General features: G+C 62.9%; 102 protein-coding genes (2 of these 102 only partly in view). 68 read left to right on the forward strand and 34 right to left on the reverse strand.

Going from position 1 to position 115,343, the window contains the following annotated elements:
- A protein-coding gene (locus ACWIGM_RS09930) for a hypothetical protein (RefSeq protein ID WP_454025778.1) crosses the window boundary here: on the reverse strand, positions 1–109 show its beginning. It extends 113 nt beyond the left edge of the window; only the first 109 of its 222 coding nucleotides appear in the window; its start codon is at positions 107–109; its stop codon lies off the left edge, out of view.
- 236 nt (positions 110–345) lie between these two features.
- Here ACWIGM_RS09930 and ACWIGM_RS09935 point away from each other — a divergent pair, with 236 nt between their 5' ends.
- The 4 genes from ACWIGM_RS09935 (at position 346) to ACWIGM_RS09950 (ending at position 3,600) form a co-directional block, all read left to right on the forward strand.
- Positions 346–1,398: a YihY/virulence factor BrkB family protein gene (locus ACWIGM_RS09935; RefSeq protein WP_454025779.1), complete on the forward strand. Its 1,053-nt coding sequence runs from the start codon at positions 346–348 to the stop codon at positions 1,396–1,398.
- Positions 1,399–1,520: 122 nt separating this feature from the next.
- The gene (locus tag ACWIGM_RS09940; protein WP_454025780.1) at positions 1,521–2,006 is read left to right on the forward strand and encodes a hypothetical protein; all 486 of its coding nucleotides are present in this window, start codon (positions 1,521–1,523) and stop codon (positions 2,004–2,006) included.
- A gap of 187 nt (positions 2,007–2,193) precedes the next feature.
- Positions 2,194–2,508, forward strand: coding sequence for a DUF1236 domain-containing protein (locus ACWIGM_RS09945; protein ID WP_454025781.1), 315 nt, complete (start codon positions 2,194–2,196; stop codon positions 2,506–2,508).
- 840 nt (positions 2,509–3,348) lie between these two features.
- The gene (locus tag ACWIGM_RS09950) at positions 3,349–3,600 is read left to right on the forward strand and encodes a hypothetical protein (protein WP_454025782.1); all 252 of its coding nucleotides are present in this window, start codon (positions 3,349–3,351) and stop codon (positions 3,598–3,600) included.
- A gap of 778 nt (positions 3,601–4,378) precedes the next feature.
- Here ACWIGM_RS09950 and ACWIGM_RS09955 read toward each other — a convergent pair.
- From ACWIGM_RS09955 to ACWIGM_RS09965, 3 genes are all read right to left on the reverse strand, one after another.
- The gene (locus ACWIGM_RS09955) at positions 4,379–4,909 is read right to left on the reverse strand and encodes a hypothetical protein (RefSeq protein ID WP_454025783.1); all 531 of its coding nucleotides are present in this window, start codon (positions 4,907–4,909) and stop codon (positions 4,379–4,381) included.
- A gap of 35 nt (positions 4,910–4,944) precedes the next feature.
- Positions 4,945–5,244, reverse strand: a complete 300-nt coding sequence (locus tag ACWIGM_RS09960; RefSeq protein ID WP_454025784.1) for a PepSY domain-containing protein — start codon at positions 5,242–5,244, stop codon at positions 4,945–4,947.
- Between the two features lie 142 nt (positions 5,245–5,386).
- Positions 5,387–5,785, reverse strand: coding sequence for a hypothetical protein (locus tag ACWIGM_RS09965; RefSeq protein WP_454025785.1), 399 nt, complete (start codon positions 5,783–5,785; stop codon positions 5,387–5,389).
- Positions 5,786–6,119: 334 nt separating this feature from the next.
- Here ACWIGM_RS09965 and ACWIGM_RS09970 point away from each other — a divergent pair, with 334 nt between their 5' ends.
- Positions 6,120–6,368, forward strand: coding sequence for a hypothetical protein (locus tag ACWIGM_RS09970; protein WP_454025786.1), 249 nt, complete (start codon positions 6,120–6,122; stop codon positions 6,366–6,368).
- A gap of 217 nt (positions 6,369–6,585) precedes the next feature.
- On the opposite strand, the gene ACWIGM_RS09975 is transcribed toward ACWIGM_RS09970, so the two are convergent.
- The gene (locus ACWIGM_RS09975) at positions 6,586–6,858 is read right to left on the reverse strand and encodes a DUF982 domain-containing protein (protein ID WP_454025787.1); all 273 of its coding nucleotides are present in this window, start codon (positions 6,856–6,858) and stop codon (positions 6,586–6,588) included.
- Positions 6,859–7,048: 190 nt separating this feature from the next.
- Between ACWIGM_RS09975 and ACWIGM_RS09980 the strand changes: the two genes are divergently transcribed.
- Complete coding sequence (locus tag ACWIGM_RS09980; protein ID WP_454025788.1) at positions 7,049–7,258, forward strand: DinB/UmuC family translesion DNA polymerase; 210 nt, start codon at positions 7,049–7,051, stop codon at positions 7,256–7,258.
- 19 nt (positions 7,259–7,277) lie between these two features.
- Here ACWIGM_RS09980 and ACWIGM_RS09985 read toward each other — a convergent pair whose 3' ends face one another.
- From ACWIGM_RS09985 to ACWIGM_RS09995, 3 genes are all read right to left on the reverse strand, one after another.
- Positions 7,278–7,703: a Ros/MucR family transcriptional regulator gene (locus tag ACWIGM_RS09985; RefSeq protein WP_454025789.1), complete on the reverse strand. Its 426-nt coding sequence runs from the start codon at positions 7,701–7,703 to the stop codon at positions 7,278–7,280.
- Between the two features lie 754 nt (positions 7,704–8,457).
- Positions 8,458–9,519, reverse strand: a complete 1,062-nt coding sequence (locus ACWIGM_RS09990) for a nucleotidyl transferase AbiEii/AbiGii toxin family protein (protein WP_454025790.1) — start codon at positions 9,517–9,519, stop codon at positions 8,458–8,460.
- Positions 9,516–10,343, reverse strand: a complete 828-nt coding sequence (locus ACWIGM_RS09995) for a DUF6088 family protein (protein ID WP_454025791.1) — start codon at positions 10,341–10,343, stop codon at positions 9,516–9,518. The genes ACWIGM_RS09990 and ACWIGM_RS09995 overlap by 4 nt, the downstream gene beginning before the upstream one ends.
- Positions 10,344–10,416: 73 nt before the next feature.
- Here ACWIGM_RS09995 and ACWIGM_RS10000 point away from each other — a divergent pair, with 73 nt between their 5' ends.
- The 4 genes from ACWIGM_RS10000 to ACWIGM_RS10015 all read left to right on the forward strand — a co-directional run bounded on the left by ACWIGM_RS10000 (position 10,417) and on the right by ACWIGM_RS10015 (position 15,840).
- On the forward strand, positions 10,417–10,608 hold the full coding sequence (locus tag ACWIGM_RS10000; RefSeq protein WP_454025792.1) for a hypothetical protein: 192 nt from the start codon (positions 10,417–10,419) through the stop codon (positions 10,606–10,608).
- A gap of 481 nt (positions 10,609–11,089) precedes the next feature.
- Positions 11,090–13,162 carry a ParB/RepB/Spo0J family partition protein gene (locus ACWIGM_RS10005; protein WP_454025793.1) on the forward strand — a complete coding sequence of 691 codons (2,073 nt, stop codon included), beginning with the start codon at positions 11,090–11,092 and terminating at the stop codon, positions 13,160–13,162.
- Positions 13,163–13,955: 793 nt separating this feature from the next.
- Positions 13,956–14,270 (forward strand): DUF736 domain-containing protein, encoded by a 315-nt coding sequence (locus ACWIGM_RS10010; protein WP_454025794.1) that lies wholly within the window; start codon positions 13,956–13,958, stop codon positions 14,268–14,270.
- A 379-nt stretch (positions 14,271–14,649) separates the two neighbouring features.
- Positions 14,650–15,840 carry a DUF932 domain-containing protein gene (locus ACWIGM_RS10015; RefSeq protein ID WP_454025795.1) on the forward strand — a complete coding sequence of 397 codons (1,191 nt, stop codon included), beginning with the start codon at positions 14,650–14,652 and terminating at the stop codon, positions 15,838–15,840.
- Positions 15,841–16,076: 236 nt separating this feature from the next.
- Here the strand turns inward: ACWIGM_RS10015 and ACWIGM_RS10020 are convergent, their stop codons facing one another.
- On the reverse strand, positions 16,077–16,292 hold the full coding sequence (locus tag ACWIGM_RS10020) for a helix-turn-helix domain-containing protein (RefSeq protein WP_454025796.1): 216 nt from the start codon (positions 16,290–16,292) through the stop codon (positions 16,077–16,079).
- 159 nt (positions 16,293–16,451) lie between these two features.
- Here ACWIGM_RS10020 and ACWIGM_RS10025 point away from each other — a divergent pair, with 159 nt between their 5' ends.
- The 35 genes from ACWIGM_RS10025 (at position 16,452) to ACWIGM_RS10195 (ending at position 46,340) form a co-directional block, all read left to right on the forward strand.
- Positions 16,452–16,715, forward strand: coding sequence for a DNA -binding domain-containing protein (locus ACWIGM_RS10025; protein WP_454025797.1), 264 nt, complete (start codon positions 16,452–16,454; stop codon positions 16,713–16,715).
- Between the two features lie 107 nt (positions 16,716–16,822).
- Positions 16,823–17,233 (forward strand): transcriptional regulator domain-containing protein, encoded by a 411-nt coding sequence (locus ACWIGM_RS10030; protein WP_454025798.1) that lies wholly within the window; start codon positions 16,823–16,825, stop codon positions 17,231–17,233.
- Positions 17,130–17,579 (forward strand): DUF2285 domain-containing protein, encoded by a 450-nt coding sequence (locus ACWIGM_RS10035; RefSeq protein ID WP_454026966.1) that lies wholly within the window; start codon positions 17,130–17,132, stop codon positions 17,577–17,579. Before ACWIGM_RS10030 ends, ACWIGM_RS10035 begins: the two co-directional genes overlap by 104 nt.
- Positions 17,580–17,714: 135 nt before the next feature.
- On the forward strand, positions 17,715–17,996 hold the full coding sequence (locus ACWIGM_RS10040) for a helix-turn-helix transcriptional regulator (RefSeq protein ID WP_454025799.1): 282 nt from the start codon (positions 17,715–17,717) through the stop codon (positions 17,994–17,996).
- 20 nt (positions 17,997–18,016) lie between these two features.
- Complete coding sequence (locus tag ACWIGM_RS10045; RefSeq protein ID WP_454025800.1) at positions 18,017–19,177, forward strand: replication initiator protein A; 1,161 nt, start codon at positions 18,017–18,019, stop codon at positions 19,175–19,177.
- On the forward strand, positions 19,174–19,827 hold the full coding sequence (gene parA / locus ACWIGM_RS10050; RefSeq protein ID WP_454025801.1) for a ParA family partition ATPase: 654 nt from the start codon (positions 19,174–19,176) through the stop codon (positions 19,825–19,827). Before ACWIGM_RS10045 ends, parA begins: the two co-directional genes overlap by 4 nt.
- A complete protein-coding gene (locus ACWIGM_RS10055) occupies positions 19,824–20,078 on the forward strand; it encodes a hypothetical protein (RefSeq protein ID WP_454025802.1) in 255 nt (84 codons plus the stop codon). Before parA ends, ACWIGM_RS10055 begins: the two co-directional genes overlap by 4 nt.
- Complete coding sequence (locus ACWIGM_RS10060) at positions 20,075–20,581, forward strand: DUF2840 domain-containing protein (protein WP_454025803.1); 507 nt, start codon at positions 20,075–20,077, stop codon at positions 20,579–20,581. The genes ACWIGM_RS10055 and ACWIGM_RS10060 overlap by 4 nt, the downstream gene beginning before the upstream one ends.
- Positions 20,578–21,123: a S26 family signal peptidase gene (locus ACWIGM_RS10065; protein ID WP_454025804.1), complete on the forward strand. Its 546-nt coding sequence runs from the start codon at positions 20,578–20,580 to the stop codon at positions 21,121–21,123. The genes ACWIGM_RS10060 and ACWIGM_RS10065 overlap by 4 nt, the downstream gene beginning before the upstream one ends.
- Positions 21,124–21,176: 53 nt before the next feature.
- Positions 21,177–21,512: a DUF736 domain-containing protein gene (locus tag ACWIGM_RS10070; protein WP_454025805.1), complete on the forward strand. Its 336-nt coding sequence runs from the start codon at positions 21,177–21,179 to the stop codon at positions 21,510–21,512.
- Positions 21,513–21,517: 5 nt separating this feature from the next.
- On the forward strand, positions 21,518–22,447 hold the full coding sequence (locus ACWIGM_RS10075) for a lytic transglycosylase domain-containing protein (protein WP_454026967.1): 930 nt from the start codon (positions 21,518–21,520) through the stop codon (positions 22,445–22,447).
- A gap of 243 nt (positions 22,448–22,690) precedes the next feature.
- Positions 22,691–24,430 (forward strand): relaxase/mobilization nuclease domain-containing protein, encoded by a 1,740-nt coding sequence (locus ACWIGM_RS10080; protein WP_454025806.1) that lies wholly within the window; start codon positions 22,691–22,693, stop codon positions 24,428–24,430.
- A 21-nt stretch (positions 24,431–24,451) separates the two neighbouring features.
- Complete coding sequence (locus ACWIGM_RS10085; RefSeq protein ID WP_454025807.1) at positions 24,452–26,440, forward strand: conjugal transfer protein TraG; 1,989 nt, start codon at positions 24,452–24,454, stop codon at positions 26,438–26,440.
- Between the two features lie 5 nt (positions 26,441–26,445).
- Positions 26,446–26,889, forward strand: coding sequence for a CopG family transcriptional regulator (locus ACWIGM_RS10090; RefSeq protein ID WP_454025808.1), 444 nt, complete (start codon positions 26,446–26,448; stop codon positions 26,887–26,889).
- A 197-nt stretch (positions 26,890–27,086) separates the two neighbouring features.
- On the forward strand, positions 27,087–28,010 hold the full coding sequence (locus ACWIGM_RS10095) for a LysR substrate-binding domain-containing protein (protein WP_454025809.1): 924 nt from the start codon (positions 27,087–27,089) through the stop codon (positions 28,008–28,010).
- A gap of 226 nt (positions 28,011–28,236) precedes the next feature.
- Entirely contained in the window at positions 28,237–29,262 is a 1,026-nt protein-coding gene (locus ACWIGM_RS10100; RefSeq protein WP_454025810.1) for an ABC transporter substrate-binding protein, read from the forward strand.
- A 49-nt stretch (positions 29,263–29,311) separates the two neighbouring features.
- Positions 29,312–30,379, forward strand: coding sequence for an ABC transporter ATP-binding protein (locus ACWIGM_RS10105; RefSeq protein ID WP_454025811.1), 1,068 nt, complete (start codon positions 29,312–29,314; stop codon positions 30,377–30,379).
- A complete protein-coding gene (locus ACWIGM_RS10110) occupies positions 30,372–31,244 on the forward strand; it encodes an ABC transporter permease (RefSeq protein WP_454025812.1) in 873 nt (290 codons plus the stop codon). The genes ACWIGM_RS10105 and ACWIGM_RS10110 overlap by 8 nt, the downstream gene beginning before the upstream one ends.
- Before the next feature lie 11 nt (positions 31,245–31,255).
- Positions 31,256–32,050 (forward strand): ABC transporter permease, encoded by a 795-nt coding sequence (locus ACWIGM_RS10115; protein ID WP_454026968.1) that lies wholly within the window; start codon positions 31,256–31,258, stop codon positions 32,048–32,050.
- Positions 32,051–32,148: 98 nt separating this feature from the next.
- The gene (locus tag ACWIGM_RS10120) at positions 32,149–33,285 is read left to right on the forward strand and encodes an NAD(P)/FAD-dependent oxidoreductase (RefSeq protein ID WP_454025813.1); all 1,137 of its coding nucleotides are present in this window, start codon (positions 32,149–32,151) and stop codon (positions 33,283–33,285) included.
- On the forward strand, positions 33,275–33,607 hold the full coding sequence (locus ACWIGM_RS10125) for a (2Fe-2S)-binding protein (RefSeq protein WP_454025814.1): 333 nt from the start codon (positions 33,275–33,277) through the stop codon (positions 33,605–33,607). The genes ACWIGM_RS10120 and ACWIGM_RS10125 overlap by 11 nt, the downstream gene beginning before the upstream one ends.
- On the forward strand, positions 33,604–34,968 hold the full coding sequence (locus ACWIGM_RS10130) for an FAD-dependent oxidoreductase (protein WP_454025815.1): 1,365 nt from the start codon (positions 33,604–33,606) through the stop codon (positions 34,966–34,968). The genes ACWIGM_RS10125 and ACWIGM_RS10130 overlap by 4 nt, the downstream gene beginning before the upstream one ends.
- A 37-nt stretch (positions 34,969–35,005) precedes the next feature.
- Positions 35,006–35,365, forward strand: coding sequence for a RidA family protein (locus ACWIGM_RS10135; RefSeq protein ID WP_454025816.1), 360 nt, complete (start codon positions 35,006–35,008; stop codon positions 35,363–35,365).
- 30 nt (positions 35,366–35,395) lie between these two features.
- The gene (locus ACWIGM_RS10140) at positions 35,396–36,517 is read left to right on the forward strand and encodes a mandelate racemase/muconate lactonizing enzyme family protein (protein ID WP_454025817.1); all 1,122 of its coding nucleotides are present in this window, start codon (positions 35,396–35,398) and stop codon (positions 36,515–36,517) included.
- A 265-nt stretch (positions 36,518–36,782) separates the two neighbouring features.
- A complete protein-coding gene (gene trbB, locus ACWIGM_RS10145; RefSeq protein ID WP_454025818.1) occupies positions 36,783–37,763 on the forward strand; it encodes a P-type conjugative transfer ATPase TrbB in 981 nt (326 codons plus the stop codon).
- Positions 37,760–38,092: a TrbC/VirB2 family type IV secretion system protein gene (locus ACWIGM_RS10150; protein WP_213327246.1), complete on the forward strand. Its 333-nt coding sequence runs from the start codon at positions 37,760–37,762 to the stop codon at positions 38,090–38,092. Before trbB ends, ACWIGM_RS10150 begins: the two co-directional genes overlap by 4 nt.
- On the forward strand, positions 38,092–38,373 hold the full coding sequence (locus tag ACWIGM_RS10155) for a VirB3 family type IV secretion system protein (protein ID WP_454025819.1): 282 nt from the start codon (positions 38,092–38,094) through the stop codon (positions 38,371–38,373). The genes ACWIGM_RS10150 and ACWIGM_RS10155 overlap by 1 nt, the downstream gene beginning before the upstream one ends.
- A 10-nt stretch (positions 38,374–38,383) precedes the next feature.
- Positions 38,384–40,840, forward strand: coding sequence for a conjugal transfer protein TrbE (trbE, locus tag ACWIGM_RS10160; protein WP_454025820.1), 2,457 nt, complete (start codon positions 38,384–38,386; stop codon positions 40,838–40,840).
- Positions 40,837–41,598, forward strand: a complete 762-nt coding sequence (gene trbJ, locus ACWIGM_RS10165; RefSeq protein ID WP_454025821.1) for a P-type conjugative transfer protein TrbJ — start codon at positions 40,837–40,839, stop codon at positions 41,596–41,598. The genes trbE and trbJ overlap by 4 nt, the downstream gene beginning before the upstream one ends.
- A 9-nt stretch (positions 41,599–41,607) precedes the next feature.
- Entirely contained in the window at positions 41,608–41,895 is a 288-nt protein-coding gene (gene trbK-alt, locus ACWIGM_RS10170) for a putative entry exclusion protein TrbK-alt (protein ID WP_454025822.1), read from the forward strand.
- A 6-nt stretch (positions 41,896–41,901) separates the two neighbouring features.
- On the forward strand, positions 41,902–43,275 hold the full coding sequence (trbL, locus tag ACWIGM_RS10175) for a P-type conjugative transfer protein TrbL (RefSeq protein WP_454025823.1): 1,374 nt from the start codon (positions 41,902–41,904) through the stop codon (positions 43,273–43,275).
- Entirely contained in the window at positions 43,272–43,961 is a 690-nt protein-coding gene (gene trbF, locus ACWIGM_RS10180) for a conjugal transfer protein TrbF (protein ID WP_454025824.1), read from the forward strand. The genes trbL and trbF overlap by 4 nt, the downstream gene beginning before the upstream one ends.
- A complete protein-coding gene (gene trbG / locus ACWIGM_RS10185) occupies positions 43,958–44,962 on the forward strand; it encodes a P-type conjugative transfer protein TrbG (protein WP_454025825.1) in 1,005 nt (334 codons plus the stop codon). The genes trbF and trbG overlap by 4 nt, the downstream gene beginning before the upstream one ends.
- The gene (locus ACWIGM_RS10190; protein ID WP_454025826.1) at positions 44,959–46,116 is read left to right on the forward strand and encodes a TraB/TrbI/VirB10 family type IV secretion system protein; all 1,158 of its coding nucleotides are present in this window, start codon (positions 44,959–44,961) and stop codon (positions 46,114–46,116) included. Before trbG ends, ACWIGM_RS10190 begins: the two co-directional genes overlap by 4 nt.
- 2 nt (positions 46,117–46,118) lie before the next feature.
- Positions 46,119–46,340, forward strand: a complete 222-nt coding sequence (locus ACWIGM_RS10195; protein WP_454025827.1) for a DUF2274 domain-containing protein — start codon at positions 46,119–46,121, stop codon at positions 46,338–46,340.
- Here ACWIGM_RS10195 and ACWIGM_RS10200 read toward each other — a convergent pair.
- The 3 genes from ACWIGM_RS10200 to ACWIGM_RS10210 form a co-directional block, all read right to left on the reverse strand.
- Positions 46,337–47,257 (reverse strand): LysR family transcriptional regulator, encoded by a 921-nt coding sequence (locus ACWIGM_RS10200; RefSeq protein ID WP_454025828.1) that lies wholly within the window; start codon positions 47,255–47,257, stop codon positions 46,337–46,339. The two genes, ACWIGM_RS10195 and ACWIGM_RS10200, sit on opposite strands and share 4 nt — an antisense overlap.
- A gap of 288 nt (positions 47,258–47,545) precedes the next feature.
- Positions 47,546–48,568 (reverse strand): amino acid ABC transporter substrate-binding protein, encoded by a 1,023-nt coding sequence (locus ACWIGM_RS10205; protein ID WP_454025829.1) that lies wholly within the window; start codon positions 48,566–48,568, stop codon positions 47,546–47,548.
- A gap of 470 nt (positions 48,569–49,038) precedes the next feature.
- A complete protein-coding gene (locus tag ACWIGM_RS10210) occupies positions 49,039–50,187 on the reverse strand; it encodes an alpha-hydroxy acid oxidase (protein ID WP_454025830.1) in 1,149 nt (382 codons plus the stop codon).
- Between the two features lie 274 nt (positions 50,188–50,461).
- Between ACWIGM_RS10210 and ACWIGM_RS10215 the strand changes: the two genes are divergently transcribed.
- The 10 genes from ACWIGM_RS10215 to ACWIGM_RS10260 all read left to right on the forward strand — a co-directional run bounded on the left by ACWIGM_RS10215 (position 50,462) and on the right by ACWIGM_RS10260 (position 62,746).
- Positions 50,462–52,024, forward strand: coding sequence for an AMP-binding protein (locus ACWIGM_RS10215; RefSeq protein ID WP_454025831.1), 1,563 nt, complete (start codon positions 50,462–50,464; stop codon positions 52,022–52,024).
- Positions 52,017–52,814, forward strand: a complete 798-nt coding sequence (locus tag ACWIGM_RS10220; RefSeq protein ID WP_454025832.1) for an enoyl-CoA hydratase/isomerase family protein — start codon at positions 52,017–52,019, stop codon at positions 52,812–52,814. The genes ACWIGM_RS10215 and ACWIGM_RS10220 overlap by 8 nt, the downstream gene beginning before the upstream one ends.
- 49 nt (positions 52,815–52,863) lie before the next feature.
- Positions 52,864–54,531: an ABC transporter ATP-binding protein gene (locus tag ACWIGM_RS10225; protein ID WP_454025833.1), complete on the forward strand. Its 1,668-nt coding sequence runs from the start codon at positions 52,864–52,866 to the stop codon at positions 54,529–54,531.
- A gap of 48 nt (positions 54,532–54,579) precedes the next feature.
- Positions 54,580–56,217: a class I adenylate-forming enzyme family protein gene (locus ACWIGM_RS10230; RefSeq protein ID WP_454025834.1), complete on the forward strand. Its 1,638-nt coding sequence runs from the start codon at positions 54,580–54,582 to the stop codon at positions 56,215–56,217.
- A 1-nt stretch (position 56,218) separates the two neighbouring features.
- A complete protein-coding gene (locus tag ACWIGM_RS10235) occupies positions 56,219–57,373 on the forward strand; it encodes a thiolase family protein (RefSeq protein WP_454025835.1) in 1,155 nt (384 codons plus the stop codon).
- A 1-nt stretch (position 57,374) separates the two neighbouring features.
- Positions 57,375–57,788 (forward strand): Zn-ribbon domain-containing OB-fold protein, encoded by a 414-nt coding sequence (locus ACWIGM_RS10240; protein WP_454025836.1) that lies wholly within the window; start codon positions 57,375–57,377, stop codon positions 57,786–57,788.
- A 425-nt stretch (positions 57,789–58,213) separates the two neighbouring features.
- Positions 58,214–59,884, forward strand: a complete 1,671-nt coding sequence (locus tag ACWIGM_RS10245; protein WP_454025837.1) for a peptide ABC transporter substrate-binding protein — start codon at positions 58,214–58,216, stop codon at positions 59,882–59,884.
- Between the two features lies 1 nt (position 59,885).
- Positions 59,886–60,836, forward strand: coding sequence for an ABC transporter permease (locus tag ACWIGM_RS10250; protein ID WP_454025838.1), 951 nt, complete (start codon positions 59,886–59,888; stop codon positions 60,834–60,836).
- A 16-nt stretch (positions 60,837–60,852) separates the two neighbouring features.
- Positions 60,853–61,734 carry an ABC transporter permease gene (locus ACWIGM_RS10255; protein ID WP_454025839.1) on the forward strand — a complete coding sequence of 294 codons (882 nt, stop codon included), beginning with the start codon at positions 60,853–60,855 and terminating at the stop codon, positions 61,732–61,734.
- Positions 61,735–62,011: 277 nt separating this feature from the next.
- Positions 62,012–62,746, forward strand: coding sequence for an IclR family transcriptional regulator (locus ACWIGM_RS10260; RefSeq protein ID WP_454025840.1), 735 nt, complete (start codon positions 62,012–62,014; stop codon positions 62,744–62,746).
- A gap of 59 nt (positions 62,747–62,805) precedes the next feature.
- Here the strand turns inward: ACWIGM_RS10260 and ACWIGM_RS10265 are convergent, their stop codons facing one another.
- The 12 genes from ACWIGM_RS10265 to ACWIGM_RS10320 form a co-directional block, all read right to left on the reverse strand.
- Complete coding sequence (locus ACWIGM_RS10265; RefSeq protein ID WP_454025841.1) at positions 62,806–63,531, reverse strand: helix-turn-helix domain-containing protein; 726 nt, start codon at positions 63,529–63,531, stop codon at positions 62,806–62,808.
- Between the two features lie 547 nt (positions 63,532–64,078).
- Positions 64,079–65,047: an ornithine cyclodeaminase family protein gene (locus tag ACWIGM_RS10270; protein ID WP_454025842.1), complete on the reverse strand. Its 969-nt coding sequence runs from the start codon at positions 65,045–65,047 to the stop codon at positions 64,079–64,081.
- 67 nt (positions 65,048–65,114) lie between these two features.
- Positions 65,115–66,125 carry a Bug family tripartite tricarboxylate transporter substrate binding protein gene (locus ACWIGM_RS10275; protein WP_454025843.1) on the reverse strand — a complete coding sequence of 337 codons (1,011 nt, stop codon included), beginning with the start codon at positions 66,123–66,125 and terminating at the stop codon, positions 65,115–65,117.
- A gap of 41 nt (positions 66,126–66,166) precedes the next feature.
- A complete protein-coding gene (locus ACWIGM_RS10280; RefSeq protein ID WP_454025844.1) occupies positions 66,167–67,618 on the reverse strand; it encodes an FAD-binding oxidoreductase in 1,452 nt (483 codons plus the stop codon).
- A 14-nt stretch (positions 67,619–67,632) separates the two neighbouring features.
- Positions 67,633–68,532, reverse strand: a complete 900-nt coding sequence (gene dapA, locus ACWIGM_RS10285) for a 4-hydroxy-tetrahydrodipicolinate synthase (RefSeq protein WP_454025845.1) — start codon at positions 68,530–68,532, stop codon at positions 67,633–67,635.
- A gap of 438 nt (positions 68,533–68,970) precedes the next feature.
- Positions 68,971–69,372, reverse strand: a complete 402-nt coding sequence (locus ACWIGM_RS10290; RefSeq protein ID WP_454026969.1) for an RraA family protein — start codon at positions 69,370–69,372, stop codon at positions 68,971–68,973.
- Entirely contained in the window at positions 69,327–69,635 is a 309-nt protein-coding gene (locus tag ACWIGM_RS10295; RefSeq protein WP_454025846.1) for a hypothetical protein, read from the reverse strand. The genes ACWIGM_RS10290 and ACWIGM_RS10295 overlap by 46 nt, the downstream gene beginning before the upstream one ends.
- Positions 69,636–69,696: 61 nt before the next feature.
- The gene (gene proC, locus ACWIGM_RS10300) at positions 69,697–70,527 is read right to left on the reverse strand and encodes a pyrroline-5-carboxylate reductase (RefSeq protein WP_454025847.1); all 831 of its coding nucleotides are present in this window, start codon (positions 70,525–70,527) and stop codon (positions 69,697–69,699) included.
- Between the two features lie 74 nt (positions 70,528–70,601).
- The gene (putA, locus tag ACWIGM_RS10305) at positions 70,602–74,309 is read right to left on the reverse strand and encodes a trifunctional transcriptional regulator/proline dehydrogenase/L-glutamate gamma-semialdehyde dehydrogenase (RefSeq protein WP_454025848.1); all 3,708 of its coding nucleotides are present in this window, start codon (positions 74,307–74,309) and stop codon (positions 70,602–70,604) included.
- A 184-nt stretch (positions 74,310–74,493) separates the two neighbouring features.
- The gene (locus tag ACWIGM_RS10310) at positions 74,494–75,636 is read right to left on the reverse strand and encodes an alpha-hydroxy acid oxidase (RefSeq protein ID WP_454025849.1); all 1,143 of its coding nucleotides are present in this window, start codon (positions 75,634–75,636) and stop codon (positions 74,494–74,496) included.
- Positions 75,637–75,650: 14 nt separating this feature from the next.
- The gene (locus ACWIGM_RS10315) at positions 75,651–76,427 is read right to left on the reverse strand and encodes a class II aldolase/adducin family protein (protein ID WP_454025850.1); all 777 of its coding nucleotides are present in this window, start codon (positions 76,425–76,427) and stop codon (positions 75,651–75,653) included.
- A gap of 44 nt (positions 76,428–76,471) precedes the next feature.
- A complete protein-coding gene (locus ACWIGM_RS10320; protein WP_454025851.1) occupies positions 76,472–77,338 on the reverse strand; it encodes an aminotransferase class IV in 867 nt (288 codons plus the stop codon).
- Positions 77,339–77,648: 310 nt separating this feature from the next.
- On the opposite strand from ACWIGM_RS10320, the gene ACWIGM_RS10325 reads away from it, so the two are divergent.
- Positions 77,649–78,083, forward strand: a complete 435-nt coding sequence (locus ACWIGM_RS10325) for an MFS transporter (protein WP_454025852.1) — start codon at positions 77,649–77,651, stop codon at positions 78,081–78,083.
- On the opposite strand, the gene ACWIGM_RS10330 is transcribed toward ACWIGM_RS10325, so the two are convergent.
- The 9 genes from ACWIGM_RS10330 to ACWIGM_RS10370 all read right to left on the reverse strand — a co-directional run bounded on the left by ACWIGM_RS10330 (position 78,027) and on the right by ACWIGM_RS10370 (position 86,392).
- The gene (locus ACWIGM_RS10330; protein WP_454025853.1) at positions 78,027–78,440 is read right to left on the reverse strand and encodes a Zn-ribbon domain-containing OB-fold protein; all 414 of its coding nucleotides are present in this window, start codon (positions 78,438–78,440) and stop codon (positions 78,027–78,029) included. The two genes, ACWIGM_RS10325 and ACWIGM_RS10330, sit on opposite strands and share 57 nt — an antisense overlap.
- Complete coding sequence (locus ACWIGM_RS10335; protein WP_454025854.1) at positions 78,437–79,585, reverse strand: thiolase family protein; 1,149 nt, start codon at positions 79,583–79,585, stop codon at positions 78,437–78,439. The genes ACWIGM_RS10330 and ACWIGM_RS10335 overlap by 4 nt, the downstream gene beginning before the upstream one ends.
- 7 nt (positions 79,586–79,592) lie before the next feature.
- Entirely contained in the window at positions 79,593–80,786 is a 1,194-nt protein-coding gene (locus tag ACWIGM_RS10340; protein WP_454025855.1) for a CaiB/BaiF CoA transferase family protein, read from the reverse strand.
- 62 nt (positions 80,787–80,848) lie between these two features.
- Complete coding sequence (locus ACWIGM_RS10345) at positions 80,849–81,658, reverse strand: ABC transporter permease (RefSeq protein WP_454025856.1); 810 nt, start codon at positions 81,656–81,658, stop codon at positions 80,849–80,851.
- Positions 81,655–82,509, reverse strand: coding sequence for an ABC transporter permease (locus ACWIGM_RS10350; RefSeq protein ID WP_454025857.1), 855 nt, complete (start codon positions 82,507–82,509; stop codon positions 81,655–81,657). Before ACWIGM_RS10350 ends, ACWIGM_RS10345 begins: the two co-directional genes overlap by 4 nt.
- A gap of 40 nt (positions 82,510–82,549) precedes the next feature.
- Positions 82,550–83,614: an ABC transporter ATP-binding protein gene (locus tag ACWIGM_RS10355; RefSeq protein ID WP_454025858.1), complete on the reverse strand. Its 1,065-nt coding sequence runs from the start codon at positions 83,612–83,614 to the stop codon at positions 82,550–82,552.
- Positions 83,615–83,640: 26 nt separating this feature from the next.
- Positions 83,641–83,964, reverse strand: a complete 324-nt coding sequence (locus ACWIGM_RS10360) for a DUF4387 domain-containing protein (protein ID WP_454025859.1) — start codon at positions 83,962–83,964, stop codon at positions 83,641–83,643.
- A 1-nt stretch (position 83,965) separates the two neighbouring features.
- Positions 83,966–85,234, reverse strand: a complete 1,269-nt coding sequence (locus ACWIGM_RS10365) for an acyclic terpene utilization AtuA family protein (protein ID WP_454025860.1) — start codon at positions 85,232–85,234, stop codon at positions 83,966–83,968.
- 237 nt (positions 85,235–85,471) lie between these two features.
- Complete coding sequence (locus ACWIGM_RS10370) at positions 85,472–86,392, reverse strand: LysR substrate-binding domain-containing protein (RefSeq protein ID WP_454025861.1); 921 nt, start codon at positions 86,390–86,392, stop codon at positions 85,472–85,474.
- 105 nt (positions 86,393–86,497) lie between these two features.
- Between ACWIGM_RS10370 and ACWIGM_RS10375 the strand changes: the two genes are divergently transcribed.
- The 6 genes from ACWIGM_RS10375 (at position 86,498) to ACWIGM_RS10400 (ending at position 107,995) form a co-directional block, all read left to right on the forward strand.
- Positions 86,498–87,553 carry an ABC transporter substrate-binding protein gene (locus tag ACWIGM_RS10375; protein ID WP_454025862.1) on the forward strand — a complete coding sequence of 352 codons (1,056 nt, stop codon included), beginning with the start codon at positions 86,498–86,500 and terminating at the stop codon, positions 87,551–87,553.
- A 1,255-nt stretch (positions 87,554–88,808) separates the two neighbouring features.
- Entirely contained in the window at positions 88,809–98,126 is a 9,318-nt protein-coding gene (locus tag ACWIGM_RS10380) for a Tc toxin subunit A-related protein (RefSeq protein ID WP_454025863.1), read from the forward strand.
- Between the two features lie 127 nt (positions 98,127–98,253).
- Positions 98,254–99,855, forward strand: coding sequence for an Ig-like domain-containing domain (locus ACWIGM_RS10385; protein ID WP_454025864.1), 1,602 nt, complete (start codon positions 98,254–98,256; stop codon positions 99,853–99,855).
- Positions 99,856–99,922: 67 nt separating this feature from the next.
- Positions 99,923–100,492, forward strand: a complete 570-nt coding sequence (locus ACWIGM_RS10390; protein ID WP_454025865.1) for a hypothetical protein — start codon at positions 99,923–99,925, stop codon at positions 100,490–100,492.
- 82 nt (positions 100,493–100,574) lie between these two features.
- Positions 100,575–107,516 (forward strand): SpvB/TcaC N-terminal domain-containing protein, encoded by a 6,942-nt coding sequence (locus tag ACWIGM_RS10395; RefSeq protein WP_454025866.1) that lies wholly within the window; start codon positions 100,575–100,577, stop codon positions 107,514–107,516.
- 11 nt (positions 107,517–107,527) lie between these two features.
- Positions 107,528–107,995 carry a hypothetical protein gene (locus ACWIGM_RS10400; protein ID WP_454025867.1) on the forward strand — a complete coding sequence of 156 codons (468 nt, stop codon included), beginning with the start codon at positions 107,528–107,530 and terminating at the stop codon, positions 107,993–107,995.
- A gap of 415 nt (positions 107,996–108,410) precedes the next feature.
- Here the strand turns inward: ACWIGM_RS10400 and ACWIGM_RS10405 are convergent, their stop codons facing one another.
- Complete coding sequence (locus ACWIGM_RS10405) at positions 108,411–109,052, reverse strand: helix-turn-helix domain-containing protein (RefSeq protein WP_454025868.1); 642 nt, start codon at positions 109,050–109,052, stop codon at positions 108,411–108,413.
- A gap of 243 nt (positions 109,053–109,295) precedes the next feature.
- Here ACWIGM_RS10405 and dapA (ACWIGM_RS10410) point away from each other — a divergent pair, with 243 nt between their 5' ends.
- The 6 genes from dapA (ACWIGM_RS10410) to ACWIGM_RS10435 all read left to right on the forward strand — a co-directional run.
- Entirely contained in the window at positions 109,296–110,195 is a 900-nt protein-coding gene (gene dapA, locus ACWIGM_RS10410; RefSeq protein WP_454025869.1) for a 4-hydroxy-tetrahydrodipicolinate synthase, read from the forward strand.
- A 14-nt stretch (positions 110,196–110,209) separates the two neighbouring features.
- Positions 110,210–111,637 carry an FAD-binding oxidoreductase gene (locus ACWIGM_RS10415; protein ID WP_454025870.1) on the forward strand — a complete coding sequence of 476 codons (1,428 nt, stop codon included), beginning with the start codon at positions 110,210–110,212 and terminating at the stop codon, positions 111,635–111,637.
- Between the two features lie 121 nt (positions 111,638–111,758).
- Complete coding sequence (locus tag ACWIGM_RS10420) at positions 111,759–112,607, forward strand: transporter substrate-binding domain-containing protein (protein ID WP_454025871.1); 849 nt, start codon at positions 111,759–111,761, stop codon at positions 112,605–112,607.
- A 102-nt stretch (positions 112,608–112,709) separates the two neighbouring features.
- Positions 112,710–113,375, forward strand: a complete 666-nt coding sequence (locus ACWIGM_RS10425; RefSeq protein ID WP_454025872.1) for an amino acid ABC transporter permease — start codon at positions 112,710–112,712, stop codon at positions 113,373–113,375.
- Positions 113,376–113,379: 4 nt separating this feature from the next.
- Positions 113,380–114,147 carry an amino acid ABC transporter ATP-binding protein gene (locus ACWIGM_RS10430; RefSeq protein WP_454025873.1) on the forward strand — a complete coding sequence of 256 codons (768 nt, stop codon included), beginning with the start codon at positions 113,380–113,382 and terminating at the stop codon, positions 114,145–114,147.
- Between the two features lie 8 nt (positions 114,148–114,155).
- A protein-coding gene (locus ACWIGM_RS10435; RefSeq protein WP_454025874.1) for an NAD(P)/FAD-dependent oxidoreductase crosses the window boundary here: on the forward strand, positions 114,156–115,343 show its 5' portion. 90 nt of this gene lie beyond the right edge of the window; the window shows 1,188 of its 1,278 coding nt (coding positions 1–1,188); its start codon is at positions 114,156–114,158; the stop codon falls past the right edge of the window.

Here is a 115,343-nt window from a genome sequence, read left to right on the forward strand (position 1 = left end):
GCAGCGCCCGGATCGCGGCGCGCTCACTACCATGCTCGGCGATGATATCGTCGATCTCGCATTCCAGTTCCGTCATTGGCGACGTGTCCGGCGACGGCGCGGCTGACATCGGCTCGCTCTCCAAAATGAGAACGTAATGAGAACGATTGGTCTTCTAGGAGTCAAGCAGATCGGGCGTTGCATCAGCGCCAGGAATGCTCGCGAACCGGAACTTCGGCCCGCAGAACAGCGTTGACTGCAGAGAATTCGGGCTCGTCAACAGGGCAGTTTAAGGTCTTGAAACGTGCGCAGATAGCCAGGGAGCATGGCGGGAGCCGCTGGGCACTTCCTGCAAACATTCGAGCTATGGCGCGGGATCTCGGGTTTATCGGATTGGGCGCGTCACTGGCGCTCCTGTTCACGCCGCTCTCCCACGGCAAGCTCTCCAACCGCGACCAGAAGGCTCAAACAGCTCAACCCGCTGCATCGCGTAGTGGCAAGCAAGCGTCCTCTCCCGACGAAATTCCTCCCGCGGGATGGTACGAAATCGCGAAGCGAACGATTCACGAGGTCAGCCATGACCGCGTTCTGGCGGTCGCAGCCGGCGTCACCTTCTATGGGTTGCTCGCGCTGTTTCCAGCGCTCGCTGCATTCGTAAGCCTCTATGGACTGATTGCAGCGCCCGAAACGGTTGTCGATCATTTAGCGCTGCTCAGCGGCATTGTGCCCGCAGAAGCCTATGATCTCGTTCGCGAACAGGCACTCAAGCTGACTGGTGAAGCTGACCGCAAGCTCGGGTTCTCGCTGGTGATCAGCCTGCTTCTCTCGGTGTGGAGCGCGAATGCCGGCATGAAGGCAGTCTTCGACGCGCTGAACGTCGCCTATGGCGAGGACGAAAAACGCGGCTTCGTCACGCTCAATCTGGCTTCCCTGACGTTCACCGCAGGTGTTCTCCTGTTCGCGCTGGTCAGCGTAGTGGCAGTCGTCGCCGTGCCGGTGATTTTGGATCGGCTGTACCTCGGGGACCTCGCCGAACCACTGATCAGCATTGGCCGTTGGCCGGCTCTCTTGCTGATCCTGACAGTGGGATTGGCGGTTCTCTACCGCTTCGGGCCGAGCCGCGACCAACCGCAATGGCGATGGGTCAGCCCAGGCGCTCTCATGGCGGTCATCGTCTGGCTCGCAGCCTCGATAGGCTTCTCCTGGTACGTGGCCAACTTTGGAAACTACGACAAAACCTATGGCACCGTGGGTGCTGTCATCGGGCTCATGATGTGGATGTGGATATCGGCAACGATCATTCTCGTCGGCGCCGAGCTCAACGCGGAAGCAGAACGCCAGACCTATGAGGACACGACCCGCGGTCCGCCCGCTCCAATTGGAATGCGCGGTGCGGATGTCGCAGATCGGAAGGCGTGACGAGCCCGATAGAATTCAATCTTCCGCGGTTGGTGACCTCGTCCCGAGCTTCGCAGACAGGTCGTGCAGCCGAAATGTCCGCAACGAGTCGAAAACGGCCGCAATACGCATAAGATCCATTGATGCAGAGTTCGACACAGATTGACCGATACCCAGCGCCATGGCGAGTGGCGCTCGCCTTCGTCGTCGCTCCTCTCTTCGGCGCAGTGGTGCTTTCAATCTTGCAGCTCGGCTGGCCTAGCTCCCCATGGAAATTGATTGCGTCCATGTGGCTTCTCAGTCTCGGTGCGTTCCCAGCGGCGGCTTTGCTCGGCCTTCCCGCCTATTTTCTTCTCCGCAATTTGACGGAGCTGAGCCTGTTTAGTTGTGCAGTTGTCGGCGCATTCATCGCAGTCGCGCCTGGGTTCCTCCTGGCACTGCTTCCAATGTCTGAACACTTCCAATTCAGCGTCGGTGAGCGCGCAATTGTGGTTGATGGTCAGCCTACGGCGTGGGGGTGGGCGCTTTGGCGTGCCAATATGGCCAAGACGGCTGTCGCTGGCGCTGCGGGTGGCGTGCTATTTTGGGCCGTGGCGCGCTATCGCTTCACTGACTCGAAGTCCGCTTAAGGTCAGAAGCGTCGTCCCTCGGCGTCGCGTTTGTTCCAAGCTTCGTCGCGCGCAGCGGCGTACGTGAAACCGCAGAGCAGGTCTGATGCTCAGCCACACTTTTTAATTGGACAAAATTGGAACTGATTTTCCCACCTGACGTTTGTTCGCCAGTGCACCAACCACGCGCTCAACCAGGAGGATGATCATGAACCGCACACTTCTCGGCCTCGTCGCCGCGTCCGCTCTCGTCGCCAGCTCTGCCGCCTTCGCGCAGACCACCGTCACGATCGGCCAGCCCGAGCAGACCCGTATCAAGGAGTACGTGGTCAAGGAGAAGATGAGGCCGGTGACGCTCAAGGAGAAGGTCACCGTCGGCGCCACCCTTCCGAGTGATGTCGAGCTTCACACCGCACCCAATGATTGGGGCCCGAGCGTCACCAAATACAGCTACGTCTACACCGACAACCATGTCGTGCTGGTAGAGCCGTCGAGCCGGCGGGTCGTCCACATCATCCAGTGATGTTCTGCAGCTCCCTATTCGGGGGCGGTCCGAACCTCGCCAGCTCTCGCTGGCGGGGTTCGCTCAATTCCCGGAGTCGAACGATATGCGGACGTTTGCGACGATCGCCGCCCTCGCGACGGTGATGGGGGGCTACATCGCCGCCCTGCGGTGGGCGACACGTTCGTCCGCCTCGGTACGTGGCACGCGAATGGAGGCCCAAGGGCCTCCTGAATCGGACGAAGCTGGCTCGCTCCGGCGGGAGTAGATGGCGGCGAGTTGCGGCCGGAGTAGTTGGATGCCGGATGGCCATGGTCGGGAGCAACAGCGAGAAGAGCCGTCGGGCATCCTAGTCTGGGTAGGGGGAGTGCTGATTGCCATGATCCTAGCGTTGGAATGGCGCGCGTAAGATGTCAGCGCTGTTCATGTGCGCCGCGGTAATAATCGCGATACTCGGCGTTGTCGGCTGCGCAGGAAGAGGTGACGAATAATCGGGAGGCCATACAAATGTCTCTGCGCGCAAAATGCTTCGTCGACAGCTGGATCACCAAAAACGTCAGACGGGGAACGGGGGACGCTCATGCGTTAGCGGTTCGTCTTTTGCTTGAAGCGAACGCCCTGGGGATTCCGCCAAACGAAATCATAGCCGAGGGCTTCAACCCAAAAGCTGAGATCGAGTGGGTGCTACACGGATCTCACTTCCCTGCGAAGACAGGCCAAGCTCATTAGCCCCGCTAAGATGGCGATCCGCAAGCGGGTGCAAAAGATCGCGCCGAAAGGTGCAAAAGACGCGCCGGGCTAAACTCGGAACGCTGCGGCCGCCCGCCAGTTGAGCCTCCATCAGTCGCGTAGGAGGTTGCGATGCGTACCCAGCCGAAACACGCCAGGCTAAGCGAAAAGATCGTCAGTAGACCAGCTTACGACCCCGAAGTACTTTATCGGGAGCTATGCCAGGACGAAGACGGCAAGCGCTATACGGTTATCGTCTTCCGACCGTTCGCCGATTTGAACGTGACCCGATATGAGCTTGAAGACGGCACGCCGGTGCGCTTCATCGACGACTGTCTGTTCGAGATCGAACCGACGGGCATGCAGCTGACCCGGTGCCCATGATGCCAGCGCTCGTGATTTGGGGCCTCATTATTGGAGCGATCCTCGGCGTCATAGGCGTCGCCTCGTTTCGATAGGACCTGCCATGAAAAAGCACCATGCGGACGCTTCTTCCCATTCGTTGCTCCGCACGGGCCATACCGGGGAGCAGCTCGGCAGCCCGTTCCGCGGTAAGTGAAAGACCCCGCCAGCAATGCCGGCGGGGTCCTCTGGGCCTCCAGCCCTTTGCCCTACCGCTAGCGGCGGGCACTATCGTGAAATCCGAGGTCTAAACGTCAAATCCGTCGTGCGGTTCCGCCGTAAATCAGCGCGGTGAACTTTGGTATCGCTCGACAGTGCGTCGGGCCAAATCCTCTTCATCTTCCGCTACGGCCACCAAGCTCGAGACAATGTACGCAAGGCGCATTCGCTCCTGCTCTTCGAAGCCAACCGGCACCATTGGTCTAATTTCATCCCAGGCCACTTCCAGAGCAGTGGTGGCGCGGGCGATGTCCTCCGGGTCCAACGATCGAAATGGCATGTCCCTTCCCCATGCAACGCCATTGAACGGCGCAAATTTAGGAAGCCGCGGGCTGTGCGCAATAGGGCAATAAAATGCCCCGCCGGCAAATGCCGACGGGGCATGAATTCTGCCTCTCGCCCGCCCGTGCTGGAAGCAACTGGATAAGCGAGAGGCACGGCGCTGGGTTTGGGGGCGCCAGCCCGAAACTACCACGCAATTGTTAGAGAGAAAGCCCCGCCGATGCGAACCGGCGGGGCAAAAATAGCTCTGGAGCGTGGCTCAGATCAGCGGACGATAAGGTTCCCCCCGCTCATCGAAACGGGTCCAGCCTTCGTCGCGATACTCGGTCAGCCGCGTGTCCCGATCGATCGGCGTCGCACCATCCATGATTGCTTCGGCCGCTGGCGCCTGGTCTTCTGAAGCCTTGACCGACACGACCGTGCCGCCCCGCCGGACCGTCTCGGCATAGTAGTTGGCGCTCTCCTCGTCCTCGCCCGCGCCAGTGAAGGCGCCGATAAGCCCTCCAGTCACGCCACCCGCCGCGGCGCCCGCGGCGGTGGATGCTAGCCAGCCTGCCGCCACAACCGGACCAATGCCGGGGATCGCGAGCAACCCCAATCCGGCCAGGAGGCCCGCCGCGCCGCCAAGCGCGGCGCCGATGCCAGCGCCCTCGCCAGCATTGCTGTTGTCGGTGCTCTCATGCCGGCCGATCAGGCTGATGTTCGCCGCGGGAAAACCGGCAGATTGAAGGTCTTCGACGACTCGCCGCCCGGTATCGTAGTCGTCATAGGATCGAGTGACTGTACGCATGGGAATGTTCCTCCGCTGGATCGCAAAACTGAAAGTCAGTTTCGAGTGATGTTGCCGCGATAGTCGACCGAGACGGTCACTTGGGCGCCGGAGTGCGTCGCAGTCCCCTTCCAGACGCCATTGTCGTCTTTCTTGAGCTCGCCGACATTCGTGTAGCCGTTCGCTTCGAGGCGGCTTTTGGCCTGGCCTTCGGTAAAGCTATTGGCGCCCGGCAGCGGCGCATTTGCATCGGCCGGCGCGTTTGGTGCGGGCGTCGGAGACGTTGTCGAGGTCTGGGCAACTGCCGCGCCGGAAATCAGCGCGCAGAAGACCGACGCGAGAATCGCGTTTCGCATTGGAATCCCCTTTTTGTCAGCAGGTTATGCCAGTGCAAAGGAAACGGTCGTAAGGCAGAGTGGTTCCCACTGACTCAAGAGCGTTCGGTAGGAAGCTGCCGAGAAAAACCCGACCTGGACCCTGCGTGATTAAGCTTGGCGACTACTGCCAGCGCGTCGCATCGTCGTGCTTTTCATCCCAAACTTTGATATCAGCAATGAGCCGATGAAGCTCTTCTGCCTGCGGCGTGCCTTCGGCATAGTTGGCGAGTTCCGCCACGCGCTGGGTCGCTCGCTCATATTCTTCCAGCGATGTGATCGGATTGGTCATGCCCGTCGTCACTGGTGAATCCTGCTTCAGGCGGTAGGCATTGACGGCGTCGATCAAGCCGATCCGCTCCGCTTCCTCGTCAGACCCTTCAGGCGCCACGGCAAGTTCAGCGATGCGTGCTTCTGCAGCCAGAACATCATCAGCGTTCTGAATTGGCCGACCGCCAAAGCCAATATTGGGTTCATTCGATATAAATGCCTCGTATGGATTGCGTTGCCTCTCGCAACCCATTGGCCGAGCCAGTGTTCCCCTAGCTCTTCGCGTCGAGCTCGGAACCTTCGGGTGGTTTCGGCATTGAGCCGGAAAGCTCAATGACTCGCCAGCACGGAGGATGAGATGAGCAATAAGTCAGGTCATGACGATACCGTCGGCCAGCCACGCCGGGCTTCAGACAGTCGGCCTCGACCGGGTTCCGGAACGCCCACAGAAAAACCGGCGCCGGGGGCGCCGGCGAGCTCCGATCAACGGGCCGACCAAAAGCCATCGGCCTCACCAAGTCCGCTCGATCCGGGTCGGCCAATCAAAGGCGAATAAGAGGAGCCGGGACAGTTGCGTGGAGGTTGCGATGAGTACCCAGCCGAAAACATCAGACCTGATCGACGCAATGACGGTTGCCTTACCCTCTCGCCGGGAACTTTATCGCGAGCTCTGCCAGGACGACGAGGGCAACCGCTACACGGTCGTCGTCTATCGGCGGTTCGCCCACTTGAGCCTCACAGACTACGCCCTTGAAGACGGTACGCCGGTGCGTTTCATCGACGACTGCCTGTTCGAGATTGAGCCGACCGGCAAGCCGTTGACGCGGTGCCCATGATGCCGGCGCTCGTGATTTGGGGCCTTCTTATTGGAGCGATCCTTGGCGCCATCGGCGTCGCCTCGTTTCGATAGGACGCTGCCAGTCGCAAGACGCAACAATAACCCCGCCGGCGCTAACCAGACGGGGTTTGAATTTTGCCTCTCGCCGCCGTGAGCTTCGGGGGCGGTCATGGCAGCGAGAGGCGTGGCGCGAGGGACCAACCAGCGCCACGCGATCAACGCGTTTCGACGAGCGGTGTTCCGATGGTTGCCAAAATCAGACGATTGGCTGCCGCCGCCGCCTTCTCGAACGCGATCCGAGCCTCATTCGTCGTCTTCTTGCCGCCAATCACTTCGGCGCAAGTTCGGAATGCCTCTTCCCATTCCGCGCTGCGCTCAGGCCAATCCACCAACAGCTCGATAGCCTTCTCCGCTGATGTAACCGCACAGGAACTGCCGGCGCGATCGGTCTCGACATAGACGGCCGGGTTGAACCAGTGACGTCCCATGACACGTCCTCCGCTATGGCCTGGCGACTCAACGCCGATTGCCGATAGACGTTCCGGCTCAGGAGATTTGCCGTGACCTATCCGCCCGCCGACCCCGAAAGCCTACACCTGCCTCGCCGGCCACGAGCTCTCGACCTGGTCGGAAGAGTGGAAGCACGAGTGCGAGATCGCCTGTCTCGCCAGGCTGAAGGTGAAATACGCCGACTTCCAGGTCGTGACGCGGAGCCGAACCGTCTCGGAGCCCTTCGCTGGTCCAGAGGAGGTCGAAAGGTTCGCCGAAGCGCTTCTCAATCCGCTGTCCCCGGTTGCGAAGGGCATCCGATTGATCGGCGTGAACGTCTCGACGCTCAAGGAGGCAGCCGCGAGCCCGGTACCTGATCGGCAGCTCTCGCTGCTATAGCGAGACCGGCTTAGACGCCTCAGGCCGCCCTGCCGCGCGGCTTCCGCCGCTGCTGACCGAGGCCCATTTTCTTGGCTAGGCTGGAACGCGCTTCGGCATAGGCCGGCGCCACCATCGGATAGTCGGCCGGAAGCCCCCACCGTGCGCGGTATTCTTCAGGCGACATGTTGTAGGCGGTTCGCAGGTGCCGCTTCAGTGACTTGAACTTCTTGCCGTCCTCGAGACAGATAAGGTGCTCTGCCGTGATCGACTTCTTGATCGATACCGCGGGCGTCGGCTTTTCGTCGACTACCGGCGCGGCGGCCTCCGAGCCCAGCCCCGTGATCGCTGCGTGGGTCATCGCAATAAGGTTGGGCAGGTCAGCGGCAGGCACGCTGTTATTCAAGACGTAGGCCGAAACAATATCGGCAACTAGGCCGACCAGAGCGTTGTTGTTCTCTGCCATTGTGCTCTCCTGCAATGCTGGGGGAGCGCCCTCAGCAATTGGAACGAGCCGCCTACTATCTTCGACGAAGAAAAAATTGACTCGTTATTGTCGACGACAACATAGTCTCGACAACCCTCTCCTACCAGCCAGGTATCCACAGTTTCCAAATCAGCTCATGAGATCTCGCTGCTTCCATCTCGCGCATTTGCGCGCCCATCCGCGTGCTAATGGCTCCAATCATCGAGAAAGCACGTCCAAGCGGGCGCCCGAGATTTCTCAGATCTCTGCGGGCAAAGCCGAGAGTTGCGGTGATTTCATACCGCCTTCGCTGGGCAAGATGTGCGCAACTACGAGCGATGTGAGTGCACAATGCCTTCGCGCGGAACGCTGGTAGGCGTCCGCACCAAGGTTTCGGAACGCTTCCCTTTCGCACGGGTCGCGGTTGCGGTCGCATCTTCCGGGGTAGGTCCCGGGATGGATGCCCCCAGGACGAGTAAGAGCGAGGATCGGAGATCCATGACGCATAGAGTCTCGAGAGGGAGGCCTCCGGAGCCCGTCGTGGAGTTTGGTCTCATGACCATGCAGGTTCCCGACGCCCCCCGCCGCGTCGAAGACGGCGAGCAAGTACATCGTGCTGTACTTAATCCAATCCGTCCCAATTGTCGGTCAGCAGATCGGCGCGGTCGCGCGCGTCCGCCGCCGGACGAATCTCAGCATCAAGAACGCAAAAATACATCGGCCAACCGCCTGCGTGTCGCACATCCGGTTTCAATCATGCGGCTACGCCTTCGTTGAGCGTGCGCTCAAGTGTCGCGACACTCGCCATGACCTCGTCGAAAGGCGGCGGCTCGCCGAAGATCATCCCGGTCATGGCGCGATAGTCCGCACGCAGCTGGTCGATCATCGCGTCGTGCGGGGCGAGCGCGAAGCTGCCCGGCACGGCGCTGGCCAGATCGAAATCGGACCGGTCGAAGAACATGCGTGCATGGGCGACGCAATCCGCTCCGAGATCGGGATCCTGCAACGCGGCAGCACCGACTGCGGAGGGCACGAGCCGGTACAGATCGTAATAGTGCCTCGATACCCGCTGGCCTCCGCCTTTCAGTTCACCACGCCGGTCGAACCACCGGCGTAGCCCGTGCAGAATTACCACCTTGTCCCAGAAGGTGCGTTCGGGGTCGACCGTGCGGACGGCCGGCACGATCAGATCGAGCGCCGGCAAATCGTCGTCGACATAGGGTCTGATCGGGACGGTGCTATGGGGATCCAGCGCTGACTTCGCCCCAGACTCGATCTTGATCGCCGCGCGAACATAGTGCGAACGCGGCGTCGTCGCCGGATACCAGATCAACAACGTCTGGCCGTCCGGATCGCCCTCATCAGGTTCAACGCGTGCAACTTTGGCGTCGAGCCCCGCGGCAGAGAGGCGCTCCGCCAGGATCGCGGTGAGGATCTCTCGCATCGAACCATTGATGTAGGCCCGGCACGCGTCGCGGATGCCGTCGAGTCTCGCCCGTCGCCTTTTGCCGCTTAGTCCCTGCAGTTCGTCGATCGACGCCGCCGCACCGATATCGTCGCGGAAAACCGTGACGTCGATGTCTTCGGAGAAGCGGCTGATCAGCCCGAACCCTTTCGATAGCGATGTGCCGCCCTTGAAGAGCAGGCGTGGGCCGGTCTCTGGCAGCCCGTGAAAGAGCGCGTCGAGGGTCCAGCAAACCCAGAAGTCCTTCTCGACGTTTTGCGAGGTGGTGCCCAACCGCGCAGCCGTGGTCTCGAAGGCGCCGCGCATGGCGTCGGCACCGGCGGCGAGCACCGTGTCGTAGGCCGCGTTCATGCGCGCCAGCTTCGCTTCGTTCCCGAAGACCGGGACGTGGGCCGCGAGGGGGCGCCGCGCTTGGCGCCTGGCCGGGTGTCGTCGCCCTGCCCTCGCGCAACGCCTGGCGGCGTGCGGCGACGCGGGGTGCGCGACCGGACCTGGTCGGCGTCAGCGTCATCGATGGCAGGCGGCGCCGGTGTTCCATCCGCGATCAGGGGCTTGAGGAAAACCTGCATCCAGGTCGGAAGGGCTGCCAGGCCATCGGACAGATCGCCTTTGAGCGAGGGGCCCATGGCGGGATCGTCGAGCAGCTTGCGAAGGGCGCGGCGAACCCGGTCGGCCTCGCCGTCGCGTCCGAGCAGGTCGCGCAGCCAGTGCAGTGCCTGAACGACGCGCATGCCGGGACGGCCGGCCCAGTAGAGCTTGCTCGCAGCCGTTGGGCGGAAGGCGATAGTGGCGTTGCCGAGACTGAGCGAACGCCGGCGCGCGTCGGTGTGAACGACGATCTTCGCCGGGACCGCGTCGGTCAGCCCAAGGTCGTTCGCGGCCGTCATGCCATCGACCAGCATGCGCGCTTGGTCGCGGCGGCCGAGCGCGTCGATGACGGAACGGGGGTCCGGAGGGTTCGGCTTCTGCGTCAGCGGGTTGAGCCAAGGTTGATCATAAAGGCCGCGATCAATCCGGCGCAGCTGCTCCGCCGTGGTCAAACGCTGCAGCGTTTTGTCGACTGCGTCCCGCGAGCCGAGATCGACGAAGTCGCCCGGCGTCCAGACCTTGCGCAGCCCACCCGCCCGGATGCGATACAAGACGGTGTTCTTCAAATCAGAAGTCGAAGCACTCATGTCCGAAACTTGTAGCCTTTTTTCGGACAGCAGGCAAACGGGACCGTCCGAAGAATGTACACAGATTTCGGACATGGACGACAGGGACGGCCCGATCGAACGCTGGTGGGAGCTCAAGGAGCGCGCGGTGGTCCTTGCCGAATTGAAGGCTCTCGGCATCACGCTCATCACGACACCCAACTACAGCGTACTGACCAGAAGCGCGTCTTTCGCGCGTGCTCGAATGCTGTGCATCGGCCCAGGGCAAGGTTCTGAGTGTGCATAGCGTACGCGCCGCTACCCCTGTCTTCGACTTGATCGAAGAATGCTTGCCGCGCGGTCGAGGCGCCGTCGTCCTGCACCGGTTCACCGGCACCCCGGCCGAAGCGAGACGCGCCCCAACTCGCTTCCCCTCATCGCAACATGGCCTGTCAAGCTGACGCCGCTTGTCATGTGTTGATGATGCCGCCATTGCACTTCGCAAATTACACTGGATCGACCCGACAATGTCGCCTTCTCGCTAAGGGCTCCGCCCTCGCGCGGGCAAGGGTGAAGCGCCGGCAAGCCGGCGCCGTCCGGGGCGATCTCCCCGACCTTCCGCGCGGATACGTCTTTCAGCACTTCCGCAAAACCAGAAAACCCGCTTGTGCAGGCCGGGTGATCCCCCTCCGCCCCGGCCGCCCTTGCCCTTGCTACCCCGGTCTCGCCGACGGGCAGGGTTGCAGCGCAGCGCTGCGCTTCAACCCAAGCCCATGAGGAGCAAGATCATGACGACCGCTGCAATCGAAACCACCGCTACGCCCGCCGCCGCGAGCGGCACCGAGGTTTTCATCCCCCTCGACAAGCTCAAGAGGCATCCCAAGAACGCCCGGAAGACCCCGCACAGCAAGGCGTCTATCGAGGCGAAGGCGGCGAGCATCCACGCCAAGGGCATTCTGCAAAATCTTGTGGTGGAGCCCGAGCTTGACGCGGAAAGCCAGCCGACCGGCTTCTATCTCGTCAGCATCGGCGAAGGCCGCAGGCTCGCCCAGTTGCTGCGTGTGAAGCGCAAGCAGATCAAAAAGACCGAGCCGATCCGCTGCGTCATCGACACGCGGAACGACCCGGGCGAAATCAGCTTGGACGAAAACGTCACCCGCGAAGACCTTCACCCCGCCGATCAGTTCGAGCGCTTCCGCGAGCTTGCGGAAAATCGTGGATGGGGCGCGGAGGAAATCGCCGCCCGCTTCGGCGTGACGGCGCATGTCGTGCGGCAGCGAATGCGCCTTGGCACTGTCAGCCCCAAGCTGATGCAGGCCTATCGCGACGGCGGGCTGACCCTCGACCAGTTGATGGCCTTCGCCATCGTGGAGGATCACGCCCGGCAAGAGCAAGTCTACGAGAACCTCTCCTACAACGGTGATCCATCCAGCATCCGCCGCGACCTGACCCGGTCGCATGTCGCGGCATCGGATCGGCGCGCGATCTTCGTCGGCCCGGAAGCCTATACCGAGGCGGGCGGCATGATCCTGCGCGACCTGTTCACCGAAGATCGCGGCGGCTTTTATGAAACTGTCGCTTTGCTGGACCGGCTGGTGATCGAGAAGCTGGACGGGATCGCCGCCGAGGTTCAGGCGGAAGGCTGGAAATGGGCGAGCGCTCAGATCGACTATCCCCACTCCCACGGCCTTCGCCGGAATTATCCGCAGCCCGTGGAGCTTTCGGCGGAGGATCAGGCGGCGCGCGAAGCCGCGCAGGCGGAATATGATGCGCTGACCGCGCGGTACGACAGCGTAGACGAACTGCCCGATGACGCGGATGCGCGCTTCGGAGAGTTGGAAGCCGAGATCGAACGCATCGACGCCCTGCGTCACGCCTATCATCCCGACGACATCGCGCGCGGCGGCGTGTTTGTGATGCTGAACCATGACGGAACGGCGCGGATCGAACGCGGCTTCATCCGAGCCGAGGACGAGGTGCCGGAGCCGGAAGCGGAGACGGAGGCCAATGCAGACAGCGAAGGATTCAGGGTGACCGAGGATGGTGAGATCGTCGAAGACGGCGGCGCGGACCGGGTTCCGGCCGTGGAAACGGAGGAGGATGACGCCGATGACAGCAAGCCGCTGTCCGACCTTCTGATCCGCGACCTGACCGCTCACCGCACGCTTGGCCTTCGCCTCGCCCTTGGCGAGCAGCCCGACATGGCGCTGATCGCCGTCACCCATGCCTTGGCCGCGCAGACCTTCTATCGCGGTCTCGACGCGTCCTGCCTCGAAATCCGCCCGACGAGCGCCCAGCTTGCCGGCCATGCGGATGGCATCGAGGATACGTCGGCGGCCAAGGCGCTCGCGGATCGTCACGCCGGCTGGGCGACGGACATGCCGCGCGAGGTGGCAGACCTGTGGGGCTTCGTCGCCTCGCTCGACCATGCCAGCGTCATGGCGCTATTCGCCCATTGCGCCTCGCTGACCGTCAAAGCGGTGAAGCAGCCTTGGGAGAGAAAGCCCCGCGTGCTGGAGACAGCCGACAAGCTGGCGACGGCGGTTGTCCTCGACATGACGGCGCACTGGGCGCCAACGGTGCGGACCTATCTCGGTCGCATCACCAAGGCGCATATCCTCGCCGCCGTGCGCGAGGCTGTCAGCGATGAAGCCGCCGACCGGCTCTCGGGCATGAAGAAGCAGGCGATGGCGGAAGCCGCCGAGCAATTGCTCGCCGGAACCGACTGGCTTCCCGCCCTGATGCAGACGCCGGAACCCGCAGGGCTGGCAGCCGAGCTATCGGAGACGCGGGAGACCGTCGTGGCGCAGGATGCCCCGAAGGTGGACGGCGGCGACGGCTATTCCGTCGCCGCCGAGTGAGGATCGAGCCGGGGCTGCTGACGCGGCCCCGGCTTTCCCGTCTGTGACAGCGGAAAATTTTGGCCGCGCGCCTGATCGCGCGCGGCCGGACGCCCTCGACCATCCGACTGGAAAACAGGGGGCGGCCATCTCGCATGATTCCCCTTGGCCGCCGTGCTCGGGCGCGTTCGGCCTCAATGGGACAGTTCTGAATCATGGGGCCGGCATCGCCATCATCGGCCTCGACCTACCTGCCAGTGCAGAGCAGAGCATCGGAGGTGGGATCATCAGCACGATGGAGCGGGTCGCGCAGCACCGGGCGGGCGGTATCCTTCAGCATCTGTCGAGGCACCATGAAGACAGGGCCGTCAGAGACGTGCTCGCTTTTGCCTGTAGGACAGCAGTGGCCGTCACCACCCTGTGAGGGTCAGGGTCCTTGCCCTAGCCATTCGATTCAACTGCCGCGGGGTTTGGCGCAGAGGCCGACTGCCGCCATGGTCATGTTCCCGATCATTTCTCTGCAGGCCGCCCCCACGGCGTCCTCGAATGGATTGGGTCTGACCGAAGACCGGCTTCGCCTCGATCGTCTTCCCGCAACGTCCGTCGCCGACTTTTTTCCGCCGCCTGCGGCTTTGCATCGCGAGGCAAAAAAGCCGTCACCGGCCGTCTTCCACTGACGTTCCAGCCCTAAGCCCACCCCATCGCGCAAGCGCGACGGGGACCCCGAGCGGGTGCTGGGCCGATCGTCCCCGGTCGAACGACCACCATCGAGGTCGCGATGGGCGTGACCCGATCAGAAAAAAGGAACACGACCATGGCAACCATCGGCTCCTTCACCAAGACCGACAGCGGCTACACCGGCGCGGTCAAGACCCTGACCCTCAACGTCAAGACCGTGAAGTTCGTCCCCACCGAGGGCGACAGCGAGCGCGGCCCCGACTTCCGCATCTTCGCCGGCGCCACGGAGTTCGGGGCAGCCTGGAAGAAGATCGCCCGCGAAACGCAGCGCGAATACCTCTCCGTCAAGTTGGACGATCCCAGCTTCCCCGCCCCGATCTACGCCAGCCTGGTCGAGGCCGAGGATGGCGAAGGCCAGAACCTCATCTGGTCCCGCCGCAACGGTGACTGAGTTCGGACACCCAAAAAGCCCCGCTCAACCGAGCGGGGCTTCGTCATGCTCATGGCCGCCACCGCCTTTCAGGAGATACGGCGATCAGGATGGGCGGATGTCAGGTTCTGCGGCTTTGCCCATCCTGATCAGATCCTTTTGCCCGGCATCCTCTCCGCTCTTGCCGGGCAGGTTTGCTAGGGGCGCCGCCCCCGCGCGGGCAAGGGATCGCTGACGCTCGTCCGGGACGGTCTCCCCAGCCTTCCGCGGCTTCACCTTGTGCAGGCCGGGTGATCCCCCTCCATCCCGGCAGCCCTTGCCCTTGCTACCCCGGTCTCGCCGACGGGCAGGGTTGCAGCGCAGCGCTGCGCTTCAACCCAAGCCTATAGGAGAAAGACCCATGACCACCCTGCCCCTGAACCCGCAGCCTGCTTCCGCCGGCTTCCACGTGGACGTTTCGCGCGGCGAGCGGATCGGGCGCGTTTCGTCGGAATGGTTTTCCCGCCCCGATGACGAACGTTACCTATCCCTGACCGAGCTTCATGACGCCGTGCGCAGCCGCGCCGAGCGCGCCCATGCCCGCACCGTGGAAAGCCGCGCCTTGCGGGTTGAAGCGAGCCGAGGCGATGCGGAGCGCTTGTCGCTGATCATGCCGGGTCGCGACGAGCCGATGTCCCCGACACATTGGAGCTTCGGGCAATTGTGCAGCCTTGTCAGCGCGCCCGCATCCTATATGCGCCAGCTTCCCGCGCCGCTCGCCGGGATCAACCTGCAGCATGGCTTGCTGTCGCACCGGGCCGAATTGGTGAAGACGCTCGAGAGGGAGGACGGCCGCGTCGAGCTCAGTGCTGTGACCGGCCCGGACTATGGCCGCATCTGGGATCACGAGCTTGTCGCCGCCGTGATGAAGATCGCAGGCGACGGCGTCGGCGACACGCGGTGGAAGGTGCCGGGCGTGCTGGACTGGGCGACCATGATGCACAATCCGTTTGTGGATGTGACGAAGGAAACCACCACGCTCTACGCCAGCGACCGCGACGTGTTCCTGTTCCTGGTCGACGATACCCATCCCATCGAGGCGGGACGCCTGCCGAACGGCGAGCCCGACCTGTATTTCCGGGGCTTCTATGCGTGGAACTCCGAAGTCGGATCGAAAACGCTCGGCATCGCCTCCTTCTATCTTCGCGCTGTCTGCCAGAACCGCAATCTGTGGGGCGTGGAAGGCTTCGAGGAAATCAGTATCCGGCACAGCAAATTCGCCGCGCAGCGCTTCGCCCATGAGGCCGCGCCCGCGTTGACCAGATTCGCCAATTCCTCTCCTGCGCCCTTCGTCGCCGGCATCAAGGCGGCGCGGGAGAAGATCGTCGCCCGCACGCACGAGGATCGCGAGAGCTTCCTGCGCAAGCGCGGTTTCTCCAAACCGGAGACGACGAAGATCATCGAGACCGTGCTCAACGAGGAAGGCCGCAAGCCGGAAAGCATCTTTGATTTCGCGCAGGGTATCACGGCGCTGGCCCGCACCAAGACCAATCAGGACGCCCGGCTTGATCTCGAAGGCAAGGCCAAGAAGCTGATGGAGCGCGCTGCCTGAATTCTGCGGAGCCGTGCAGCCATAAATTCGGTTGCACGGCTTTCCAGCTTTGAAGGTCTTCGTGTCATGCAATTTTCCGCCGATCCGGTAAGCGGATCGGCGGGCGCGACCGTGCAGGATCACGGTCGCCGCTCGCCGTGCTGCGCCCGGCTCGCGAATGCAACGGGTATCAGGTTTCAGACTCCAACCACACATCCATACGCCTAGGGCCCAGCCCGAGTAAGGTAGGTTGCCGATTATTGGCGTGGACGTTCGATCAACGCAGCAGCCTCCACGCCGAGCGCTTCTGCAATCCGCCCGAGAATGGTGACACTCGCCGATTTGTTCGCCCGCTCAATCGCGCCGATATATCGCGCGCTAAGGCCAGCCCGATCAGCCAACTCTTCCTGCGTCATTTTCTTATCATGGCGCAAACGACGCAGATTGACCGCCATGACCTCCTTGAGGTCCATGCCGGCACGAGAACCCGCGTCAGAACGATCGTTCCAGGAACGATCGTTCCTATTCGGGCTGATGCGTGATATTCTATCGGAGTTTTACCAGCTCGGTACCAGTAGCCGTTCACACTTCGCCCGACGGCAGATATAGATTTTCCCGCTTGGGGATGAGGAATGAAAAAGCCAGGGTTACTGGATCAGCCGCCGGAGAGCGCGCAGCTCACTGACTATGACCGCGCGCACATGAAAGAATACATGCGCGTGCTTGACGCAGCGGCCGAGGGCGCCGATTGGCGCGAGGCCGTCAACGTCATTTTCGGGATCAGTCCGGATGCGGAGCCCGAACGAGCGCGACGTATCCACGACAGCCATCTCACCCGCGCACGCTGGATGACCGAGCATGGCTATCGCGAGCTCCTCCGCGGGAGCCGCCACTAGCGCGCGGCGATGCGCCGGCGGCATCGCCTGGCGCGTCCGTCTGATCTTCCCATAAAGTTGAATCTTCGCAACGTTGCCGCCCCCACGTTGCGGCAACGAGGAATACGATGAAGCCCGACACGTCGCGTTGGCGGTCCTCGGCGAGCTACGACTACCTGGATAAGCTCGACGCTCCCGATCTCGCCTGGGAATGGCTCAGGCGCAACACCAACTACCAGCAGGATTATGCACAGGCTGACCGTCCTTCCCTGAAACGCGAGCTGCGCCGGAAGTGGGGATTGCAGTTTTTTTGTCCCGCCGTCGCTGAATGCTCGAGAGAGTCCGGTGTTCTGGTCCCCCGAGGCCGACACCAGCACCGTGCTCCTCGCACCGATACCCATCGTTCTGCCGGCGGCCGACAATCTCTTTTCCCTGCTGGACATGCGGACCGCACGCGCGGACGACGACGGCATGCATGCCCTGTTCGCGGTGGACGACGCCACGGTTCGGCTTCTCCAACTCGCCGGAGCGCGGCCTGACCGTCCCCTTGCGGCACTTGTGCCACTCGACGGCAACGGCTTCGACAGGATGGCGGCCATCGATCGCCTTCTGCGCGCGCTGCTGGGCATGGCAGTCCCCCGCGACGGACGATTGACGTCGCAGCAAAAGCGCCGCCAGCGTCACATGCTCCAGGCGACCGATGGGCGCCTCAATGGCGCAACCTATCGCGAGATCGCCGGCGTCATTTTCGGCGTCGACCGCGTTGCCTCCGAACCCTGGAAAACCTCTGCGCTTCGCGACGCCACGACCGCCCTGGTCCGGTACGGACTCGCGATGATCGCGGGCGGCTATCGCACACTCCTGCGTCATCGCCGCCGAAGCTGACAGCGGCGCTGCATAGGGGTGAGAATTTAGCTCCCCCAAATTCCCCCTCCCTCCACGCGATTGATCTTCGCCACCGTGATCGCCGTCCGCCGCTGCTGACCAGCGGCCGCAACGGAACACCACGGAGGCCGATCCATGCGACCTGATCTAGCCCAACTCCCGCCGCGCTTCCTGCGCACCAAGGAAGCGGCCGAGTTCCTCAGCCTTTCGGCCCGCACCCTCGAGAAGCATCGCACCTACGGAACCGGGCCGGCCTATCGCAAGCTCGGCGGCCGCGTCGTCTACGCCATCGACGACCTCGATGCCTGGACGAAGCGAGGGGCGGTCACCTCGACCTCCGACCCGCGCGGCTCTGTCCTGCCCGCCAAGCGTCACGGCTCCGTGCCGAGCGCGCCCGCAAGTCAATCCCGCCGCTGACCGCCGCGGACCTCCTTTTCGTGTCGTCGCGAAATCGCCCGAGTTCGGAGCGCGGACAGCTCGACCTGTTCCATGCGCGCCCCGGCGATTTCGCGCCAAGAGATGCGCAGGACCTCATGGCCTATCCGTTCTTCTCCCTCGCCAAGACGCCGCGCATCGCGCCGATCGACTTTGCTGCCGGCAGCGTCTCCATCCGCGTCGAGGCCGTGCCCGATCACGGCATGGCGACCATCTGGGATGCCGACATCCTGATCTGGGCGGGAAGCCAGATCGTCGACGCCCGCGACGCAGGGCTTCGCACTTCTCGGCTGATGGCCGCCACCCCATACGAGATTCTGAAGTTCATCGGCCGCGGAACCTCGCTACGCGACTATCAGCGCCTCAAGGCGGCGCTGGATCGCCTCCAGTCCACCACCGTCAGCACGACCATCCGCCAGCCGGCGGAAGGACGGCGTCACCGCTTCTCCTGGATCAACGAGTGGAAGGAGCGCACCGACCGGCATGGCAAGGCTGCCGGCATCGAGCTGATGGTTCCGGACTGGTTCTACCAGGCCGTACTCGATGACGCGCTGGTTCTCACCATCGACCGCGCCTATTTCGACCTGACGGGCGGCCTCGAGCGCTGGCTCTACCGCATCGCGCGCAAGCATGGCGGTCACCAGCGCCAGGGCTGGCGCTTCGATTTCCACCATCTCCACCAGAAGTCAGGCAGCCTGTCGCCGTTCAAGCGCTTCGCCTTCGAGCTGCGCGACATCATCCGGCGCCAACCTTTGCCGGGCTACGAACTCTTCGTCGAGGTTGAGGTCGGCGGCCGCACGCTGCTTGCCTTCGAGCCGTCCCCTTCCGGTGGACAGGCTGTGGATTGTCTCGTGCCATCGGGAACCCCCGGTGACGTGCTATCCGGAACCGGCCCCTCGTGCCATCGGGAACCCAAACCAGGCCTAACACTCAAAGATCAAACAGGAATTCGCGCCCTTAACTTAGAGTCTAACAGAGAATCTAACTTTAAGAGGCGCGCGCGCGATGGAAATCCCATCGCGAACGGATGCCTGCACGCATCCGAGGCCTCTGCCGATTTCACGGTCTCCGAGACGTCTTTCCGTCAATCCGCTTCGGCGTCCAAGGATACGTCCCGCGGTCTCATGCCGCCCCGATCCCGCAAGTCGGGAGGCGCATCATGATCGTCGCCGTGCTCAACCAAAAGGGCGGCGTCGGCAAGACGACGCTGGCGCTGCATCTCGCCGGCGAATGGGCGCGACGCGGCACGCGTGTCACGCTGATCGACGCGGACCCGCAGGGCTCTGCCCTGGACTGGTCGCAGCAGCGCGGTCGCGAGGGCTTGCCACGCGCCTTCGGCGTCGTCGGCCTCGCTCGCGACACGCTCCATCGTGAGGCGCCCGAGCTGGCGCGGGACGTCGATCACGTCGTCATCGACGGGCCGCCGCGTGTTGCCGGCCTCATGCGCTCCGCGCTGCTTGCCGCCGACCTCGTGCTGATCCCGGTGCAGCCATCGCCGTTCGACGGCTGGGCCTCGGCTGAAATGCTGGCGCTTCTGAGCGAAGCGCGCATCTATCGGCCGCAGCTTTCCGCCCGCTTCGTCCTCAATCGCTGCGGTGCGCGCACGATCATCGCCCGCGAGACGGCCGAGACGTTGGCCGATCACGATCCGCCGCTACTCGCCACGACCATCGGCCAACGCGTCGTCTTTGCCGATGCGGCGCAGACCGGACGGCTCGCCTCCGAGATCGCCATCGACAGCCTCGCCGCGCGCGAGATCACGGCGCTCGCAGTGGAGATTGCACGGCACCACATGGGGAGGCTCGCGCCATGACGGAGCGTGCATCCAAGCGCGGCTTCGCCTCCCGCCCTGGCGATGCCGAGGGCTGGATCAGAGCGGCCGAGGCGCCATCGAACGGCAAGGCCGCCTCCAGCGCCTTCACCGCCCGCCTGACCATCGACATCACGCCGGAGCTGCGCGGACGCATCAAGGTCGTGGCCTTCCGGCGCGGCGTGACCGTCGCCGACATGCTGCGCGACCTGCTCACCCGCGAATTCGCGCCCACCGATGGAGATACGCCATGAGCGGCCATGCGGCGCGGCGCGCGCAGCCGGCCGGGCCGGCGCCTTTCACCACGCTCGTCGATCTGACCTGGCGACAGAGGAAGATCGAGCATTGGATCAGGTTCGGTCGCAAGAGCTATGAGCAAATCCTCGACCGCCATCGCAGCATCGTCGGCTTCGCGCCGAACAGCATCTTCGCCTTCGTCCGGTGGGCCGCCAACGAGTACGGCACGATCGTCTCGCGCATCGACATCGTGCGCGCGATCGGACGGGGCGAGCCGTTCCAGACGCTGCCCTTCGTGCGTCCCGGCGGCGAAATTCTTCTGAGGGCCGATAGCTGGCCGACCGTCGAACGTGTGCTTCAGCATATCGATGCGATCGAGGGGCACGGCATCGTTCCGGCCGATGTCGACCCGGCCCATTGGCGCCACGTCCATCATCGGCTGCGCGCCAGCGAGCCGCCTTCCGCCTACACGCCCTCGCGCCAGGAAGCATGGCTGAAGCGTCGAGGGATCGCGCCATGAAGCGCACTAGCCTCCTTTTCGCGACCGCGTTCGCAACGATAGGCGTGAGTGTTCCGGCGATCACGCCGATGCCGAACAAGCTGATCTGGAACGCCTCCGCCAGCGCACCGGTCGGATTCTACACCACCGAACCCACAGGCGCGCTCGAGTTGAACGAGCTCGTTGCCGTCATGCCACCGGCGCCGCTCGCCCAGTTCATGGTGGCACGCGGCTATGTCGGCGCCGGCATGCCGCTTCTGAAGCGCATCCTCGGGCTGCCGGGCCAGCGCGTCTGCCGCACCGGGCGGACCGTCACGGTCGATGGCGTGGAGATGGGCGAGGCGCTCGAACGCGACCGCATGGGCCGCGAACTGCTCGTCTGGCGCGGATGCCGCACCATCGCTCAGGGCGAGCTCTTCCTAATGAACCGCGGCGTCCGCGACAGCTTCGACGGGCGCTATTTCGGCCCGTTGCCAGCCGCGGCGGTGATCGGCCGGGCCCTACCGCTCCTCACCGACGAGGACGGTGACGGCCGCTTCGTCCGGCGCGCCCGAACCCGCTGACCACGCGCGGACGCGCTGATCCCATTCACGCACTGCCATCGAAGGAGGCCACCGTGGCCAATATCGGCGCATTCCAGAAGACCAAGACCGGCTACACCGGCCACATCCGCACGCTCGTCGTCGACGCTGAGGTCGTGCTCATCCCCGCGAAGAAATCCGACGCCGAGCATGCACCGGATTTTCGCATTCATCGCGGCGACGCCGACGGTCCCGAGCTTGGCGCGGCCTGGAAGGAGACCGGCGACAAGGCCGGCGAGTATCTGTCCTTGCAGCTCGATGATCCCACGCTCGCGCAGCCGATCCGCGCCATCCTCTTCCGCTCCGATGATGATGACAGCGCCTGGTCGCTGCACTGGAATCGCCCGAAGCCGCGCAATGCACGGGTCTGATGGCGATGCGATCCAGCGCCGTCCCCGCAGTCAAAACCCTCATCCCGCTGTTCGCGGAAAGACCGGCTCATCCCGCTGTCCCGCTCGACCGCAGGACGGCCGGCGCGCGCAGCGAAGGTCAAGGGCGGCGGTTCGCCGGCGCGTCGCGCGAACCCTTGACCGCAGCGAGCACGTTGGCAGGCTGGCGGTGCAGCGGAGACAGGGCGCTATTCCGTTCTGCCATTGCGGTAGCGATCTGCGCGCTGGGTCCGCTCTTCATCTGCGTCAGTTCGGGCATCGCAAACGCGCAATCGACTCCGATAGGTCGCGCGACTGCCGCCGATCCTCATGCGTCGCACATCATCGACGCGTCGCGGCGGTTCGGCATTCCGGAACGCTGGATTCGCGCCGTGATGCGCAAGGAAAGCGCGGGCGATGTGGGTGCAGTGTCATCGGCCGGCGCCATAGGACTGATGCAGGTCATGCCCGAGACCTGGGCGGAGCTTCGCCTCCGCCATGGTCTTGGCCGCAGCCCCTACGATCCGCATGACAACATCCTCGCAGGCACGGCGTATCTGCGCGAGATGTGGGACCGCTATGGCGACGCCGCCGCCATGCTCGCCGCCTACAATGCGGGGCCGGCGCGCTATGACGAACACCGCGCCAAGGGCCGTCCCTTGCCGGCCGAAACCCGCGCCTACATCGCGTTGCTGGCGCCCGTTCTGCGCGCCGAGCGTCCATCGAAGATCGCCTTCACCGTCACGCAGCCGCTCGATTGGCGCGACGCGGCGATCTTCATCATGCGCGATGACGGCATGTTCACCGCCAATCCCACGTCGCCCGATCGGCCGCCGACCAACGACCGCTCGTCCAAGTCAGCGACACCCGCGGCTCTGACGACGTCACAGCCCGCGGCACTGTTCATCACCCGCCGCGGCAGTGGAGCGGCGCCATGACCGGATCGGCAGTCCTTCGCGTTCCCTCCTGCGCTGGCGTGCCCTGGAGTGCGCCGGGGGTGGTGGCAGGCGACACGACCGGGGGATGGCGAGATAAAAAGGCGCAACGTGCGCTTCGGCCGGATGGTTGTTTTTGCTCAGCTTTCTGGGCCGCTCCGCACCGTGCCGCCATACGTCGCACCGTTCGCCAACAGCTCATCTTTTTGATTTCCAGGCGCATTTTGCACGTCGCGGGGTTGCGCCATGGCCGATGAGCGCGAATTCCGCATCCGTCCAGGCCGCATCCGCTCGACCCGTGCGCAGCAGGCGCGGCCCTTCATCGCGCAGGCCCTGGCAGCGGCGCAGAAGGCCGGTGGCCGCGTATCTCGCTCCGGCAAGATCACGCCGGGCAACCGCTCACGTTTCGGCCGCGGCCAGCGCGCCAGCATCCAGGCCAACCGGCTGTTGACCGGACGCTCGCGCATCGTCGTCATCAAGACCCGCGTGGTACGACACACCGCGCGCTCCACCCCGCTCAGCGCGCACCTCAACTATCTGCGCCGTGACGGCGTGACCCGCGATGGCGAAAAGGCCCGGATGTTCGGGCCAGGGTCCGACGACATGGACGTGCGCGCCTTCGCGGAGCGCTGCGAGGACGATCGCCATCATTTCCGGTTCATCGTCTCGCCCGGGGACGCGGTGGAGATGGCCGACCTCAAGGCTCACGCCCGCGAGCTGATGGCGCATATGGAGAAGGACCTCGTCACGAAGCTCGACTGGGTCGGGGTCGTTCACTGGAACACCGACAATCCGCACATCCACATCATCCTGCGCGGCCGCGCCGGCGACGGCCAGGACCTCGTCATCTCCCGCGACTACATTAAGGATGGCATGCGCGCTCGCGCGCAGGACCTCGTCACGCAGGAGCTCGGCCAACGGACCGATCTGGAGATCCATCGCAACCTGACCGCCCAAGTCGAGGCGGAGCGCTGGACCCAGCTCGATCGGCAGCTCATGCGCGATGGGCGCAAGACCGGCATCGTCGACCTGGCGCCCCGCGCCGATCAACCACCCGACGAATTCCACGCGCTGAAGGCCGGGCGGCTGCGCACGCTGGAAATCCTTGGCGTCGCAGGACAGGTCGGCCACTCGCAGTGGCACATCGCGGACAATGCGGAAGCGGTGCTGCGCGAGCTTGGCGCGCGCGGCGACATCATCAAGCGCATGCACCGCGCCCTGACCGAGCGCGGCATCGAGCGCGGCTCGGCCAATTATGTCCTCGCAGCCGAGAGCCTCGAGGTTCCCGTGATCGGCCGCCTCCTCGAGCGCGGACATGATGATGAGCTGAGGGGCACCGCCTATGCCGTGATCGACGGCGTTGACGGCCGGACCCATCATCTCAAGCTGCCGCATCTCGACGCCGCAGGCGACAGTCCGCCGGGCTCGATCGTCGAGCTCCGATCCTATGAGGACGCGCGCGGCGAGCGCCGCATCGCACTCGCGGTCCGCTCCGACCTCGACATCCAGGCACAGATCAATGCGACCGGAGCAACCTGGCTCGACCGGCAAGCGGTGGCGCGCGAGCCGATCGCTCTGTCGGAGGGCGGCTTCGGCGCCGACATGCGACAGGCGATGGAACAGCGCGCCGATCATCTCATCGCGGAAGGTCTCGCGGAGCGGCGGGGCCAGCGCGTCATCTTCGCGCGTCAGCTGCTCAACACCTTGCGCGACCGGGACGTCAGTGCGCTCGGCGAGAAGCTGGCAGGCGAGAGCAGCCTGCCGTTCAATCGCGCCGGCAGCGGGGAATACATCGCTGGCACCTATCGCCAGCGCTTCACGCTCGCCACCGGCCGCTTCGCCATGATCGACGACGGCCTCGGCTTCCAGCTCGTGCCCTGGTCGCCTTCTCTCGAAAAGCAGCTCGGCCGCCACGTCTCCGGTGTCGCTCGCGACGGCGGCGGCGTCGATTGGGATTTCGGCCGCAAGCGAGGGCTCGGCTTCTGACCCTTGAGAAAGGAATCTGCGATGTCCGCAACCAAGATCCTATGGGGACAGATCACTGTCGTTTTCCTGATCGTCCTCTCCACGACCTGGGGCGCCACCCAGTATGTCGCCTGGAGCCTCGGGTTTCAGGCGCAGCTCGGTCCGCCATGGTTCGAGCTCGCCGGCTGGCCCGTCTATTATCCGCCGGCGATCTTCTGGTGGTGGTACTTCTACGAGGCCTATGCGCCGGGCATCTTCGCTGAAGGCGGTTTGATCGCGGCATCCGGTGGCTTCATCGCGACCGCGGTCGCCATCGGCATGTCGGTCTGGCGCGCGCGCGAGGCAAAGCACGCCGCGACCTATGGCTCGGCGCGCTGGGCCGACAAGACCGAGATCAAGGCGGCCGGCCTGCTCGATCCCGATGGTGTGGTGCTCGGCCGCTTCGAGCGGGACTATCTTCGCCATAACGGGCCGGAGCATGTGCTGTGCTTCGCGCCAACCCGTTCGGGCAAGGGCGTCGGCCTCGTCATCCCTTCGCTCCTGACCTGGCCCGGCTCGGCCATCGTTCACGACATTAAGGGCGAGAATTGGCAACTCACCTCCGGCTTCCGCGCACAGCATGGTTGCGCGCTGCTGTTCGATCCGACCAATCCGAATTCGTCCGCCTACAACCCATTGCTCGAGGTCCGGCGCGGCGAGTGGGAGGTGCGTGACGTCCAGAACATCGCGGACATCCTGGTCGATCCGGAAGGCAGCCTCGACAAGCGCAACCATTGGGAAAAGACCAGCCACAGCCTTCTGGTCGGCGCCATCCTGCATGTTCTCTATGCGGAGACGAACAAGACGCTGGCAGGCGTCGCCAACTTTCTGTCCGATCCGAAGCGGCCGGTGGAATCCACCCTGCGCGCCATGATGAAGACCGCGCATCTCGGAGAGGCCGGGCCGCATCCCGTGGTCGCTTCGGCCGCGCGTGAGCTGCTCAACAAATCCGACAACGAGCGCTCCGGTGTGCTCTCCACCGCCATGTCGTTCCTCGGATTGTACCGTGATCCCGTCGTGGCCGAAGTGACGCGCCGTTGCGACTGGCGCATCGCAGACATCGTGGGCGGCGAACGGCCGGCGACGCTCTACCTCGTCGTGCCGCCCTCCGACATCAACCGGACGAAGCCCCTGATCCGGTTGTTGCTGAATCAGATCGGCCGACGCCTAACCGAGGATCTCCAGGCCAAGCAAGGCAGGCATCGCCTGTTGCTCATGCTCGATGAGTTTCCGGCGTTGGGGCGGCTCGACTTCTTCGAGAGCGCGCTCGCCTTCATGGCTGGCTACGGCTTGAAGTCGTTCCTGATCGCGCAGTCGCTGAACCAGATCGAGAAAGCCTACGGCCCGAACAACTCGATCCTCGACAACTGCCATGTCCGCGTCAGCTTCGCGACCAATGACGAGCGTACTGCGAAACGTGTCTCGGACGCGCTGGGCACCGCGACCGAGATGCGGGCAATGAAGAACTATGCCGGGCATCGCCTGTCGCCCTGGCTGGGCCACCTCATGGTCTCGCGTTCGGAAACTGCCCGCCAGTTGTTGACGCCCGGCGAAATCATGCAGCTTCCGCCGGGCGACGAGATCGTCATGATCGCCGGCATCGCGCCGATCCGAGCGAAGAAGGCGCGCTACTACGACGATGCCCGTTTCAGGGAACGCATCCTGCCGCCGCCGGAATTGCAGCGCCGCGCCGAGGTCCCTGCCGACGAGTGGAGCAAGTTGCCGATTCCGGTCCAGCCTGTGGCCGCTACGGCTTCGGACGCGCAGCAGCAGGACGATGAAGACCCGACCGAATCCGAACGCCGGCTGCAGCCCGAGCTCAATCGCGTGAAGCCGGTCGAGAAGAAGGAGCCGATCGAGAACGAATTCGAGATCGATCCGAGCGACGATGGTGACGATGACGCCGCCGTGCGCAATCGTCGGCTGGCCCGCCTCATGCAAGGCGTCGCGCGACAGGTATCGCTCGATCCCAACGACGGCATGGAGCTGTGAGCGCCGTGGCCGCCAAAGGCAAGAAGACCAAGATCTCGGTCTATGTCGATCCGGATGTCATGACGATGCTCGCCGATTATGCCGCACGACGGAGTCAGTCGCAGTCGATGATCGCCGAAGCCGCCATCGCGTCCTTCCTGTCTCCGGATGCCGCCGAGCGGCGCGAAGCCGCGATCGGCAAACGTCTCGACCAACTCGATCGGCGCATGATGCGGTTGGAGCGCGACATGGGCATCGCAGTCGAGACGCTGGCCGTATTCGTCCGATTCTGGGTGACCACGACGCCGGCCTTGCCGGAACCCGCCGCGCAGGCGGCGCGCGCCAAGGCAAATGAGCGCTATGAAGCCTTCATCACTGCCCTCGGCCGCAGGCTCGCCAAGGGGCCGAAGCTGCGCCAGGAGATTCCCGAGGACGCGCACCCGTTAAACGACGATCGCATGCAGTCCTAGTTAAGTCGGAGGTTACGCCGGAATCTGACGCAGATCGGCCGCGAGCGGTTATCCTGCCGGTTGAGTCTAACGTCATCGCAACGTTGCGCTCGATGCAGGGAGGCGTCACGGTACAATACGCGATGCCAGCAGCTGCATTGCCAGGCGACGAGCATGCATGAAGGTTCTTTGTAGTGCTTTAAAGAGGGCGCGAAGGAGTGCGATTTTCTCACGTCGAAGCCTTTCGCGCGGTTATGATAACCGGCTCCACCACAGCGGCGGCTCGGATCCTTCATACGTCGCAGCCAAATGTCAGCCGCTCCATCGGGCAACTGGAAAAGGAAACGGGGCTTCAGTTGTTCGAGCGGATGCCGGGAAAAGTGGTGCCCACCACAGACGGCTTGTCGTTTTTCAATGAGGTCCAACGCAGCTTCCACGGTATTCGGCGATTGGAGGAGGCGGCAAACCGCATTCGCCGGTTCAGCGGGGGCCTTCTCCGGATCGGATCGATTCAGACTTTGGCATACGGCCTGATCCCGCGCTCGATTAAACGCTTTGCGTCGATCTATCCGGAAACCGGCATTTCGATCCATGCGGGACATTCGGCGGCAGTGTCGCAGTGGGTGGATGAAATGTCCTGCGATGTCGGAATCGTATCGCACCTGTACGAGAATTACGGATTCTCCAGCGAGGAGCTCTACAGCATCGACGGGGTGTGCCTGATGCCGGCGGAGCATCGCCTGGCTGGCAAAGCGGCGGTGCGCCCGGCTGATCTCGCTGATGAGCCCTACATTTCCTTCGCACAGAACGACCACGGCCGCTCGGAAGTCGACAAGGTGTTCTCGAAGGCCGGCATCGAGCGGCGCATTACCCTGGAAACGCCGTTCAGCACCATCACCTGCTCGCTGGTGGCACAAGGGCTCGGCGTGGCGATCGTCAACCCGCTCGCGGCACAGGACTACCGGCATTTGGGCGTCGTCATGCGGCCCTTCCGCCCCTCGATCAAGCACAAGGCCCGGCTGATCTACCCGAAGGGGCGCCCGGAAAACCGTTTGGTCGCCAGCTTCGTCGAGGTCCTCAAGGCCGTGACGATGGAGGAAACGGCGGCCCTCTCGGCTGTGCGGGAGCGCAGCGACAAATAGCGGAAACCTCGCCGAGTTGGGCGTCGATGTGCGGCTTGGATCTCGGCTCGGAAACCCTCCAATGGCCTCAGGCGAAGCGCTGCGGGCCTATATCCTCACTGCATAGACCCTTGGCTTATTTCTATTTGCTCTCATGGCAGGCGGTTCATAGCCTGCGTACTCATGAGATCGTGACGGGAGGAGAACGCGGCGCGACTCAGGTCAGATAAAAATATTCGGAGGGGTCATGAATCATTTTCGTAGTTTCTTGCTGGCGGGAGCCGTAGCTTTTGCTTGTCCTGCATCGGCTCAGCAAACCATGTACGTCGCCGGACCAGGCGGCAGCACGCAAAAGCTTTTTCAAACTCAGATCATTCCCGAGTTCGAAGCCAAGCATAAGGTCAAGATTACTTACGTTCCCGGGATTTCGAGCGAGATCGTTGCGAAGCTGCAGGCTCAAGCCGGCAAGCAGGAGATCAACGTCGCTATCGTCGATGATGGCCCGCTCTATCAGGCGATCCAATTCGGCTATTGCGACAAGCTGAGCGACGCCCCGATCTACAAGGACATCTACCCCTTCGCCCAATTCGGCGGAAACGGCATCGGCATCGGATTGGTGGCGACCGGGATCGCCTACAACGCCGCCAACTACAAGAAGAAGGGTTGGCCGGCGCCGACCTCCTGGAAGGATCTGACCGACAGGAAGCTGGAAGGGCGCGCAACGGCGTCCTCGCTGTCCGGCACCTACGGGGTGCATACGCTCGTGATGTTCGCCCGCATCAACGGCGGCGACGAGAGCAACATCGAGCCCGGCTTCGATTCCATCCGCAAATCGCTGACGCCAAATATCCTGAGCTGGTCTTCCTCGCCCGCGAAGCTCGCGGAGATGTTCCAGAACAACGATGTCGACGTCGCCGTGTGGGGCAGCAGCCGCGCGGTCGCTCTCAAGAACACCGGCTTTCCGATGGAGTTCGTGTATCCGAAGGAGGGAACGCCCGCGCTCGTGCTCGGCGCTTGCCCGGTGGTCCAGAACAATCTCCCCGAAGCGTCGCAGGCCTTCCTGCAACATCTCGTCACGCCCGAAATCCAGGCGAAGCTGGCCACGGAAGGCTTCGGTCCCACCAATCGCCAGACCAGGCTGGATGCCAAGCTGGCCGAACAGGTCCCCTATGGCGACGAGCGCGTCGGCCGGATGATCTCGGTTCAATGGAGCGAGATCAACAAGAAGCGCGCCGAATGGACCAATCGCTGGAACCGCACGATCGAGAGATAGGGCGCAAGCGCCCATTCTCCGCAGCCGTCGAAGCGAAAGCCCCATAGAAATGAGCAGCGTGTCCCTGCGTGCCTTGTCGAAGAGTTATGGCCCGGTCCATGCCGTTCGCGGCGTGGAGCTGGATGTGAAAGAAGGCGAATTCCTCTCGCTGCTCGGCCCCTCGGGCTGCGGCAAGACCACGACGCTTCAGATGGTGGCGGGCTTCGTGCCGCCGACGACGGGGAGCGTCGTGGTCGATGGCCAGGATCTGACCAGCATCGCGCCGGAAAAGCGCGATATGGGCGTCGTCTTCCAGAGCTACGCGCTGTTTCCGCATATGAACGTGGCGCAGAATATCGGCTTCGGCCTCGAAATGCGCCGTGTCGAGCGCGATGAGCTGAAACGGCGGGTCGAAGAGGCCTTGGCGATGGTTCGCCTGGCCGGTCTCGAGGGACGTTATCCTAGCGAGCTTTCCGGCGGCCAGCGCCAGCGCGTCGCCATCGCCCGCGCTTTGGCCATTCGTCCGCGGGTTCTCTTGCTGGACGAGCCGATGTCCAATCTCGACGCCAAGCTTCGCGGCGAAATGCATGTCGAGCTCCGGTCCCTGCAGCGCCGGCTCGGCATCACCGCGATCCTCGTCACCCACGATCAGGTCGAGGCCATGACGATGAGCGACCGGATCGCGGTGATGACGAATGGCGGGATCGCGCAACTCGGCACACCCCAGGAGGTCTATGACAGGCCGACATCGGAATTCGCCTCGAAATTCCTGGGGCATACGAACGTCCTGAGCGGGCGGATCGAAAGCCGGATAGCCGACGAAGCCACCGTCAGGGTCGGCCCGATCTCGTTCCGGGCGAAGGTCGCGAAGGATCAGGTCGCCCCGGACGTCGCGGTGTTCGTTCGTCCGGAGCGCCTCCGCCTCGGCCCTCCGGATCAGGCCACCATAGGGGGGCGCGTCAGTACCCGCCTGTTTCTCGGCGGGTCGTGGATCTACGAGGTCGAGACCGAACTCGGGATGCTTCGTATCACCCAGCAGAATGCAGGGCCGTCGCAGCCCGCAGAGGGCGAGACGGTCGGAGTGAGCTGGAACGCCGACGACCTACGCGTCATCGCGACGGAACGCTCCCATGGCTAGCTCTTCCGCCCGTACCCACCGCACCACGCCTTGGCTGCTCTCGCTTCCGGCGCTCGCGCTCTTTGTCGCCTTGCTGGCCGTTCCGCTCGTCCTGACGGCGATCCTGTCGTTCAACGCCTTCGACGGAATGCGTGGCATCCAGCCGACCTACGGATGGGGCAACTATCTCGAAATCCTGTTCGACGGCTATTACCGGGAGATCTTCCTCCGGACCGGCGGGATGGCCCTCGCCGTCACGGTGATTTGCATCATCCTGGGCGTGCCCGAGACCCTGATCCTCGCCAAGATGAAGCCGGTCTGGCGCGGCACCTTCTTCGTCGTCATTCTCGGGCCGCTGCTGATCTCCGTCGTCGTGCGCACGCTAGGCTGGTCGGTGCTGCTCGGCAGTCAGGGCGTGGTGAACACGGTGCTTCGCTCGCTCGGGCTGGTGGACGAACCGATCCGGCTGCTGTTCTCGATGGCGGGCGTCATCATCGTCCTGACGCATGTCTTCCTGCCCTTCATGATCATCGCCGTGTGGAGCGCCATGCAGCGCCTCGACGGACAGATCGAGCACGCGGCCCGCTCGCTCGGCGCAGGACCCTTCACCACCTTCCGCCGCATCATACTGCCGCAGCTGATGCCCGGCATCCTGTCGGGAGCCATCATCGTCTTCGCCCTGGCGGCATCGGCCTATGCCACGCCGGCGATCATCGGTGGGCGCAGGGTCAAGGTCGTCGCAACCACGCTCTACGACGAGTTCTTCAACTCGTTGAACTGGCCGCTCGGAGCCGCGATCGCAGTGCTCCTGCTGTTCGCCAACGTCCTGATCATCGTCGGATGCAATCGCCTCGTCGAGCGGCGCTTCAAGCAGGTGTTCGCATGAGCGGCCGGGACATTGCGAAGAACGGGCCATTGGCGCTGATCTTCCACACATTCATCACAGTGTTCATCTTGGCGCCGCTGGTCGTGGTGATGCTGGTCTCGCTCTCCGACAAGGAATACCTGTCGATGCCCTTCGACGGCGCTTCCCTGCGCTGGTACCGCGAAATCCTGGCGGCGCCCGAGCTCATCAGCGCATTCTGGTTGTCGATCTGGCTGGGATTGGCTTCGGCCACGCTTGCTACCGTTGTGGCAGTTCCCGCGGCGCTGGCCATTGCCCGTCATCGATTTTTCGGACGCGACGGATTGATGGCCTTCCTGATGTCGCCGCTGATGATCCCCCACGTCGTGCTCGGCGTCGCCTTCCTGCGCTTTTTCTCGATCATGGAATGGACGGGCTCTTTCGTGGCGCTCGTGGTCGTCCATGCGATCACCGTCGTGCCGTATTCGCTGCGGCTGACGCTCGCCGCCGTGGTCGGGCTCGAACGTGACGCAGAGACGGCCGCGCGGTCGCTTGGAGCGTCGCGAGCGGTCGCCTTCCGCCGCATTCTCCTGCCGCTCATCCTGCCGGGGGTGGCGGCGGGGTGGGTGCTCGCCTTCATCCAGAGCTTCGACGAGGTCACGATGACGATCTTCGTCGCGACCCCCGGAACGACGACGCTGCCGGTCGCACTCTACAATCGCATATCCCAGCTCACCGATCCGGTGACGACGTCAGTCTCCACCATCCTGATCCTGGGAACGATGGCCTTCATGTTCATTCTCGACCGGATGGTCGGGCTGGACAGGGTTCTCATCGGAAAGAAATAGCCGAAACGACCGCCCCGATCGGCCGCCCTCCGCGGGGCCGACAGGACAGTTGCGCCCGAAAACCGAGACGAAGGCCGGCTTGGACCGGAGTTGCGGACATGAGCAACCAGACGATGACGGTGGTAGGGGGCGGCCTTGTCGGCACCGCCATTGCCTACGGAGCGCTGCGGGCGGGAATGCGCGTGCGCGTTCTCGACCAGGGGGACATCGCGTTTCGCGCCTCGCGCGGCAATTTCGGCCTGGTCTGGGTTTCGAGCAAGGGGGGCAAGATGCCCCGCTATGCGAGCTGGAGCCGCGACGCGTTGAAGCTTTGGCCGACCTTGCAGAAGGAACTGATCGATCTGACCGATGTCGATGCCGGCCTCGAACAACCGGGCGGGTTCTGGCTGGGCTTCAACGATGACGACGTCAGGGCGCGCGCCGATCTTCTGGAGCGGATCGATCGCGAGGTCGGCGGCATCCCCTTCAAGATGATGGGCCCCTCGGAGCTCCGGCAGTATCTCCCCGGGATTGGGCCGGCAGTGGTGGGCGGAAGCTTCTGCCCGCTCGACGGCCACGCGAATCCGCTGATGCTGCTGCGCGGTCTGCACGCCGCGCTTCGTCACCGCGGGGCCGAGGTGATCACCGGCATCGACGTCGCCGAGGTCAGGCACGATCCCGACCACGGCGCCTTCGAGGTGGTCTCGAAGGACGGCCAGAGCTGGAAAAGCGACCGAATCGTGCTGGCGGCAGGCCTCGGTAACGCCGGATTGGCCGCGCAGGTCGGCCTGCACGCCCCCATCGCATCCACCCGCGGCCAGGTCCTCATCACCGAGCGGCTGAAGCCGTTTCTCGATTATCCCACGAACAAGTGCCGGCAGACGAGGGAGGGCAGCGTCCAGATCGGTTCGACGTCCGAGGATGTCGGCCTCGACGACGGCACGACGACCGACAAGATCGAGGTGCTGGCGCGCCGCGCGGTCGAAACCTTCCCGACTCTGGCGCGCGCGCGCCTCGTCCGGGCGTGGGGCGCCCTGCGACCGCTGACCCCGGACGGTTACCCGATCTACCAGGAATCCGCGACCTGCCCCGGAGCCTTCCTCGCCACCAGCCATAGCGGCGTCACCCTCGCGGCCGCCCATTGCTACGTGGTCGGCCCCTGGATGGCCGGTCTCTCGCAGGCGCCGGCCGGGTTCGAGGTGTTCTCCGGCGATCGATTCCTCGCCCCCGATGCGAGCTTCTCCCATGACCATTGAGCCGCTCTTCACCGTCCCGGACGCTTCGGCGAACGCCTCAGTCACCATCCTATTCGAGGGCACGCCGTTGCGGGTTCCGGCTGGCATCACAGTCGCCGCAGCCCTGCTCGTTGGTGGCGTCAGGGAGTTCCGGTCGAGCGTCGTCGGCGGTGTTCCGCGCGCGCCCTACTGCATGATGGGCGTCTGCTTCGAATGCCTCGTGGAGATAGATGGGGTGCCGGCGCGCCAAAGCTGCCTGATCCCCGTCCGCGAAGGGATGGTAGTCACGCGCCAGCTCGGTGCAGCCCATCTCGATGACTTCAGTTTGGGAGAAGAGCCATGAGCGCCGCGGCGGATCTCGTCGTCGTCGGCTGCGGGCCGGCGGGCATGGCTGCGGCCTGCGAGGCACGCGCTCAGGGTCTCTCCGTGACCGTTCTCGATGAGCAGCCTGCGCTCGGTGGCCAGATCTATCGCAACATCGAAGCCGCGCCTCCCGATCGCATCGCTGTTCTTGGCAAGGATTACCAAGCCGGGCTCGGCCTCGCGACCGAGTTCCGGGACAGCGGCGCCGGGCATCTTTGCGGCGCCATGGTCTGGAACGTCGCCCAGAACGGCGCCGTGGATTACGTCATGGACGGGCGATCGCGGCAGATCGTCGGCAAGGCCGTGCTTCTGGCGAGCGGCGCCATGGAACGGCCCTTCCCGATCAAGGGGTGGACGCTTCCCGGCGTGCTGGGGGCAGGTGCGGCGCAGATCCTGTTGAAAGGCTCCGGCGCCCTGCCCCGCAGGCCGGTCGTGCTGGCCGGCTGCGGGCCGCTGCTCTACCTCCTGGCCTGGCAATATCTCTGCGCTGGCGTGACGATCGCGGCCATCGTCGATACGACGGAGCCGTCAGGGTATCTGGGCGCCATCCGGCACGGCGTCGGCGCCCTGCGCGGCTGGCGCGATCTCGCCAAGGGCCTGAGCTTGATCGGGACGCTGCGCAGGCACGGCGTCAAATTCTATTCGGGTGCGAGCGATCTCGCGATCCAGGGCGAGCGGCAGGCCGAGAGCCTCGGCTTTCTCCATCGCGGCCGGCGGATGACGATAGCCGCGTCACTCATCCTGCTGCATCAGGGCGTCGTTCCCAACACGCAGCTATCGTGGTCGACGGGCGCGGCTCATCATTGGGACGATGCACAGCTATGCTGGCTGCCCGAGACAGACCGCTGGGGACGGCTGGGCGATACGCCGATCTACGTCGCCGGCGACAGCCGTGCCATCGTCGGTGCCCAGGCATCCGCGACCCAGGGAAGGCTGGCGGCGCTCGCCGTCGCGGAACGCACCGGTCGCGAGGTCGATGCGGGCCGGCGGGGGGCGCTGCTCGGCCTGTTCAAAGAACAAAGCCGTATCCGGCGCTTCCTGAACAGGCTCTACCGACCGAGCGACGGGAACCGCATCCCGCGCGATCCCGAGGTGATCGTCTGTCGCTGCGAAGAGGTCACCGCGGGGCAGATCCGCGGTTATGTCGAGCTCGGCTGCCGCGGCCCCAACCAGACCAAGGCGTTCGGCCGCTGCGGGATGGGCCCCTGCCAGGGACGGCTGTGCGGCCTGACGGTCACGGAGATCATCGCCGAGGCGCGCGGCGCCGCGCCCGAGGACGTCGGCTATTACCGGATCAGAGCGCCGGTCAAGCCGGTGATGCTGGGCGATTTCGTCCCCTGACCCCTTCGACACTTCGATCCATCAAAAGGAGAAAGCCATGAACGACATCGTCCGCATCGAAACCGACCCGCGCCGCAGCCGCGTCGTCGTCTACAACGGCGTCGTCTATGTCGGTGGCATGACCGCCGACGACCGCAGCCAGGACATCAAGGGGCAGACCAGGCAGACGCTCGAGAAGATAGAGCAGTTTCTCGCCAGGGCAGGAACCGACAAGAGCCGCGTGCTGACCGCGCAAATCTGGATAAAGGACCTAGCCCGCGATTTCGAGGCAATGAACGAGATCTGGAATGCCTGGACCGCGCCGAACGCAGCGCCGACGCGTGCAACGGCTCAGTGCGAGATGGGCGCGCCGGACGTCCTCGTCGAGATCATCGTGACAGCCGCGGCCGGCCGATAATCTCGCGCAACCGGCGCGGGGAGACGTGTCATGAAAATCGCCGAATTGCGAACCTATGTGCTCGCGGATGCCAACAAGCATTATCTCTACGCGGCCATCCAGACCGATGCGGGATTCGTCGGCTTCGGCGAAGCGACGCTGGACCATCGCTGGCCGTCGGTTGCCTCGGGCATCGAGGAAGGATTTCGTGCCATCGCGGGGCAGGACCCGACCGCGGTCGCGAAGCACTGGGCGCGGCTCAAGGACAAGGTCTACTGGAGCGAGGGCGCCAGCAGCATGGCTGCTCTCGCCGCAATCGATCAGGCGCTGTGGGATATCACCGGCAAGGCCTATGGCCTGCCGGTACATAAGCTCCTGGGCGGTGCCGTGCGGGATCGCGTCGGCGTCTATCTCAATCAGTGGTGGGCCGGATACCGGTCGACCGAAGAGCTGATCCGGAAGGCACTGGACGCGGTCGCGCGCGGCGCGACCGCCCTGAAATGGTATCCGTTCGGAACCTCCGATCAATTCCAGTACCGCATTCGACAGCACGACGTGCCGAGAGCGGTGGCGGAGGTGCAGGCGGTTCGCGAAGCCGTGGGTCCGTCGATCGGGCTGATGGTGGATCTCTGGCGCCGGCTCGACTGGGCCTCGGCCGCGCAGTTCTGCACCGCCGTGGCCGATTGCAACCTCGTCTTCGTCGAGGAGCCGACCGAGTTCCAAAGTGCGGACGCGCTGGCGAGGCTGTCGGCCGCTACGCGGACCCGCATCGCCTTTGGAGAAAGGCTGCATTCCCGTCGGCAATTCGCGGAGATCATTGATCGGCAAGCGGTCGGGCTCGTGCAACCCTCGATCATTCGTGTCGGCGGGCTGACCGAAGCCGTAAAAATTGGCAACGCGGCCGAGACCTACAGCATCGGCGTCGCACCACATAATCCGCATGGCCCGGTTGCGATCGCAGCCTCCGTGACGTTGGCCTCACTGCTGGCGAACTTCGTGATCCTCGAATCCTATGAGAACGACAATCCGGCTTCACGAACGCGGATCGTCCGGCAGGGACCTATGATTGAAGGAGACAGCTATCGCGTCTCGGAAGCACCCGGACTCGGCGTCGAAATTGATGAGATGGTGCTGGCAGAATTGGCGAGCTCAACGAGAGTGGCTCGCGCCTGAATGCGAACGAAAGAAAATTGCTCTTAGATCCTTGTCGCTGGCGTCCAATTTGAGGCGAGCTAACTACTTCACCATCTGGTGCAGCTACGAAGTGTGACTGCTCCGGACAGTTACCAGTCTAGGTGACTTCTCCCGCCGATCTCCTGTATTTGCACGCCACGCTGCTACGACGACCGAAACTTGTTGAACGCGCCTGATCTGAGGCTCTTTTAGTCACCCCACTCGGGGAACGACTTGTTGAGACCCCGTCACGAACGGGGCCGGAATGTCGTCCACTCACCACAGACAGGAAGCGAGTCAGCGCGGCGCGCGCATGCTGCGTACGGCGCTCGGCGTTGCTATTGCCCGGCTGCTGGAAGAGCCCGCCGTTGTCGAAGTGATGTTGAACCCCGACGGCCGCATCTGGGTGGACCGGCTGTCCGAGGGCTTGGCCGATACCGGCGAAACGATGTCAGCCGCCGATGGTGAGCGGATCGTGCGGCTGGTCGCCCATCATGTCGGCGCTGAGGTCCACGCGCGCCGACCGCGCGTTTCGGCGGAATTGCCCGAAACCGGCGAGCGCTTCGAGGGCCTGTTGCCGCCCGTGGTCGCGGCGCCGGCCTTCGCCATCCGCAAACCGGCCGTCGCCATATTCACGCTCGACAACTATGTCGCTGCCGGCATCATGACCGGCGATCAGGCCGTGGCGTTGCGCGCCGCAGTCACGTCCCGCGCGAACATTCTCGTCGCCGGCGGCACCTCCACCGGCAAGACCACGCTGACGAATGCGCTCCTGGCCGAAGTCGCGAAAGGGGCTGATCGCGTCGTCATCATCGAGGACACGCGCGAGCTGCAATGCGCTGCTCCGAACCTCGTCGCGATGCGCACAAAGGATGGCGTCGCCACGCTTTCCGACCTGGTCCGTTCCTCGCTGCGCCTGCGGCCCGACCGCATCCCCATCGGCGAGGTTCGCGGCAGCGAAGCGCTCGACCTCTTGAAGGCATGGGGCACCGGCCATCCCGGCGGCATCGGCACCATTCACGCCGGCAGCGCGATCGGCGCGCTGCGCCGTCTCGAGCAGCTCATTCAGGAAGCGGTCGTCACCGTCCCGCGCACGCTGATCGCGGAGACCATCGATCTCGTCGCCGTGCTGTCCGGCCGCGGATCACAGCGCCGGCTTACCGAGCTCGCACGCGTCGAGGGGCTCGGCCCAGACGGCGACTACCGCATCACCCCAGCCATTCCGAACGCAGGAGACTCCCCATGATCCGCATACTTTCGCGCGGCTACCGCGCCACCGCGACTGCCGCAACCACCCTCGCGATCAGCATCATGCTAGCGCCGGCGGCTCACGCCTCCGGCTCGTCCATGCCGTGGGAACAGCCGCTGGAAAAAATCCTCCAGTCGATCGAGGGGCCTGTCTCCAAGATCATCGCCGTCATCATCATCATCGTCACCGGGCTCACGCTGGCGTTCGGTGATACCTCCGGTGGCTTCCGCCGCCTGATCCAGATCGTCTTTGGCCTGTCGATCGCCTTCGCGGCGTCGAGCTTCTTCCTGTCGTTCTTCTCGTTCGGCGGCGGAGCGCTCATCTGATGGCGACCGCTTTCGAACAGCTTGACGCCGTGCCGGGCTTCACGGTGCCGGTGCATCGCGCGCTGACCGAACACATTCTGCTCGGCGGCGCTCCGCGCGCCATCGCCATCATGAACAGCACGATCGCCGGCGCGGTCGGCCTCGGCCTGCGGCTGTGGCTCCTCGGACTCGCCATCTGGGCGATCGGCCATTTCGCGGCGGTGTGGGCGGCACGGCGCGATCCGTTGTTCGTCGAGGTCGGGCGCCGGCACCTGCGCATCCCCGGTCATCTGGCGGTGTGAGGGCGCGACCATGATGAACCTCGCCGAATACCGCCGCACCGCGTCGCGCCTCGCCGACTATCTGCCCTGGGCAGCTCTCGTCGGCGAAGGCGTCGTCCTCAACAAGGACGGCAGCTTCCAGCGCAGCGCGCGTTTTCGCGGTCCCGATCTTGATTCCGCTGTTGCGGCCGAGCTCGTCGCGGTCGCGGGCCGCATCAACAATGCCTTCCGCCGTCTCGGCTCCGGCTGGGCGATCTTCGTCGAGGCGCAGCGGCACGCGGCCTCGACCTATCCCGACAGCACGTTCCCCGATCCGGCGTCCGCGATGGTCGATGCCGAGCGCAAGGCCGACTTCGAGGAAGCCGGCGCGCATTATGAATCGAGTTATTTCCTCACCTTCCTTTATTTGCCGCCGGCCGAGGAAGCCGCGCGCACCGAAGCCTGGCTCTATGAGGGCCGCGAGCGGTCGGGCGTCGATCCCCATGAGATCCTGCGCGCCTTCACCGATCGGACCGATCGCGTTCTCGCGCTGCTCGATGGCTTCATGCCGGAATGCGCCTGGCTCGATGACGCCGAGACGCTGACCTACCTGCATTCGACGGTTTCAACGAAACGTCATCGCGTCCGCGTTCCCGAGGCGCCGATCTATCTGGACGCGCTGCTCGCCGACCAGCCGCTGACGGGCGGACTCGAGCCGCGCCTTGGCGAGCAGCACCTTCGCATTCTCACCATCGTCGGTTTCCCGACCGCGACGACGCCTGGCCTGCTCGACGATCTCAATCGGCTCGCGTTCTCGTATCGCTGGTCGACGCGCGCGATCCTGTTGGACAAGACGGACGCCACTCGCCTGCTGACGAAGATCAGACGGCAGTGGTTCGCCAAGCGCAAGTCGATCGCGGCGATCCTCAAGGAGGTGATGACCAACGAGCAATCCGTGCTCATTGATACGGACGCGGCGAACAAGGCCGCCGACGCCGACATGGCCTTGCAGGAGCTCGGCGCGGATGTCGCCGGCATGGCCTATGTCTCCGCGACCATCACCGTGTGGGACGCCGATCCGCGTCTCGCCGATGAGAAGCTGCGGCTGGTCGAGAAGGTCATCCAGGGCCGCGACTTCACCGCCATGGTCGAGACGGTCAACGCCGTGGACGCCTGGCTCGGCTCGTTGCCCGGCCATGCCTACGCCAATATCCGCCAGCCACCGATCTCGACGCTCAATCTCGCCCACATGATCCCCCTGAGTGCCGTGTGGGCGGGGCCGGAACGGGACGAGCACTTCCAAGCACCCCCGCTGCTCTACGGCAGAACGGAAGGCTCGACCCCGTTCCGGTTCTCCCTGCATGTCGGCGATGTCGGCCACACGCTCGTCGCCGGCCCGACCGGCGCGGGCAAGAGTGTGCTGCTCGCACTCATGGCCTTGCAGTTCCGGCGCTATAGCCAAGCCCAGGTCTTAGCCTTCGACTTCGGTGGCTCGATCCGTGCCGCCGCGCTCGCCATGCAAGGCGATTGGCACGACCTCGGCGGCAGCCTGACCGAAGGCTCCGAGTCTTCCGTCTCGCTCCAGCCGCTCGCGCGCATCCATAACACCTATGAGCGTGCCTGGGCGGCCGACTGGATCGTTGCGATCCTCCTGCGTGAGGGCGTGCCTGTCACCCCTGAGGCCAAGGAGCACATCTGGACGGCATTGACCTCGCTGGCCTCCGCGCCTGTCGAGGAACGCACGATCACCGGCTTCAGCGTGCTGCTCCAGTCGAACGACCTCAAGCAAGCCTTGCGGCCGTTCTGCGTCGGCGGTCCCTATGGCCGCCTGCTCGATGCCGAGAGCGAGCATCTCGGTTCGGCCGACGTGCAGGCCTTCGAGATCGAAGGTCTCGTGGGCACTGGCGCTGCACCCGCAGTGCTCGCCTATCTCTTCCACCGCATCGGGGACCGGCTCGACGGCCGACCGACACTGCTCATCATCGACGAGGGCTGGCTCGCGCTGGACGACGAGGGTTTCGCCGGCCAGCTTCGTGAATGGCTGAAGACCCTGCGCAAGAAGAACGCGTCCGTCATCTTCGCCACGCAATCGCTGAGCGACATAGACAATTCGGCGATCGCGCAGGCCATCATCGAGAGCTGCCCGACGCGACTGCTTCTGCCGAACGAGCGCGCGATCGAGCCGCAGATCACCGCGATCTACAGGCGGTTCGGTCTCAATGACCGGCAGATCGACATCCTCGCGCGGGCAACGCCGAAGCGAGATTACTACTGCCAGAGCCGCCGGGGTAACCGGCTGTTCGAGCTCGGCCTGTCCGAAGTCGGCCTGGCGCTCTGCGCGGCATCCGCAAAATCCGACCAGACGCTGATCGCACAGATCGTCACCGAGCACGGCCGCGATGGCTTCCTCGCCGCCTGGTTCAGGGCGCGCGACGTGAGCTGGGCGGTCGACCTTCTCCCTAACGTCCCGACGCTCATCACCCCGACCGAAAAGGAGGTCCTGCCATGACCAGACATCTATTCAGCTCGCGCGCCGTTCTGTTGGCCGCAACGATCTTTGCAACGCCGCTCGCGATCACGCCGATCGTCGTCACGCCGGCGCACGCTCTCATCGTGTTCGATCCGTTGAACTATGCGCAGAACGTGCTCACCGCCGCGCATGCCCTGCAGCAGATTACCAACCAGATCACCAGTCTGCAGAACCAGGCGCAGATGCTGATCAATCAGGCGCGCAATCTCGCGAACCTGCCGTTCTCGGCGCTCCAGCAGATTCAGCAATCGGTTCAGCGGACCCAGGAGCTTCTGCAGCAGGCGCAGAACATCGCCTTCGACGTCCAAAAGATCGACCAGATGTTTCAGCAAAAGTACGGCGGCGTCTCGTTGTCGGCGACGGCTCAGCAACTGGTGTCTGATGCCCGCTCACGCTGGCAGAACACGCTCAGTGGTTTGCAGGATGCGATGCGCGTGCAGGCTGGCGTCGTCGGCAACATCGACACCAACCGCACGCAGATGTCGACGCTGGTCGATCAGAGCCAGTCGGCGACGGGTGCGTTGCAGGCGACACAGGCGAGCAACCAGTTGCTCGCGCTCCAGTCGCAGCAGCTCTCCGACCTGGTTGCGCTGATCTCGGCAAATGGCCGTGCCGGCGCCCTCACCGAGGCCGAGCGCACGGCTGCGGCCGCGCAGGGACGCGAGCAGCGCCGTCGCTTTCTCACGCCCGGCAGTGGCTACCAGCCCGGCAACGCCCAGATGTTCAACGGGAACTGACGCACGGCCATGGACGGCAAGCTGCTGGCACGGCTGGGCGCTGTGGTGTTCGTCACTGTCGCCATCACGGCGACGGTGATCGAGCTGACCCGCAAGGGTGAGCCGTCGCAGCCGTCATCGCCGGTTCGCCCAGTCGAGCCTGGCGCCGATCCTCTGCGCGAGGGTCAGCGCCGCTGCCAGCAGCTCGGCCAGAAGGCGGCCGAGGATGCCGAATGCCTGCGCGTCTGGGCGCAAACCCGCGATCGCTTTCTCGGCCGCACCCCCGCGCTCGCACCGGCTCGATCCACGGACGGATAGTGAATCATGGGCGGCAGCGGCGTCATCGATAATTTCCTCGGGGTCTTCACCCGCTACATCGATTCCGGCTTCGGCCTGCTCGGTGGCGAGGTTGGCTTCATCGCCTCCACATTGATCGTCATCGACGTGACGCTGGCCGCGCTGTTCTGGAGCTGGGGCGCCGACGAGGACATCTTCGCGCGGCTGGTGAAGAAGACGCTGTTCGTCGGCGTCTTCGCCTACCTCATCTCCAACTGGAACAATCTCGCAAAAATCGTCTTCGACAGCTTCGCCGGGCTCGGCCTGAAGGCGAGCGGCACGGGCTTCTCCGTGCAGGATCTGATGCGCCCCGGAAAGGTGGCGCAGACCGGCCTCGACGCGGCGCGGCCGCTGCTCGAATCCATCTCCGACCTGATGGGTTGGATCGCCTTCTTCGAGAACTTCATCCAGATCGCCTGCCTGCTCTTTGCCTGGGCGCTCGTCATTCTCGCGTTCTTCATTCTCAGCATCCAGCTCTTCGTCACGCTGATCGAATTCAAGCTGACGACGCTGGCGGGCTTCGTCCTGATCCCCTTCGGCCTGTTCGGCAAGACCGCCTTCATGGCCGAGCGCGTGCTTGGCAACGTCATCTCCAGCGGGATCAAGGTGCTGGTGCTGGCTGTTGTTATCGGCATCGGCTCAACACTGTTCAGTCAGTTCACCTCCGGCTTCCGCGGGCAGACGCCGAGCATCGACGACGCCATGGCCGTGGTGCTCGCAGCCCTGTCGCTGCTCGGTCTCGGCATCTTCGGTCCTGGCATTGCGTCCGGTCTCGTCTCAGGCGGTCCCCAACTCGGCGCGGGCGCTGCCGCCGGCACAGGCCTGGCTGTTGGAGGTGCGGCCCTTGCCGCCGGCGGCGGCGCTGTGGTGGCCGCCAGAGGAGGAGCTGCGGCTTTATCCGGTGGCGCCGCTGCTGTCAGGGGCGGCGCTGCGACCGCGGGCGCGGTTTCCGGCACCTACCAGCTTGGCGCGACGGATAAGACCGGGACGTCCGCCAGTGCAAGAGGACTCGGCGGCGTCGCGAGCGCTGCAGGCAACACGGCGATCTCACCGCTTCGCCGCGCTGCCAGCCGGGCGACCGACAGCATCAAGGGTAGCTTCACTGAGGGGCGCAGAAGCGCGGTTGCCGCTACCGGCGGCTCGTTCTCGAGCGATGCCGCCGCACCTCCCAGCGCCGTGAACGATCCTGCGCCGGGCTCTTCCTCGGCCACGTCTCCGGATGGGCCACCTGCCTGGGCGCAGCGCATGAAGCGCGGCGGGCACATGGGCCATGGCGCGAGCGCGGCCGCACACGCAGTTCGCTCCGGCGATAGCCACGGCTCCGGCGCCTCCGTCAATCTCTCCGAAAGTGACCGCTCATGAACCTCTTCAAGCGACCCGCCGCGCATTACGGCAAGACCCCTCAACCCGAAACGCCATACCAGAAGGCTGCACAGGTCTGGGACGAGCGCATCGGTTCCGCCCGCGTTCAGGCGAAGAACTGGCGATACATGGCCTTCGGATCGCTGATCCTATCGGCCGGCTTCGCGGCAGCCCTCGTCTGGCAATCCGTGCAGGGAACCGTCGTGCCCTGGATCGTTCAGGTGGACAAGCTCGGTCAGGCGCAGGCGATCACGCCGGCGACGGCCGACTATAAGCCAACCGATCCACAAGTGGCGTGGCATCTGGCCCGCTTCATCGAGCAGGTGCGCGCGATCCCCGCCGATCCCGTGATCGTGCGGCAGAACTGGCTACGCGCTTACGACTGGAGCACGGATCGTGGCGCGGTGACGCTCAACGACTACGCCCGGGGCAGCGATCCCTTCGCCAAGGTCGGCAAGCAGCAGGTCTCCGTCGAGGTGTCCTCGGTTATCCGTGCGTCGGCAGATTCCTTTCGCGTCGCCTGGACCGAGCGCCACTACGAGAACGGCCAACTCTCCACCACTGAACGCTGGACCGCGATCCTGACCATCGTCATCCAGCCGCCGCGCGACGCCGACAGGCTCAAGGCCAATCCACTCGGCCTCTACGTTAATGCGATCTCCTGGTCGCGGGAGATGAGCCAATGAGCCGGCCGCCGGTCCGCAAAGGCGGAAAGCCTCGTTGCCGCATCACCGTCATTCCGGCTTTCCGTAAATCCGCTATTCCGGTTGCGCTGATTTCCGGGATTGCGCTCGCTGGCTGCGCCACACCGCAGAAGCCGCCGGAGATTAGCTACGATCGCAACGTGCCGCCACTTCCGGGCGTGCCGGCATCGGTCACCGACAATCGACTGAAGCCGCTGCACATCCCTCCAGCCTGGACACCGGCGAAGGGCGGCGCGGCAGCCGGCACGCCGGTCGACCGCGTCGAGAGCGCGAACGCGGCCGCCCGCGTCCAGCCGCGCCGCGAGGGCTACTACAATGCGATCCAGATCTACCCCTGGTCCGAAGGCGCGCTCTATCAGGTCTATGCCGCGCCCGGGCAGATTACCGACATTGCGCTCGAGGCGGGCGAGAGCCTGACTGGAACGGGGCCAATCGCCGCCGGCGACACCGCCCGCTGGATCATCGGCGACACTGAATCCGGTTCTGGCGCCACCCGGCGCGTGCATGTCCTGGTGAAGCCTTCACGGCCGGACATCACCACCAACGTCGTCATCACGACCGACCGCCGAACGTACATGCTCGAGCTCCGCTCCGGTCAGAAACCCTACATGCCATCGGTAGCCTGGTCCTATCCGCGATCGGCGGTCGAACAGGGCCAGAGCATTCCTGCCACTCCCGTCATCCCGGCGTTCGCCGCGCGCAACTACCGCTACGGCTTCGCCGGCGACAATCCGCCCTGGAAGCCGGTCTCCGTCTATGACGACGGCAGGCGCGTTTATGTCGAGTTTCCGCGCGGCATCGTGCAGGGCGAGTTGCCGCCGATATTCGTGATCGGCCCGGAGGGCGAAGCCCAAATCGCCAATACCCGCATCTATCGCAACATCCTGATCGTCGACCGCCTCTTCGGCGCGGCTGAGCTGCGCCTTGGCAGCGGCAAGCAGCAGACCGTCAGGATCGTTCGCACCGATGGGAGACCGTCATGAGCGAAAACAACGAAACGAGCGCGACCGCTCCTATGCGGTTACGTGCGGAGCCGCCACGCGTCACCCGCCTATCGCGAAAAGTGCTCGCGGGCCTCAGCGTGGTCGCCGGTCTCGGTATCGGCGGCGCGCTGATCTACGCCCTGCAGACGCGTACCTCCGGCGATGACGGCAAGGAGCTCTACTCCACTACTAACCGGCAGCCTGCCGACGGTCTCGCCGCATTGCCGCGCGACTACACAGGCCCGGTTCTCGGCCCGCCCCTGCCCGGCGATCTCGGCCGGCCGATCCTCGACGCTCAGAACAAGGGGCAGCCGGTGGTGCCACCATCGATCGCGGCGCCGACGGTCGACGAGGCCGAGCAGCGGCGCCGTGCCGAGGAAGAGGCCGCACGAACAAGCAAGGTGTTCTTCCAGGCGGCTCCGCGTGCGTCGACGGCGGCTGCGACACCGGGAGGAGCAAATCTGCCGAACCTCGCCGGTCTCGATCTGACGGGACAGCCCGGCCAGCCCAGCGCGCAGGACAAGCAGCTCGGCTTCCTTAATGCCGCCATCGACCGCCGCACCACGTCGTCGGATCGCGTCATGGCGCCGGCCTCGCCTTATGTGCTGCAAGCGGGGGCTGTGATTTCGGCGGCGCTGATCACCGGCATCCGGTCCGATCTCCCCGGCCAGATCACGGCACAGGTGACGGAGAACATCTACGATAGCCCGACAGGCCGTAGTCTGCTCGTGCCGCAGGGCACACGGGTCATCGGCCAATACGACAACAACGTTCAGTTCGGGCAGCGCCGCGTGTTGCTAGTCTGGAACCGCCTGATCCTGCCGAATGGTCGGTCCATCGTGCTGGAGCGCCAGCCGGGCGCCGACACTCAAGGGTATGCCGGTCTGGAGGATGGCGTCGACTACCACTGGTGGGATTTGGCCAAGGCCGCGGGCCTGTCGACGCTGCTCGCAATCGGCACGGAACTCGCCATCAGCGATGAGGACCGTCTCGTCCGCGCTATCCGTGACGGCGCGCAGAACACCATCAACGACGCAGGCCAGCAGATCGTCCGTCGCCAATTGCAGGTCGCGCCGACGCTGACCATCCGCCCGGGCTTCCCGGTCAGGATCATCGTCACCAGGGATCTGGTCTTCGAGCCGTACAAGGGTTAAGCATGGCGAAGCTCAAACTCGGCGCGCTCGTCGACGACAAGCAGGTGGTGGTGGAGCTGCCTGCCGCTGTCCACCGCGATCTCGCCGCCTTTGCCGAAGTGCTCGCTCGCGAAACCGGCCAGCCGATCAGCGATCCGGTGAAATTGATCGTTCCGATGCGACAACGGTTCATCGCGACGGACCGGGCATTTGCGCGCGCCCGCAAGGTGAGCGGGAAAGGCTAGGGTCGCTGCAGCGGGGTTGCATCGGCTGGTCCAGCTGCCGCCCGCGCAATATCGAGCAATGCCTTTAGCGCCGGATTGGGGTTCGACTCCATCCATACCGCATGCAGGGACAGCACGTTCCTGCCGGCAAGAGGAATTACGACGACGCCATCGGTGGCGGCCCGTGGTAGCGTGCCGATCACAATCGTGACCCCGAATCCAAGCGCCACCATATTGATGAGGTTGCACTGGCCGACGCGGTGGAGTTGCACACGCGGCTCGAACCCCGGCTTCGCCATTCGCTTTGTGAGGTGCTGCTGGAGATCCGGTCCCACCCCGCTTGTCGTGAGGATGAACCGTTCGTTAAGGATATCTTCGAAGCTCACTTTGTGGGCTCCGGCGAGCGCGTGCGACTTCGGAAGCACCGCCATCATGCGCTCATCATGCAGATGCAATGATTGCACCGCCCCGTGTCCATGAAAAAACTGTCCGACGAAGGCGACATCGACCGAACGCTGCTGCGTCAGAGCCGCGCTCGCGCCCGAGGTACTTTCGACGAGCTCGACCGACACGCCGCCATGGCTCTCGCGAAAGCGCTCGAACACGTCGCCTAACAGCGAGAACGGTACGCTGACGCTCACCTTCAGCTCGCCGTGCTCGCCACGCTGCAAAGCTTCGGCGCGCTCGAGCGCGCGCGTGAGATGATCGAAACCCAGCGCGGCCTCTTCCAAAAACCGATCGCCCGCCGGTGTAGGACGTATCCCCGCGTGATCCCGTTCGAAGAGTTCAACCCGAACGTGACGTTCTAGACTTCGGACACCGCGGCTCACGGTTGATTGTTGAACATTCAAAATCGCGGCCGCCTTCCGAAAACTTCCATGTTGCGCCGACACTAAGGCGTAGCGGAACAGTCGGAAATCGAGTGGAAGCTCAGGCACATTCTACCCCTCTGCAGGTTGGTTATCCTCCGTTACGTGGACCACGCACCCGGTTTGCCGGGCCCTCGGCCAGCGAGAACTTTTTCCTGCGCGCCAGCTAACATTAAAGTAGCTCGATCGGCCGTTTTCGTCGGCCATCGAGTAGGCCGGGAACCTGAAGCGGCCGATGCAATCGCCAAGGGCGAAAATCTCCTCGTCCGCGAGGGCTGGCGCCTGCGCTCGGGCTGAAGGCGGGCGGCGCTTCGGCCGTCCGCACCACGCTGCTGTCACGCGGCTCACACTGAGACCTCACCGAATTGGGGGCGCGTATTGCAATCCGCCTTTACTCCAGAGTGCGTTCTGGCCGCGCGCGATCTTCAGCGGTGAACCCGAGCCGACATTCCGCTCGAAAATTTCGCCGTAGTTCCCGACATGTTTCACTATGCGATAGGCCCAATCATTTGTGAGGCCCATCGGCTCTCCAAATTTGCCTTCAGTGCCGACGAAGCGCTTGACCTCGGGTCTCTCAGACCTCCGTGTGTCTTCGACGTTCGCCTGAGTAATGCCGAGTTCTTCCGCATTGATCATGGCGTTCAGCGTCCAGCGGACAATGTCCTCCCAGTTGTCGTCGCCGTGGCGCACCACGGGCCCCAGCGGCTCTTTCGAGATGATTTCAGGCAGCACGACGTTATCGGTCGGAGCCGAAAGCTTAAGGCGATAGGCATAAAGCGTCGACGAATCATTGCTGTAGACGTCGCACCGCCCCGAATCGTAAGCATTGAGCGTCTCGTCGGCCGAACTGAATGCGACGACCTCGTACTTCATCTTATGGCTGCGGAAGAAGTCTGCAACGTTGAGCTCAGTTGTCGTACCTTGCGAGACACATACCGAAGCTCCGTCGAGTTTCAGAGCGGAGTCGATCCCGAGCTTCTTTCGAACCATGAAACCCTGACCGTCATAAAAATTGACGCCTGCGAAGTTCAGACCGAGCGCGGTGTCTCGCGACAAGGTCCAGGTCGTAATTTGCGCGAGCACATCGATCTCGCCCGATTGCAGCGCGGTGAAACGGTCCTTTGGAGACAGCGGAACGAACTTCACCTTCATAGGATCATTGAAGATCGCCGCCGCGACGGCGCGGCAGAAATCAACGTCGAAACCCTTCCAATTGCCCTGCGCGTCAGGCAGCGCGAATCCCGGCGTCCCCTGCCCCGTGCCGCAGATCAGGGCGCCGCGTTCCTTCACCTTGGCGAGCGTGCTGGTCTGCGCAAAAGCGGGCGAGGCCAAAATGGCAAAAATGGCCATGAGACCGGTTGTCAGGATGCTGGCTTTCATGTCGTCCCCCTGTTCTTGGCGTTTCCACCAGCATTCTATATGGCACGAAAATTTACTTGCAATGCCAAATATCATAATTGGCTCTTAGTGACTTTATAAAGCTATATCGTATTTTACTGCGATACTTGAGTTGGCAAAAAAAGGGGTTGCGCAGCGATAGGAGCGCGTTCATCGGTCGCTCGGATAGGCCCCAGACGCGGATTGGATCGAAATGGATCGTCCGCGAATGGAATCGCACGGCAAGCCACCCGGCCATCGCTGCGGCACGGCAGCAGCTTAACCAACTGAATGCTGTTGGCTGCAGTGCTCGAGACGACAGCGTATCCGCTTAGCTTCGCTCTGCCGAGCTCAGCCGCGCGCCTGCTCCTCGAATGAAACAACACCTTTAGGACTCAACGCCATCAGGAGCGCTGCCGCTGGCGCAGAGCCGTACGATACTTTCGCAGCGCGCAAAGCGTCGCAAGGATTGGTCATTCCACGATCAAATCTCTACCAATAGATTCAAATCTATATTGTCCCGAAAATGCTAGGCAGTGATCGACTTCTTGACGCAGGATCGCGATTACGTCAGTTGCCCCCTGCTCTCCAGCCGCGGCTGCACCGTAAAGCGTCGCGCGACCCAGAAGAACGGCCTGTGCGCCCGCTGCTTTATACTTGACGATATCGCTGCCTCTGCGGATCCCGCTATCAGCCAGAACGGTCATACGACTTCCTACAGCGTCCGCGATCCCGGGCAAAACCTTCATCGTCACCGGTGCCGAGTCTGAATTGCGCCCACCGTGACAAGAAACGACCACCCCGTCAGCACCGAGCGATAGCGCCTTTTCGGCGTCGGGTTTGGCGAGGATGCCCTTAATCACTAGATTTCCGTCCCAGATCCGTCGGATCTCGACGACATCATCCCAAGTTAGTCGCCGCGCGAGCTTGACGTTGTTCCAGATGCTGGCACGCGTGATCTTCGTGCGATACTCCGGCGGATAATGAGCGTAGGTGGGCACGCCGGTCGTCAGGATGTAGCGCAGGAGCACGCTGGCGAGCCATCGCGGATGCGCGAGTACGTCCAACCCTCCGGGGATCGTGGGCACAATAGGGATGCCAAAGCCGTTGCGAGTATTCCACTCCTTCTTTGGGGAGCGCGCGGTGTCCGCCGTAAGCAGCAGAGTCTTGATGCCCAGCGCCTTGGCGCGCCTCACCAAATTTTTTGTGAGGTCGCGATCCTCAAACACATACAGTTGGAACCAAAGGTTGGCGCCGGCTGCTCGGTCGGCGATCTCTTCCATCGACGTCATCGACTGCGTCGCCACGCAAAACGGTATTCCGGCAGTCCTCGCGGCACGCGCAACTTGAACCTCGCCGTCGTGCCACACTAGGCCGGCAACAGCTGTTGGCGAGATCACCATGGGGGCCGGTAGCCTCTCACCGAACAGCGTTACCGACGTATCGGGGGCTGAGACGTCATTCAGAACATGTTGGTTGAGTTTGACGCGATTCAGCGAGTCACGAACCTCCCGCAGAAGGATCTCGTCTTCTGTGCCACGGTCGATGTACTCAAACATGCCACGCGGCAGGCGTCGCTGCGCTAGAGCTCGATAATCGTAGATGTTGAGCGGCTTCCTCATGGCCCATCCGATCTCCGCATAAACTTCTCCCCGCCGAATGTGACTTTGAAGGAACCTTGTTCACTGCCGACCGCATGCGAGGTCGACCGCCTGGCAAATCCAACAGCCTAACTTTCGCGCCGGGGCCAGCCGGCCGCCGAACCAAAACGCGACCCATCAGCCGCCCCGAAATGAGATGTTGCAACTCTGAAAGTCAACCGGTATATTTCTAAGCGCACTTTGATATTTCTATACAATATCTCACAGTACAATGGGGATGGATCCGAGCACCGAAATGGGCGAGCTTTTTCGACACTTCACTCGGCGCGGCGCCCAAGACCGGCTCGACGTCGTTGCGCTCCTGCTAGCTGGATTGAACGGCGACAAAACGCGAATTCCGTTGGTTTTTGACGGCCAAAACGTTGCGCTCGACAAATTGGCCGGGCTTATTCAACGGGCTCAAAGACAGCTGCACCGCCAGGGGCTCCGCCCTGGCCAACGTGTCGCGGTGATGCTGGGCAACTCGCTAGAGCATGTCGCGCTGATCTACGCTTTGATCCTGTCAGGTCTCGTCTGGGTACCCATCAATGTGAGATTGCGCGCGGGAGGGCTAGAGCATGTCCTCGGGCACTCGAAGCCCCAACTGCTGATCTTCGATCAAGAGTTCGAGCCGGTTATCGACCAGTTACATCGCGAGACCAGCATCTCACTGGACGCTCTGCTCCAGCCGATAGATCAAAGCGCCGAAGCCTTGTGGGCTGCGAAACCGGCGCCCGAAGACCCGGTTTGCATCATCTACACCTCGGGAACCACAGGCGCCGCGAAGGGCGTCACCTTTACTCATCGTATGCTGAGGATCGCAAGCGAAGCGGCGCTCATTGTGGCGGACCTCCAAAAGGGCGACCGCGCCTTTCTATGGGAGCCGCTGTGCCATATCGGAGGCGCGCAGATGCTGATGGCGCCCTTCCTCGTGGACATTCAGCTTCACGTTGTCCCGCGCTTCTCTGCCAGCATGTTCTGGCAGCAGTGGACTTCGGCTGGCGCCACTCATCTTCACTATCTGGGCGGTGTGCTCGATGTGCTGATGCAACGAAAAGACCCGCCGGGGCTGCCTATCCCAGCTATTCTGACGGCTTGGGGAGCAGGGATTTCGGCGCGGGCCTGGGTTGGCATCGAGGAGCGCTTCGGTTGCCGCCTGCGCGAGTGTTACGGCATGACCGAGTGTTCGAGCTTTGCGACGCTCAACACAAGCGGCACGCCCGGCTCGATTGGCAGGCCCTTGCCCTGGATCCAGCTTGAGCTGCGGGATGAGCTTGGACGGCCCGTCGCTACCGGGGAGATTGGCGAGATTGTACTGTCGAGTGATCTCGAAGGGGCATTTTTCCCCGGATACCTCGACAACACTGACGCCACACAGCAGACTCTGCGGGACGGCAAGCTGTATACTGGAGATCTGGCCCGGCAGCTCGGCAGCGGCGAGTTTGTGTTTGTTGGGCGACGCACCGACAGCATGCGTGTGCGTGGCGAGAACGTTTCCGCCTGGGAAGTCGAGAGGGTTTTCCTCGAGCATCCGTCGATCGAGGCCGTCGCAGCCATCGGCATCGCAAGCGAAGTGGGCGAGCAGGACATCCTTTTCTACGTCCAGCCCAAAGCGAATAGGTCCGTTGATTGGGCAGAGTTGATCGCTTGGGCTCAACCGCGCCTCGCGAGCTTCCAGTTACCTCGCTACTTCAAGATTATCGATCGGTTCGATCTGACACCCAGCGAACGCATCCGGAAGCATCTGCTGCCTCGAACGATCGACGGCGCTTGGGACCGAGCTCATGTTTCCGCAAAAAAAGAGGTGATCAATGGCTGAGCACACTGGCTTTATTGTCGTCGAGAGGCAAGCGAGCGTCGGGATCGTTCGCCTCGACCGTCCGCAGAAGCTCAATGCTTGGACGGTCGCCATGCGCCGCGAGATCATGGCGGCAATGAACGGGTTTGAGAGCGACGGTTCCTGCAGGGCCATCGTTCTCACCGGAACTGGCGATCGCGCATTTTGCGCTGGCCAGGACCTCGGTGAAGCGCACGGATTCGATGTCGACGAGGCGGAGAGCTGGATTCGCGGATGGGGTGATTTCTACTCGGTGCTGCGCGGCCTATCGAAGCCGCTTGTCGTAGCCTTGAACGGTGTAGCTGCCGGTTCGGCGTTCCAGGCCGCACTGTTGGGGGATGTACGCGTCGGCCATGCTGGTGTGCGCATGGGGCAACCAGAGATCAATTCTGGCATCGCAAGCATTACGGGTCCTTGGATCATGAACCTGATGCTCGGGATGTCCCGCACGATCGAGTTGACATTGAGCGGACGGCTTATGGATGCGGAAGAATGCGCCCGCATTGGATTGATCCATCACATTGTCGATCAGTCTGAGGTTCTTCAACAGTCCATCCGCATCGCTGAGGCGCTGGGCGACAAGCCGCCGATCGCCATGCGTATCGACAAACTGCGCTTCCGCGAGATGACGGAGGCGTCGTTCAGGGATGCGATCGAAGCGGCCATTCGTCATCACCGAACGTCGTATGAAAGCGGCGAGCCGGCCCGGATGATGGAAGAATTCTACAAGGCCCGCGGCAGCGAAATCTCGGCGCACAACGCGCGGGCTTGAGCTTGCAGATCGACGTTGCCCTGTCGCAAAAGTTCAGGAGCTCAGATTTATGCCATCCTTCGATCACACGACCGGGTCGCGACAGGAATCCTCGACCCTGCTTGATGACAAGCCCGTGCTCGAGATTTCGGGCTTGAGGATCGATCTGCCCCCCGGCGCCGATCGCCGGCACGCTGTGAACGACCTTACCCTCCAAATCCGCTCCGGCGAGACGGCCTGCATCGTCGGGGAGTCGGGCTCGGGCAAGTCGCTCGCTTCACTGGCTACGATGCGGCTCCTGCCCAAGGGCGTTACCGTCGGTGGTGGGACCATTCACCTCAACGGGACGGATATCCTTGGGCTTTCCGAGGCGAAAATGCGCTCGGTCCGCGGTCGCGACATCGCGATGATTTTCCAGGAGCCTCTGACGGCGCTGAATCCGGTGATGCGCATCGGGGATCAGATCAGGGAGGTCCTCGAAGTCCACGGCGAGGGAACGCGTGAGCAACGCGATACGAAGACGCTGGCGCTCATCACAGAAGTCGGACTGCCCGATCCGGCCCGCATCATTAACGCCTACCCTCACGAGCTGTCTGGCGGTCAGCGCCAACGCGTCATGATCGCGATGGCGCTCGTGCTCGAGCCCAAGCTGCTCATCGCCGATGAGCCGACAACCGCGTTGGACGTCACGACACAAGCACAGATCCTCAAGCTAATCGACGAGTTGCGCCGCAAGCGGAACATGGCGGTTATGTTCATTACCCACGATTTCGGCGTCGTGCGTGAGATCGCCGACCGCGTCATCGTGATGCGATACGGCGAGCGCGTCGAAGAGGGGCCAGCATCCACCGTCCTCGATCACCCGAAGCATGACTACACGAAGCAGCTTCTGGCGGCCGTGCCGACGATGAACCCACCTGACGCTCGAGAAATCGGAAGCGCCGACGCACTTGTCGTGAAGGGGTTGACGAAAACCTATGCTATCCCCGGCTTCTTTTCCGCTAGACGCACAGTGCAGGCAGTCAGCAATGTCAGCTTCACGCTGAAAAGGGGAGAAACGCTCGGTCTGGTCGGCGAGTCGGGTTCGGGAAAATCGACCGTCGGACGTTGTATCATTCGCCTCGTAGAGCCGAACAGCGGGACGGTAACGGTCGGTGACCTCCGCTTCGACGATCTGCCACTAAAAAGGCTTCGTCCCGAACGCCGGCGCATTCAGATGATCTTTCAGGATCCTTTCGGTTCGCTGGATCCCCGGCGCACCGTCGCCGCGGCCATCGGCGAAGGGATGATCGCTAATGGCAGCACCGCTAGCGCCGCGCGCGAGAAGGCCGTCGAGCTGATGCAGCTTGTCGGCCTGCCCGCAGGTTCAGTCGATCGGTATCCGCACGAGTTTTCCGGCGGCCAGAGGCAACGCGTTGGAATCGCGCGCGCTCTGGCCCTCGACCCCGAAGTCCTCATCGCAGACGAGGCCGTCTCGGCGCTAGATGTTTCGATTCAGCACCAAGTTCTGGAGTTGCTCAAGAAGGTTCAGCGCCAGATGGGTCTGGCGATCCTGTTCGTGACGCACGACCTGCGCGTAGCAACCCAGATGTGCGACAGGATTGCGGTCATGAAGAAGGGCAATCTCGTCGAGTTGAAGACCACGAGAGAGCTGCTGGCCAATCCCGAGCACGACTACACGCGCAATCTCCTGGCGGCGATCCCCGGCCATGGAAGGGTGGAAGCCCTGGCGGTGTGACGTCGGTCGGGCGCATTGGCCAAGGCCTGACATGTCTGCAAACTGGAGATGGACATAGTGGAGAACGGTATACGGCCTGCTGCTTGGTCGGCGGCTGAACAGGAGCCTCTTCCAGCGACGATCCAGCAATTGCTGGATGACACGGCGGCGCGCTTTCCAAGCCGGCCGCTCTGGCGGTCGATGGAGGGGGAGAATGAGCTCTTGAGCTACGAAGAGATTCGGCGCTCATCCATCCGATGCGCCAATGCTTTTCGCAGCCTGGGTGTTCGCAAAGGCACGCATGTCGCGCTGATGCTGCCGAATGTTCCAGCTTTTCTTGTGTCCTGGATCGCATTGTGCCGGCTGGGTGCGGTGGGTGTTCTGGTCAATACAGCGAGCACCGACACCGAATTGGAACGCATTGTCCTCGAGACGGACGTCGCGTTTCTCGTCATCGATCGTGCATTTCTCGACAGGTTTACGAACCTGTCGCCGGGCGTCGCCTTTGACGACCGGCATGTCATTGTTCACGGCGCCGGCCCCTGGCAAGCCCCCTCGCCAGAGGCGCATGATTGGGCAGCCCTGGTTGAAGCGGCCGCTATCGGGGAGAGCGATCATCCTGTCGTCGGTCTCGACGATATAGCAGGGATCCTATTCACATCCGGATCGAGCGGCGTGCCCAAAGGCTGCATGCTGTCCCATCGCTACTGGCTCACTATCGGAAAGGCCAGGTCAGTACTGGGCCCCTCGCCTGCCAGTGTAATGGTTGACACCCCAATGTTTTACATGGGCTGTCTCTGGAAGATCCTGATGGCCGTTTACTGTGGTGCAACAATCAACGTCGCGCCGAGACTGAGCCTCAGCCGTCTCATCGATCGCATCGTCGAAAACGATATCGAATTCTGTACGCTTACCGCGCCGGCGGCCACGCTGCCACCCGATCCGCGCCTGAAAGCATCTTCGCTCAAATGGCTGACGACGTACGGCCTTGCCAAGGAGCTTCACGCTGGAATGGAGGAGCGTTTTGGCGTCCCCGTGCGCGAGATCTACGGCATGACCGAGGTCGGCTCGGTGCTATCCATGCCGGTCGAGGACACGACCATGGTCGGATCCGGTTCATGTGGCCTTCCGGCGGCCTTCCGCACTTGCAAGCTCATGATGGACGGCCACGAGGTCGAGGGCGACGGTCCTGGCGAGCTATGGGTGGCCGGCCAGGGCTTGTTCAGCGGCTACTACAAGAAAGATGACGCCACCAAGGCAGCGTTCGAAGGAAACTGGTTCAAGACGGGAGATCTCTTTCGGCGCGATTCCAATGGCTACTACTTCATGCTGGGCCGAATAAAGGATGTCATTCGCCGCAGCAGCGAGAACATCTCGGCAGCCGAAGTCGAGATGGTCGTCATGGCGATCGAAGGCGTTCTGGACGCGGCCGCCGTCCCTGTCCCCGATGCGTTTCGGGGGGAAGAGGTCAAGATTGTGGTGACGAGGGCCCCGACGCCCGCAGGCGAAACGCTCACCGCGACGAAGATCGTCGCCGCCTGCAAGGAAGTCCTGTCTGCATACAAGGTGCCGCGATTTGTCCAGTTTCTGGATCAAATGCCCAAAACGGCGTCCGCCAAAATCGACAAGGTCAAGCTGAAGGCCGAGGCGTCGATAATGACGTCCAGCATTTTCGACGCGACGCAAAACAGCCGAGAGGGTCAATAAGGTGAAATCACACAGCGTCGGGATCGTGGGCTATGGAAGTTCCGCCTACCACAAGGATGCACAGCAACCCACTTTCGCCTATCTCGCGGATGCAGCTGCCGCCTGTATCGCCAATGCAGGAATTCCCAAATCCGACATCGACGGACTGACATTGAGTTCGTTCATGGCCCCGCCAGACAACGCGGTCACTTTGGCCGAGTATCTCGGGTTGGAGCTCAATTGGGCTCAGGTGTTCACTGCGGGTGGAGCTGGGCCCATCGCCACGATCCTTGATGCCGTGCGAGCGGTCGAGGCGGGCGTGGCGAACTGCGTGCTCTGTCTGGGGGGCGACTCCCGCACGATGGACGAATTTCGGAAATCGATCTCAAATTTCACGACCGCGATAGCGAATTATGCCACTCCGCTCAACTTCGGTGGCATGAATGGCTTCTTCTCGATGATCCAGCGTCGCCACATGCATGAATATGGCACGAAGCGCGAGCAGTTGGGTCGTATCGCCGTTGATCAGCGTTATAATGCGCTGAGGAATCCGCAGGCGATCTTTAAAACGCCACTCACGCTGGATGATTACCTCAACGCCCGGCTGATCGCCGACCCTTTCCGCCTGTATGACTGTCCGATGCCGGCTTCAGGCGCCGACGCGATCCTGGTGGCGCCACTTGACCGCGCCAAGCCTGGCAAAGGAGTGCGCATTCTATCTGGATTTCAACGCCATAACCACCTACGCGGCGAAGTCTCGCCGCTGCGTTTCGGCTGGGAGAGATTTCGCGAAGATCTCTTTGCAGAGGCTGCTGTCGAACACGGCGATTTGGACTTCGTCCAAGTCTATGACGACTACCCGATCATGTGCTCAATCCAACTTGAGGATCTCGGGTTCTGCGCCAAGGGTGACGCAGGTCCATTCCTCGATAGACATCGCATGACATTCGATGGCGACTTCCCGCTGAACACCGGTGGCGGCCAATTGTCCTGTGCGGCGACGGCGGGCGGCGGCGGTCTGATCGGGACAGTAGAAGCGGTCTGCCAGCTTCGTGGCGAGGCAGGTGAGAGGCAGGTCCAAAGCGCGACCCTCGGGCTCGTCAGCGGATTTGGAATGGTGTCCTACGGGCATGGCCTTTCAACTAGTGCGATGATTCTTGAAAACGTGAGGAACTGAGATGGAATTTCCCCAGCCCACGGAAGACGCCGTCAATACATCGATGCTGAAAGCGTGGCGCGCCCATGGTCAATTGCTTCTGCAGCATTGCCAAGGCTGCGGGCACGTCTTCTTCTATCCACGAAATCGCTGCCCGGAGTGCTGGTCCGCAGAACTGGAAAATAAGCCGTCTTGCGGCAGGGGCGAGATTCATACCTTCTCTATCGTGCATCGTGGCGTCGATGCGGCGTTTCGGGCGCAGGGCACGGCTGTCGCCATGGCTGTCGTCAAGACTGAGGAGGGGCCGCAAGTGATTACTCGTATCGTGGCTGACGATCTTTCTGGCGTCGCTATTGGTCAAACCGTCACGTTATACGCAGGCAACGACCGTGGCGGATATCCCCTACCCGTTTATTCTTTGAATATTGGCACGTAAGGCCTTCAACCTCTGAGCTTGTCCCAAGGCCGCGACGGGTCATTCAAACAAGGGAGGCGGCCTTCCTCAGCGTCGAGGCACGGTCGCCCCTTGTCGCGCACCCGGCAACTCTGGAGAGGTTGACAAAATATAAAAGCCCATTACAATGCATGATATCGCATTACAATATAAAATATCAAAAAGGGGAATAACAGGGAAGTTGCGCTCGAGCCCGAATGCGACGGGTCGGCGCCAGCGATCGACCTTCATGGCTGTCGGGATAGCTCATATGATCAGAGCGGCATTCGACAAGTCAGGAATTTCCACGCGTGACCAAGACGCTCGTGCCTGCGGGGCGATAGAACCCGACAGCGCGAGCCTTGGCTTGGCACGCTGAGAGGATCGGAAGTCCGTCCTTTCAAGCAACCGTTTTCGGAGGAATTGGCATGTCGAGTGGCTCGTCTAACCACAATGGTTCTCGCGGATCTCAATTCGGACTTACCCGCCGGTCAGTCATCGCAATTCCACCTGCCCTCATGCTGAGCCGGGCAGCCGGCGCCCAGGAGAAGTCACGCCCCAAGGGACAGAAGGGCCAAATCATCATCGGCTTCACGCAGGAACCGACGGTGTTCAACCCGTTGATGGCGCGTATCGAAGTCGATCAAGGGATTCAGTTCGCCCTCTTTAACCCCCTGTGGCGCGCGGAACCGGACGGAACGTTCGTTCCCGAGCTCGCCGCGGAAGTGCCGAGCCTCGAGAACGGCGGCATCTCCGCCGATGGTTTGACCTGGACGGTCAAGCTGAAGAAAGACGTGAAATGGCATGACGGCAAGGAATTTACCGCCGAAGACGTGAAACACACCTTGGAGTTGCTCAATAACCCTGCGTTTAAGGCCTATACCCGTCAAGGCCATGCGCTGGTGCGAGACATCACCGTAAAAAATTCGCATGAGCTGATTTGGACGATGACGAGGGCATATGCGCCCTATCTCACCCTGTTGACTTGGACTTTTATAATCCCGAAGCATGCCTTCGCCAACGTTACCGATCCGAATACCGCACCGTTCAATTCTGCTCCGATCGGGACGGGGCCGTTCAAATGGGGCAAGCGCGTCGCTGGCGAAAGCGTCACGCTGGTCGCGAATACCGAGTATTTCGGCGACGGCCCTTATGTCGAGCGCGTACTCTATAATTATATTCCCGATCAAAACGTCTCATACACCCAATTCAAAACCGGCCAAATCGACTATCATGGCTACTACGGCATCGCTTCCCAGTATTATAAGGAAGCCAAATCGCTTCCCGATCGGAAGGTGTACGTCACGAGCTCAAATCAGGTCGAAGGCTTCATCTTCAATTTTGGAAAGCCTCTCTTCCAAGATAAAGCTGTGCGTCAAGCGATGTATCTCGGCTTGAACAAGAAGGCGATAATCGATCTGGTCTATTACGGCCTGCCTACAGGTGCGGAATCCTACCTGTTCCAGACGTCCTGGGCCTATAACTCAAATCTTCCCAAGCACGTCTTCGACATCGCCGCCGGAAACAAGCTTCTGGACGAGTCCGGCTGGACGAAAGGCTCCGATGGGGTGAGGGCAAAGGCGGGCGTTCGGCTTGAATTCACTGTGGCGACCGTTTCTGGCAATCCGCAGCGAGAGCAAATCCTTCAGCTTGCACAGCAAGACTGGAAGAAACTCGGCATTATCGCTCAAATTAAGACCATGCCCGCCGCAGTCGTGTTTGGGGAATACTACACGCAATCTCAGTTCGATTGCATGCTTGGCGCGAGCACGTACGGGACAGGTGCCGACCCAGATCCTACCTCGCGCTTCAGCTCTACCGCGATACCTGTTCAGGGCGGCTCGGGAACAAACTTCTACCAGTACAAGAACCCCGAAGTCGACAAGCTCCTTCAGATCGGCCAGACCTCGTTCAAGCAGTCAGACCGCAAGGCTGCCTATGAGCGCATCCAAGCCATCATCCGCGATGACCTTGTCATCCTCCCCATTTGCCAACCTGCGCCTGTGGAGGGGACCAAGGCAAAACTAGCCGGTTTCCGTGCGAACGCGAATGTTTCCGCGAATTGCTGGAATATCGGTAGCTGGTACTGGGAATCCTGACATGGGCCGCTACCTTTCCCAACGTCTCGCGACCGCCATCTTACTGCTGCTCGGCGTCTCGGCCCTGGGGTTCCTCATCCTGCGTCTTGCTCCGGGAGGGCCGCTTTCCCTCCTGGTCGCGACGGGCGATCTGTCCCACGACGATATCGAGAGATTGACGCGGCAGATGGGGTTGGACGCTCCATTGCCCCTTCAGTATCTTCGTTGGCTAGGCGATATGCTGACAGGCGACTGGGGGCGGTCATATCGCGATCAACTACCCGTTCTTCAAATCATCGCGTCGCGCCTCGGCGCCACCTTGCTTCTCATGCTGACGTCTACCGCGATCGCCGTGATTGTCGGTGGGTGGGTTGGCGTCATCAGCGGCGTCAAACGCGGAAGTCGCTTTGACAATGCAGCATCGACGATATTTGTCGCGCTCATTTCCATCCCGACCTTTTGGCTGGGTCTGGTCGCCATCTATATTTTTTCGGTGACGCTTGGATGGCTCCCTGCTGGCAACCGCCAGACGCCCGGCGACGGGTCGCTCACCGACGTCCTGAAGCATCTGATCCTTCCAGCAAGTGTACTGGCTATGGTCCATGTCGCGGTCTGGAGCCGCTACATGCGAGCCTCCGTTATCGACGCAATCTCGCAGGACTATATTCGCACGGCGAGGTCAAAGGGGGTCTCCGAGGCCAGGGTTCTTTGGAAGCATGTGCTTCCGAACTCCCTTCTGCCCATGATCTCGATCGCCGGCATGCATTTGCCAGCGCAACTTGGCGGAGCGCTCGTCACAGAAACGGTCTTTACATGGCCGGGAATGGGCAGGCTCTTCATGGATTCACTGAACTACCGTGACTACCCGGTGGTTCTGGGGGTACTGATGCTTACAGCGATCTTGACGTTGCTGGGCAGCCTTCTCGCCGACATTTGCTACGCGATTGCCGATCCTCGCATACGGCCCAACTAATCTCGGGTGAAATGTCATGGAAGATATTGCTGCATCAATGCCGCCAATTGGCGGACCTGCTTCCAGTAAAAACGCAGTTAGAAAGAAAAACTCGCGCGCATTCTATGCTGCTGTGTTCATCCTTTTAATGATCGCGGCATGCGCCTGCATCCCATTCGCATTGCCCTGGAGCGACACCGAGACAGACATTCTCAACAGATTGCAGAGCCCAGGCTTAAGTGCGCATCTGGCGGGCACGGACGAACTGGGGCGTGATCTGCTGGCAAGGCTTCTTGTCGCGGGCCGCATTTCGCTATCAGTGGGCGTCGCAGCAATGGCCATGAGTATGGTCATCGGCGTGGTTCTCGGGCTGGTCGCGGGCTTTTACGCCGGGCCTGTGGGAAACACGATTATGCGCCTCGTCGACGTTGCTTTGTGCTTCCCCAGCGTTTTCCTCATGTTGACGCTCTCAGCCCTGCTATCACCCAACGTGGTGACCCTCATCGTTCTCATCGCCTGCACGTCGTGGATGGAAATTGCGCGCATCGTGCAGGCCCAGGTCGCCTCGTTGAGGAGCCGGGAGTTCGTGCTCGCCGCAGAGTCCGTGGGGTGTCGGGACGGGCACATTATCTTCAAAGTGCTGCTGCCGAACACCATTCCTACCATTTTGGTGGCTGCCACGCTCAACGTCGCCCATGCCATTCTGGCAGAAAGCTATGTCAGTTTTCTCGGATACGGCGTCCAGCCCCCAACTCCAAGCTGGGGCAATATGCTCAATCATGCGCAAGGCTATCTGGGTACTGCGCCATGGATGGCCTTGCTGCCGGGGACACTCATCACCCTGACGGTGCTGAGCTTCCATTTCTTGGGTGAGGGAATCCTGGACCTTTTCGATGTGAGATCCCGCGGGCGAGAGTAAAGAGCCGGGAGCCAGACCCAACGTTCGTGCGCCACGCAGCAACCCGCTGTGTGGCGTTGCCGATAAGCCCGGAACGGTGCTAAAGCTGAAAATCAAGGCAAGATACGGTAGCCAACATGTATTGTCTCCCGTTTCTCACCTGCATTGGAGACCAAGTGAGATTGAAGTAACACATTCAGAATAAAATCTCTGAGGCGCGCTGATAGGAATTCGGACTTTGATACAAAAGAAACAAAACCCAAAGAGTGCTGAAGCGAGTCTCGCAAGCCCTCTCACGGTGAATTCAGTTCAGAAAGCTTTTCGCGTTCTAACGGCCTTCAGCCGTAACGAGCCAAAACTGACGCTTAAGCAGATTTCCGAAAAACTTGAGGTCGATAAAAGTACCGCGCAGCGCTTCACCCACACTTTGGTTGCAATGGGCTACCTCAAGAAGGATCCCGTCACCAAAACGCTTGAGGTGACTGTCAGAATGCTCGACCTGGCGCATATCTATCTGTCGAGCAATCCGCTCGTGGCGGCAGCCATGCCTTATCTCATTCACCTCAAGGAACAGACAGGCGAGACCATCAACCTGACTGTGCTCGATGGGCCTGATGTAGTTTTCGTGTCCCGTATCGTCGGAAGCCATCTGCTGTCGACAGGCGTGATCATTGGCACTCGCCTGCCGGCCTACGCAGCCGCAACGGGATTGGCAATGATGTCAGTTCTGGACGAGGAGGAAGTGCGTCGGTTGCTGGGCATGAGCGATCTCAAGCCGATCGCACCGCAGACGGTATACGATCCGGAAAAAATCCTGCAGCGCGTCAGGAACGCTCGATCGCAAGGCTATGTCCTCAGCGTCGGAGATTACTTCGAAAGCGACATCTCGATCGGCGCCCCGATAGTGTCGAGGGCTGGAAAAGTCATTGGTGGAATTTCACTGTCGGTCTCGTCTGATCGCTTCACTGTCAGGGAAGCAGATGAAAAATTCGCAAAACTTGTTATTTCCGCCGCAAAATCCGTCGATTTGTAGATAAGCTCCATAACCAGCCTTAGGCGAACCGCCGCAGGCGCGCGCCGCAGTCAAAATCATTATAGGTCGACCAGCACCCACAAAACGATTGCGTTTGTCGGGCCTCTTGAGGTCCAGGTGTGTTCTGTAGTGGCATCGTAATAAACCGAGTCGCCCTTGATCAGCTCGAGGGGCTCATAGAGCTGGCTGTGCACGACGAGCGTGCCTTCCAGCACCGTCACGAAGATCTCCGCCTCCGATTTCGCCCAGGTCGCGTACTCGTCCGGTGAGCGTGCCGTTACCGTCGTCAGAATCGGGGTCGCGCGCTTGTTCTTGAGATCGGCGCAGAGCAGGACGTTGTTGCAGGTTCCGGTGGAATGTTTGCTGCCGCTGCCGGCCCGGTTGATGCAGCGGCGCCCGGCGAAGCTTGCCGGATTGACCTCATCCTCGGCCGAGAGGAGAGTCACCAGCTCGACCTCCAGCCCGTGCGCGATGCGCTGGATCGTCGAGATTGTCGGTGACAGCTCGTTGCGCTCGATCTTTGAGAGGGCCGAGGCCGACACGCCGGTCATGGCGCTGACGCTCTGGAGCGTAAGGCGGCGGCTCTTGCGCAGCTTGAGCAGGCGCGCGCCGATATCGACCCCGCGAGCATCTTCGCCATTGCGCGAGGCCTCCGGCGCCTCAGGCGTATCGCCTCGCTCCGCCAACGAGATTTCCGGCATGCTCTTCTCTCTACTCGAGGGCTCGGGCTTGTCCCTTGCCTGTTCATAGTCACGCTTTTTCTCCAATCGAATCGTGCCCTTCATGATACCCTGGCGCGACCTTGCAAGGCTCGCCGCCACGCCCGATCCCGGTGTCGAGCTCGGCGCCGGCCTGATGCCGTGGGACGGCCAGATGAAGCGTCACTTCAACGCCGCAGGGACCGCCGCTTACCGAACAGAGCTAACTCGGCGATACCACGGCCGCCACCGGTGCCGGGCCCAGATTCTGCTGAGCTATTCCCACTAGATGTATCTTGAGCAGGCGGACCGCTTCGATCTGGCCTGGGTCGGCCGCTGGATGGACAATCGCCCGTAGATGCCTAATCGCCGGCCCTGCATCGGCCCGGCCTCAGCATCGAGCGCCATCCTGTATGCTCAAAGCCAGCGGGAGCCTGCCGTCGACCAACTTAAATTGAGCGTCCGAGCTGGGAATTCAGACACTCTGTGCGAGCGGAAACAGACGTTTAGTCGCACTTCGAGATTTGTGTCTCGTCGCGTTCCCCAAAAGCACACGTTCAGAAATCCTAGGAAAGCAGAAGCAGGAGATCGCAGCCTGGAGATGTGGCGAACGTCTATTGCAGGTACCAGTTGCTTATCGTGGAAGAGCGGTGCCGGCACCTGCCTCCATGGCCCGCCTGTGGACCAAGTGCGCGAGGGCTAAATCGGCCAGTGCGAACCCCTTAAATGCAAAGAGGGACCTGGATTCACCCGCAAGCCGATAGCCGGAACTGATGAGGCCTGCCAAATCATGGTCGAACCGAACAGTTTTAACATAATCACCATTGACGTCATACGGTGCTTTTGATTGTTCAAGGCTATCAGTGGCAAGCACATCAAAAGCCGGTAAGTCATCGGGGAACCAGCTTCTGCCCAAATCGACCGCCGAAACGAAGGCATTGGCTTTCAAAATTCGCGCATTCAAGAACGGCTTGAGGCCAGGAGCCCCTGGTACCATCGAAATAACGATGTCGCTTTGAGTGAGAAGATCGCCGTGGTCTTCAACAACCTGGGCTTCCAGCCCATGCGATCGCGCCGCTTGGGCAAGTTGCTCGGCTGATGAGCCGCTGCGGCTGAAGGCCAGAATTTTCTTCAAACCCGGATAGAGATCGAGAAATGCGGAGAGGTGGGCATATGCCTGCAACCCGCACCCGACAAAGCCCATAACGACCGGGTGCTCCGGTGCCATCAGCGAGGCTGCCGCCGCCGACAAGGCGGCTGTACGCACCAATGTAATCTCATCGCCATCTAAAACAGCAACCGGGACCCCCGTGGCGTAATCGTTGAGGACGATTAACCCGTTGATACCAGGCACCCGGCTATTAGGAGGAGTAGGCGCCATCGCGACCCACTTCATCGATGCGATCGAGTCGGCCTCTGAAGCGGCTGCCATCGACTGGAAGCCGTGCCCCGGGCCAATCATCAGGGAGCTTTTGGGGAGACTACGATTCAGCCCCCCGGCATGATCGCGAAAGGCTCGAAGGATTGCTTCGCGAGCTTCGCGGGGCGATATGCCGAGCGATTTCACGTCCGCCCGCGACAGATAGAGCATAGTGTCAAACATGGCGATTTCTCATTTGATTAGCCGACGCGCTCCAATGCGCGATGCTCGCGTGCCCATTCGGTCTCGTTCACTCTTGTTGAATCCCGACCGACTTCACAATTTCGCGGTATTTCTCGGTCTCCCGACCGATGAAATGAGAGAACTCGGTAGGCGACATAGTGCGAGGCGTCGCGCCCATAGCCGCTAGCCGCTGGGATACTCTGCTGTCCGAGAGGATGGTGTTGATATCACAGTTCAGTCGGTCAATGACCTCAATCGGGGTTCGAGCAGGCGCCGCGATGCCCCACCAAGCTGACACATCGTAGTCCGCAAATGTCTCATTCGCCGCCGGCACGTTAGGCAGCAATTTGCTGCGGCTCTTACCCGTTATGGCCAAAGCTTTGACCGCGCCTGACTCGACTTGAGGAATCGCGGTCATGATCGCGTCGATGTAGAGATCGACTTGACCACCGATGAGATCAGTCATCGCCGGCGCGCCACCACGATACATGACGTTGGCGATCTTGATATTGGCTGCGATCTTGAAAAGTTCCCCCGCCAGGTGCGGCAGCGTTCCAGTTCCGGGAAGCGCGAGATTGAGGCTGCCGGGCTTGTCTTTCGCTAATTGCGCGAGCTCGTGCAGAGTACTAGCCCCAAGAGCCTTGCGGGCGAGTATCACTTGCGGCGCGTCGACGAGATACGCAACCGGCTTAAAATCCTTGAAATGGTCGAAACTCAAATTCTTGTAAAAGGACGGGCTGATCGCGTGCGTGCTGATCGTGGCGAGCAATATCGTATGACCGCTTGGCTCAGCTCTTGCCACCGAAGCGGCACCGATATTCCCACCTGCCCCTGCCTTGTTCTCGACGACGACTGCCTGTTTAAGGCGCTGCGCCAACTCTTCTGCGACGAGCCTGCCTATGAGATCCGTCTGTGCGCCTGCGGGAAACGGTACGACGAGAGTGAGAGGACGTTGTGGAAAAGCCGGCGCCAACAAACTGCAATCAGATTGTTGAGCCACAGCATGTGAAGAGCAAGCGACGTATATGAACGCGGCGCCGAGTAGCGCAGGAGATCTTTTGCTGACACTCTTGCCCATTTGCCTGCCTTGAGACACGGATTATGCGGATCGCAGAAGTTCTAAAGGGAACGGTCAATCGGCGAGAAGCGATGATCGATAGCTAGCAGGACACCCGGATTCATCAGATTCTGCGGATCGAACAGCGCCTTGACCTTGCACATCAGCTCGTAGCGTAGCGGATCGGCCAGACGTTCTAGCTCCTCAGTCAGCTTGCGGCCGACGCCGTGCTCGGCGCTGAAGGTCCCGCCGAAGCGGGCAGCGACATCATGGATCGCCTGTTCGACCTCGAGGGCAAACCCATCCTGGTCAATAACTGAAGCCCAGAAATCTCTCTGGAACATGAGAATGTAGTGAACATTCCCGTCGCCGAGATGACAAATTACCTGAGTCACCGCTTGCGGATACCGCTGTACTGCCACGAGGTCGGCCGCAGCGATGAAGGCGGGAACGGCTGAGCATGGGACGGCTACATCATGAACTATGCCAATCCCCTCGCTCTTATTGGCCTCCGACACGGAATGACGCGCATGCCAAAAGTCAGTGGCCTGTTGCATAGAGGTCGCGACGGCCGCATCAAGAGCCTCCCCGTTCTCCAGCGCAGCGCCAACGACCTCTTCGAGGATGGCGGGGAGCGCTGTGGTCGCATCCTCGCTGCCGAGCTCTATCAGGACCGACCAGGCGGGAATTTCCGGGAACGGAAAGCGCACCCGTTCGGCATGCCGGCGCACCAGCTCGAATTGCGAGGCTGAGACCAGCTCGAAGGCTTGGATGTATGAGCCTCCCCGATCCTGCAATGCTGCCAACAGGGCAACCGCTGCAGCGGGATCGGCGACGCTGACCCAGGCATGGGCCGTATTAGGCGTCTGCGGGTGCAGCTTCAGCGCTGCGCCGGTGATGATGCCGATGGTCCCTTCGGCACCGATGAAGAGATGGCGCAGCATGTAGCCGGTATTATCCTTGCGCAGCCCGGCAAGATCAGCGAGCACCCGCCCGTCGGGTAGCACCACTTCGAGCCCAGCGACGAGGTCGCGCATCGGGCCATAGCGGACTACGCCGGTGCCGCCGGCATTGGTCGAGATCAGCCCGCCGATCTGGGCGCTGCCCTCGCTGCCGAGATGCAGCGGAAACTGCCGTCCGGCTTCAATCGCGGCATTGTGGAGATCGCCGAGCACGACGCCGGCGTCGACGGTCGCGACGCCCGCCGCGCGGTCGATGGCGCGGATGCGGTTCATGCGGCGCAGGGACATGACGATGCCTGGCTTGTGCTGGCGATCGCTTTCCGGCACGGCGCCGAAGCACAGTCCGGTATTGCCGCCGACAGGAAAGACCGGCTGGCCTTCGGCGGCGCAGAGCGCGACGACCGCGGAAGCCTCCCGCGTCGAGGCCGGCTGGACCACAGCCAGTGCAGATCCTCGCCTGCGCTGGCGCCAATCGACCAGATATGGCTCCATCTCAGCCAGATCGGTGATCAGCCCTTTCTCGCCGACGATGCTGCGAAGCGTCTCGATCACGGCCTGCTCTCCGCTCAGGCGAGACTGATGGCTTTCGCCTGCTCGGCGGCACTCTTGAGCTTCGACAAGGTCTCGCCGGTCGGTCGCTCAAGGGGGGAGCGAACTCCACCGACGGGCATGCCAGCGAGCGCCATATATTCCTTCAGCGGTCCAGGGTTGGTCTCGAGATAGATCGAGTCGACGACGGGATCGATCTTGTCCTGCAGCTTCAGCGCTTCCTTGAGATTACCGCTGCGGGCCAATTCCAGGATCTCAATCCAGATCTTCGGATAAATCGTCGCGGAGGCGAGCACGCCACCGCGGGCGCCCAATGCCATGTGAGTTGCGAACAATGGCTCCTCGCCCGACAAGACCGAGATCTTATCTCCGGCAAGTTTGAGCGTTCGGATGAAGTCCGGCATGTCGTAGGATGAATATTTCATCCCGATGATCGACCCGTCTTCGGCCATCGCCTGGACCGCATCGGCAAACGCTGCGACGTTCGTACGCCGCGGGATCTGATAAAGAATGACCGGCAAATCCAGCGCATCTCGGTACTGCTTAAAGTAGGCACGCATCCCGCCTTGCGTTCCGGGCGCATAATAGGGAGTGACCGTCATGACGGCCGCTGCTCCAGCCTTTGCGAAATCTTTGCCGGTCTCCAGCGCATCGTGGAATCCCGTTGACAGGACACCGGGTATCACCGGCTTCCCATCCGCAGCGTCGACGCAGGCCCGGACGATGTCCGAACGTTCTTGCCGTGAAAGCGCGGGATATTCCCCGGTACCACCAATAGGGACGATTCCAGCTGCCCCAGCTTCGACCTGGTGCCGGACAAGAGCCACCAAGTTCTCAAAATCGATCGCGTTTTGGGCATCGAGCGGCGTCACGATAGCCGTGAATAAGCCAATCACCTGATCGTGCGTTATCGTCATCGGAGCGATCCCCAATCTGAGGCAAGGAAGAATTGTATCGTAATACAATACTAGTAATTGTAATATCTAACTCGAGATTGTCAATCAAATTTGCGGTGCGGGAGCCGTTTGCGGCTTCGATGTCCCTAGTCGTTCGTCATTGGGAGCTAGAGCTGTGAGGCATGCGACCCGCGCGAACCACGCTGCAGCCTCTGACTGGCCACCGCTTTTGAATCAATGCATCCAAGACGAGTGGCAGCGGTCGAATAGCACGATACGTGATTAGGAAAGCACCGGACGCCAAACAAGATTTTCACTTCTACGACACGCCGCGACCAGCTTCGCCAATCGCATGAACCAGATCACCAGCGGCGTGTTTCAAAGGATCGTTTCAATCGTAACCGAGCCAAAATCAATACTGGCTGGCCCCCCGCTCGAATCACTCCGGTCGCGCTGAAACTAAGGATGCAACGTTCGTCTGACCGACCATCGCGCCCTGGATTTATGCAATTCGATGAGAGGGAGGCGCCTCTCAATGTCTGTTCCAAGCTTTTGGTCCAGCTCGAAGATTTCTTCTGCCTCATGCATGATGTCGAAAAGGCGGGGCGCTGGCAGACAGACAACTCCATCCTCATCACCCACGACAATGTCGCAATTGGCTACAGGAACGCCGCCGCACTCGATGTCACACCCGACATCGAGCATAATCATTTCTGAGGCGTAGCTGGTTACAGCCACACCCCGAGCAAAAATCGGATAGGTGCGCCGGCCCAGGGCGGAGATGTCCCGCACACAACCATCCGCGACGATTCCTTTTAAGCCCGAAAGCTCGGCGAAGCGACTAATGTTTGCGCCGCAAATCCTAGTTCAGCATTGACTTGCGCGACTAGTGCAGCGCCTTTCGGAGCATCAGCTATGACGTCATAGAAGTTGAGGCCGTTCTTCTTTACGTTCCCAGGGCGGCCAAACTTGATTGTATGGGCTATCGCAACGAGGACTTGGCCATTTATCATTGGCTTGACCGATTGCATGCCGGTCTCAATTTTCAAACGCCTCGCCGCATCATACAATATCGATATGCCGAAAGCTCTCAGCTTAGCCTCTTCAAATTCTTTCAAGGGCATCGGAGAAAGCTCGGGTTAAAATTTTCTAAATCGGTACGATTGTGATAGGCTAAACGCAAACTCATCTTTCAATCGCCAATTCTCCAGCGCGGCGTTTGGCAGCGAATACGGCTTTTCTCATCAGAGGCATCAGACCTTGATCGTCTGACATCAAAATACTGAGCGCCGCAGCCGTGGTACCTCCAGGAGACGTCACGTTTTGACGCAAAACGTCGGATGACACAGCCGATTGAAAGAGAAGCTCCCCTGCCCCTTCGATTGTCGCTCTCGCCAACCGCTCCGCCACATCCGATGGCAGGCCTGCTTCTCGGGCCGCGGCGGCCAGACATTCCACCATGTAGAAGACGTACGCCGGTCCAGAGCCGGAGACCGCGGTGGCGGCATCAATTAGTTCTTCGCTATCGAGCCACTCAACCTTTCCAATCCCAGACAACAGGGCATCCGCTACTGTCCGTTGCGATCCGGTGACCGCAAGACCCGCCACAGCGGCGGTCACGCCCCGCTGAACCGAGGCCGGCAAATTTGGCATCGCTCTGACAATTGCCTGATTGGCAGGAAATATCCGAGACACGTCGTCGATCGTCTTTCCAGCAAGAACTGAAATAACCAGTGTGCTGGGCCGGGTGATGACGCGAACGGTCGAGGCCACCGCTTCGAGGGTTTGAGGCTTCGTGGCAAGCACCACCACCTCGGCGTCGGGGGCTGTCGACGTCGACGGGTTGAGCCCTAGGCCAATATGGCTGGCAAATCCGACCATTTCGTCGTCAGCGTGAGGATCGACAATTGTGATGCTAGTTGGGTTCAACCCGACTCGGAGCCAGCCTCGGAGCATAGCCCCGCCCATTTTGCCCGCGCCGACCAAAACCAGGGACTTCGGCAGCCTATCGATCATATGAGCTTCTCAACTTCTCTGGTGACCAATACTCTAGGCAGCCTGAATTTCGGCTCGCGCGACGGCTCGGAGGATCAGCCGATCGTCATCAGGCTGGCATTGCCGCCGGCAGCCGTGGTGTTGATCGAGGTTGAGACCTCCTCCAGCAGCCAGTTCAGGCAATAGGCGTCGGGATCGCGCTTCAGCTCCTCCGTGCTCGCTGCCTGGACAAGCACGAGCGGGCCGAACAGTCCTGCGATGCGGCGGTTCACCTCTCCGATCCGCTGGGTATCGCCCTCGACCAGCGCACCCGAGAACGGGCCGTCCGCCTCCCAGTCCGAGGTCCCGCTCACGCGCGCTTCGACCGCAGCTGGAAGGCCCGACAGCGCCCCCTTCAGCCCCGACGCTGCATCGATGACGAGCTGGTTGCCGGTCGCCAGCGCCGCCGCGACCTGCTGGTAGAGGCCGGCTTCCGTCTGCGGCACGAGCAGGATGCGGCCACGCGGATGCAACGCATAGAGATTGCGCTCGCCGACCGGGCCGGCCAGCTCGACATGCAGGCCGAGCGCCGAATGGCCGCCGATCTCGCGGGCGGCATCGGCTTCCGCCTTCAATCCCTTGCCCGAGAGCCAGGCGGCATATTCGAGTACAGCCGGATCGGTATGGACCGAGCTGTGCTGCGGCGGGATCGGCGCCTTGCGCACGAGCCGGCCGATATAGAGCGGCCCACCCGCCTTCGGCCCCGTGCCCGACAACCCGCGCCCGCCGAAGGGCTGCACGCCGACCACCGCGCCGATGATGTTGCGGTTCACGTAGAGATTGCCCGCCTTGATGCGGCTGGTGACATGGGCGATCGTCTCGTCGAGCCGGGTGTGCAGGCCGAAGGTCAGGCCATAGCCGGAGCCGTTGACCTCGTCGATCAGCTTGTCGAGATCGTCGCGCTGATAGCGGATGACGTGGAGCACGGGGCCGAAGACCTCGCGCTTCAGATCGGTCAGGGTCTTGAGTTCGACGATGGTCGGCGGCACGAAGGTGCCCTTCGCGGCAGCGTCCGGCAGCGGGAGCTGCTCGACCTTGCGGCCGAGGCCGCGCATGCGCGCGACATGCTCGTCGATCTCGGCTTTAGCGCCCTCGCTGATCACCGGGCCGATATCGACGCTGAGCTTGTCGGTGCGGCCGATCGTGAGTTCCTTCAGCGCACCCTGCAGCATGTGCAACGTGCGGTCGGCGATATCCTGCTGCAGGCAGAGAACGCGCAGCGCCGAACAGCGCTGGCCGGCGCTGTCGAAGGCCGAGGCGATGACGTCGGCAACGACCTGCTCGGCCAGCGCCGAGGAATCGACGATCATGCCGTTCTGGCCGCCGGTCTCGGCGATCAGGGGGATTGGCTTGCCCTCGGTCGAGAGACGCTCGGCCAACTGCGCCTGGATGCCGCGCGCGACCTCGGTCGAGCCGGTGAACATCACGCCGGCCGTCTCGGCCGCGCCGACCAGCGCCGCGCCGAGGCGTCCGCTGCCGGGCGTGAACTGCAAGGCGCCGCGGGGCACGCCGGCCTCGTGCAGGATCTTGACGCTCTCATGCGCGATGATCGGCGTGACGCCGGCGGGCTTGGCCATCACCGCATTGCCGGCGACGAGCGCCGCAGCGACCTGCCCGGTGAAGATCGCCAGCGGGAAATTCCACGGGCTGATGCAGACGATCGGCCCGAGCGGTGCATGTGCCGGCCCGAGCGTCTTGCGCGCCTGATCGGCATAGTAGCGCAGGAAGTCGATGGCCTCGCGCACTTCGCTGATCGCATTGGCTGCGGACTTGCCGGCCTCGCGCATGGCGATGCCCATCAGCGTCTCGATACGCGCCTGCATGATGTCGGCGGCGCGATCGAGGCAGGCGGCGCGCTCGGCCGGCGTCACGGCGGCCCAGGCCTTGCCGCCCTCGGCGGCGAGGCGGGCGATCTTGGCGGCGTCCTCGACGGCAAGCTCGGTGACCTGCCCGACGACATCGGAATGATCCGCCGGGTTCAGGATCGGCCGCGTCGTGCCCGAGATGGAGCTGTCCGCCAGCAGCGGCACGGCATGCCAGCCCTTCCCAACCGTCGCCGCGAGATTGCCCGCGAGCTCAGCCAAAGCCACCTCGTTCGAGAGGTCGATACCCCCAGAATTGGCGCGGTCGGCACCGTAGAGGTCGGCCGGCAGCGCGATCTGATCGTGCAGCATGCCGATCACCGGCATCGCCTCGACGACATCGACGGGGTCGGCGACGAGCGAGTCGATCGTGACCTTCGGGTCCGAGATGCGGTTGACGAAGGAGGAGTTCGCGCCGTTTTCGAGCAGGCGGCGCACGAGATAGGCGAGCAGCGTCTCATGCGTGCCGACCGGCGCATAGATGCGGCAGGGCCGGTCGAGATTGTCCTGGCCGACGACCTCGTCATAGAGCGGCTCGCCCATGCCGTGCAGGCATTGGAACTCGTACTTCCCGACCACGAAGTCGTTGCCGGCGAGATGATAGATCGTCGCCAGCGTCTGGGCGTTATGCGTGGCGAATTGCGGGAAGATCGCGTCGGGCGCAGCCAGCAATTTGCGGGCGCAGGCGACATAGGCGACGTCGGTATGGACCTTGCGGGTATAGACCGGGAAATCGGCGAGCCCATCGACCTGCGCGCGCTTGATCTCGGCATCCCAATAGGCGCCCTTGACCAGCCGCACCATCATGCGCCGGCCGGAGCGGCGGGCAAGATCGATGATCCAGTCGAGCACGAAGGGGCAGCGCTTGCCATAGGCCTGCACCACGAAGCCGAGTCCGTTCCAGCCCTTCAAGCCATTGTCGAAGCTCAGCGCCTCCAGCAGGTCGAGCGACAGCTCCAGCCGGTCCGCCTCCTCGGCATCGATATTGAGGCCGATATCGTAGGATTTGGCGATCAGGGCGAGCTCGCGCACCAGTGGCAGCAGCTCCGACATCACCCGGCCAGCCTGCGCGCGGCTGTAGCGCGGATGCAGCGCCGAGAGCTTGATCGAGATACCCGGGCCTTCATAGACGCCGCGTCCGTTCGCGGCCCGGCCGATGGCGTGGATCGCGTTCTCGTAATCGCGATAGTAGCGCGCGGCATCGGCGGCGGTGGTCGCGGCCTCGCCGAGCATGTCGTAGGAATAGCGGAAGCCGCGGGCCTCCAGCGGGCGGGCGCGCTTCAGCGCTTCGTCGATCGTCTCGCCGGTGACGAACTGCTCGCCCATCATCCGCATGGCCATGTCGACGCCACGGCGGATCACCGGCTCGCCGGCGCGGGCGATGAGGCGGGTCAGAGCCGCGGCGAGGCTGCGGTCATTGACGGTCGAGGTCAGCTTGCCGGTGACGACGAGGCCCCAGGTCGCGGCATTGACGAAGAGCGACTTGCCGCCGCCGACATGGGACTTCCAGTCGCCGTCCGCGATCTTGTCGCGGATCAGCGCGTCACGCGTCGCCGTGTCAGGGATACGCAGCAGCGCCTCGGCAAGGCACATCAGCGCCACGCCCTCCTGGCTGGAGAGCGAATATTCCTGAACCAGCCCCTCGACGCCGGTGCCCTTGTGCTTGGCCCGCAGCGCCTCGATCAGCTTGCGCCCCGTGCGGGCGATCTCCTGCTTGCTCGCCGGCGGCAGCTTCGCGGCTGACAGCAGAGGCGGCAGGCATTCGGTCTCGGGCCGGCGATAGGCGGCGGTGATCGCCTGGCGCAGCGCCGACTGCTCGCGGATCGGAGGGGCAAAGCCTGCGAAGGGCTGAGTTGAACCGTTTTCAGATCGCTCGATCCGAAGAGTGTTCTCAACAGGCATACAACCTCTCCGCGATCAATCGCTGCTTATCGCCGTGATGCTAGATGACCCAGCATTCGGGCAAGATGGCTACATACTCAGATTAATACTATAAATTCCACGTACAATTATAATACACGCCGCAATATTGGCGTCAAAAATATAACCCGTATTACATAATATCGAATAGAGATGACTTTATATACTAAAAGCGCCAATCGCCTCGATGTAGACATTCGCGCGAGAGCTGACTGATGCTATCGTATCCTAACATCGCCAGACTTGAGGACATTTCCTTGCGGAAGAACTCGATGCTGGTCTCGACGCCGCGCTGGCCATCCGCGGCCAGGCCGTAGGCATAACCACGACCAATGAAGCAAGCCTTCGCACCCATCGCCAGAGCTTTGATGATATCGTGCCCACGCCGGATGCCACCGTCCATCATAACGACGGCTTTGTCGTTGACGGCATCGACCACAGGCCCCAACGCCTTGATTGTCGATATCGCTCCATCAACTTGGCGACCGCCATGGTTCGACACGACAATGCCGTCGACTCCGTGCTCCACCGCCTTGACCGCGTCGTGTGGGGACAAGATTCCCTTGATCACAAGTGGACCGTCCCACATCCCTCTGATCGTCTTCAAATGCTCCCAAGTCAGGGTTCGATCGATCAGCCCACCGCCGGCTTTGGACATAATACGCTTGAAGTTGCCTTTTCCGCCCGGCATGCTGCCGAAACTCAATTTGGGGCCCATCGGCACGTCGATCATCCAACGAATTCGTGTCAACATATCAAGCACGTTCGAAGGCTTTACCTTGGCAGTATATGCGTAGCCGTGCCGGACATCACGCTCGCGCTGTGCGGGAACGTTCGAATCGACCGTCAGTACAAGAGCTTTACATCTCGCAGCCTTCGCACGTCGAATTAGTTCCTGGAAATGTCCTGGCTCTTGCATAACGTAGAGTTGGAACCAGATTGGCTCCTTCCTCGCCGCGGCAACCTCCTCGACGGAGGAAATCGCGGCGGTCGACAAACATGACGTGATTCCGCAGGCTTCAGCTGCTTTTGCGGCAGCAATGTCCCCGCGACGCGCTAGAACCCCCAGCGACCCTACTGGGCCGAGGATCAGTGGCATCGACAGTCGTTCGCCGAAAACCGTCGTGCTCAAATCGACCTTGCTCACGTCGGTTAAGACCCTCCAGACCAACCGAAGCTCTGCCAAGTCTGAGATGTTCGCTCTGAGCGTCACCTCATCGTATGATCCCCCGTCGAGATAATCGTAAAGCAGGCGCGGCAGACGCTTTTTCGCGAGCGCCTGCATGTCCTGAATGTTGATCGGTGCCACTGTCCAATCCCGTTCTATTCGCGGAAGCTGGGGTCGATCCGATCAAGCATTCTCAACAGCGCAGGCCAGTCTTTGGTTGTGCCGCTACGATTAGGCTTGTCGAAGTGAGAGGCGGTTTTTTCGGCGGTGGCGTCATCACATTCAACGGCATCACCGCCAGCAAGCGCAGCAACCTGAATTTGGCACGCAAACTCAAGGAAATACATAAGCTCGAAGGCCTCGCGGACCTCCTTGCCTCCGGTCAGGAGGCCGTGGTTTCTGAGGATGAGCACGTTGTAATCAGCAAGGTCGTTGCCGAGACGCTGTTGAACATCATGGTTCGTCGCCGTGCCGCCGTAGTCGTGATAGCCGACGCGGTTGTGAAAACGCATCGCATGTTGGGATAAGTTCAGCAGCCCGCGTCGGTGAGCCGACACCGCAGCGCCTGCCTTCGTATGAGTGTGCATCACCGACTTCATGTCGGGGCGAACCTTATGAATCGCTCCATGCACGACGAAACCGGACGAGTTGACGCCCATGCCAGTCGGGTCATCCAAGATATTGTCACTGGTATCGGCGGTCACGAGATTGGAGGCCGTGACCTCCTCAAAGAGAAGTCCGTAGGCATTAATCAGATATTTATCCGTCGAGCCGGGGACTTTAGCAGAGAGATGAGCGTAAATCTGATCGGTCATCCCAAAGTAGGCACACAGCCGAAATGCCGCGGCCAGGTTGACACGCTGTTGCCACTCCTCCGACGAGACGCGGCTTTTTACTTCAGGAAACCTAAGGATGTTGTTGGTATCGATCATGTTGCTTCCCTTCATGCTGCTCGTTGCGCTCAATTCGGCGCAAGTCATGCAATAACGTCGATACCTCTGGCGAGGCGATCTTCGAGATAGAGACCACGGAGTCGGCGGGTGACAGGGCCCGGCATCCCAGCCCCAATTTTATGGCCGTCGATCGACACGACCGGCATCACCAGGTTGACGGAGTCGGTGATAAACGCCTCCGCGGCCTCCGCTGTCTCGATAAGATCAAATGCGCGTTCCTCCACGCGGATCTGAGCTGCGCGCGCTAGCTCAACGATCGAGCTGCGCGTGATGCCTGGCAACAAAGCCCTCGACAGCTCGCGGGTGACGAGACTTCCGCCATCCGTCACGATATGGAAATTTGCCGAAGAAGTTTCGGTGATTAAGCCGTCTTCGACGAAGACAACATCATCGAATCCGTCGCGATTTGCTTGAACTTTGGCGATGGAAGAAAAAAGAAGCTGAACTGACTTTATGTCGCGCTTGTTCCACCGCCCTTCAACGGCACTGCGAACGGCAATTCCGCAATCCCACCTCGGATTATTGAGTACGGATTTCGACTGCGTGAATATCACAATAGTCGGATCTAGTGTCGTATCAAATATAAAACTACGATCTTGAACTCCACGGGAGATCTGTAGATAGACTAGACCCTCGGTCAGTCCGTTCCGTTTGACGATCTCTCTGTGGAGCGCCAGCAACCCATTTCTGTCAACGGTAGACGGAATCTCCAATTTAGCCAAAGAATTTTGCAAGCGGGCAAAATGCCCATCAAAGTCCAGCAATTTGCCAGCCGCAACGGCTGTCACCTCATAGACTGCGTCTCCAAACAGAAAACCGCGATCGAAAATGGAAACGCTGGCCGATGCTTCGGGAAGCCACTTGCCATTTGTGTAAACTGTTCTGAACATTGGAAAATCCGAAGGCGCCCTCGAAAAGTGGTCGATCACGACTGAATGCTTCTGCGGTCTCGCTGGGCTCGCTCCAGCGCGACCGTTGAGCGCGCACTGCCCGCCATTTGCAGCGCATAGTCCACAGCCCGGAACGAGCTTGATTGTATTTCATTACAATACCTTGTTTCTAAATACACTATATCGTTTGTAATTGCCTTGCACAAGAGGCATTTCTCCCCATGAGACACGAGACATCCAAGGGGCTTGGGTACTTGCGGGTGAGGCGTCGCGCCGGCATTGAAGATGGCCCGCTGCGCTCCGGCCATCCTTGCGCAAATCCGGCGTCCCGCTCTGGTCCGCCATTGTGATCGGTTGCCTGTTCTCCACCATGGTGGTGATGGACGGGGCGATCGTGAACGTGGCACTGCCGGCGATGGCGGCCGATCTCGGGCTTTCCGTGATCGGCCAGCAATTGGCGGGCGGCGCATATCTGATCGCACTCAGCGGCTTCACGCTGCACGCCGCCCGGCTCGGCGCTCTCTGTGGGCGCCGGCAGGTGCTTCAGCGCGGTCTGATCCTGTTCACTGTGGCGAGCGTCATTGGCGGCCTTGCGGGGGACGGCGCCTCGCTACATGCCGCGCGGGCTGTGCAGGGCCTGGGAGCCTCGGTGTTGGCTACATTAACGCTGGTCGTGATCGACTCGGCCTCACTTAGCGGGTCGAAAAGCTGGCAGCGGGTAGCGCCGCGCCTCGTCGGGAGATAGCAATTCCAGCTTAGCATCACTCGCGATCGAGGCCGCATCGACCTCCACGACCCGACCGAGCAGGCTGGCGCCCTCATCCAGCGCGATCTCGGCGAGAACGATCGGCACTTCCGCGTTGAACGAGGGGTGGTTCGGCCGGGTGATCAGCGAGAAGGATACGATCCTGCCGCGCCCGGACACCTCGCGCCAGATCAGGTCGGCCGAACCGGTATAGGGACAGATCGGCCGGGGGTAGAAGAACAGGGGGCCGCCATCGCGGCTCTGCTGGAGCATTAGCCTGCCTTCACGCCAGCCGGCCAGGAAGGGGGCGTTGTCCTCGTCTTCGTACGGTTGGGGATAGGCGATCTCGGCAGTCATTGCACGACCTCCAGGATGATGCTGCTGGCGGAAAGACCATGGCCATAACCGACCATGCCGTAGCCTGCGACGAGACCGCGCCTGGCATTGGCGACCTGCCTGTCGCCGGCCTCGCCGCGCAATTGGCAGACCGCTTCGGTGACGCTGAGCAAGCCGCCGGCGATGCCCGCCTGCCCACAGGAGAGCTGGCCGCCGCCGGTATTGAGCGGCAGGCTGCCGTCCCAGGAGAAGCTGTTGGCCGCCAGAAAGGCGCTGACCTCGCCCTTGCGGCAGAAGCCGAGATCCTCGAGCTGGATCGCGACCATGATCGGGTAGTCGTCATAGAGCTGGACGAAATCCATGTCCTGCGGGCCGAAGCCGGCCTTGTCGTAGAGCTTGCCCGCGAAGATCTCCCAGCCGCCGCAGAGCGGAGCAATCTCCATCGGCGGATGATTGTGGCGCTCGAAGCCCGAGAGGATGCGGACGGCCTTTCCGGCCGGGGCGCGGTCGAGCGTGGTGACGACCACGGCCTCAGCGCCGGCGCAGGGCAGCACGCAATCGTAGAGACAAATCGGGTCGGCGATGACGCGGGCGTTCATGTAGTCGTCGATCGACAGCGGGCCGCGCAGCAGTGCATGCTCGTTGCGCTGCGCGCTGCGGCGCTGGTCGACGGAGATGCGGCCGAGATCCTCGCGCCGCGTGCCATAGGTCTCCGAGTGCTTGCGCTGGATGATGCCGAACAGGCCGTTCGCGCCGCCGAAGCCGAGCGGGGTGCCGTAATTGCGCAGGCCGCGGCTGAAATTGTCCATCAACTTGAAATGACCACCGACATCGTAGTTGTCGCCGGCGATGCAGAGCACGGTCGTGGCCTGGCCACTCTCGATGGCGTGCTTGGCATTGATGATGCTGGCCACCGGGCCGGCGCTGCCGGCGGTGCCAAGATAGGCCCAGGAGACGGAGATACCGAACTGCTCCGCTGCAGTGACGGTATTGTCCGGCGGCAGCTCGAAGGACGAGATGGCCAGCCCGTCGACATCCTTGAAGGTCAGGCCGGCCGAAGCCAGCGCGTTCCGGCCCGCTTCGGCCAGAAAGGAGAAGAGCGTGCGCGTGGTGCGCTTCTCATAGGGGGTGCGGCCGTAGCCGGCGATGCCGATATTGCTTGTCATGACCGCCTCAGATGATGTGGTTGCGCCTGAGATCTTCGATCTCGACCGCGGAAAGCCCGAGCCACCCGCCGAAGACCTCGTCGTTGGACGCGCCGGGATCGCGGCCCGACCAGCGGATGTCACCCGGGGTTTCGCTGAGCTTCGGGACGGGCGCCGGCATGCGCATCGATCCGAGCGTTTCATCGACGAGCGTATGGATCGCCTCGCGGGCGGCGACATGGGCGTCGCTCAGCACGTCCGCGATGTCGTGGATCTTGCCGGCGACGACCTTGTTGGCGACGAGCTTCTCGAGCGCCACCGCCGTCGGTTGCGCCTTCAGCCAGGCCGCCACTTCCGCGTCGATGGCATCGCGATGGATCACGCGGTCGGCCATGGTGGCAAAACGCGGATCGCTCTTGAGATCGGGCCTCTGCATGGCGTCGATGAGCCCGTTATAGATGCTCTGCGAGCCGCAACTGATCGCGATCGCGCCGCCATCGGCCGTCGCATAGACGTTGCGCGGGACGTCCTCCTCCATCTGGTTGCCGAGCAGCGGCTTCTTCTGCCCGGTCTGGTCGTAGCGGACGATCACAGATTCAATGATGCGCAACAGCGGTTCGTAGAGAGCCACATCGACGACCTGGCCGCGGCCGCTGCGCTCGCGCCGGTGGATGGCGGCGAGGGCTCCGAAGGCGCCGAAGACGCCGGCGAGATAGTCGCCCATCGGGAAGGCCGAAACGGTCGGCCCCTTGTCGGGGTGGCCGGTGAAGGAGGCCAGGCCGGAGAAGGCTTCGGCGATCGTGGCATATCCGCCCTGCTCGCGATTGGGGCCCGTCTGCCCCCAGCCGCTGACGCGCACCCAGACGATGCGCGGAAATCGCTGCGAGAGTTCGGCCGGGTCGAGTCCCCAGCGCTCAAGCGTGCCCGGGCGGAAATTCTCGATGACGATGTCGCTTTCACCGATTAGGCGCAGTGCGATCTCCCGCGCCTCCGGCCGCGAGATGTCGAGGGAAATGACGTGCTTGTTGCGCGCCATGGTCTTCCACCAAAGCGCGGCCCCATCCTTGTGCGGTGGCCATTCGCGCAGGGCGTCGGGCTTTCCGGGCTTCTCGACCTTGACCACCCTCGCGCCGAAATCGGCAAGCATCGAGCCGACGAAAGGCCCCGCCAACATCGAGCCGAGTTCGAGCACCTTGAGGTCCGACAGGGCGGCTTCAGGCATAGTTCGGGCGTGCGCTTCCATGATGGCTCGCTTTCTGGAGGGATTTTGCGCGGCTCTCGCCGCTATTTTGGTGGAGCCGCCACCCGGTCGATGCCGACGAAGACATCGAGCAGGATGACGGCGACAATCGCGACATAGATCGTCCCGGCGGAGATCGCCGCGACCATCGGGTCGATCGCGTATTGGACGTAGTTGAACAGCTTCACGGGGATGGGCATCAGCGAAGCCGTCGCATTGAAGATGCTGAGCTCGACATTGATCCAGGAGATGATCAGCGCGAAGAGCCCCCCGGCGACGAGGCCGGGCTTGATGATCGGCAAGGTGACCAGAAAGAAGGTCGAGACGGGCGAGGCGCCGAGATCGAGGCTGGCTTCCTCCAGCGTCTGATCGAAGCGCGCCAGCGATGCCAGCACCGTACGCAGGATGTAGGGGACGACGATGAGGACATGGCCGGCCAGGAGCGCCGCATAGCTGCGGGCGAAGCCGAGCATGCTGGCATATTGGAGCAGGGCCGCGCCGATCACGATCGTCGGCAGGATCAGCGGCGCCAGGAAGATCGTGCTGACGAGCTTCATGCCCGGCAATTTGCTGCGCGTAATCGCAAGCGCCGTCGGCACGCCGATCAGGAGCGCGATGGCCGTCGAGGCGAGCGCGATCGAGGCGCTGAGCCCGATCGAGTCGAGATAGGAGGTGTCGGCGAGGAACTGCCGGTACCAGCGCAAGGTGAAGCCCTGCGGCGGGAAGGTCAGGTATTCGGTCTCGGTGAAGGAGACCGCGATGATGATGGCGAGCGGGATGGTCAGGAAGGCCAGGCCTGCCCAGACGAAGGCGAGAAGCAGGAAGTGGCCGATCCGTCCCGAAAACGTCATCATGCGCGCACCGCCTGGCGACCGGTCGGCTGCCGTTCGATGAAGAGGAAATAGAGCGCGATCAGGACGAGCGTGACGGCGAGCAGCCCGACCGCCAGCGCCGCGCCGAAGTTGAAGTCGAACAGCGAGCCGTATTGCTCGAAGATCGACATCGCCATGACGACGGTCCGGCCGCCGCTCATGATGCTCGGCACCACATAGGCGCTGACCGCCAGCGTGAACACGATCAACGAGCCCGCCACAACGCCGGGAAGGCTGAGCGGGAACGTCACTTTCGCGAAGGTGACGAAACGGTTCGCGCCCAGATCGAGCGCAGCCTCGACCAGCGACCGGTCGATGGTCTGCAGCACGCCGGCGACGGTCAGCACCATGAAGGGGACGAGGATATAGGTCAGGCCGATGACGATGCTGAGCTCGGTGAACAGGATCGGGAGCGGCCGATCGGTAAGGCCGAGCGCCATCAGCGTGGTGTTCACCAGGCCCTGGCGGCCGAGCAGGATCATCCAGCCGAAGGAGCGCACGATATTGCTCGTGAACAGCGGCATGATCACGAGGATGTAGCAGATGCGCCGCGCCATCCGGCTGCGCACCATGTTCACGATGTAGTAGGCGATCGGATAGCCGATGACGAAGGAGACGAGCGTCGCGATCAGCGAGAGCTTGAAGGTGATGAAGAGGATGCCGGGATAGTAGCTGTCCCCCAGAATCCGCGCGTAGTTCGCAAGGCTCCAGGCGCCGTCCTTGGTCTGGAAGCTCGCCAGGACGACCACGAAAAAGGGCACGAGAAAGAAGGCGGCCATGAAGGCGAGCGGCACGCCGACGAGGAGGGCGGCCCAGCCGTTGCGTATCCTCATGGTAAGGCCTCCCTTGCGGTGAAGCGGGCGATGCGCGGGCTCATTTGATTAGGACCCGGCCACTGTCGCGGTGCCAGGACAGCACGATCTCGTCGCCCACGGCGATCGGCGAGTCGCCCGCGAGCGTGGTCTGTTGCGCGACGATCTCCTGTCCGTCCCGGGAGACGGCGTAAATCCGGATGATGCCGCCGGCGAATGCGATCTCCCGCACGCGGGCCGGCACGCAAACCCGATCGGCGGAGGGATCTTGCGCACGGTCTACCCGGATCGCTTCGGGGCGGAGCAGATAGGTCGTCCTGCTGCCGGCCTTCGCTTCGTGACGGGCCGCGATCGAAAGCGCGCCGATGGCGAGAGAGCCATCCGCCGCGACGGTAGCCGGCAACAGATTGGCATCTCCGATGAAGTCGGCGACATAGCGCTCGGCGGGGGCATGATAGATGTCCCGGCCGGACCCGATCTGGGCGATGCGGCCGGCATCCATTACGGCGACGCGATCGGCCATGACCAGGGCCTCCTCCTGATCATGCGTGACAAAGATGAAGGTGATGCCCAGCTGCTGCTGGAGCGTCTTCAGCTCGATCTGCATCTGCTTGCGCAGCTTCAGGTCGAGCGCGCCGAGCGGCTCGTCGAGCAGGAGCACCTTCGGACGATTGGCGATCGCGCGCGCCAGCGCCACGCGCTGCTGCTGCCCGCCGGAAAGCTGCGACGGGAAGCGCTCGCCATAGATGCTCATCCCGACGGTCGCGAGGCATTCCTCGACGATCGGTGCCACCTCGCCTGCGCCCTTGCCGGCGCGGCGCGGCCCGAAACCGACATTCTGTGCGACGGTCAGGTGCGGAAACAGGGCGTAGTTCTGGAAGACGGTGTTCACCGGCCGGCGATTGGGCGGTAGGCGCTTCATCGAACGACCGTCGATCAGGATATCGCCGTCGCCGAACTCGACGAAGCCGGCGATCGCCCGCAGGAGAGTCGTCTTGCCGCAGCCGCTGGGGCCCAGCAATGCCAGGAACTCGCCCTCGGCGACATCGAGGGAAATGTCGTTCAGCACGACGAGGTCGCCGTAGCGCTTCGTCAGATGCTCGACCCTGATGTAGCCGTTGCTCATGGACGATCCGAAGTCTCGTGCAGCTTTCAAGAGGTGGGAACGAGCATGTTCATGAGCGGAACATGCTGCTGGCAACCATACATGTCGCCTTCGCCTGCCGAACCCTGGGCCCGCGGCCGCTTGATCGTGATCTTGATGGCGTTGGCCATATCGATCTCGAAGAAGGACGAGATCTCGGATACGCCGAGGCCATAGGCGGCTGCGACGGAGTCCGCCGTGACCGCCCCGGACGAGCGGATGAGCTCGTAATTCGCCTTCTCCTTGCACAGGATGTCGAAGGTGATGCGGTAGGGGCCGGCGTTCTTGCTGCGGACGATATCCGCGATCTCGCGCAAGGGACGGGCGCTCATCTCACAGCTCCTCGATGCTGACGGGGAAGAGTTCGGTCGGCGAAGCCACCTTCATCAGGTGATAGGCGCTGAACTCGTAGACGGGGCCGACATCAAGGTCGGACGGCGAATAGGGAAAGGCGAGATTGCCCGAGGGGTTGATGATGCCCTCATAATGATGATGGAGCATGGCGCCGCTGATCTGATGGCAGGCCGCATGCGCCAGCTCCTGCGTCGCGGCCGTAACCTCGATCACGAGCCCGACCTCCCGTTGCAGGGTCTGGTCCCGCTCCAGCTCCTTCATCACGCCGTCGCGGCCATAGACATGGAACTGGATCGCAATGGGCGAGGGCGCGAAGTAGTCGACCGCTCTGGCCTTGAGCTGCTCGAGAATGCCGTCGAGCGCCGCGATGGCCGTGGGGCAGCGGATGCCGGCGATCGAAATCGAGCGATAGCCGGCGAGTCGGGCGCCTTCCAGCTTGACGAAATAGTCCTTCGTCTCGGTCAGCGTCGCGCCCCTGACGCTCACCTGTCTTTCGCCGAGCTGTTCAAACGAGCATCGCGAGAGATCGATCTCGTGGCCAGGGCCGCCCTGATGGAACGGGTTCTCGCGCTCGTAGAGTGAGTGGGCGGAGACCGACTTCACCGAAGCGCGCCTCTTGATGCTGCCGGGCTCCAGCACAAAACTATCCGCGTGCACGGTGCCGAGCATGACGTCCATCGCGAAAGGCTCGGCCGAGAAGGCCCCGCATTCGAGGATCTTGCCCATATGGATCGCCAGGGCCTGGTCAGCGCCCTTCCAGATCGGATACGCGGCTATGACCGAGTCGTCGCAGGCGCGGCCGGCGATGATGACATCGGCGCCGGCATCGAGTGCAGCGCAGATCGGCTCATGGCCCATCTGGGCGACGAGCGTCACGGTCTTGTCGAGGGCTTCCTGCGTCAGCTCATGCCCGGCTTCGAAATCGACGACCTCGCCCGCGGCGACAGCGCGCTTGGCCCGCTCGATCGGGATGTCCGAGCGGATCGTGGCGAGCTTCAGCCTGAAGCCGTTCTCTTTGGCGATGTCGCGGACGAGAGCAGCGGTCCGGTCGACCTGGATGCCGGAGCCGGCGCCGCCGACGCTGCCGACGATGACCGGAATGCCCGCCTGCCGCCCGGCGCGGATCAGGGCGGTCAATTCGCGCTTGATGCTGACATCGGAGACCAGCGGCTTGCCCGAGCCGAGATAATGCGGGCCTGGATCGGTGGAGCCGGCATCGACTGCAATGACGGCGGGATTGAGCGACATGCCCCGCGCGAGAGCCTCCTCGCCGAAACCATAACCCAAAGTGCCCGTAGGCGTTAGCACGGTAATACCGGACATGTTGACCTTGATCCGCCGCTCGATCCGAAGATGATCGATCCCGCGATGATCCGCGTTCTCGACGCCTCCATTCAGGGAGCGGGCTCCGTCAGGGTCAAATCGCTTCTGGCGTGTCAGCCATAACTCAAGGATATGCCAATGTCGGGAACGGCGTTTCCATTCCTATGGGGGATCACCGATCATCTTCGCCATCGCCGCGATCTTGGCCTCTAGATTGGCGCGAACATGTTCGATCAGGGCCTGCGTCGCGAGTGACGGTTCCCGGAAGCTGGGCGTGACGACCCAGACGTTGAAATTCACGACGGGGCGGAACGGCCTGACGACCAGTTGGCTGGCGGGAAAGCCTTCGGTGCTCAGCGGATCGACGATGGACACGCCGACGCCGGCCGCGACGAAGGAGCAGCAGGCCTCGGTGAGCTGGACCTTGATGACGATGTTGCGATCGGATTGGCTCTCGGCGAAAACCCGGTCGATCTCGAGCTGGGCGCGGTCCTCGTCGACCATCCCGATGAAGCGCTCGCCATGCAGGTCCTTCGCCGTGATCACGTCGCGAGCCGCAAGGGGATGATCCGGCGGGAGGACGCAAACGGCCTTCATCGAGCACAGCTTCTCGAAGCGGACGCCGGACCGCTCGGGAGCGAACATGCCGAAGCCCAGGTCGAACCCTTGGGTCGCGACGGATTCGACGAGGAGCCAGGAATTCCGGCTCGACATCTCGATCCTCAGATCATGCCGGGTGGCCAGGAAGCCACCGAGGATCGGCGGCAGAACCCGCGCCGCAAGCGAGGGATAGGAAACCAGATTGATCTCGCCATAGTCGAAATTCTTGATGGCGCGCGCCCGGGCCGACACGGAATCCACGCTGAGGAAAACCCGCTCGACCTCCGAATGGAGCATCTGCCCCTCCGCCGTCGGAACGACGCCGTTCTTCAGGCGACGGAAGAGGGCAAAGCCGCAGCGCCGCTCGAGCAGAAAGATTAGCTTGCTGACGGCCGGCTGCGAGAGATTCAATTTTTCGGCCGCCCGGGTGAAGCTGCCGAGCTCCATGATGGTCTTGAAAGCCTCGAGCTGCCGGATGTTCATAGCGAAAAGTTATCTCAGACCCTTGGATTTCAATTTGAAGCTGGAAACCTGCCGGGTCCTCATGTCCCTCTCAGAGGACAATGCCAGAACGGCGGAGGAGAGACTATGGCACGCTTCAAAACAAAATTGCTCGTCGGCGCGGCTTCATTCGTGGCGGCGGGAGCTTTCACGACGATGGCTGTAGCCGAGGAAACCATCACCGTCGCCACCTATGGCGGCGAATGGGGGGCTGCGATGCAGGCCTGCATCATCGATCCCTTCACGAAAGAGACCGGGGTGAAAGTCACGCCGGAGCCGGGCGTCTCGGGCGTAACGCTGAGCAAGCTGCGCCAGCAGAAGGGCGCGCCTTCGCTCGACGCCGTCTGGATCGATGGTGGCGTGTCCGAGATCGCGGCCGCCGACGGCGTCATTGCGCCGATCGATCCCGCCAAAGTTCCCGCGGTGGCGGGGATGCTTCCCGAGGGCGTCTACAAGGGTGACGACGGAAGGCTCTTCGCCGTCAGCACGGGCTTCTACTCGCTCGGGCTGGGTTACAACACGCGCGACATCAAGCAGGCGCCGACCTCCTGGCTGGATCTCTGGAAGCCGGAATTTGCCGGAGCGGTCACGTTCCCCAGCCCGTCCAACGCCATGGGCGTCCCCTTCATCGTGCATCTGGCCGGGCTGGTCGGAGGCAACGCGGACAATGTCACGCCGGCATTCGAGAAGCTGAAGCAGCTCAAGGTCTCAGCCTATTTCGACACAGCTGGCGCCGGCACCAACCTGTTTCAGAGCGGTGAGGCGATCGTCGGCGCCCATTACGCCAGTTCCGCCTACGCCATGCGTGACCAGAAGCTGCCGATCGCATTCGTCGTGCCGAAGGAAGGCGCGATCGGCGGCGATATTCGGCTGCATCTGGTCGCCAACAGTAAGAAGCAGGCATTGGCCGAGACGTTCATGAACTATGCCATCGGCAAGTTGCCGGCGACCTGCATGGCCGAGAAGATCTATGTCGGCCCGGCGACCACAGGCGTCGCGCTGACGGACAATGCGAAGCAGCGCATGCCCTGGGGGCCTGACGGCTCGATCAAGAGCCTGGCGTTGCCAGACTGGAACAAAATTAACGCCAATCGCGCGGCAATTATCGAGGCTTTCAATAAAACGGTCGTCGCGAAGAAATAGCCGGTATGGCCGGCTTCTAACGGAGACCGTCCCTAGACACTTCCAGGCCGTGTGGGGCAAGCGAGCCTGCCGAGGGAGGCATTGCTGCTTATATGGCTATTTTAAATACACAAATCTTTGCAATTTTATCCTGCATGGCGCCCCGATACGATTCGAACGTGTAACCTTTTTCTTCGGAGAGCAAAACATCGGCGAGCTTTTGCGCGCGTGGCAAATCCTTGAGCTTGAAACGTGTGGCCTTAGCGCGTTTTATCGGTTGCCACGCTGTCTGTGGATAGCACCGGACGCGAAAGAAAAGCGAAGAGAAGTAGAACATGCGTGCACAGGATTTGCACACGGAAGCCAGATAACCACTTGAAATAATTTACGAATTTATCCGATCCATCATCGGTGCGACGGAGAATCTAAGATATTGATCTTCCAGCATTTTTCTCTTGTAAATCAGTGCACGCGCGGCGTTTCGTGTGCGCTTTTATACGCTATGGCACGCCAGGTTTCGACGCCTGCCACCTTCGCGAAGCTCCCCTCCGGGTCCTGGCGCGTCCAGGTCCGCAGCAAGGGCCGCTATGCGATCGGCTCCGTCCTGCACCGAGATGATGCGCAAGGCGACCGAGGCCGGGCGCCGGATTGATCATGGCGAGGCCCTGAACGCGTCGCGCAGCGCGCGTTCGGGGCCTCATCGACCTTCATATCGACGACATGTGCGACGTCGGCAAGGCCCCTCCGTGCTCCATGGCCGCCACTCCGGCATTGCTGAAGCGGCAACTCGGCAAGTGGAGCATCGTGTCCCTCGACCGCGAACGGCCGGAGACGATCGTTTCCGATAACGGCACCGAGTTCACCTCGATGGCGATCCTGCGCCGGTGCCAGGGTATCACTTCAATACCTGTCGCCCTCCCAATCCCATGCGAACACGGCAACCTATCGCAGCGAGCATGAAATGCCGCTGTCATACTTATGCGTTTGTTTTCCAAATGAGGCGCACCCGCAAAAAAATTCGCTCCTAAAAATTTCGCCCCGTTGACATTCGCAGGATTCAGTCATTATCAATTCACACGCATAAGTTGCACAGCGGTCGAGCATCTTCGCCGCTGCCTGTATTCCACACGTATATCTTCCCATTAAATTTATTCGAGGCGGACCAGTCATGGATTCGTTCCCGATAGCGCGCGTCAAAAACGTAACGATCAAGAAATTTTTGGAGGAAACCACAGGGATAGACCTGCGCTCTTTTGATTTCCACGACCGTTCGGCGTTGGCCGAGCTCGTTGCCAGGCGGGCACAGCAAGCGAAGCCCGACGCCGGCAAGCCGACAAAATCCAAATCTGGCAAGGGCCGCGGACGGGCGGGAGCCGGTGCGAGCCGGCGTCCCAGCAAGGCGGCACTCGAAGCCGCCATCGGTCATGAGACGCTCGAGGCGCTGCGCTCCTTCCAGCGCAGCTACCGGCTCACCGGCGCCCCGGAGACCGCAGAGGGCCTGATGGAGCTCGGGCTCGATTCCGCCGCCAAGGTTGCCGCGATGTCGCCCGCCCGCTTCGTCGAAACGACGAAGGAGTTGTTCAAGGGCGACCAGACGAAAGCGCGCGACGTCCATAGTCGCGCCGGCCATCTCAAGACCGCTGCCTTACAGCTTTATGGCAGCGTCAAGGACCTCGCCGCCTCGCCTTATTACAGCGGCACCAAGTTCAATACCGCGTCCAGTGACATGGTCGACTATTTCACGAGCATCCCGAGCTACACGGCGCTGTTCGGAAATATGAATTACTTCGACACTGACCCCGGTCAGACGATCTTCAGCCCATCGGCATATTTCTTCGATGCGATGCGGATCATCGACGAGTATATCACTTATCCCAATACAGAACCGGTCCGGACCATCCCGCCGGGCTACACCTTGGAAGAGCGTCGTCCCGATCTTTTCGCGCTCAAGCTGACCCCGACCAACACATTCACGGAAATTCCCACCCTCACGCTCGTCAACGACGTGCTCGCCTTTTCGATCAAGGCACGCAGCGGGCAGGATCCGTATCAATACCTCGCCAGCGCGCCTTATCCGTTCGACCTGCCGTTCACGCAGCCGCTCGTCGCATTGCGCCAGCCGCTCGCGCTGATGAACACGCCGCTCGTGGCGCTCTATCGCGGCATGGTGGTGCCGGGAGGCGGCGCCAGCAACGTGCTGCCGCTGGATGTGGCGCGCGAGGCGCTCAATCTGTCGGTCACGGACGTGTCCCGCTTCACCACGCCCGATCCGAGCATCGCCGGCGTCACCGCCGCCTATGGCTACGATATCCCTCGCACGCCCCTGCCCTATGCCGGCGTCGGCGAGGTCGGCACGTTGGTCGGCTCGACGGCGGTGGGCGGCATCGGCACGCGCTTCACCAGCGAAATGGCGGTCGGGGATAGGATCAGCGTCGCCGGCGTACCACGCAAGGTGACCGCCATTGCCAGCGATACGCAAGCCACGGTGGATGCCGTCTGGGCAACGCAAACGGCGCAGAACTACATCGTCGCGCCGAACGCTGCGCCGCCCAAGCCGCCCTTTGCCGGTCAGGGCACGGTGTCGATCGACCCTGACAACACCATCGTGACAGGGGCGGGCACAGCCTTCACCACTCAGATCGTCGTCGGCGATAAGATCACCACGGCCGGCCAGACACGCACCGTCGTCTCGATCACCTCGGACACGACGCTGAATGTCGATACTGCTTTCCCTTATATCTCGACCGACCTCGCCTATACGGTGACGCCAAAGGCGTCGCAGCCGGTTTCTCCCTATGTCGGCCCTGGCGGCATCGCGTTCGAGAAAGGCGGCACCGACGTCACCGGCATCGGCACGACATTCCTCACCGATTACGCCAATGGCGGCACGATTGCGGTGGGCACGACGACGCTCGTCGTCGGCACGGTGACGTCCGATACGACGCTCACCGTCACGGCCGCCTGGCCGTCGATGGGCGGCGTCGGCTACATGGTGCAACCGGCGCCACGCACCGGCACCATAGCCGACGTTCTGCCGACCACCGGCACCGGCAAGATCTCCTGGCAGACGACCTCGACGCAGATCACTGGCACCGGCACCAATTTCGTCAAGGAATTGCGCGTCAGCGACCAGATCACCGTGGGAACGGAAACGCGGACGATCACCGCCATCCTCTCGACCACGCAGGCCGAGATCGAGATGGCGCCGACCGCCGACGCCAGCGCGCAAGCCTTCACCATCCTGAAGATGGACGGGATCGACCTCGTCGATATCTTCCAGGCACGCACCGGGCTGCTCGCCGAGGAACTGACCGCGTTGCTCGACCAAAACCTGTCGAAAACCGAACGCGACACCGGCGGCGCCAACGGGTTCTTCATCAACGATACCGGCGAGCAACCCGCCAGCATCGCCACCTATTTCTGCAACGATCCCGGCAACCCGACCTATCGCCTCGCCGGGCTGACCCTGAAGCGGCTCGATCGGCTGAGTCGCTTCATCCGTCTCGGCAAGCTCTGCGGCTGGTCGTTCGCTGACCTGCAATGGGCGATGACGGCAACCGGCGCGACCGAGATCACCGAAGACTACCTACTTGCGCTCGGCCAGGTGGCTGGGTTGACCGGTGATGGAAGCCTCACAGCGCTCGACGTCACCGGGCTGTTCTACGCGCTCAAGACCTCCGGCAAGATCGACGACCGCACCCCGCAAGACCAGTTCGACCTGATCTTAAACACTCCCGCGGTGCTGCAGGGCGCCGATCCCTACCTGCCGGCCAGCACCACGCCCTTCAACCCCTTCCGCACGCCGGTGCAGCAATGGACGATTGCGAATACCGCCGGCAACGACGGCATCATTCGCAGCCGGCTGCGGGCGGCGCTGCAGATTGGCGATGCCGACACAACGCGGCTCGCCATTTACGTCCAAAGCCTCATCGGGGCGCAGACGCCGACGGTGATGGACCTCAATCTGGGCAATCTCACCTGGTTGTGGCGGCTGGCAAGCACGGCCCAGCGCCTCGGCTGGAGCATCGACGCCTATCTGACCTTCCTCGGGCTGATGTATTATCCGGGCGCCCCGGACTATTTTCTGCCACCGAAAGGAGCCGTCACCTTCGCGCTCGACACGCTGGCCGACCAGTTCACGATGGCGCGGTGGCTCGCGGACAGCGATTTTTCAGCGGGCGAGATCCAGTACATCACCACCGGCGCCTCGCCCAGTTTCCCGACGCCCTACCCGGTTCGCGACGTCCTCTCCTTCCAGGCGGAAACGGCGGTTTCGGCCGCCACGACCCATCTGACGCCCTCGGCGCTGGCGGTGCTGCAGCTCAACACCGAGCAGGCACAGGCGCTGTTCGACAATCTCGTGGCGCAGAAGTTCGTCACCGATATCGGCATCTCGTTGCGCTACGCTGCGACCTACGCCGATGTCTGTGCCTATCTGCCGGTGCGAGTCGGCGACAATGCCACCGTATTCGGCTTCGATGCGGCAAGTTTCATCGACGCGACGCTCGGCATCGACGCGGCCCAGTCCCAGCAGATTTATGCCGCGCTGCTCGCCGCCAAACCGCCGGCGCTCGTTGCCGTCACCGCGACGATCGCAGCTGTGGCGCAGGACTTCACCGCTTCCACCGAGCTTTCCTATCTGGCGCCGATTTTCGCCGGCAATGCCGATCCAACAGCCTGCACGCAAGCGGTGCGCACCACGCTCTTGACCGCGCGCACCGGTATCGACGGGCTGATCAAGACGATTGCGCAGACCGCCAATCTGCAGGTGACCAGTCTGGTGCGGGCCTTGAGCGATTTTCTCGGCCTTTCGACAGGAAGCGTCGCGGCGCTGCTGCCTTTCGCATCACGGATCACGCCGCTCGCGGACTATCTCGCCGCCTTCCTGACTCCCCTCCCCGCCGGCACGCAGCCGCCAACGACTCTCAACACCTTCATCGGCTGGATTTCGCGGGTCGGATTGATCGTCGAAACCTGCCAGCTCGACGCGGTGGAAACCGGCTACGTCACCTCGCCGGAGGGGGCGCCGCATTTCAACATCGCCGACTGGAGCAATATCGACATTGCCGGCATCGCTGCCATCGCCGCCTACGCAAACCTGCGCAACGCCGTCGGCGCGCTGCAGGACCAGCTGATCGTCTATTTCCAGACGCCGACCACCGATCCGGTGAAGAAGGCCGCGGCTCTGGCTGCCGCGACCGGCTGGTCAGCCAGCGATATCGCCCTGCTGAACGCCTATTTCTGGCCGGCGGCGAGCCCGACCGACGCCGACACCATGGCCGGGCTGACCAGGCTGTCGACCGTGTTCGATCTGCAGCGGCGGCTCGGCGTCGGCACGCCGACTCTGAAAAAGCTGGTCGGCACGAGCCACATGCCGATCGAATCCGCGCCGGGTGTCATCGACCCTGTCGCGTGGGCGGCCTATGAGGACGTCGCGCAGGCGGCGCTCGGCATCGCCAATGCCAGCTTCACCGGCGATGCGCTGACCGAGGCGAACACCGCCATCACCGCTGCGATCAACGGCCTGACGCGCGATGCGCTGGTCGGCAATGTGCTCTGGTGGATGAACGCCCGCAATCCGACCCTGCGCAGCGTCAACGACCTCTACAAGTTCCTGTTGCTCGACGTCGAGATGGGCACGTGCGCGACCACCTCGCCGATCGCGCAAGCCATCGCCTCGGTGCAGCTCTATATGCAGCGCTGCCGCATGATGATGGAACCCGGGGTTCTGCAGATCGACATTCCGACGATCTGGTGGTCCTGGATCATGAACTATCGGGTCTGGGAGGCGAACCGGCGGATCTTCGTCTATCCGGAAAACTACGTCGAACCCTCGCTGCGCCAAGGCGCGACGCCGCAATTCCGCGAACTGGCCGACGACCTGCTCCAGAACGACCCGACAAAGGCGAATGTCGTCCCGCCCTTCGAGGATTTCATCAAACAGCTTGCCGTGCTCGGCAATCTGATCCCGGTCGGATCCTATCAGGCCTCGACCAAGGATCAGCGCAGCGGCGAGGTGAAGGACACGCTGTTCATCGTCGGCCGCACGCGTACGCAGCCTTACGAGTTCTATTTCCGCGCACTCGACAATGCGGTGGAATGGAACCCCTGGTACAAGATCGACCTGACGATCGGTGGTGATCGGGTGAGCCCGGTCTATGCTTTCGGGCGGATGTTCGTCTTCTGGACGGAATTCGACACGGCGAAGAGCAATTCGATCGCCAACCAGGTCTCGAACACCGAGACGATCGACAAGGCGACCCTCAAATACTCGTTCTACAACAACGGCGCCTGGTCGAGCGTGCAGACGCTCGACGGCGCGGCAATGATCAACACCTACCCATCGAGCTATCCGACGATCAGCAATCCCGGCCCCGTCGCCGACCTGCTGCGCAAGGAAAACACCTACTGGCAATTCCCTTATGTCGTCTCGACCGGCGAGGGGCTGGTCGGCGCCGGGCGGATCTCGATCTCCGCCGGGATCGGCGTGGTCGACGGCACGCGCACGCAGTTCACCCGCGAAGTGCGGCCGGGCGACCGCATCGTCTGCTTCGGCGAGGAGCGCATCGTCGGCGCGGTGGCCAGCGACCTCTCGCTCGTCGTCACGGAACCGTGGACGTCGGCGGCGGACGACGCCGAATACAAGATCATCGCCTTCACGCAAGGCGGCCGCTTCCGCCCGTTCGTCGGCACCGGCACGGCCTCGACCACGACCGGCATGCCGCTGGTCAGCGGCAACGGCACGCGCTTCCTCGACGAATTCGTCTATGGCGACACCATCGCTATCGGCAACGAATCCTACATCGTCATCCTGATCCAGGATCAGGAAAACCTGCTGGTCGATCAAAACTGGATCGGCTCCTACAACGATGCGCAATTCACCGTCGTGCCGGGCAACCAGGGGCAGGAGAACATCCTCGTCGCCTACAGCCCACCGACCGACACCTCGAAGCCGTTGGCCTACGGCTCGAAGGTGGTCACGCCGAATCCGACGAAAAACAGCTTCATCACCGCGCAGAACCTGCTCAATACCTCGGTCTACAACGGGCTGTGGCTGGCCTCGCAGTATCAGCCGACCCAGCAGAACATCCCCGGCGCCGTGCCGATCGTCGATTGCGCCTTCCTCGACGCCGACCTGTCGCGCGGCGCCGCCAAGGTGCTGTTCCCGGAATACCTGTATAGCGCAGCGGCCAATCCGCAGCCCTACCGCCCCGAGCTGATCCGCCAGTATGCGCGGCTCTCGGTCTGTCCGAGCAAGAACATTCTATGGGACAATTACTGGGGCACGAACCTGCCCGGGCAGTTCGACTCCGACCGCGCGCCGTCGAGCAACCAGGGCATCGACCTGCTGTTCAACATCGCCAAGCAGACCTCGGCGTTGATGCCGGTCGGCAACAAGCCCGGCTCCTTCGTGTTCGACAATGTCGACGAAGCCTATCTCGTGCGGCCGACAACGCCGAACATCAACCTGATCTCAAAGATGATCCTGCGCACGCAGCGCCCGTGGAAACCCGATCTGCTCAACAGCCAGATCATCGCCACCGGCGCCTACACGGCGCAGCCGCAAGCGCTCGCCAGTACGCAATTCTCCTTCGTACGGCTCAACACCATCGTCATGCCGACGCTGGAGGCACGGCTCTTCGCCGGCGGCATCGATCGCCTCCTGACGTTGAGCTCGCAATACCTCCCCGAGCTCCCGTTCAACCGCTTCTACCCGCCGCCCGGCACGACGCCGCCGCCGAACGTCATCCCCGTTCCCTCGGCGCTGATGGATTTCGACGGCGCCTTCGGCCTGTATTTCTGGGAGATATTCTTCCATGCGCCGTTCCTGATCGCCGACAGGCTGCAGGGCAACGGGCGCTTCGAGGAGGCGCTGTCCTGGCTCGACTACATCTTCAATCCAACCCAGCCGCCCAACGAGGCCGAGGACATCTATGACGTCGATCCGGCCAAGCGCTATTGGCGCTTCCGCCCGTTCCGCGACATGGACCAGCCGTCGCTCCGCAAGGTGCTGACCGACCCGCTGCAGATCCGCCGCTACAATTACGACCCATTCGATCCCGATGCGATCGCCGCCATCCGGCCCGTCGCCTACGCCAAGGCGATCGTCATGCGCTATGTCGACGTGGTGCTCGACTGGGCCGACATGCTCTTCACGCAATATACGCGTGAGACCATCACGCAAGCGACCAATCTCTATGTGCTGGCCGAGGATCTGCTCGGCGACAAGCCGCGCTCGCTCGGCCGCCTGCCGCTGCCCGAGCCGAAGAGCTTCAACGAGCTCAAGGCCGAGTATCCGACCAACCAGATCCCGCAATTCCTGATCGATCTCGAGAACACGCCCTATCTCAATCCCGATCACGACAATGAGCGTTACCCGAGCCAGCCGGTCAACGACATCGTCGCCTATTTCGCCGTGCCCGAGAACGCCAACTTCATGGCCTATTGGGACCGTGCCGAGGATCGCCTGTTCAAGATCCGCCATTGCATGAATATCGACGGCCAGGTGGTGCCGCTGGCGCTGTTCTCGCCGCCGATCGATCCGGCCTTGCTGATCCAGGCTATGGCGGCGGGCGGCGGCTCGGCCCTCGCCCAGGCTTTGGCCGAAAACGTGCCGTACTACCGTTTCGCCTATCTGATCGATCGCGCCGAAGCTCTGGTCGGCCAGCTCGCCGGGCTCAACGCCGCGCTGCTCGCAGCGCTCGAGAAGAAGGATGCCGAGGCGCTCAGCGTGCTCACCACCCAGCAGGAAGGGCTGCTGCTCAAGCTGACGACGACGGTCAAGGAACAGGAGATCGCCGACGCGGAGGTGAATGGCGAAGCCTTGCAGCAGAGCCTCGCCAGCGCCCAGTATCGGCAGAACTACTATGCCGCGCTGACCAAGACCGGGCTTTCGGTGCGTGAGCAGGCCAGCCTCGACGCCATGCTGGCGGCGCTGGTGTTCAACACCTTGAGCACGGTGACGAAGACGGCCGCCTCGATCGGCTATGCCGTGCCGCAGGTCGGCTCGCCCTTCGCCATGACCTATGGCGGTCAACAGATCGGCAATTCGCTCAACGCCGCATCGGGCGTCTTCGAAATCGGTGCCGCAATCTCGACCTTCATCTCGCAGCAATCGCAGACGCTGGCGAGCTACGAGCGGCGCGCCCAGGATTGGGGCCTGCAGGAGAAGCTTGCAGGCTATGATGTGGCGCAGTTCGAAGATCAGATCAAATCGAACCAGATCCGCGTCGCCATCGCCAAGCAGAACCTCGTCATCCACGAGCAGACGATCAAGCAGAACGCCGAACGGGCGAAGTTCCTCAAGGACAAATTCACCAACACCGCGCTCTACCAATGGATGGCCAATCAGATCGCGCGCGTGCAGTACCAGACCTACACGCTCGCCTATCAGCTGGCATTGACCGCGCAGCGGGCCTACCAGTTCGAATATGGCACCAGCCGCAGCTTCCTGAACTTCGACTACTGGGACGCCGCCCATCGCGGCGTCACCTCATCGGACGGTCTGCAGCTCGCGCTGGCGCAGATGCGCGCCAGCACCTTCGATGTCTCGCGCCCGCTTGAAATCGAACGCACCATCGGGCTGAGCGACATCGACCCGACGGCGCTCCTCAAGCTGCGCCAGACCGGCGAATGCCTGTTCAGCTTCACGGAGAAACTGTTCGACTACGACTACCCGGGCCACTACGCCCGCGTCATCAAGACGGTGAGCGTCTCGATCCCCTGCATCGTCGGCCCCTATCAGAACATCAAGGCGACGCTGACGCAGCTCAGCAATCAGGTGGTGCTGACCAGCGGCGATGCCGGGCTCAACGCCATCGCCTTCCTGCTCGGCAGCACCAGTGCCAAAACGCCGCCAGCCACGGCGATGCGCAGCAACTGGCGCAACTATCAGGAAATCACTCTCTCCTCGGGCCAGAACGACAGCGGGCTCTTCGCGCTCAATCTCGACGACAGCCGCTATCTGCCCTTCGAGGGCACCGGCGCGGTGTCGAGCTGGCGCTTGAGCATGCCGAAGGGGACCAATCGCATCCCGTTCGAGGCCATCGGCGACGTCATCGTCACGGTCAAATACACCGCGCGCGATGGCGGCGAAGCGTTCCGCCGCAAGGTTGCGAGCCTCGATGCGCTGAAGCCCTATGCGGGCGTCGATTATGTCGATTGCCGCTCGATGTACTTCGACGCCTGGCAGTTGCTCTTCGCCTCCATCGGACCGGGCGTGACGACCCAGACTCTGACCCTTGCCATCCCGGACTTTACGCCGCCGCATGTCGAGAAGAGCAAGCTCATCGGTTTCTACATCCTGCTCTCCGCCGATGCTTCGGTGCCCGGCCAATACATCACCGTCAAGTTGACCGACACGTTGAGCGCCGACGTGACGCTCTCGGCCACCAACGACATGAGTTACTTCTTCGACCAGCAGCACCAGACCGCTCCGACGGTCGCCAAAGCAACAGCAAACCCGATCGAAATTCAGTTCGACCTCAGCAAGACGCCTGCATCATTGAAAAACACAAGCCAAACAGGACTTTCGCCGGAGGCCCTGAAGAATATCCAGCTCGTTTTCTACTATACCGGCACCGTCATTCTTTAACGATAATTTTCGAAAGGATCGCCCAATGCCGACGCAGAAATGCCTGGACAACATCAAATCCGAAGATCCTCCGTACAATGTCTCCTGCACAGCTGATTTCTGTTACAAAACCTCGTTCGCGCGCGATGTGCATTGCTCGAAGCGCGGCCTGCCGGTCGATACGCCGGTTCTGACCTGGGATCCCAATCTCAACGGCGGTCAGGCCTGCTATTGCTGCTGCTCCTGCTTCGCGCTGGACACGCCGATCGAGGTCAAAAAAGGTCTCTACACGCTGATCCAGGACATCCAGTCGGGCGATGAGATCATCGCCTGCGGCCTCGACCTCATCTGGAAGCCGAGCAAGGTCGAACATCGCACCGGCGATATCGATAAAACCAATATTCCCAACATGTACTACGTCGAATATTTGATGCCCGGCGAGAAGGCCAACCGCAACCTGCTCGTCACCGCCGACCATCTCTTCCTGATGAACGGGACGAAGCATCTCAAGAAGGTGCAGTTCCTGATTCCCGGCGACCAGCTCACCACCGCCGACGGCGCGATCGCAGCCGTGCAGTTCGTCACGCATGGCACGCACTACACCGCCGTGCAGACCATCGAGATGGCCGGCCGCCTCAATCCGCGCACGCTCGACGGCCATCTGATCAACAGCAACGGCGTAGTGACCGCCGATTATGCAGTGCAGGTCTTCTACGAGCTCGGCGACGACCGCAACGCCCTCCACGCCTCGCCCGACGAGGTCGAGGATATGGCGGTGGGCAGCGATGAGTACGAGGCCAAGCATGGCAACGCGCAATCGCGCGCCTTCGTGCAGAGTCCTGCGTCCTGGCCAAAGGGCTTCGTGCCCGATCACTCGGCCGAAATGCCGATCCCCAACTACGCCACCGGTTACATCACTCCGGAGCAGGCGAAATCGGTGCGCAGGAACGGCAAGTTCAACCCCAACAACAACACGACCGGCCGGGCGAACATCCTCTATCTCTTCCAGCAGAGCCAGAAGATGTATCCCGACATCGTCTGCATCCTCGACTGGAACAACCGCACGCCCAATGCCTATGCCTGGGAAGCGTCGGGGCAGAAATACATCCTCTTCTGCGGCGGGCTGATCCGCCTCAAGGGCCTGTATCTCGACGGCCTCTCGCTCATCCTGGGCAGCCTGCAGGCCTCGCTCCAGGCCCAGGCCTGCGTCTGCGAATGGGACTATGCGGCGACCTCCGCCATCCTGCGCACCGCCTGGCCCGACAGCATCCTCGCCAAGCTCGTGCCGGCCGGCATCGCGCAGGTGCAGGGCTATTTCGCGGCAGCGCATGATGCGCCTCTACCGGACGGCAAGGATCCGTGCGACGCACCGACGCTCGACTGCCGCATCCAGTCCTATTGGGCCGGCTTCAGCTTCGACAACCTGCCCGACTGCGCCGGCGCCTTCGCTCGGTACCTGATGATCGGCACCGCGTTCGCGACGATGGACAACCTCACGGTCACCGTCGTCTTCAATGACGCGCTCGACCCGGCAACCGCCACCGACATCGCCAACTACGCCTTCAGCCCGCCCGCGACGATCACCGCTGCTGCGCTCAGCCCTGACGATGACCGGCAGGTCAACCTGTCGGTCTCGGATCTGAAACCGGACAGCTACTACGTGCTGCTGCTGCAGAACCTGCAGTCGGTGCATGGCGCGCCGCTCGGCCCGGATCAGAACAAGGTTGTCATCGCGACGCACGCCATCTGAGGCGGCGACGTCCTACCCCGCGTGGTGCGCCGGTCCCCCCGGCGCACCCAACCCCAGGGAGAAATGCATGCTGCCGATTCTACGCAGCCTCGAAGCCGCGGGCGACACCCATGCCAAGCAGGTACAGCTCGGCGCTCTGCTCGGCCTCGACGAGGCCGTGCCGGTCGAGGTGCTGACGCGCGCGCACGCGGATGACCGCTACGCCACCTATCTGTTGCGCAGCCGCGGCCATCCCGAGCTTCTCACCATGCTGTTCGGCAAAGCCGCCGAGAGCCAGCCGACGAGCCAGGCTGCGCCGCAGGTCGAACTGTCGAACAGCGAATTGCTGCGCAAGGCGGGAAGCGCCGCGCTGAAATGGGCGGCGAGCGGTTTCAAGCGCATCGAACCCGACGTGCTCGAACGGCGCAACGCGGCCTGCCATGCCTGCCCTTACCTGAAGGCCGCGCCTGACCGCATCCTCTACAAGGTGACCTTGAGCGCGCAATCCGATCAGCGCGTCTGCGGCGCCTGCGGCTGCACAGCCTCGCGCAAGGCCAGCCTGCCGGACGAGTCCTGCCCGATGGAGCATCCCGAGCATCCCGGCTTCACGCGCTGGCATGAACCAATCCGCCGGGCGGACGAAAGCGTTCGGGGCTAGAGCACGCGCCGCTCAGATTTCAGCGCGATCTGAGCGGATCCGGCTCTAGGCGCAGTCTCAAGCGGCTACGGGAGCAGGAGTGATGCAGGCGCCGTCGGAAATCCAGGTCCCCAAGATCGACGCCAAGGAGGGCGGCAAGATTTCCGGCTATGGCGAACGCTTCGAGGTCAATCTCGTCAGCGGTTCCGCCAGTTTCACCATGCCGGTCGCCGCACCGAAACTGCGCGAGATCGCCCCCGATCTGTCGCTCTCCTATAGCGGCAGCGTCGGCAACAGCCCCTACGGTTTGGGGTTCGATCTGGCATTGCCGGCGATTTCGCGCCTGACCGACAGGGGCATCCCGCGCTACACCAGCGACGACCGCTTCGTCTTCGACGGCGGCGAGCTCACCCCACGCTACGATCCCGTCGGCAGCGACTGGGTGAAGAGTGAACGCGTCGAGGGCGACTATCTCGTCATCGGCTTCCGGGCGCGCATCGAAGGCTCGGGCACGCTGGTCGAATGGTGGCAGAACCAGACGGACGGCACGTCCTACTGGCGGACGGTCAGCGCCGAGAACCTCACGGCGCGCTATGGCGTCACGGCGGAGGCGCGCATCGCCGACCCGCAATACCCGACCCGCATCTATTCCTGGCTGATCAGCGACAGCTGCGACGCGCTCGGCAACAAGATCATCTACGACTACAAGCGGGAGGACGGCGCCGGGCTGCCTGCCGGCGCCAATTGCGCCCAGAGCTATGTCAGCGCGATCCGCTACGGCAATTATCTCGACGGGACAACAGAGCGCTTCGCCGTCAACATCCTCTTCGACTATGGCGAGTATTCGCCGCCCTCGATCGATCCTGCTGCGCCCTGGCGCCTGCGTAGCGATCCCTTCTCCACCTATCGACCCGGCTTCGAGCTACGCACATGGAGACTTTGCCGCAACATCCTGACCGTGCATGACCTTCCCTCGCTGCCGGGAGCCGGACGCTGCTTGAGCAACGTGCTGGCGCTCGATTACGACGAGACGCCGTATTTCTCGATCCCGACGTCCGTGCAGCAGATCGGCTGGAAGACGCTCTCCGACGGCTCGCAGGTGAGCGAGGCCAAACCGCAAGTCACCTTGAGCTTCAACGCTTTCAGTGCCGCCAACTCCCAGATGCAGACGCTGGAGGTATCCGGGCTGCCGCCTTTCCAGGGGCCACCGGGGCGGGGCCAATACCAGTTCGTCGACCTTTACGGCGACGGCATTCCCGGCATGCTGTTCAACGACGCCAGCACGATCGCCTATTGGCGCGCACTCGGCGAGGGCCGTTACCAGCCGCCGATCGCGCCAGCGCAACTCCCGATCGACCGGGCGCTCGCCGAGGGCCACTGCGCCCTGATGGATCTGGACGGCAATGGTCAGCTCGATCTGGTGGTGCGCGACCCCAGCCGCGCCGGCTTCTACCGCAACAATAACAACGGTAGCTGGGAAAGCTTCGTGCCCTTCTCCAGCGTCCCGCCGGAAATCGCCATGCCCGGCATGGAGTTCGTCGACCTCGACGGTGGCGGCAGACAGGACCTGATGATCGGCGCCGGGCGCGAGCGCATCCGCGTCTATTCCTCGCTCGGCACGGGCGGCTATGCCGCACCGACGCTGCATGGCGTTCCGGAGCTTTTCCCGCCTGCCACCGGCGAAAGCCCCGTCACCTTCATCGGTTTCGCCAATGTTTTCGGCGACGGGTTGCAACATCGCATCCGCCTGAGCGACGGGCTGCTCACCGTCTGGCCGACGCTCGGCTATGGCGATTTCGGCGCACCGGTGACGATCTCCAATACACCGCGCTTCGGCGCCGGCCTGACAACGGCGCGCATCTTCTTCGCCGATGTGACCGGCTCGGGCTATGCCGATCTCATCTACGCCTACGATGATTATCTGGCCATCTATCGCAACGAGAGTGGCAACCGTTTCTCCGATCCGTTGCTGGTGCCGGTTCCGCAGCGCATCGACGATCTCGACCAGATCAATTTCGCCGATGTTTTCGGCGACGGCCGCGCCGCCTTCGTCCTGAGCAAGGCAGCAGCGCCGGTGTCGCACCATGCGTTGCGCTTTCCCGCCACCGAGGCGCCGTTCCATCTGAGCGTCATCGACAACGGGTTTGGCGGCACGACCGCCCTCACCTATCGCAGCTCGACGCATTTCCAGCTCGCCGACCGCAAGGCCGGACGGCCCTGGCCGACGCCGCTCTCGACCGTGGTGCAGCTCGTCGAGCAGACGCAGATCAGCGACGGCGCGACCGGGCTCACCAGCACCACGCATTACCAATATGCCGACGGCTACTACGACCCGATCGAGCGCGAATTCCGCGGTTTTGCCTATGCGCAAAGCCTCGACAGCCAGGCGATTTCGCCGACGCTCTGGCATTTCCCCAGTCGTGGCGGCCAGACCTTCGTGCCGGGTGAGCCCTGCCTCAGCCGGCGCTGGAACAACACCGGCGCAGCGACATTGGTGGACGCGCGCTCGGTGCCGCTGCCGCGCTTTCGCGGTGATCCACTGGTACCGGACGACTATCTCGACCCCGATATCTTCGTCGCTGGTGGCGCCACGGTGCGCGAAGCCTATCGCGCCCTGAAGGAGCGCGAGGCGGCGAAAAGCACCACGGGGCTCGACACGAGCGGCGAGGAGCGGCCGGTCGCCTATCAGAGCACGGCGCAGAATTACCGGGTGCGCATGCTGCAGCCGCGCATCGGTCCACATCCCGCCTCGTTTCAGGTCACGCAGCGCCAGAGCCGTGTACTGTCGGAGGAGGACAATCCTGCCGAAGCGCGCGTCGCGGACTCTTTCAATCTGGAGCAGGATGCCTTCGGCAACATCACGCTCATCGCCAATATCGCCTACCCCCGCCCCATCGGTCCCGATGTCGCGCCCCAGCAATTGGCGTTGATCACGACGGCGACCGCGCGCGCCTATATCAATCACCCAGCCACGACAGCCGAACCCTATCGCTATGTCGGCCTGCAATGGCAGGAAACCGAGCTCGATATCGGTGGACTGACCGCTGGGAGCGGCTTCTTCAATTTCGACACGCTCAGTATTGCCTATGCACAGGCGCTGGCCGATACGATCGATTACGGTACACCCTTCACGCCGGGACAGATGCAGGCGCGCCCTTACCACTGGACGCGCGATCTCTACTGGAACGCCATGCAAAGCGCGCCTCTGCCCTTCGGCAGCCTCTCGGCGCAAAGTCTGATCTACGAGCAGCAGAAGGCGGTGTTTCCGCCGAGCTTCGTCGCGACCATTTACGGCGCGCGCGTCGACGATGCGATGCTCGAAGCCTCGGGTGGGCGCGGCGCCGGCTATATTCTCGCCGATGGCTATTGGTGGAATCCCGGCAGCCGGCGCCATTATGCCGACGCCACGCAGTTCTACCTGCCGATCGCGGTCGCCGATCCCTACGGCGCGCGCACGCAATTCAGCTACGACACTTATGCGCTCGAGATGATCGCGAGCACAGATGCGCTCGGCCAGGTCACGCAATTCGCCACCGACTACCAGGCGCTCCAGCCCTACCTTGTCACCGATATCAACGGCAATTGCACCGAGACCTTCTACAGTCCGCTCGCCGAGATGCTGGCGTTCTCCCGCTACGGCACGATTGGCGGCGTCAGCCTCGGCGACGCTCCGCTGACGAACTACCAGTACATCGCCCCCAAATCCCGTGCCGACATTCTTGCCGACCCGGAAAAATATCTGCAGGGAGCCGGCAGCTATTACTGGGAAGACTACTTCTCGATGGCGCGCGGCGACGGGCCGGTCTGCAGCGTGCTGATCGATGCCGACCGAGCGATCAAGCCCGCTGATCCAAAGTGGGACCCAGGCCCACGACGCTACGGCGCGACCCTGAGCTATATCGACGCGCAGGCGCGCGATCTCGCAAAGCAGAGCAAGATCGAGGCAGCTGCGCTCGATGCCGGCGCCGCAGGCGACAGCTGGATCGTCACCGATCAGTTGGCCTATGACGAACAAGGCCGCGAGGCGCGCCGATACGCCCCCTATGTCAGCGCCTTGCCCGTACTCGATCTTTCGCCGAACGCGCCCTGCACCTCGAGTTTTCACGATGCGCTGGGACGCGTCATCCGCACCGACACGCCCCCGGGGTTCTTCTCGAAAACAATCTACCGCACCTGGGCACGCGAGGTGTGGGACGAGGACGACACCATCCTCGACTCCTCCTACTACCAGGCGAACATCGGCAATACGGACCCGGCCTTCGCCAATGAGCGCAATGCGCTGCTCAAGGCCGCGCAATTCGCCGGAACCTTCGCGACCATAGACCTCGATCCGCTCGGGCGCGACTGCGTCGAGACGAAACAGGTGACCTACGCCCCGGTTGGCACGACGCCGCCAGCGCCCGAGCTCATTCAAACCGGCAGCTGGTACGACAGCGCGGGCTCGCTCGCCAAGCAGGCCGATCCGCGCTTCTACAAGGGCGCGGCGACGGTTCTGTTCAATGTCGAGCAGGCCTATGCGATGACCGGGGAGATCATCAGCACCGTCTCCACCGATTGCGGTAAGGCGCAGCCCGGCACCGGGCGGGTGCTCACCGACAGCCTCGGCAATCCGCTCGACCGCTGGGACAACGCCAGCCAGCATGTACGCCATGCCTACGACACGTTGCGGCGGCCGACAGGGCTCTTCGTCGATCCGGTGACCGGCACACCCTATCAGGCCGAAAGTCTCGTTTACGGCACGGATCCAACGACCAACAGCCGCAACCGCATCGTCATCCGCCGCGATCAGGCGGAGGAAGCACGCATCGCGCTCTATGACCTGACCGACCAGCCGACCGCGGAAACCCGCCAGTTTCCGGTCGAATATGACGCGCCGATCGATTGGAGCGATCCATCGAAAGTGCCGATGCTGCCGAAAATCTGGGATCTCGGCGCGGTGTTCAATCGACGCTCCTGGGCCCTCGCCCAATTCAACGCCGACGGCACGGTGACGGCGACCAGCTATTATGTGAATGGCTGGATCGCGACGAGCGCGCTTGCTCCCGACGCAAGCCAGCCAGCCGTGCCGGTGATGGGCGCGCGGCGCTATTTCGCGAATGCCCAGCCGACCGACAGCGTTTTCGCCAATGGCACCACGACGAGCCGCGGCTATGACGCGCAAACGCAGCGCCTGAACGCCATCCGCACGCTGCGCACCAGCGATAGCGCTGTGCTGCAGGACGACGATTTCTACTACGACGCCGTCGGCAACGTGACGCGGATCGTTCGCAAGGCCGAGCCGCCGAGCTTCTGGAGGAACGGCGTCACCACGCCCGACAACGACTACACCTACGATTCGATCTACCGATTGCGGCTGGCGACGGGGCGCCAGGAGGCCGATCTGACGGCGCCAGGGGCGCAGCGTTTCGCCGGCGCGGCTGACGACCAGCTCGTCCCCTATACGGAAAGCTACACGCTCGATCCCTCCAACAACCTGCTGCAGGTCCGGCACGTCGCAGCGGGCAGTGGCGGACAAGGAAGCTGGACCTGGGATTTTGCGGTTTCGGCGACCTCCAACCACGCCGTGCCCGCCGACATGGCGACCGGCGGCAAGGTTCCTGACGATTTTTACGACCTCAACGGCAATCTCGCGCAATTGCCCAACCTGCCGGCCATCGCCTTCGACTATCGCAGGCAGATGAGCAAAGCGGCCCTCGTCATACGCCCGGGCAGCTCGGATGACGCGGAATACTACCGCTATGACCGCAATGGCGCGCGCCGGCGAAAGACCAAACGCTTCCTACAGAGCTCCGCGGTTACGATCGTCGAAGACGTGTTCTATATCGGTGCGCTCGTCCATACGACGCGCACCAGACTGACCGGTGGCGGCAGCACGCCCGACGGCGAAGCCTCCTCGCTCAGCGTCGGCGCTGGTGACGAGCGCCTGCTCATCATCGACACCGACAGCACCCAGCCGACACCGCAACTGCGCTATCAGGTCGCCAACAATCAGAGCTCGGTGACCATCGAGCTCGACGCGAGCGGGCTGCTGATCACGTTCGAGGAGTATCTGCCCTATGGCGGAAAGGCACTGGCCAAAGGCAAGAGTCAGCTCGATCTCGACCGCAAGCGCTATCGCTATGTCGGCCGTGAGCTCGATTCCGCGACCGGGCTCTACTGCATCGGCCTGCGCTATTACGTGCCGTCGATGGGTCGGTTCCTGACCACCGATCCGGCCGGCTACAAGGACGGGCTCAATCTCTATGCCTATACAGGCTGCAATCCGACAACCTTTGTCGATCGAACCGGCACGGCGCGCCTGACCGGGCAGGCTGCGCTCGTCCAGCAGCGTCAAGCGCGAATGGACGCCGATTTCCATCGTGCGGTCGACATGGTCGAGGATGCGATCGCTCTGCTCGAAGCGCAGATCGCCACCCGCAACGGCTGGTGGAACAGCACGTTCTGGAGTCGCGGTACGATCAACAACCCCGATCCATTGATTCAGCAATATTTCGGCATTGCCGGCACCACCCGGACGGACGCGAACAATCTATTCGAGGTGCTCGACAATTTTCGGGCGATTCGAGCTTATTTTGCCAGACCGCCCGTTCAAAGCCGCCTCTCCTGGCGTTATGCGCAAAGCTTCTTTGTGCACATCCCGCAATTCAACGTGAGGCCGGATCCGCCGAGGAACACAACGATCGCTTTCGTCCAGGGTGGCAGCGTCAGCTGGCCGGACTGGCGCATTCTGCCACAGTCGGTCCGAGCGCGTCCGCTGGGCCCGTTGACCGGGCTCGGTCTGATCACGCCACTGGCAAGAGGATTGATCCGCATGACCCCCTATGCGGGCATCAATCTCTACGACCGGCTACACTTCGCTCAATCCGGACCGAATACGCGAGCGTCGACGCTTGTCCATGAAGCAACCCATCTGATCTTCTATTCGGAAGACTACGCATACGGCGATGAGCCGGAATTTCGGACTCTTTCGACCCAGCAGCGCATGTATAATGCCGACAGCTACGGACTGTTTGCTCAAGCTGTCTATGAGCGCGATCACCACTAGGAATGTCATCGATGGGAGAAGGGGTGGTCTTTTCGGGCAAGCTGGCCGCAGCTTCGCAGCTGAGCGAGATGCCATTGCCGCAGGGCGGGGTACGCCTCGAACTGATCCCCGGCCAGAGCACAGTGCTGGTTGCGGAGAAAGTAAAACCGCGCCGATTTTTTACCTATGACACCGGCTCGAAAACGACGCTCTTCGTCGATCTCGGGCCGAGTTTTGATCCGCAGCGCGAGGTATTCGTCCTTGAGCAATTCCCCGCCGCCAGCCTGCAGATTGCCAGCATGCGCATCCTCTATCGCAGCCGACGGGCCAGCGGGCGGCTCGAATTGCGCAAAGGACTGAAGAGACAGTGGTTTGGCAAGGCGTTCGCCACATTCGACGTCAGCATCAACTTGCTGTTCGACGAGCCGCAGCTCGATCAGGCCGGGCTCGGCGCCGTGCCGGTCGATTGGCGGCTCTCGATCCCGGCCGATTTCGAATAGAGCGATTGACAACGCCGTAGGCGATGTCGGCCTGTGATCAGAGCTGACAGCTATCGAGTTTTGCCCGCGGCATTCCGATTGCTGCCGCGCGGCAGTTCAGCCGATTGGTGGAATGGCCGAGGGCCGTAACGGAATTATCCGCACTTCGGATGCGCGATGGTTCCCAGTCAGAGATCGGACGTCAAAGATTATCGCGCATCTGAAATGCGAGATAATCAGGCGGGGTATCGTCTGCATTTGACAGATCGAATGCCTTCAGCGACCGCTCCGGTTCGACAGGTCCAGATCTCGACGATGGTCCGACACGCGGCTGCAGTCAGCAGTGCAGCCATCAGCCCTCTGGACATGGCGTCCGTCGGCGTGTGTTTCGACCCTGCCCGCCCTGGCAGGACGGGGCGCCGCCCGTTCAGGGGCCTCAGAGGTCGACGAGAACCCAGAGGACCACGGCGTTTGTCGGGCCCTTCGACGTCCAAGTGTGCTCGGTGGTGGCATCGTAATAGACCGAGTCGCCCTTGTTCAGCTCGAGCGGCTCATAGAGCCGGCTGTGCACCACCAGTGTGCCTTCGAGCACCGTCACGAAGATCTCCGCCTCCGATTTCGCCCAGGCCGCGTATTCATCGGGCGAGCGCGCCGTCACCGTCGTCAGGATCGGGGTCGCACGCTTGTTCTTGAGATCGGCGCAGAGCAGGACGTTGTTGCAGGTTCCGGTGGTGTGCTTGCTGCCGCTGCCGGCCCGGCTGATGCTGCGGCGCCCGGCGAAGCTCACCGGATTAACCTCATCCTCGGCCGAGAGGAGCGTCACCAGCTCGACCTCCAGCCCGTGCGCGATGCGCTGGATCGTCGAGATCGTCGGCGACAGCTCATTGCGCTCGATCTTCGAGAAGGCCGAGGCCGACACGCCCGTCATGGCGCTGACATCCTGAAGCGTCAGGCGGCGGCTCTTGCGCAGCTTGAGCAGGCGCGCGCCGATATCGACCCCGCGCGCCTCGTCGCCATTGCGCGAGGCCTCCGGCGCCTCGGACGTATCGCCTCGTTCCGCCAACGAGATTTCCGGCATGCGACTTCTCTCCGCCAAGGGCCTGGGGCGCCCCTGCTCTGTCATAGTCATGCGCGGCAGGGATGAAAAGGGAGGGCTGGTATCTTCATGCGCGAAATTTCTTATACGACATTTTTTGTACCTTTGTGTTGACAATGCTGGATTCGTGAAACACGCTTCGTTTCAAGGACGCGCCGGCCATGGACCGAGCGTGATTGACGGGAGACGATGCGCGAGACGGCGCATCGCGGCAGGGATGCTTCGATGACACTGACCCAGGACAAGCTGAGCGGCCTCTACACCGCGATCGTCACGCCGCTCACCGCGGACGGCGCCGTCGACATCAAGGGCCTGCAGGAGCTCGTCCGCTTCCAGCTCCGCGCCGGCGCAGCCGGCGTCGTGCCGATCGGCGGCACCGGCGAGTATCCGGCCTTCTCCCGCGACGAGCGCCGCGCGATCGTCGCCGCCTGCGTCGAGGCCGCCGACGGCAAGCCGGTCATTCCCGGCGTGCTCTCCACCGGTTTCGAGGATGCGCTCGAGGCCGGGCGCGACTTCGCCGCTGCCGGCGCGGCCGCCGTCATGACCGTGACGCCCTATTACGCCCCCGGCACGCAGGATGGCATGCGCGCCTATTTCCGGCGCTATCGCGACGCACTCGACCTGCCGGTGATGCTCTACCAGATCCCGCGCCGCACAACGGTCTCGGCCTTCGCCGACACCGTCCAGGCGATGGCCGAGGACGGCTCGATCATCGGCATGAAGTATTCGTCCTACGACATGCCGGATTTCATCCGCACCGTGAAATACGCCGGCGACAAGATCGCGATCCTCTCCGGCGAGGAACCGCTCTTTGCGACCCATGTCGCGCTCGGCGCCCGCGGCGGCGTGCTCGCCTCGGCCACGATCTACCCGAAGATCTGGATCGAGATCTTCGAGCTCGCCCGCCAGGGCAAGCTCAAGGAGGCGCTGAAGCTGCAGGACAAGATCGATCCGGTCGTCGACTCGATCTATGTCGAGACCAATCCCGGACCGCTGAAGGAGTACATGGCACTGGCCGGCATGCCCGTCGGCGGCGTGCGGTTGCCGCTGCTGGGACCGAGCGCCGAGACGATGGCCAAGCTCAGGGTCGCTGCCGAGCAGGCGAAAGCCATCAGCCTCGCCTGAGCGGAGACCGGGTCGTGATCGAGAAACTTCGCAGCATCGTCGGCGAGAAGGGGCTGATCACCGATCCGGCGGAGATGGAGCCGTGGATCACCGATTGGCGCCAGCGCCGGCGCGGCCGAGCGCTTGCGGTGGTCCAGCCGGCCTCGACGCAGGAGGTTTCCGCCGTCGTCGCGCTCTGCGCGGCGGAGGGTCAGCCGGTCTTTCCGTTAGGCGGCAATACCGGGCTGTGCTTCGGCGCCGTGCCCGAAAGCGCCCGCCAGGACAAGCCCGGCATCGTCATGTCCCTGCGCCGCATGAACCGTATCCGCGCCATCGACCGCGCCACGGGGATTGCGACCGTCGACGCTGGCGTCGTGCTCGGTGATCTCCACAATTCCGCGATCGAGGCCGGGCGGCAGTTCCCGCTGCATCTCGGCAGCGAAGGCAGCGCCCAGATCGGCGGGCTGATCTCGACCAATGCCGGTGGCACGGGCGTCGTCCGCTACGGCCCGATGCGCGATCTGGTCGCCGGGCTGGAGGTGGTGCTGGCCGACGGGCGCGTGCTCACCGATCTCGCCGCGCTGCGCAAGGACAATACCGGCTACATGCTGCGCCATCTCTTCATCGGCGCGGAAGGCACGCTGGGCATCATCACCGGCGCGGCACTCAGGCTGCACCCGCAGACGCCGAACACGGCCCATGCCTGGGTCGCGGCAGCCGATCCGGCCGCGGCGGTTGCGCTGCTCGCGGCGCTGCAGGACCGTGCAGGCTCCTATGTACAGGCCTTCGAACTGGTCTCGGCTTCGCAGTTCGAGCTGGTACGACGCCATGCGGAACGTGTTCGTTTCCCCTTCGCAGAGATCCCAGCCTGGTCGGTCCTGATCGAGCTCGGCAGCGAGGACGCGACCACCGCACTCCCCGCCATTCTCGAAGAGGTCGTCGGCGCGGCGCTGGAGCGCGGCGAAGCTCTCGATGCCGTCGTCGCGACCTCCGAGCAGCAGGCCTCGGAGTTCTGGCACATCCGGCATTCGGTATCCGAGGCCAACAAGAAGGAAGGCATCGGCATCGTCCTCGACGTGGCCGTGCGCTCGTCGGACGTCGCACCCTTCATCGCCGCCGCCGATGTCGTCGCGGCCGAGCGCTATCCGCAGGCGGTGACGCAGGTCGTCTGCCATCTCGGCGACGGCAATGTGCACGTGATCCTGATGTTCCAGCGCGATTTCTGGGCTTCGCTGCCGGACGAGGACGCCTTCGCCCTCGAAGTCGAGCGCGCGATCCACGACGTCGCCGCTCGCTTCGGCGGCACCTTCAGCGCCGAGCATGGCGTCGGGCGCAAGCTGACGGAGGAACTGGAGCGCCTCGCCGATCCGCTGCGCTACGAGCTGATGACCAAGGTCAAGGCGCTGTTCGATCCGCAGAACCTGATGAATCCGGGCGTCCTGCTGGCGCCGAAAGCCGCCTGAGGACGACGATATTGCGCTGCAGCCCTCGGTGAGGGGTTGCAGCTCACGAAAGCCCGCCGGGGAAGCGGGGCCTGCTCACCGACAAGACGAGGTTGCACCTCATGACAACGGGAGAAAGACCATGACGACACGCAGGGATCTGGCAGGGCTCATCGGCGCCGGCGCGGTCGCCGCCACCGCTCTCACATTGAGCGCCAGCAGGGCGGAGGCGCAGGCCGCGGCCAAGAACACCTTCGACCGCGTCGTCGCCAACAAGAAGTTGCGTCTCGGCGCCGTCACCTCCTCGGCGCCCTGGTTCGTCAAGGATCCGGCGAGCGGCAAGTGGGGTGGCCACTTCTATGCGATCGGCGCGGCGCTTGCCGCCGATATGGAGGTCGAGCTCGAGCTCGTCGAGACGACCTGGGGCAATGCGGTGCTCGATCTCCAGGCCGACAAGATCGACATCATGTTCGGCCTCAACCCGACGCCGAAACGCGCCATGGCGGTCGACTTCTCCACCACCGTCTACGACAGCGCCCTGGTGGTGATCGCCAGGTCCGGCTTCGAGCCGAAGAGCTGGGCCGACATGAACAAGCCCGAGGTGAAGATCTCGGTGGACGTCGGCTCGGCGCATGACCAGATCGCCAGCAAGCTCTGCCCCAAGGCGCAGATCACGCGCTTCAAGACCATCAACGAGGCCATGCTCGCGCTGCGCAGCGGCCGCGTCGATGCGCAGTGCATCTTCTGGATGGGCGGCGTGCGCGCGGTGAAGGCCGATCCGGCGCTCGGCAAGGTGATCGTGCCGCAACCCTTCTTCGGCTCGACCTCGAATGCCGCCTTCCGCCGCGAGACCGACAAGACCTGGCGCGATTTCGTCAACACCTGGATCGTCTATGCCCGCGGCCTCGGACTGGTGCGCGAGGCCGTGATCACGAGCCTCGACCAGGTCGGCGTCACCGCTGACGACCTGCCGCCCGGCATCACGCTCTGATCGTTTCCTGGCGTCCCGCGGTTGGCGCGGGACGCCCTCTGATCGCATTCCTGCTAACGGCCTCGTGCGCGAGGCCGCGAGCCGCATGCCAACGGGGTGGGCATGGACTACACTTGGAACTTCGACATCGTCTGGAGCTATCGCTGGATCTTCCTGACCGGGACCGGCGTGACGATCGGCATCACGATCGCGGTCGTGGTGCTCGGGCTGATCGCGGGACTCATCGCCGGCATCGCCCAGCTTTCGCGCTCGCCGGCTCTGCGCTGGCTGTCCTGGGCCTATATCGAGATGTTCCGGCTCACCCCGCTGCTCGTGCTGCTGCTGTGGTTCTACTATGCGCTGCCGATCATGACGGGCATCAAGCTCGACGCGGTGACAGCCTCGATCGTCACCCTGACCCTCTATGGCGGGTCGTTCTATGCCGAGATCATCCGCGGCGGCATCGTCTCGATCGAGCCTGGCCAGTCGGAAGCCGGACTGGCGCTGGGCATGACGCCGGCGCGGGTGATGCGCCGCATCGTGCTGCCTCAGGCCATCAAGCGGATGATCCCGCCGCTGATGAACCAGTCGATCATCCAGTTCAAGAACACCTCGCTCGTCTCGGTACTGGCGGTGCCGGACCTGCTCTACCAGGGCCAAGTGGCGGCGATGGACACCTATCGCGCCCTCGAGGTCTACACGGTGATCGCCGCGATCTACGTCGTCGTGCTGCTGCCGCTGACGGCGATCGTCAAACGGGCCGAAAAGCGGCTCTCCCAGAGCAATTGAGGCGATGGCGATGAGCTACAAGATCGAGGTCTCCGGCCTGCGCAAGAGCTTCGGCTCGCTGACGGTGCTGCGCGACATCAACCTCAGGGTCGAGTCCGGCCAGGTCGTGGCACTGATCGGGCCTTCCGGCTCCGGCAAGTCGACCCTGCTGCGCTGTCTCAACCTGCTCGTCATGCCCGAAGGCGGGAATGTCCGGATCGGCAAGGACAGCTTCGCCTTCGGCGACGGCTCGAAGCTGCCGGCAGTGCGCGAGCAGGCACGCTTCCGCTCGAACACCGGGATGGTGTTCCAGCACTTCAACCTCTTCCCGCACATGACGGTGGTCCAGAACGTCATGGAGGGGCCGATCTCGGTCAAGGCGATGCCGAAGCCGCAGGCCGACGAGCTCGCGCGCAGACTGCTCGCCAAGGTCGGGCTCAGCGACAAGGTCGACGTCTTCCCCAACAAGCTCTCGGGCGGCCAGAAGCAGCGCGTCGCCATCGCGCGTGCGCTCGCCATGGAGCCGGAGGTGATGCTCTTCGACGAAGCGACCTCGGCGCTCGACCCGGAGCTCGTCGGCGAGGTGCTCGGCGTGATGCGCGATCTTGCCGCCGAGGGCATGACCATGATCATCGTCACCCATGAGATCGGCTTCGCCCGCGAGGTTGCCGACCGCGTCGTCTTCATGCGCGACGGCGTCATCGTCGAGGAGGGCCCGGCGCGCGAGGTGATCGGCGAGCCGAAGCAGGAAGCGACCAGGGCGTTCCTCAGCCATTTCCACAACCGCGGCTGAAGCAGCGCATGCCGAAGCAAGAGCCTCTGACTGTCGCAGTCATCGGCGCCGGCATCGTCGGGCTGTGTGCCGCGCTGGAGATCCAGCGTGCCGGCCATCATGTCCAGCTGATCGAGCCGGGCGAGGCCGGTGGGCGGCAGGCGGCCTCCTATGGCAACGCGACCTGGATCAACCCAGGCGCTATCATGCCGATCTCGCTGCCGGGTCTCTGGCGCAAGGTGCCGGGCTTCCTCTTCGATCGAACCGGGCCTTTCACGATACGCTGGCGTGACCTGCCGGGGCTCGCCGGCTGGCTCGCGCAATTCGTCGCGGCTGGTCGCGATTGGGACCGCATCGAGGTCTGCGCGCGGCAGCGCTACCCGCTGTGCCGGGACACGGTCAGCTCCCATGAGAGCTATGCCGCCGAAGCCGGCGTCGGCCAGCTGATCCGGCAGGAAGGGCTGATCTATGTCTATCCGGACCGGAACGCCTTCGCCGCGGAGAGCCGCGTCTGGTCGATGCGCCGGGATTTCGGCATCCGCTTCAGCGAGGTCGAGGCATCCGAGCTGCGTCGCCTGCAGCCGGAGCTGTCGCCAGCATACCGTTTCGGCGCCCGGCTGGACGATGCCGGCCAGATCGCCGATCCCGGCGCCTATTGCGCGGCGCTGGCGCGCCTCCTGACCGAGCGGGGCGCCGAACGCATCGCTGCCCGCGCGCTCGCCTTCGACATTGCCGGCGGGCGATTGCGGGCTGTTGTCACCGACCGGGGGACTATCGCCTGCGATCGCGCCGTCATCGCAGCCGGCATCGGCTCCGGCGCCCTGGCCGGGCTCGCCGGCGATCGCGTGCCGCTGATCGCCGAGCGCGGCTACCATGTCGTCATTCCCGATCCGGGGGTCGAGCTCGGCGCTGGCCTGATGCCGTCCGACGGGCAGATGGGCGTGGTCTCGACACCGCAGGGATTGCGTCTTGCCGGGCAGGTCGAGCTCGCCGATCCCGCCGCCCCTCCCGACTGGCGCCGGGCCGAGATCCTGCTGGGCTATGCCCGAAAGATGTTTCCCGAGCAGGCGGAACGCTTCGATGCCACCCGGGTGGACCGCTGGATGGGCAACCGCCCGTCGACGCCCGACGGCCTGCCCTGCATCGGCCCGGCCTCGGCATCGAGCGACATCGTGCATGCCTTCGGCCACGCCCATACCGGACTGACCCAGGCTCCG

This window comes from Allobosea sp. NPDC055332 (assembly GCF_053645455.1).

What these genes read in the sequence shown, in the direction of transcription:
- ACWIGM_RS09935 (WP_454025779.1), top strand. Translation starts at nt 346, where the DNA reads ATGGCGCGGGATCTCGGGTTTATCGGATTGGGCGCGTCACTGGCGCTC.
- ACWIGM_RS09940 (WP_454025780.1), top strand. Translation starts at nt 1,521, where the DNA reads ATGCAGAGTTCGACACAGATTGACCGATACCCAGCGCCATGGCGAGTG.
- ACWIGM_RS09945 (WP_454025781.1), top strand. Translation starts at nt 2,194, where the DNA reads ATGAACCGCACACTTCTCGGCCTCGTCGCCGCGTCCGCTCTCGTCGCC.
- ACWIGM_RS09950 (WP_454025782.1), top strand. Translation starts at nt 3,349, where the DNA reads ATGCGTACCCAGCCGAAACACGCCAGGCTAAGCGAAAAGATCGTCAGT.
- ACWIGM_RS09955 (WP_454025783.1), bottom strand. Translation starts at nt 4,909, where the DNA reads ATGCGTACAGTCACTCGATCCTATGACGACTACGATACCGGGCGGCGA.
- ACWIGM_RS09960 (WP_454025784.1), bottom strand. Translation starts at nt 5,244, where the DNA reads ATGCGAAACGCGATTCTCGCGTCGGTCTTCTGCGCGCTGATTTCCGGC.
- ACWIGM_RS09965 (WP_454025785.1), bottom strand. Translation starts at nt 5,785, where the DNA reads ATGGGTTGCGAGAGGCAACGCAATCCATACGAGGCATTTATATCGAAT.
- ACWIGM_RS09970 (WP_454025786.1), top strand. Translation starts at nt 6,120, where the DNA reads ATGAGTACCCAGCCGAAAACATCAGACCTGATCGACGCAATGACGGTT.
- ACWIGM_RS09975 (WP_454025787.1), bottom strand. Translation starts at nt 6,858, where the DNA reads ATGGGACGTCACTGGTTCAACCCGGCCGTCTATGTCGAGACCGATCGC.
- ACWIGM_RS09985 (WP_454025789.1), bottom strand. Translation starts at nt 7,703, where the DNA reads ATGGCAGAGAACAACAACGCTCTGGTCGGCCTAGTTGCCGATATTGTT.
- ACWIGM_RS09990 (WP_454025790.1), bottom strand. Translation starts at nt 9,519, where the DNA reads ATGAACGCGGCCTACGACACGGTGCTCGCCGCCGGTGCCGACGCCATG.
- ACWIGM_RS09995 (WP_454025791.1), bottom strand. Translation starts at nt 10,343, where the DNA reads ATGAGTGCTTCGACTTCTGATTTGAAGAACACCGTCTTGTATCGCATC.
- ACWIGM_RS10000 (WP_454025792.1), top strand. Translation starts at nt 10,417, where the DNA reads ATGGACGACAGGGACGGCCCGATCGAACGCTGGTGGGAGCTCAAGGAG.
- ACWIGM_RS10005 (WP_454025793.1), top strand. Translation starts at nt 11,090, where the DNA reads ATGACGACCGCTGCAATCGAAACCACCGCTACGCCCGCCGCCGCGAGC.
- ACWIGM_RS10010 (WP_454025794.1), top strand. Translation starts at nt 13,956, where the DNA reads ATGGCAACCATCGGCTCCTTCACCAAGACCGACAGCGGCTACACCGGC.
- ACWIGM_RS10015 (WP_454025795.1), top strand. Translation starts at nt 14,650, where the DNA reads ATGACCACCCTGCCCCTGAACCCGCAGCCTGCTTCCGCCGGCTTCCAC.
- ACWIGM_RS10020 (WP_454025796.1), bottom strand. Translation starts at nt 16,292, where the DNA reads ATGGACCTCAAGGAGGTCATGGCGGTCAATCTGCGTCGTTTGCGCCAT.
- ACWIGM_RS10025 (WP_454025797.1), top strand. Translation starts at nt 16,452, where the DNA reads ATGAAAAAGCCAGGGTTACTGGATCAGCCGCCGGAGAGCGCGCAGCTC.
- ACWIGM_RS10030 (WP_454025798.1), top strand. Translation starts at nt 16,823, where the DNA reads ATGAAGCCCGACACGTCGCGTTGGCGGTCCTCGGCGAGCTACGACTAC.
- ACWIGM_RS10040 (WP_454025799.1), top strand. Translation starts at nt 17,715, where the DNA reads ATGCGACCTGATCTAGCCCAACTCCCGCCGCGCTTCCTGCGCACCAAG.
- parA (WP_454025801.1), top strand. Translation starts at nt 19,174, where the DNA reads ATGATCGTCGCCGTGCTCAACCAAAAGGGCGGCGTCGGCAAGACGACG.
- ACWIGM_RS10055 (WP_454025802.1), top strand. Translation starts at nt 19,824, where the DNA reads ATGACGGAGCGTGCATCCAAGCGCGGCTTCGCCTCCCGCCCTGGCGAT.
- ACWIGM_RS10060 (WP_454025803.1), top strand. Translation starts at nt 20,075, where the DNA reads ATGAGCGGCCATGCGGCGCGGCGCGCGCAGCCGGCCGGGCCGGCGCCT.
- ACWIGM_RS10065 (WP_454025804.1), top strand. Translation starts at nt 20,578, where the DNA reads ATGAAGCGCACTAGCCTCCTTTTCGCGACCGCGTTCGCAACGATAGGC.
- ACWIGM_RS10075 (WP_454026967.1), top strand. Translation starts at nt 21,518, where the DNA reads ATGCGATCCAGCGCCGTCCCCGCAGTCAAAACCCTCATCCCGCTGTTC.
- ACWIGM_RS10080 (WP_454025806.1), top strand. Translation starts at nt 22,691, where the DNA reads ATGGCCGATGAGCGCGAATTCCGCATCCGTCCAGGCCGCATCCGCTCG.
- ACWIGM_RS10085 (WP_454025807.1), top strand. Translation starts at nt 24,452, where the DNA reads ATGTCCGCAACCAAGATCCTATGGGGACAGATCACTGTCGTTTTCCTG.
- ACWIGM_RS10100 (WP_454025810.1), top strand. Translation starts at nt 28,237, where the DNA reads ATGAATCATTTTCGTAGTTTCTTGCTGGCGGGAGCCGTAGCTTTTGCT.
- ACWIGM_RS10105 (WP_454025811.1), top strand. Translation starts at nt 29,312, where the DNA reads ATGAGCAGCGTGTCCCTGCGTGCCTTGTCGAAGAGTTATGGCCCGGTC.
- ACWIGM_RS10110 (WP_454025812.1), top strand. Translation starts at nt 30,372, where the DNA reads ATGGCTAGCTCTTCCGCCCGTACCCACCGCACCACGCCTTGGCTGCTC.
- ACWIGM_RS10120 (WP_454025813.1), top strand. Translation starts at nt 32,149, where the DNA reads ATGAGCAACCAGACGATGACGGTGGTAGGGGGCGGCCTTGTCGGCACC.
- ACWIGM_RS10125 (WP_454025814.1), top strand. Translation starts at nt 33,275, where the DNA reads ATGACCATTGAGCCGCTCTTCACCGTCCCGGACGCTTCGGCGAACGCC.
- ACWIGM_RS10130 (WP_454025815.1), top strand. Translation starts at nt 33,604, where the DNA reads ATGAGCGCCGCGGCGGATCTCGTCGTCGTCGGCTGCGGGCCGGCGGGC.
- ACWIGM_RS10135 (WP_454025816.1), top strand. Translation starts at nt 35,006, where the DNA reads ATGAACGACATCGTCCGCATCGAAACCGACCCGCGCCGCAGCCGCGTC.
- ACWIGM_RS10140 (WP_454025817.1), top strand. Translation starts at nt 35,396, where the DNA reads ATGAAAATCGCCGAATTGCGAACCTATGTGCTCGCGGATGCCAACAAG.
- trbB (WP_454025818.1), top strand. Translation starts at nt 36,783, where the DNA reads ATGTCGTCCACTCACCACAGACAGGAAGCGAGTCAGCGCGGCGCGCGC.
- ACWIGM_RS10150 (WP_213327246.1), top strand. Translation starts at nt 37,760, where the DNA reads ATGATCCGCATACTTTCGCGCGGCTACCGCGCCACCGCGACTGCCGCA.
- ACWIGM_RS10155 (WP_454025819.1), top strand. Translation starts at nt 38,092, where the DNA reads ATGGCGACCGCTTTCGAACAGCTTGACGCCGTGCCGGGCTTCACGGTG.
- trbE (WP_454025820.1), top strand. Translation starts at nt 38,384, where the DNA reads ATGATGAACCTCGCCGAATACCGCCGCACCGCGTCGCGCCTCGCCGAC.
- trbJ (WP_454025821.1), top strand. Translation starts at nt 40,837, where the DNA reads ATGACCAGACATCTATTCAGCTCGCGCGCCGTTCTGTTGGCCGCAACG.
- trbK-alt (WP_454025822.1), top strand. Translation starts at nt 41,608, where the DNA reads ATGGACGGCAAGCTGCTGGCACGGCTGGGCGCTGTGGTGTTCGTCACT.
- trbL (WP_454025823.1), top strand. Translation starts at nt 41,902, where the DNA reads ATGGGCGGCAGCGGCGTCATCGATAATTTCCTCGGGGTCTTCACCCGC.
- trbF (WP_454025824.1), top strand. Translation starts at nt 43,272, where the DNA reads ATGAACCTCTTCAAGCGACCCGCCGCGCATTACGGCAAGACCCCTCAA.
- trbG (WP_454025825.1), top strand. Translation starts at nt 43,958, where the DNA reads ATGAGCCGGCCGCCGGTCCGCAAAGGCGGAAAGCCTCGTTGCCGCATC.
- ACWIGM_RS10190 (WP_454025826.1), top strand. Translation starts at nt 44,959, where the DNA reads ATGAGCGAAAACAACGAAACGAGCGCGACCGCTCCTATGCGGTTACGT.
- ACWIGM_RS10195 (WP_454025827.1), top strand. Translation starts at nt 46,119, where the DNA reads ATGGCGAAGCTCAAACTCGGCGCGCTCGTCGACGACAAGCAGGTGGTG.
- ACWIGM_RS10205 (WP_454025829.1), bottom strand. Translation starts at nt 48,568, where the DNA reads ATGAAAGCCAGCATCCTGACAACCGGTCTCATGGCCATTTTTGCCATT.
- ACWIGM_RS10210 (WP_454025830.1), bottom strand. Translation starts at nt 50,187, where the DNA reads ATGAGGAAGCCGCTCAACATCTACGATTATCGAGCTCTAGCGCAGCGA.
- ACWIGM_RS10215 (WP_454025831.1), top strand. Translation starts at nt 50,462, where the DNA reads ATGGGCGAGCTTTTTCGACACTTCACTCGGCGCGGCGCCCAAGACCGG.
- ACWIGM_RS10220 (WP_454025832.1), top strand. Translation starts at nt 52,017, where the DNA reads ATGGCTGAGCACACTGGCTTTATTGTCGTCGAGAGGCAAGCGAGCGTC.
- ACWIGM_RS10225 (WP_454025833.1), top strand. Translation starts at nt 52,864, where the DNA reads ATGCCATCCTTCGATCACACGACCGGGTCGCGACAGGAATCCTCGACC.
- ACWIGM_RS10230 (WP_454025834.1), top strand. Translation starts at nt 54,580, where the DNA reads ATGGACATAGTGGAGAACGGTATACGGCCTGCTGCTTGGTCGGCGGCT.
- ACWIGM_RS10240 (WP_454025836.1), top strand. Translation starts at nt 57,375, where the DNA reads ATGGAATTTCCCCAGCCCACGGAAGACGCCGTCAATACATCGATGCTG.
- ACWIGM_RS10245 (WP_454025837.1), top strand. Translation starts at nt 58,214, where the DNA reads ATGTCGAGTGGCTCGTCTAACCACAATGGTTCTCGCGGATCTCAATTC.
- ACWIGM_RS10250 (WP_454025838.1), top strand. Translation starts at nt 59,886, where the DNA reads ATGGGCCGCTACCTTTCCCAACGTCTCGCGACCGCCATCTTACTGCTG.
- ACWIGM_RS10255 (WP_454025839.1), top strand. Translation starts at nt 60,853, where the DNA reads ATGGAAGATATTGCTGCATCAATGCCGCCAATTGGCGGACCTGCTTCC.
- ACWIGM_RS10265 (WP_454025841.1), bottom strand. Translation starts at nt 63,531, where the DNA reads ATGAAGGGCACGATTCGATTGGAGAAAAAGCGTGACTATGAACAGGCA.
- ACWIGM_RS10270 (WP_454025842.1), bottom strand. Translation starts at nt 65,047, where the DNA reads ATGTTTGACACTATGCTCTATCTGTCGCGGGCGGACGTGAAATCGCTC.
- ACWIGM_RS10275 (WP_454025843.1), bottom strand. Translation starts at nt 66,125, where the DNA reads ATGGGCAAGAGTGTCAGCAAAAGATCTCCTGCGCTACTCGGCGCCGCG.
- dapA (WP_454025845.1), bottom strand. Translation starts at nt 68,532, where the DNA reads ATGACGATAACGCACGATCAGGTGATTGGCTTATTCACGGCTATCGTG.
- ACWIGM_RS10295 (WP_454025846.1), bottom strand. Translation starts at nt 69,635, where the DNA reads ATGCCCTTGAAAGAATTTGAAGAGGCTAAGCTGAGAGCTTTCGGCATA.
- proC (WP_454025847.1), bottom strand. Translation starts at nt 70,527, where the DNA reads ATGATCGATAGGCTGCCGAAGTCCCTGGTTTTGGTCGGCGCGGGCAAA.
- putA (WP_454025848.1), bottom strand. Translation starts at nt 74,309, where the DNA reads ATGCCTGTTGAGAACACTCTTCGGATCGAGCGATCTGAAAACGGTTCA.
- ACWIGM_RS10315 (WP_454025850.1), bottom strand. Translation starts at nt 76,427, where the DNA reads ATGATCGATACCAACAACATCCTTAGGTTTCCTGAAGTAAAAAGCCGC.
- ACWIGM_RS10320 (WP_454025851.1), bottom strand. Translation starts at nt 77,338, where the DNA reads ATGTTCAGAACAGTTTACACAAATGGCAAGTGGCTTCCCGAAGCATCG.
- ACWIGM_RS10330 (WP_454025853.1), bottom strand. Translation starts at nt 78,440, where the DNA reads ATGACTGCCGAGATCGCCTATCCCCAACCGTACGAAGACGAGGACAAC.
- ACWIGM_RS10335 (WP_454025854.1), bottom strand. Translation starts at nt 79,585, where the DNA reads ATGACAAGCAATATCGGCATCGCCGGCTACGGCCGCACCCCCTATGAG.
- ACWIGM_RS10340 (WP_454025855.1), bottom strand. Translation starts at nt 80,786, where the DNA reads ATGCCTGAAGCCGCCCTGTCGGACCTCAAGGTGCTCGAACTCGGCTCG.
- ACWIGM_RS10345 (WP_454025856.1), bottom strand. Translation starts at nt 81,658, where the DNA reads ATGATGACGTTTTCGGGACGGATCGGCCACTTCCTGCTTCTCGCCTTC.
- ACWIGM_RS10350 (WP_454025857.1), bottom strand. Translation starts at nt 82,509, where the DNA reads ATGAGGATACGCAACGGCTGGGCCGCCCTCCTCGTCGGCGTGCCGCTC.
- ACWIGM_RS10355 (WP_454025858.1), bottom strand. Translation starts at nt 83,614, where the DNA reads ATGAGCAACGGCTACATCAGGGTCGAGCATCTGACGAAGCGCTACGGC.
- ACWIGM_RS10360 (WP_454025859.1), bottom strand. Translation starts at nt 83,964, where the DNA reads ATGAGCGCCCGTCCCTTGCGCGAGATCGCGGATATCGTCCGCAGCAAG.
- ACWIGM_RS10365 (WP_454025860.1), bottom strand. Translation starts at nt 85,234, where the DNA reads ATGTCGCTCAATCCCGCCGTCATTGCAGTCGATGCCGGCTCCACCGAT.
- ACWIGM_RS10370 (WP_454025861.1), bottom strand. Translation starts at nt 86,392, where the DNA reads ATGAACATCCGGCAGCTCGAGGCTTTCAAGACCATCATGGAGCTCGGC.
- ACWIGM_RS10375 (WP_454025862.1), top strand. Translation starts at nt 86,498, where the DNA reads ATGGCACGCTTCAAAACAAAATTGCTCGTCGGCGCGGCTTCATTCGTG.
- ACWIGM_RS10390 (WP_454025865.1), top strand. Translation starts at nt 99,923, where the DNA reads ATGCTGCCGATTCTACGCAGCCTCGAAGCCGCGGGCGACACCCATGCC.
- ACWIGM_RS10395 (WP_454025866.1), top strand. Translation starts at nt 100,575, where the DNA reads ATGCAGGCGCCGTCGGAAATCCAGGTCCCCAAGATCGACGCCAAGGAG.
- ACWIGM_RS10400 (WP_454025867.1), top strand. Translation starts at nt 107,528, where the DNA reads ATGGGAGAAGGGGTGGTCTTTTCGGGCAAGCTGGCCGCAGCTTCGCAG.
- ACWIGM_RS10405 (WP_454025868.1), bottom strand. Translation starts at nt 109,052, where the DNA reads ATGCCGGAAATCTCGTTGGCGGAACGAGGCGATACGTCCGAGGCGCCG.
- dapA (WP_454025869.1), top strand. Translation starts at nt 109,296, where the DNA reads ATGACACTGACCCAGGACAAGCTGAGCGGCCTCTACACCGCGATCGTC.
- ACWIGM_RS10420 (WP_454025871.1), top strand. Translation starts at nt 111,759, where the DNA reads ATGACGACACGCAGGGATCTGGCAGGGCTCATCGGCGCCGGCGCGGTC.
- ACWIGM_RS10425 (WP_454025872.1), top strand. Translation starts at nt 112,710, where the DNA reads ATGGACTACACTTGGAACTTCGACATCGTCTGGAGCTATCGCTGGATC.
- ACWIGM_RS10430 (WP_454025873.1), top strand. Translation starts at nt 113,380, where the DNA reads ATGGCGATGAGCTACAAGATCGAGGTCTCCGGCCTGCGCAAGAGCTTC.